Annotated in this window: 107 protein-coding genes, 6 tRNA genes, 3 rRNA genes, 1 other RNA gene and 1 pseudogene (2 of these 118 cut by a window edge); 68 read left to right on the top strand and 50 right to left on the bottom strand. The window is 70.9% G+C overall.

Features of this window, described 5'->3' with window-relative positions; translation table 11 throughout:
• Positions 1-839 carry the 5' end (the start) of a (Fe-S)-binding protein gene (locus tag NMQ01_RS15990; RefSeq protein WP_369694816.1) on the bottom strand. 3,082 nt of this gene lie to the left of the window's left edge, so 839 of the gene's 3,921 nt are visible here — the first part of the coding sequence; it begins with the start codon at positions 837-839; its stop codon lies beyond the left edge, outside the window.
• 251 nt (positions 840-1,090) lie between these two features.
• On the opposite strand from NMQ01_RS15990, the gene cysK reads away from it, so the two are divergent.
• On the top strand, positions 1,091-2,017 hold the full coding sequence (gene cysK, locus NMQ01_RS13635; protein ID WP_255184453.1) for a cysteine synthase A: 927 nt from the start codon (positions 1,091-1,093) through the stop codon (positions 2,015-2,017).
• Between the two features lie 2 nt (positions 2,018-2,019).
• Positions 2,020-2,619 carry a serine O-acetyltransferase gene (gene cysE / locus NMQ01_RS13630; RefSeq protein ID WP_255184452.1) on the top strand — a complete coding sequence of 200 codons (600 nt, stop codon included), beginning with the start codon at positions 2,020-2,022 and terminating at the stop codon, positions 2,617-2,619.
• 98 nt (positions 2,620-2,717) lie between these two features.
• Here the strand turns inward: cysE and NMQ01_RS13625 are convergent, their stop codons facing one another.
• Positions 2,718-3,059, bottom strand: coding sequence for a protoporphyrinogen oxidase (locus NMQ01_RS13625; protein WP_255184451.1), 342 nt, complete (start codon positions 3,057-3,059; stop codon positions 2,718-2,720).
• Between the two features lie 91 nt (positions 3,060-3,150).
• Here NMQ01_RS13625 and NMQ01_RS13620 point away from each other — a divergent pair.
• A tRNA-Ser gene (locus NMQ01_RS13620) sits at positions 3,151-3,240 on the top strand.
• Between the two features lie 6 nt (positions 3,241-3,246).
• Here the strand turns inward: NMQ01_RS13620 and NMQ01_RS13615 are convergent.
• The gene (locus tag NMQ01_RS13615) at positions 3,247-3,654 is read right to left on the bottom strand and encodes a DUF2177 family protein (protein WP_255184450.1); all 408 of its coding nucleotides are present in this window, start codon (positions 3,652-3,654) and stop codon (positions 3,247-3,249) included.
• A gap of 70 nt (positions 3,655-3,724) precedes the next feature.
• Here NMQ01_RS13615 and NMQ01_RS13610 point away from each other — a divergent pair, with 70 nt between their 5' ends.
• From NMQ01_RS13610 to NMQ01_RS13590, 5 genes are all read left to right on the top strand, one after another.
• Complete coding sequence (locus NMQ01_RS13610) at positions 3,725-5,107, top strand: protealysin inhibitor emfourin (RefSeq protein WP_255184449.1); 1,383 nt, start codon at positions 3,725-3,727, stop codon at positions 5,105-5,107.
• A 26-nt stretch (positions 5,108-5,133) separates the two neighbouring features.
• Positions 5,134-5,574 carry a type II 3-dehydroquinate dehydratase gene (gene aroQ / locus NMQ01_RS13605; protein WP_255184448.1) on the top strand — a complete coding sequence of 147 codons (441 nt, stop codon included), beginning with the start codon at positions 5,134-5,136 and terminating at the stop codon, positions 5,572-5,574.
• Positions 5,575-5,852: 278 nt separating this feature from the next.
• Entirely contained in the window at positions 5,853-6,056 is a 204-nt protein-coding gene (locus NMQ01_RS13600; RefSeq protein ID WP_007927749.1) for a cold-shock protein, read from the top strand.
• Between the two features lie 177 nt (positions 6,057-6,233).
• The gene (locus NMQ01_RS13595) at positions 6,234-7,856 is read left to right on the top strand and encodes an LCP family protein (protein WP_255184447.1); all 1,623 of its coding nucleotides are present in this window, start codon (positions 6,234-6,236) and stop codon (positions 7,854-7,856) included.
• Positions 7,857-7,932: 76 nt separating this feature from the next.
• Positions 7,933-8,025 (top strand) — tRNA-Ser (locus NMQ01_RS13590).
• 57 nt (positions 8,026-8,082) lie between these two features.
• Here NMQ01_RS13590 and NMQ01_RS13585 read toward each other — a convergent pair.
• From NMQ01_RS13585 to NMQ01_RS13570, 4 genes are all read right to left on the bottom strand, one after another.
• Complete coding sequence (locus NMQ01_RS13585) at positions 8,083-9,315, bottom strand: bifunctional glycosyltransferase family 2/GtrA family protein (protein WP_255184446.1); 1,233 nt, start codon at positions 9,313-9,315, stop codon at positions 8,083-8,085.
• Positions 9,308-11,392: a glycosyltransferase family 39 protein gene (locus NMQ01_RS13580; RefSeq protein WP_255184445.1), complete on the bottom strand. Its 2,085-nt coding sequence runs from the start codon at positions 11,390-11,392 to the stop codon at positions 9,308-9,310. Before NMQ01_RS13580 ends, NMQ01_RS13585 begins: the two co-directional genes overlap by 8 nt.
• A gap of 66 nt (positions 11,393-11,458) precedes the next feature.
• Complete coding sequence (locus tag NMQ01_RS13575; RefSeq protein ID WP_255184444.1) at positions 11,459-12,931, bottom strand: HAMP domain-containing sensor histidine kinase; 1,473 nt, start codon at positions 12,929-12,931, stop codon at positions 11,459-11,461.
• Positions 12,928-13,659, bottom strand: coding sequence for a response regulator transcription factor (locus NMQ01_RS13570; protein ID WP_255184443.1), 732 nt, complete (start codon positions 13,657-13,659; stop codon positions 12,928-12,930). The genes NMQ01_RS13575 and NMQ01_RS13570 overlap by 4 nt, the downstream gene beginning before the upstream one ends.
• A gap of 129 nt (positions 13,660-13,788) precedes the next feature.
• Here NMQ01_RS13570 and NMQ01_RS13565 point away from each other — a divergent pair, with 129 nt between their 5' ends.
• The 3 genes from NMQ01_RS13565 (at position 13,789) to NMQ01_RS13555 (ending at position 14,997) form a co-directional block, all read left to right on the top strand.
• Complete coding sequence (locus NMQ01_RS13565) at positions 13,789-14,211, top strand: hypothetical protein (protein ID WP_255184442.1); 423 nt, start codon at positions 13,789-13,791, stop codon at positions 14,209-14,211.
• A gap of 73 nt (positions 14,212-14,284) precedes the next feature.
• Positions 14,285-14,357: transfer RNA gene (locus NMQ01_RS13560), tRNA-Arg, on the top strand.
• Positions 14,358-14,496: 139 nt separating this feature from the next.
• Positions 14,497-14,997, top strand: a complete 501-nt coding sequence (locus NMQ01_RS13555) for a helix-turn-helix domain-containing protein (protein WP_255184441.1) — start codon at positions 14,497-14,499, stop codon at positions 14,995-14,997.
• Between the two features lie 126 nt (positions 14,998-15,123).
• Here the strand turns inward: NMQ01_RS13555 and NMQ01_RS13550 are convergent, their stop codons facing one another.
• Entirely contained in the window at positions 15,124-16,962 is a 1,839-nt protein-coding gene (locus NMQ01_RS13550) for a phosphoenolpyruvate carboxykinase (GTP) (RefSeq protein ID WP_255184440.1), read from the bottom strand.
• A 296-nt stretch (positions 16,963-17,258) separates the two neighbouring features.
• On the opposite strand from NMQ01_RS13550, the gene NMQ01_RS13545 reads away from it, so the two are divergent.
• From NMQ01_RS13545 to NMQ01_RS13530, 4 genes are all read left to right on the top strand, one after another.
• Positions 17,259-18,584 (top strand): acyl-CoA dehydrogenase family protein, encoded by a 1,326-nt coding sequence (locus NMQ01_RS13545; RefSeq protein WP_255184439.1) that lies wholly within the window; start codon positions 17,259-17,261, stop codon positions 18,582-18,584.
• 46 nt (positions 18,585-18,630) lie between these two features.
• On the top strand, positions 18,631-19,896 hold the full coding sequence (locus tag NMQ01_RS13540) for an acyl-CoA dehydrogenase family protein (protein WP_255184438.1): 1,266 nt from the start codon (positions 18,631-18,633) through the stop codon (positions 19,894-19,896).
• 80 nt (positions 19,897-19,976) lie between these two features.
• A complete protein-coding gene (locus tag NMQ01_RS13535) occupies positions 19,977-20,771 on the top strand; it encodes a ParA family protein (RefSeq protein ID WP_255184437.1) in 795 nt (264 codons plus the stop codon).
• 159 nt (positions 20,772-20,930) lie between these two features.
• Positions 20,931-22,676 carry a S8 family serine peptidase gene (locus NMQ01_RS13530; RefSeq protein ID WP_255184436.1) on the top strand — a complete coding sequence of 582 codons (1,746 nt, stop codon included), beginning with the start codon at positions 20,931-20,933 and terminating at the stop codon, positions 22,674-22,676.
• A gap of 57 nt (positions 22,677-22,733) precedes the next feature.
• Here NMQ01_RS13530 and NMQ01_RS13525 read toward each other — a convergent pair whose 3' ends face one another.
• The 4 genes from NMQ01_RS13525 to icmF are packed head-to-tail and all read right to left on the bottom strand — an operon-like array spanning position 22,734 to position 27,454.
• Positions 22,734-23,489 (bottom strand): helical backbone metal receptor, encoded by a 756-nt coding sequence (locus NMQ01_RS13525; protein ID WP_255184435.1) that lies wholly within the window; start codon positions 23,487-23,489, stop codon positions 22,734-22,736.
• Positions 23,489-23,806 (bottom strand): DUF202 domain-containing protein, encoded by a 318-nt coding sequence (locus tag NMQ01_RS13520; protein WP_255184434.1) that lies wholly within the window; start codon positions 23,804-23,806, stop codon positions 23,489-23,491. The genes NMQ01_RS13525 and NMQ01_RS13520 overlap by 1 nt, the downstream gene beginning before the upstream one ends.
• A 2-nt stretch (positions 23,807-23,808) precedes the next feature.
• Positions 23,809-24,174 carry a YidH family protein gene (locus NMQ01_RS13515; RefSeq protein WP_255184433.1) on the bottom strand — a complete coding sequence of 122 codons (366 nt, stop codon included), beginning with the start codon at positions 24,172-24,174 and terminating at the stop codon, positions 23,809-23,811.
• A 28-nt stretch (positions 24,175-24,202) separates the two neighbouring features.
• Positions 24,203-27,454 (bottom strand): fused isobutyryl-CoA mutase/GTPase IcmF, encoded by a 3,252-nt coding sequence (gene icmF / locus NMQ01_RS13510; protein ID WP_255184432.1) that lies wholly within the window; start codon positions 27,452-27,454, stop codon positions 24,203-24,205.
• A 137-nt stretch (positions 27,455-27,591) separates the two neighbouring features.
• Here icmF and NMQ01_RS13505 point away from each other — a divergent pair, with 137 nt between their 5' ends.
• Positions 27,592-28,131, top strand: a complete 540-nt coding sequence (locus NMQ01_RS13505; RefSeq protein ID WP_255184431.1) for a hypothetical protein — start codon at positions 27,592-27,594, stop codon at positions 28,129-28,131.
• Positions 28,132-28,138: 7 nt separating this feature from the next.
• Here the strand turns inward: NMQ01_RS13505 and NMQ01_RS13500 are convergent, their stop codons facing one another.
• Positions 28,139-28,636, bottom strand: coding sequence for a MarR family winged helix-turn-helix transcriptional regulator (locus NMQ01_RS13500; RefSeq protein ID WP_255184430.1), 498 nt, complete (start codon positions 28,634-28,636; stop codon positions 28,139-28,141).
• A 109-nt stretch (positions 28,637-28,745) separates the two neighbouring features.
• Here NMQ01_RS13500 and NMQ01_RS13495 point away from each other — a divergent pair, with 109 nt between their 5' ends.
• Entirely contained in the window at positions 28,746-29,342 is a 597-nt protein-coding gene (locus NMQ01_RS13495) for a superoxide dismutase (RefSeq protein WP_255184429.1), read from the top strand.
• A 97-nt stretch (positions 29,343-29,439) separates the two neighbouring features.
• Here the strand turns inward: NMQ01_RS13495 and NMQ01_RS13490 are convergent, their stop codons facing one another.
• From NMQ01_RS13490 to NMQ01_RS13480, 3 genes are read right to left on the bottom strand one after another with little or no spacing between them, the layout of a single operon-like run.
• Positions 29,440-29,796, bottom strand: coding sequence for a CrcB family protein (locus tag NMQ01_RS13490; RefSeq protein ID WP_255184428.1), 357 nt, complete (start codon positions 29,794-29,796; stop codon positions 29,440-29,442).
• Positions 29,793-30,239: a CrcB family protein gene (locus NMQ01_RS13485; protein WP_255184427.1), complete on the bottom strand. Its 447-nt coding sequence runs from the start codon at positions 30,237-30,239 to the stop codon at positions 29,793-29,795. Before NMQ01_RS13485 ends, NMQ01_RS13490 begins: the two co-directional genes overlap by 4 nt.
• Positions 30,236-31,453: a pyridoxal phosphate-dependent aminotransferase gene (locus NMQ01_RS13480; protein WP_255184426.1), complete on the bottom strand. Its 1,218-nt coding sequence runs from the start codon at positions 31,451-31,453 to the stop codon at positions 30,236-30,238. Before NMQ01_RS13480 ends, NMQ01_RS13485 begins: the two co-directional genes overlap by 4 nt.
• A 76-nt stretch (positions 31,454-31,529) precedes the next feature.
• Between NMQ01_RS13480 and NMQ01_RS13475 the strand changes: the two genes are divergently transcribed.
• Positions 31,530-31,664 carry a hypothetical protein gene (locus tag NMQ01_RS13475; RefSeq protein ID WP_255184425.1) on the top strand — a complete coding sequence of 45 codons (135 nt, stop codon included), beginning with the start codon at positions 31,530-31,532 and terminating at the stop codon, positions 31,662-31,664.
• A 53-nt stretch (positions 31,665-31,717) separates the two neighbouring features.
• On the opposite strand, the gene ald is transcribed toward NMQ01_RS13475, so the two are convergent.
• Positions 31,718-32,836, bottom strand: a complete 1,119-nt coding sequence (gene ald, locus NMQ01_RS13470; protein ID WP_255184424.1) for an alanine dehydrogenase — start codon at positions 32,834-32,836, stop codon at positions 31,718-31,720.
• 205 nt (positions 32,837-33,041) lie between these two features.
• Between ald and NMQ01_RS13465 the strand changes: the two genes are divergently transcribed.
• The 4 genes from NMQ01_RS13465 to NMQ01_RS13450 all read left to right on the top strand — a co-directional run bounded on the left by NMQ01_RS13465 (position 33,042) and on the right by NMQ01_RS13450 (position 37,492).
• A complete protein-coding gene (locus NMQ01_RS13465; RefSeq protein ID WP_255184423.1) occupies positions 33,042-34,574 on the top strand; it encodes a Re/Si-specific NAD(P)(+) transhydrogenase subunit alpha in 1,533 nt (510 codons plus the stop codon).
• A 3-nt stretch (positions 34,575-34,577) separates the two neighbouring features.
• Positions 34,578-36,026 carry a Re/Si-specific NAD(P)(+) transhydrogenase subunit beta gene (gene pntB / locus NMQ01_RS13460; protein ID WP_255184422.1) on the top strand — a complete coding sequence of 483 codons (1,449 nt, stop codon included), beginning with the start codon at positions 34,578-34,580 and terminating at the stop codon, positions 36,024-36,026.
• Positions 36,027-36,197: 171 nt separating this feature from the next.
• Complete coding sequence (locus NMQ01_RS13455) at positions 36,198-36,533, top strand: PadR family transcriptional regulator (RefSeq protein ID WP_255184421.1); 336 nt, start codon at positions 36,198-36,200, stop codon at positions 36,531-36,533.
• The gene (locus NMQ01_RS13450) at positions 36,530-37,492 is read left to right on the top strand and encodes a permease prefix domain 1-containing protein (protein WP_255184420.1); all 963 of its coding nucleotides are present in this window, start codon (positions 36,530-36,532) and stop codon (positions 37,490-37,492) included. The genes NMQ01_RS13455 and NMQ01_RS13450 overlap by 4 nt, the downstream gene beginning before the upstream one ends.
• Positions 37,493-37,614: 122 nt before the next feature.
• Here NMQ01_RS13450 and NMQ01_RS13445 read toward each other — a convergent pair whose 3' ends face one another.
• The 3 genes from NMQ01_RS13445 to upp all read right to left on the bottom strand — a co-directional run bounded on the left by NMQ01_RS13445 (position 37,615) and on the right by upp (position 39,272).
• The gene (locus NMQ01_RS13445) at positions 37,615-38,367 is read right to left on the bottom strand and encodes a PH domain-containing protein (RefSeq protein ID WP_255184419.1); all 753 of its coding nucleotides are present in this window, start codon (positions 38,365-38,367) and stop codon (positions 37,615-37,617) included.
• 2 nt (positions 38,368-38,369) lie between these two features.
• Positions 38,370-38,543: a hypothetical protein gene (locus NMQ01_RS13440; RefSeq protein ID WP_255184418.1), complete on the bottom strand. Its 174-nt coding sequence runs from the start codon at positions 38,541-38,543 to the stop codon at positions 38,370-38,372.
• Between the two features lie 90 nt (positions 38,544-38,633).
• Positions 38,634-39,272 carry a uracil phosphoribosyltransferase gene (gene upp / locus NMQ01_RS13435; protein ID WP_255184417.1) on the bottom strand — a complete coding sequence of 213 codons (639 nt, stop codon included), beginning with the start codon at positions 39,270-39,272 and terminating at the stop codon, positions 38,634-38,636.
• Between the two features lie 81 nt (positions 39,273-39,353).
• On the opposite strand from upp, the gene NMQ01_RS13430 reads away from it, so the two are divergent.
• From NMQ01_RS13430 to NMQ01_RS13420, 3 genes are all read left to right on the top strand, one after another.
• On the top strand, positions 39,354-39,803 hold the full coding sequence (locus NMQ01_RS13430) for a nucleoside deaminase (RefSeq protein ID WP_255186381.1): 450 nt from the start codon (positions 39,354-39,356) through the stop codon (positions 39,801-39,803).
• 83 nt (positions 39,804-39,886) lie between these two features.
• Positions 39,887-39,976: transfer RNA gene (locus NMQ01_RS13425), tRNA-Ser, on the top strand.
• 114 nt (positions 39,977-40,090) lie between these two features.
• Complete coding sequence (locus NMQ01_RS13420; protein ID WP_255184416.1) at positions 40,091-40,450, top strand: hypothetical protein; 360 nt, start codon at positions 40,091-40,093, stop codon at positions 40,448-40,450.
• Between the two features lie 46 nt (positions 40,451-40,496).
• On the opposite strand, the gene NMQ01_RS13415 is transcribed toward NMQ01_RS13420, so the two are convergent.
• Together NMQ01_RS13415 and NMQ01_RS13410 are read right to left on the bottom strand one after the other, a co-directional pair.
• A complete protein-coding gene (locus NMQ01_RS13415; protein ID WP_255184415.1) occupies positions 40,497-40,997 on the bottom strand; it encodes a LytR C-terminal domain-containing protein in 501 nt (166 codons plus the stop codon).
• Between the two features lie 9 nt (positions 40,998-41,006).
• Entirely contained in the window at positions 41,007-41,306 is a 300-nt protein-coding gene (locus NMQ01_RS13410; protein WP_255184414.1) for a type II toxin-antitoxin system VapB family antitoxin, read from the bottom strand.
• A gap of 51 nt (positions 41,307-41,357) precedes the next feature.
• Here NMQ01_RS13410 and NMQ01_RS13405 point away from each other — a divergent pair, with 51 nt between their 5' ends.
• Positions 41,358-42,920 carry a helicase HerA-like domain-containing protein gene (locus NMQ01_RS13405; RefSeq protein ID WP_255184413.1) on the top strand — a complete coding sequence of 521 codons (1,563 nt, stop codon included), beginning with the start codon at positions 41,358-41,360 and terminating at the stop codon, positions 42,918-42,920.
• A 99-nt stretch (positions 42,921-43,019) separates the two neighbouring features.
• Here the strand turns inward: NMQ01_RS13405 and NMQ01_RS13400 are convergent, their stop codons facing one another.
• Complete coding sequence (locus NMQ01_RS13400; RefSeq protein ID WP_255184412.1) at positions 43,020-43,478, bottom strand: DUF3817 domain-containing protein; 459 nt, start codon at positions 43,476-43,478, stop codon at positions 43,020-43,022.
• Positions 43,479-43,562: 84 nt separating this feature from the next.
• On the opposite strand from NMQ01_RS13400, the gene NMQ01_RS13395 reads away from it, so the two are divergent.
• From NMQ01_RS13395 to NMQ01_RS13365, 7 genes are all read left to right on the top strand, one after another.
• Positions 43,563-43,650 (top strand) — tRNA-Ser (locus NMQ01_RS13395).
• Between the two features lie 94 nt (positions 43,651-43,744).
• Positions 43,745-43,841, top strand: an RNA gene (gene ffs / locus NMQ01_RS13390) — signal recognition particle sRNA small type.
• 137 nt (positions 43,842-43,978) lie between these two features.
• The gene (locus tag NMQ01_RS13385; RefSeq protein ID WP_255184411.1) at positions 43,979-45,502 is read left to right on the top strand and encodes a hypothetical protein; all 1,524 of its coding nucleotides are present in this window, start codon (positions 43,979-43,981) and stop codon (positions 45,500-45,502) included.
• Between the two features lie 68 nt (positions 45,503-45,570).
• On the top strand, positions 45,571-46,140 hold the full coding sequence (locus NMQ01_RS13380; protein ID WP_255184410.1) for an NADPH-dependent FMN reductase: 570 nt from the start codon (positions 45,571-45,573) through the stop codon (positions 46,138-46,140).
• A 100-nt stretch (positions 46,141-46,240) separates the two neighbouring features.
• The gene (locus NMQ01_RS13375) at positions 46,241-48,472 is read left to right on the top strand and encodes a DNA polymerase III subunit gamma and tau (RefSeq protein WP_255184409.1); all 2,232 of its coding nucleotides are present in this window, start codon (positions 46,241-46,243) and stop codon (positions 48,470-48,472) included.
• A 59-nt stretch (positions 48,473-48,531) separates the two neighbouring features.
• The gene (recR, locus tag NMQ01_RS13370; protein ID WP_255184408.1) at positions 48,532-49,131 is read left to right on the top strand and encodes a recombination mediator RecR; all 600 of its coding nucleotides are present in this window, start codon (positions 48,532-48,534) and stop codon (positions 49,129-49,131) included.
• Entirely contained in the window at positions 49,124-49,678 is a 555-nt protein-coding gene (locus tag NMQ01_RS13365; RefSeq protein WP_255184407.1) for a DUF5063 domain-containing protein, read from the top strand. Before recR ends, NMQ01_RS13365 begins: the two co-directional genes overlap by 8 nt.
• 54 nt (positions 49,679-49,732) lie before the next feature.
• Here NMQ01_RS13365 and NMQ01_RS13360 read toward each other — a convergent pair whose 3' ends face one another.
• Positions 49,733-50,767: an ABC transporter permease gene (locus NMQ01_RS13360; protein ID WP_255184406.1), complete on the bottom strand. Its 1,035-nt coding sequence runs from the start codon at positions 50,765-50,767 to the stop codon at positions 49,733-49,735.
• Entirely contained in the window at positions 50,764-51,675 is a 912-nt protein-coding gene (locus NMQ01_RS13355; protein WP_255184405.1) for an ABC transporter ATP-binding protein, read from the bottom strand. Before NMQ01_RS13355 ends, NMQ01_RS13360 begins: the two co-directional genes overlap by 4 nt.
• 131 nt (positions 51,676-51,806) lie before the next feature.
• On the opposite strand from NMQ01_RS13355, the gene NMQ01_RS13350 reads away from it, so the two are divergent.
• The 4 genes from NMQ01_RS13350 (at position 51,807) to NMQ01_RS13335 (ending at position 56,525) form a co-directional block, all read left to right on the top strand.
• Positions 51,807-53,081: an aspartate kinase gene (locus NMQ01_RS13350; protein ID WP_255184404.1), complete on the top strand. Its 1,275-nt coding sequence runs from the start codon at positions 51,807-51,809 to the stop codon at positions 53,079-53,081.
• 41 nt (positions 53,082-53,122) lie between these two features.
• On the top strand, positions 53,123-54,154 hold the full coding sequence (locus NMQ01_RS13345; RefSeq protein WP_255184403.1) for an Asd/ArgC dimerization domain-containing protein: 1,032 nt from the start codon (positions 53,123-53,125) through the stop codon (positions 54,152-54,154).
• 269 nt (positions 54,155-54,423) lie between these two features.
• Positions 54,424-55,329 (top strand): LytR C-terminal domain-containing protein, encoded by a 906-nt coding sequence (locus tag NMQ01_RS13340; protein ID WP_255184402.1) that lies wholly within the window; start codon positions 54,424-54,426, stop codon positions 55,327-55,329.
• Positions 55,326-56,525, top strand: coding sequence for a pyrophosphate--fructose-6-phosphate 1-phosphotransferase (locus NMQ01_RS13335; RefSeq protein ID WP_255184401.1), 1,200 nt, complete (start codon positions 55,326-55,328; stop codon positions 56,523-56,525). Before NMQ01_RS13340 ends, NMQ01_RS13335 begins: the two co-directional genes overlap by 4 nt.
• Before the next feature lie 241 nt (positions 56,526-56,766).
• On the opposite strand, the gene NMQ01_RS13330 is transcribed toward NMQ01_RS13335, so the two are convergent.
• The 5 genes from NMQ01_RS13330 to NMQ01_RS13310 all read right to left on the bottom strand — a co-directional run bounded on the left by NMQ01_RS13330 (position 56,767) and on the right by NMQ01_RS13310 (position 59,200).
• Entirely contained in the window at positions 56,767-57,501 is a 735-nt protein-coding gene (locus NMQ01_RS13330) for an enoyl-CoA hydratase-related protein (RefSeq protein ID WP_255184400.1), read from the bottom strand.
• Positions 57,498-57,863, bottom strand: a complete 366-nt coding sequence (locus NMQ01_RS13325) for a YchJ family protein (protein ID WP_255184399.1) — start codon at positions 57,861-57,863, stop codon at positions 57,498-57,500. Before NMQ01_RS13325 ends, NMQ01_RS13330 begins: the two co-directional genes overlap by 4 nt.
• 30 nt (positions 57,864-57,893) lie before the next feature.
• A complete protein-coding gene (locus NMQ01_RS13320) occupies positions 57,894-58,529 on the bottom strand; it encodes a GntR family transcriptional regulator (protein WP_255184398.1) in 636 nt (211 codons plus the stop codon).
• Between the two features lie 8 nt (positions 58,530-58,537).
• Entirely contained in the window at positions 58,538-58,963 is a 426-nt protein-coding gene (locus tag NMQ01_RS13315) for a VOC family protein (RefSeq protein WP_255184397.1), read from the bottom strand.
• A 163-nt stretch (positions 58,964-59,126) separates the two neighbouring features.
• Positions 59,127-59,200 (bottom strand) — tRNA-Pro (locus NMQ01_RS13310).
• Positions 59,201-59,471: 271 nt separating this feature from the next.
• Between NMQ01_RS13310 and NMQ01_RS13305 the strand changes: the two genes are divergently transcribed.
• Complete coding sequence (locus NMQ01_RS13305) at positions 59,472-59,813, top strand: hypothetical protein (protein WP_255184396.1); 342 nt, start codon at positions 59,472-59,474, stop codon at positions 59,811-59,813.
• Here NMQ01_RS13305 and NMQ01_RS13300 read toward each other — a convergent pair.
• A complete protein-coding gene (locus NMQ01_RS13300; RefSeq protein WP_255184395.1) occupies positions 59,782-60,720 on the bottom strand; it encodes a metallophosphoesterase in 939 nt (312 codons plus the stop codon). The two genes, NMQ01_RS13305 and NMQ01_RS13300, sit on opposite strands and share 32 nt — an antisense overlap.
• Before the next feature lie 58 nt (positions 60,721-60,778).
• Between NMQ01_RS13300 and NMQ01_RS13295 the strand changes: the two genes are divergently transcribed.
• Entirely contained in the window at positions 60,779-61,237 is a 459-nt protein-coding gene (locus tag NMQ01_RS13295; protein ID WP_255184394.1) for a GatB/YqeY domain-containing protein, read from the top strand.
• A 72-nt stretch (positions 61,238-61,309) separates the two neighbouring features.
• Here the strand turns inward: NMQ01_RS13295 and NMQ01_RS13290 are convergent, their stop codons facing one another.
• From NMQ01_RS13290 to NMQ01_RS13280, 3 genes are all read right to left on the bottom strand, one after another.
• Complete coding sequence (locus NMQ01_RS13290; protein ID WP_255184393.1) at positions 61,310-63,892, bottom strand: penicillin-binding protein; 2,583 nt, start codon at positions 63,890-63,892, stop codon at positions 61,310-61,312.
• 87 nt (positions 63,893-63,979) lie between these two features.
• On the bottom strand, positions 63,980-65,128 hold the full coding sequence (locus NMQ01_RS13285) for an ArsA-related P-loop ATPase (protein WP_255184392.1): 1,149 nt from the start codon (positions 65,126-65,128) through the stop codon (positions 63,980-63,982).
• Positions 65,128-66,123 carry an ArsA-related P-loop ATPase gene (locus tag NMQ01_RS13280; protein ID WP_255184391.1) on the bottom strand — a complete coding sequence of 332 codons (996 nt, stop codon included), beginning with the start codon at positions 66,121-66,123 and terminating at the stop codon, positions 65,128-65,130. Before NMQ01_RS13280 ends, NMQ01_RS13285 begins: the two co-directional genes overlap by 1 nt.
• A 28-nt stretch (positions 66,124-66,151) precedes the next feature.
• Between NMQ01_RS13280 and NMQ01_RS13275 the strand changes: the two genes are divergently transcribed.
• The 4 genes from NMQ01_RS13275 (at position 66,152) to NMQ01_RS13260 (ending at position 68,434) form a co-directional block, all read left to right on the top strand.
• Positions 66,152-66,307, top strand: coding sequence for a DUF4177 domain-containing protein (locus tag NMQ01_RS13275; RefSeq protein WP_255184390.1), 156 nt, complete (start codon positions 66,152-66,154; stop codon positions 66,305-66,307).
• Positions 66,307-66,771 (top strand): RidA family protein, encoded by a 465-nt coding sequence (locus tag NMQ01_RS13270; protein WP_255184389.1) that lies wholly within the window; start codon positions 66,307-66,309, stop codon positions 66,769-66,771. The genes NMQ01_RS13275 and NMQ01_RS13270 overlap by 1 nt, the downstream gene beginning before the upstream one ends.
• Entirely contained in the window at positions 66,771-67,628 is an 858-nt protein-coding gene (locus tag NMQ01_RS13265; RefSeq protein WP_255184388.1) for an NUDIX hydrolase, read from the top strand. The genes NMQ01_RS13270 and NMQ01_RS13265 overlap by 1 nt, the downstream gene beginning before the upstream one ends.
• Before the next feature lie 98 nt (positions 67,629-67,726).
• Complete coding sequence (locus tag NMQ01_RS13260; protein WP_255186380.1) at positions 67,727-68,434, top strand: MBL fold metallo-hydrolase; 708 nt, start codon at positions 67,727-67,729, stop codon at positions 68,432-68,434.
• Between the two features lie 415 nt (positions 68,435-68,849).
• Here NMQ01_RS13260 and NMQ01_RS13255 read toward each other — a convergent pair whose 3' ends face one another.
• A complete protein-coding gene (locus tag NMQ01_RS13255) occupies positions 68,850-69,527 on the bottom strand; it encodes a Crp/Fnr family transcriptional regulator (RefSeq protein WP_255184387.1) in 678 nt (225 codons plus the stop codon).
• Positions 69,528-69,632: 105 nt separating this feature from the next.
• Between NMQ01_RS13255 and nth the strand changes: the two genes are divergently transcribed.
• Together nth and NMQ01_RS13245 are read left to right on the top strand one after the other, a co-directional pair.
• The gene (gene nth / locus NMQ01_RS13250; RefSeq protein WP_255186379.1) at positions 69,633-70,301 is read left to right on the top strand and encodes an endonuclease III; all 669 of its coding nucleotides are present in this window, start codon (positions 69,633-69,635) and stop codon (positions 70,299-70,301) included.
• Positions 70,298-70,987, top strand: a complete 690-nt coding sequence (locus tag NMQ01_RS13245; RefSeq protein WP_255184386.1) for a CoA pyrophosphatase — start codon at positions 70,298-70,300, stop codon at positions 70,985-70,987. The genes nth and NMQ01_RS13245 overlap by 4 nt, the downstream gene beginning before the upstream one ends.
• On the opposite strand, the gene NMQ01_RS13240 is transcribed toward NMQ01_RS13245, so the two are convergent.
• Positions 70,953-71,777 (bottom strand): alpha/beta fold hydrolase, encoded by an 825-nt coding sequence (locus NMQ01_RS13240; protein WP_255184385.1) that lies wholly within the window; start codon positions 71,775-71,777, stop codon positions 70,953-70,955. The two genes, NMQ01_RS13245 and NMQ01_RS13240, sit on opposite strands and share 35 nt — an antisense overlap.
• Before the next feature lie 80 nt (positions 71,778-71,857).
• Complete coding sequence (locus tag NMQ01_RS13235; RefSeq protein WP_255184384.1) at positions 71,858-72,316, bottom strand: phage holin family protein; 459 nt, start codon at positions 72,314-72,316, stop codon at positions 71,858-71,860.
• A gap of 199 nt (positions 72,317-72,515) precedes the next feature.
• Between NMQ01_RS13235 and NMQ01_RS13230 the strand changes: the two genes are divergently transcribed.
• The 4 genes from NMQ01_RS13230 (at position 72,516) to rrf (ending at position 79,131) form a co-directional block, all read left to right on the top strand.
• Complete coding sequence (locus tag NMQ01_RS13230; protein WP_255184383.1) at positions 72,516-73,331, top strand: glycerophosphodiester phosphodiesterase family protein; 816 nt, start codon at positions 72,516-72,518, stop codon at positions 73,329-73,331.
• Positions 73,332-73,890: 559 nt separating this feature from the next.
• A 16S ribosomal RNA gene (locus NMQ01_RS13225) occupies positions 73,891-75,412 on the top strand.
• 384 nt (positions 75,413-75,796) lie between these two features.
• Positions 75,797-78,909 (top strand): 23S ribosomal RNA (locus tag NMQ01_RS13220).
• A 105-nt stretch (positions 78,910-79,014) separates the two neighbouring features.
• Positions 79,015-79,131 (top strand): 5S ribosomal RNA (rrf, locus tag NMQ01_RS13215).
• The 16S, 23S and 5S rRNA genes sit together here, the layout of an rRNA operon.
• 157 nt (positions 79,132-79,288) lie before the next feature.
• On the opposite strand, the gene acs is transcribed toward rrf, so the two are convergent.
• Positions 79,289-81,223, bottom strand: a complete 1,935-nt coding sequence (gene acs / locus NMQ01_RS13210; protein WP_255184382.1) for an acetate--CoA ligase — start codon at positions 81,221-81,223, stop codon at positions 79,289-79,291.
• Between the two features lie 307 nt (positions 81,224-81,530).
• Between acs and NMQ01_RS13205 the strand changes: the two genes are divergently transcribed.
• Positions 81,531-82,448: a phenylalanine 4-monooxygenase gene (locus tag NMQ01_RS13205; RefSeq protein ID WP_255184381.1), complete on the top strand. Its 918-nt coding sequence runs from the start codon at positions 81,531-81,533 to the stop codon at positions 82,446-82,448.
• 4 nt (positions 82,449-82,452) lie between these two features.
• Here the strand turns inward: NMQ01_RS13205 and NMQ01_RS13200 are convergent, their stop codons facing one another.
• A complete protein-coding gene (locus NMQ01_RS13200; protein WP_255184380.1) occupies positions 82,453-83,040 on the bottom strand; it encodes a TetR/AcrR family transcriptional regulator C-terminal domain-containing protein in 588 nt (195 codons plus the stop codon).
• 122 nt (positions 83,041-83,162) lie between these two features.
• Between NMQ01_RS13200 and NMQ01_RS13195 the strand changes: the two genes are divergently transcribed.
• From NMQ01_RS13195 to bioB, 4 genes are read left to right on the top strand one after another with little or no spacing between them, the layout of a single operon-like run.
• Positions 83,163-83,747, top strand: a complete 585-nt coding sequence (locus NMQ01_RS13195) for a biotin transporter BioY (RefSeq protein ID WP_255184379.1) — start codon at positions 83,163-83,165, stop codon at positions 83,745-83,747.
• Positions 83,747-84,448, top strand: coding sequence for an energy-coupling factor ABC transporter ATP-binding protein (locus tag NMQ01_RS13190; RefSeq protein ID WP_255184378.1), 702 nt, complete (start codon positions 83,747-83,749; stop codon positions 84,446-84,448). Before NMQ01_RS13195 ends, NMQ01_RS13190 begins: the two co-directional genes overlap by 1 nt.
• Positions 84,439-85,059: an energy-coupling factor transporter transmembrane component T gene (locus NMQ01_RS13185; protein ID WP_255184377.1), complete on the top strand. Its 621-nt coding sequence runs from the start codon at positions 84,439-84,441 to the stop codon at positions 85,057-85,059. Before NMQ01_RS13190 ends, NMQ01_RS13185 begins: the two co-directional genes overlap by 10 nt.
• A 10-nt stretch (positions 85,060-85,069) precedes the next feature.
• A complete protein-coding gene (gene bioB, locus NMQ01_RS13180) occupies positions 85,070-86,131 on the top strand; it encodes a biotin synthase BioB (protein ID WP_255186378.1) in 1,062 nt (353 codons plus the stop codon).
• A gap of 78 nt (positions 86,132-86,209) precedes the next feature.
• On the opposite strand, the gene NMQ01_RS13175 is transcribed toward bioB, so the two are convergent.
• The 6 genes from NMQ01_RS13175 to NMQ01_RS13150 all read right to left on the bottom strand — a co-directional run bounded on the left by NMQ01_RS13175 (position 86,210) and on the right by NMQ01_RS13150 (position 92,208).
• Entirely contained in the window at positions 86,210-87,844 is a 1,635-nt protein-coding gene (locus NMQ01_RS13175; protein ID WP_255184376.1) for a cation acetate symporter, read from the bottom strand.
• Positions 87,841-88,188 carry a DUF485 domain-containing protein gene (locus tag NMQ01_RS13170; RefSeq protein ID WP_255184375.1) on the bottom strand — a complete coding sequence of 116 codons (348 nt, stop codon included), beginning with the start codon at positions 88,186-88,188 and terminating at the stop codon, positions 87,841-87,843. The genes NMQ01_RS13175 and NMQ01_RS13170 overlap by 4 nt, the downstream gene beginning before the upstream one ends.
• Positions 88,189-88,361: 173 nt before the next feature.
• Positions 88,362-89,873, bottom strand: a complete 1,512-nt coding sequence (locus NMQ01_RS13165) for a cation acetate symporter (protein WP_255184374.1) — start codon at positions 89,871-89,873, stop codon at positions 88,362-88,364.
• The gene (locus tag NMQ01_RS13160; protein ID WP_255184373.1) at positions 89,870-90,241 is read right to left on the bottom strand and encodes a hypothetical protein; all 372 of its coding nucleotides are present in this window, start codon (positions 90,239-90,241) and stop codon (positions 89,870-89,872) included. Before NMQ01_RS13160 ends, NMQ01_RS13165 begins: the two co-directional genes overlap by 4 nt.
• Position 90,242: 1 nt before the next feature.
• Complete coding sequence (locus NMQ01_RS13155; protein ID WP_255184372.1) at positions 90,243-90,998, bottom strand: LytTR family DNA-binding domain-containing protein; 756 nt, start codon at positions 90,996-90,998, stop codon at positions 90,243-90,245.
• A 10-nt stretch (positions 90,999-91,008) separates the two neighbouring features.
• Positions 91,009-92,208 (bottom strand): sensor histidine kinase, encoded by a 1,200-nt coding sequence (locus tag NMQ01_RS13150; protein WP_255184371.1) that lies wholly within the window; start codon positions 92,206-92,208, stop codon positions 91,009-91,011.
• A 32-nt stretch (positions 92,209-92,240) separates the two neighbouring features.
• Here NMQ01_RS13150 and NMQ01_RS13145 point away from each other — a divergent pair, with 32 nt between their 5' ends.
• From NMQ01_RS13145 to NMQ01_RS15985, 8 genes and pseudogenes are all read left to right on the top strand, one after another.
• Positions 92,241-93,095, top strand: a complete 855-nt coding sequence (locus NMQ01_RS13145) for a Fic family protein (protein WP_255184370.1) — start codon at positions 92,241-92,243, stop codon at positions 93,093-93,095.
• A 278-nt stretch (positions 93,096-93,373) separates the two neighbouring features.
• Positions 93,374-94,090: a hypothetical protein gene (locus tag NMQ01_RS13140; protein ID WP_255184369.1), complete on the top strand. Its 717-nt coding sequence runs from the start codon at positions 93,374-93,376 to the stop codon at positions 94,088-94,090.
• On the top strand, positions 94,087-95,124 hold the full coding sequence (locus NMQ01_RS13135; RefSeq protein WP_255184368.1) for a TadA family conjugal transfer-associated ATPase: 1,038 nt from the start codon (positions 94,087-94,089) through the stop codon (positions 95,122-95,124). Before NMQ01_RS13140 ends, NMQ01_RS13135 begins: the two co-directional genes overlap by 4 nt.
• Entirely contained in the window at positions 95,121-95,804 is a 684-nt protein-coding gene (locus tag NMQ01_RS13130; protein WP_255184367.1) for a type II secretion system F family protein, read from the top strand. The genes NMQ01_RS13135 and NMQ01_RS13130 overlap by 4 nt, the downstream gene beginning before the upstream one ends.
• Positions 95,801-96,355 (top strand): type II secretion system F family protein, encoded by a 555-nt coding sequence (locus NMQ01_RS13125; protein ID WP_255184366.1) that lies wholly within the window; start codon positions 95,801-95,803, stop codon positions 96,353-96,355. The genes NMQ01_RS13130 and NMQ01_RS13125 overlap by 4 nt, the downstream gene beginning before the upstream one ends.
• Positions 96,356-96,604: 249 nt before the next feature.
• On the top strand, positions 96,605-96,796 hold the full coding sequence (locus NMQ01_RS13120) for a DUF4244 domain-containing protein (RefSeq protein ID WP_255184365.1): 192 nt from the start codon (positions 96,605-96,607) through the stop codon (positions 96,794-96,796).
• Positions 96,797-96,815: 19 nt separating this feature from the next.
• A complete protein-coding gene (locus tag NMQ01_RS13115) occupies positions 96,816-97,148 on the top strand; it encodes a TadE family type IV pilus minor pilin (protein WP_255184364.1) in 333 nt (110 codons plus the stop codon).
• Positions 97,135-97,479 (top strand): annotated as a pseudogene (locus tag NMQ01_RS15985) (Rv3654c family TadE-like protein); the annotation flags it as partial. The gene NMQ01_RS13115 and the pseudogene NMQ01_RS15985, both read left to right, overlap by 14 nt.
• Positions 97,480-97,500: 21 nt before the next feature.
• Here NMQ01_RS15985 and NMQ01_RS13110 read toward each other — a convergent pair.
• The 3 genes from NMQ01_RS13110 to NMQ01_RS13100 are packed head-to-tail and all read right to left on the bottom strand — an operon-like array spanning position 97,501 to position 100,781.
• Positions 97,501-97,884: a DUF1304 domain-containing protein gene (locus tag NMQ01_RS13110; protein ID WP_255184363.1), complete on the bottom strand. Its 384-nt coding sequence runs from the start codon at positions 97,882-97,884 to the stop codon at positions 97,501-97,503.
• A 10-nt stretch (positions 97,885-97,894) separates the two neighbouring features.
• Complete coding sequence (locus NMQ01_RS13105; RefSeq protein ID WP_255184362.1) at positions 97,895-98,440, bottom strand: hypothetical protein; 546 nt, start codon at positions 98,438-98,440, stop codon at positions 97,895-97,897.
• Positions 98,441-98,459: 19 nt separating this feature from the next.
• On the bottom strand, positions 98,460-100,781 hold the full coding sequence (locus tag NMQ01_RS13100) for a DEAD/DEAH box helicase (protein WP_255184361.1): 2,322 nt from the start codon (positions 100,779-100,781) through the stop codon (positions 98,460-98,462).
• 18 nt (positions 100,782-100,799) lie between these two features.
• On the opposite strand from NMQ01_RS13100, the gene NMQ01_RS13095 reads away from it, so the two are divergent.
• From NMQ01_RS13095 to NMQ01_RS13085, 3 genes are all read left to right on the top strand, one after another.
• Positions 100,800-101,153, top strand: a complete 354-nt coding sequence (locus NMQ01_RS13095) for an STAS domain-containing protein (RefSeq protein WP_255184360.1) — start codon at positions 100,800-100,802, stop codon at positions 101,151-101,153.
• 66 nt (positions 101,154-101,219) lie between these two features.
• Entirely contained in the window at positions 101,220-103,556 is a 2,337-nt protein-coding gene (locus NMQ01_RS13090; protein ID WP_255184359.1) for a sodium-translocating pyrophosphatase, read from the top strand.
• A gap of 40 nt (positions 103,557-103,596) precedes the next feature.
• Positions 103,597-105,108 (top strand): methyltransferase, encoded by a 1,512-nt coding sequence (locus NMQ01_RS13085; RefSeq protein ID WP_255184358.1) that lies wholly within the window; start codon positions 103,597-103,599, stop codon positions 105,106-105,108.
• A 335-nt stretch (positions 105,109-105,443) separates the two neighbouring features.
• Here the strand turns inward: NMQ01_RS13085 and NMQ01_RS13080 are convergent, their stop codons facing one another.
• On the bottom strand, positions 105,444-105,830 hold the full coding sequence (locus NMQ01_RS13080; RefSeq protein WP_255184357.1) for a DUF4878 domain-containing protein: 387 nt from the start codon (positions 105,828-105,830) through the stop codon (positions 105,444-105,446).
• Between the two features lie 102 nt (positions 105,831-105,932).
• The gene (locus NMQ01_RS13075) at positions 105,933-106,718 is read right to left on the bottom strand and encodes a dioxygenase (protein ID WP_255184356.1); all 786 of its coding nucleotides are present in this window, start codon (positions 106,716-106,718) and stop codon (positions 105,933-105,935) included.
• A 153-nt stretch (positions 106,719-106,871) separates the two neighbouring features.
• Here NMQ01_RS13075 and topA point away from each other — a divergent pair, with 153 nt between their 5' ends.
• From topA to NMQ01_RS13060, 3 genes are all read left to right on the top strand, one after another.
• Positions 106,872-109,649 carry a type I DNA topoisomerase gene (gene topA / locus NMQ01_RS13070; protein WP_255184355.1) on the top strand — a complete coding sequence of 926 codons (2,778 nt, stop codon included), beginning with the start codon at positions 106,872-106,874 and terminating at the stop codon, positions 109,647-109,649.
• Between the two features lie 129 nt (positions 109,650-109,778).
• On the top strand, positions 109,779-110,201 hold the full coding sequence (locus NMQ01_RS13065; RefSeq protein ID WP_255184354.1) for an SCP2 sterol-binding domain-containing protein: 423 nt from the start codon (positions 109,779-109,781) through the stop codon (positions 110,199-110,201).
• Positions 110,202-110,209: 8 nt separating this feature from the next.
• On the top strand, positions 110,210-111,272 hold the 5' portion of the coding sequence (locus NMQ01_RS13060) for an AMP-binding protein (protein ID WP_255184353.1). Its footprint extends 506 nt past the window's final position; the window shows 1,063 of its 1,569 coding nt (coding positions 1-1,063); it begins with the start codon at positions 110,210-110,212; its stop codon lies off the right edge, out of view.

The following is a 111,272-nucleotide window of genomic DNA, read 5'->3' as shown; positions in this document are numbered from 1 at the left end:
TCGACGAGCATCGGCTGCAGCTCACCCAGGGAGGTGCGGCCGTCGGCGTGACGCTTGAAGTAGATGTTGAAGAAGGCGAGGAAGCGGTGCCACGCGACACCCATCGTCGGGTTGATCGAGATGGTGATCATCCAGGCGTAGGAGATCAGCAGCTTGATGAGCGCGACGATCACGATGCCCGCCTCGAGGGCCTCGACCGACATGCCGGTGAAGAGCGAGCCCAGCCAGCCCGTGAGCGGGAAGTGCAGGAGCGAGGCGTGGTCGACCTCGCCGGTGTTGAGCAGGAGCGCACGCTCCAGACCGCGCAGCAGGGCGATGCAGATGCCCACGCCGAGGATCGTCAGCTCGACGTAGTAGGCCTGCCAGAAGGTCGAGCCGAAGAAGCGGGACGTGCGGCCCTCGTCGCCGGCAGCCGAGCGCGGGTGGTTCTTCTGCCGGATGACCATCAGCATGACGATCGTGATGATGCCGGTCATCGCGAAGAGCTCGGTGATCCACTCGTAGAGGAAGAAGTGGCCGATGAGCGGCAGCACGAAGTGCGCGTCGAAGAGCTGGACCGTCGCCTGCACCAGGGTCAGGAAGAGGACCCCGAAGGAGATCATCGTGACCCAGTGCGCGATCGCCACGATGGGCAGTCGCGACATGCGGGTGTGTCCGAGGAACTCCCGCAGCAGCGTCGCCGTGCGGGCGCCGGGCTGACCCGTGCGCTCCTTGGCCGGCGTCGACGCTCCGAGCTTGAAGACGGTGACGAAGTGCTTGACGGCTCGAGCGAGCAGGCCCCATCCGACGATGGTGATCCCGACCCCGAGGATGATCGCGACGATCTGGAGGGCAGACATGGGGCCGAGTCTAGGACTCGCGTCCTGCCTCGACAGCCTGATGGAGGTGCGGCACTCGTCACCCAAGCCGACCCTCACCAGCACCTGCCGACGGGCGAAGGGAGGGCCCCGCCCCCTTCGCCTCGTGGCGGTGAGACCCGCTTGCGGCAATAGATAACGCGGTGTTGGAATATCCATAACATCTCGTTCGTTGTCGCGGGCGAGCCGCCGCGCACCGCGGCACCCAGTCAGCCCCGATGGAAGGAACCGCGTTGCCCATCTACGAAGACGCCACCAAGCTCGTCGGCCGGACCCCGCTGGTGCGGATCAACCGCATCATCGACTCCGAGGCCACGGTCGCCGCGAAGCTCGAGTTCTACAACCCCGCCAGCTCGGTCAAGGACCGTATCGGTGCCGCGATCATCGACGCAGCCGAGGCCTCCGGTGAGCTCAAGCCGGGCGGCACGATCGTCGAGGCGACCTCGGGCAACACGGGCATCGCGCTCGCGATGGTCGGTGCGGCCCGCGGCTACAAGGTCGTTCTCGCCATGCCGGAGACCATGTCCAAGGAGCGCCGGGCGCTGCTGCGGGCCTACGGGGCGGAACTCGTCCTCACCGAGGGCGCCAAGGGGATGAAGGGCGCGGTCGAGAAGGCCGAGGAGATCGCTGTCGAGCGGGGCGCGGTCCAGGCTCGCCAGTTCGCCAACGCGGCCAACCCGGCCATCCACGAGAAGACCACTGGTCCGGAGATCTGGGAGGACACCGACGGTGAGGTCGACATCCTCATCTCCGGCATCGGCACCGGCGGCACCATCACCGGCGCCGGCCGCTACCTGCGCTCGCAGAAGTCGGACATCCAGATCATCGCGGTCGAGCCGGCCGAGTCCCCGATCCTCAACGGTGGCGCCCCCGGCCCGCACAAGATCCAGGGCCTGGGTGCCAACTTCGTGCCGGAGATCCTCGACACCGAGATCTACGACGAGGTCATCGACATCGACGCCCCGACGGCGATGGACTGGGCGCGTCGATCGGCCACCGACGAGGGTCTGCTCGTCGGCATCTCCTCCGGCGCCGCCTTCGCGGCGGCGGACCAGGTGGCCCGCCGGCCGGAGAACGCCAGCAAGACGATCGTCGTCATCATCCCGAGCTTCGGTGAGCGTTACCTCTCCACCCCGCTCTTCGAGGGCCTGCTCGACTGACCGTGGCCTCCCACCTGTCGATCCGCGCCACGATCCGTGAGGATCTCGCCGCGGCCATGGAGCGCGACCCCGCCGCGACCTCGCGGTGGGTCGTGCTCCTGACCTCTGCCGGGCTGCACGCCATCTGGCTGCACCGCATCGCCCACCGCTGGTGGATGCGCCCCGGCGGGAAGTGGCCCGCGCGCGTGCTCGCCTACCTCTCGCGCTCCTTCACCGGGATCGAGATCCACCCGGGTGCCCACATCGGGCGCCGCTTCTTCATCGACCACGGGATGGGTGTCGTCATCGGCGAGACGGCGGTCGTCGGTGACGACGTCATGCTCTTCCACGGCGTCACGCTCGGCGGCACCTCGGGTCGGCGGGTCAAGCGGCACCCGACGCTCGGTGACAAGGTCATGGTCGGCGCGGGCGCCAAGATCCTCGGCGACGTCCACGTCGGCAACAACGTCAAGGTCGGCGCCAACTCGGTCGTCGTCAAGGACGTGCCGACCGGCGCCGTCGCCACGGGCATCCCGGCGCAGTACCGCTTCCCGGCGCTCGAGGGCCGCGACGCCCTCTCCCCGCAGGAGCTGCTCTACGCGGACCCGGCGCTCTTCATCTGAGGCCGCTCGCCGGTCCCTGAGGTGCGAGCGCCAGCGAGCCTCGAAGGGAGGGGACCCACCGATCACCGGTGGGTCCCCTCCCTTCGTCGTGTCGCGGGTCAGGCGGGGGTCGGGCCCTCGCCGAGCGGGTAGGTCGACGGGCCCTGGGTGTCGGCGGCGACACCGCTCGGGACGTCGCGCGACGGGTCGCCCTTGATCTTGCTGGCGCCCTCGCGCATCTTGTCGCCCGCGACCGAGGCGGCGGTGCTCACGGCATCGAGCGCGGCGGGGGCGGCCTTGGTCTTGGCGGCGTGCTTCGCGGTCGCCACCTGCTGCTGCACCGGCTGCGACTGCCACGCCTTGGCGGCGCCGGATCGGATCTGCTCGTAGCGCTGGCGGCCGGCTCGTGCACCGAGCACGTAGCCGACGGCGGCGCCGAGGACGAAGGAGATCTTCGACATGGGAGTCCTTTCGATCTGGTGGTCGCTTCACCGCCGACACTACCCACCCGGGCATGGCCTACCGTGGACTCGCCCGCGGTGCCGTGGGCGAGGAGGGCTCGCATAGTGGCCTAGTGCGGCGGTCTTGAAAACCGCTATGGCGGCAACGTCATCGTGGGTTCGAATCCCACGCCCTCCGCCAGCTGCCTCAGCGCAGGGCCCGGACCCGGCGGGAGACGACGAAGGTCAGCCCGCACGTCGCCGCCGTACCAACGGTGCCCCACGCCAGGTCGTAGAGGACGGAGCCCGAGGGGTAGCCGTCGAGGACGGCGAGGTTGGTGAGGTTCCACGTCGCGTAGGCGACCAGCCCCAGGACGGCACCGTTGAGCACGGCCGTGACCCAGGACCCCTGCGCCAGGGCCGGGGTGATCGCCAGCCACACCATGCCGAAGACGTAGATCGCGTAGAAGGCGAGGGCCGCCACCATGTTCGGCGAGTCCGCGAGCCAGTCGCCCAGGTGCTCTTCGTAGACGGGTCGGGCGATGACGCCGAGCCAGAGGTAGTCCAGGACCCCGAAGATCACCGCGGCCACGACGTACCGCCCAAACCACGCCATGGCGCCCAGCGTAGACGCGGCGACCGCTCCCCGGGGTGCGGTTGTCGGGGCCGAGGAGTTCACTGGGTGGATGACCCGGTGCAGCATCGTCCCCCCGCACGTCCTCGCCGCGCTCGCCCGCTCCGACCAGCCGGGCCCGGCGCTCGTCGCCGCCCGCACGCTGGCCATCGATGCCTCGCTGCGTCATGAGCGGCCCCCTGTCGGGTCCCGCACCACCGCCGTGCCGCCGGACCGGTCGGGTGAGGCCGGGCCGCGCCGCACCATCCACGACGCGCGCGGGGGCGAGGACCTGCCCGGCGACGTCGTGCGCGCCGAGGGCGACCCGCCGACGGGTGACCCGGCGGCCGACGAGGCCCACGACGGGCTCGGCCTGACCTGGCAGCTGTGGGCGCAGGAGTACGGCCGCGACTCGCTCGACGGGGCGGGGATGCCGCTCATCGCGACGGTGCACTACGCCGAGCAGTACGACAACGCCTTCTGGAACGGCGAGCAGATGGTCTTCGGCGACGGTGACGGCGAGACCTTCGGCCGCTTCACCGCCAGCCTCGACGTCATCGGGCACGAGCTCGCGCACGGGGTCACCGAGCACACGGCGGGGCTGCTCTACCGCGGTCAGTCCGGGGCGCTCAACGAGCACGTCTCCGACGTCTTCGGGGTCCTCGTCAAGCAGCGCCACCTCGACCAGTCCGCCGACGAGGCCGACTGGCTCATCGGCGCCGAGCTGCTGCTGCCCGGGGTGCAGGGCCGTGCGCTGCGGTCGATGGCGGCGCCGGGCACCGCCTACGACGACCCCCGACTGGGTCGCGACCCGCAGCCGGCGCACATGGACGACTTCGTGCGCACGAGCGACGACAACGGCGGCGTCCACATCAACTCCGGCATCCCCAACAAGGCCTTCCACCTGGCGGCGACCGCGATCGGCGGCCCCGCGTGGCAGGCACCCGGCCTCATCTGGCGCGACGTGCTCCTGGGCGACATCAGCGCCGACTGCGACTTCGCGACCTTCGCCGCCCTCACCGTCGCGGCCGCAGGTGCCCGCTACGGCGAGGGCTCCACACAGGCAGCAGCCGTGGTCGACGCCTGGCAGCAGGTGGGCGTCACCTCCGCCGGCGAAGGGGGAGCCCCCGCGCCTTCCCAGAAGCGGACCGCGCCGCCTGAGCCGGCCGACGAGGACGCCGCGCTGCGGCTCACCCGGACCGGAGGGGTCGGCGGCATGACCCGCACCCGGGAGCTCCGGCTCGGCGAGCTCCCCCCGCCCGACGCGCGCGCCTTCCGCTCGCTCCTCGAGGGGCCGCAGCTGCCGCGCCTCGCCGACGAAGGGACGCCGCGGCCGGACGCCTTCTGCTACGGCGTGAGCTGCGAGCGGCCCGCGCTCGACGTGCAGGTCGCCGAGTCGGTGCTGCCGCGCGCGACCCGACGGCTCTTCGAGCGGACCCTCCGGCGGGAGGGCTGAGACTCCCTTCGCACTAGGCTGCCGGAGTGAGCGATCGACCCGTCCTCGTGGTCCTCAACGGCCCCAACCTCAACCTCCTCGGTGAGCGCGAGCCCGACGTCTACGGGCACGAGACGCTCGCCGACGTCGAGACCCTGTGCCGTGCCCGCACCGACGAGCTCGGCTGGAGCCTGGACTTCCGGCAGACCAACCACGAGGGCGTCATGATCGACGCGATCCACGAGGTGCGCACGAGGGCGGTCGGTGTGGTCGTCAACGCCGGCGGCTGGACCCACACCTCGGTGGCGATCCGCGACGCGCTCGCCGCCGTGCGGTGCCCGGTCATCGAGGTGCACATCTCCGACGTGCACGCCCGCGAGGAGTTTCGCCACCTCTCCTACATCTCCGACGTGGCCGCCGAGGTCATCGTCGGCCGGGGCGTGCAGGGCTACGCCGAGGCCATCGACGCGGTCCGCCGGCACGCCTGACCGACGGTCGCGGTGCTCCCGACCCGGAGCGCTCGGGCCCGGCAGGCGTGGGGAGCGTTCCCGGCAATGTGACGCAATCGCGCTCCGCGGGGTATTTGCTGGTAGCGTCCACCGCGTAGTTGCAGTACAGAACTTCTCGCATGATGCGAACGGGTCCGACGCCACGTCGAGCCCACAGTGTTTCCAGGGGCGTGTACCCCCTGCCGAGGGGCGCTTGCAGCTGGCAAGGGACCGCGACCTGCGGGCCCGGATAGTTCAACACGAAAGAGATTCACCCCATGGCACAGGGCACCGTTAAGTGGTTCAACGCTGAGAAGGGCTTTGGTTTCATCGCCCAGGACGGCGGCGGCCCCGACGTGTTCGTTCACTACTCCGCTATCGACACGACCGGCTACCGGTCCCTCGACGAGGCGCAGCGCGTCGAGTTCGAGATCACCCAGGGCCCCAAGGGCCCCCAGGCTGAGCGCGTCCGTCCCGTCTGAGACGACGCACACCTGATGCGGTGATCCCACCGCTTCCATACGAAGGCCCCCGCCTGACGGCGGGGGCCTTCGTAGTTGTCCGGCTGCGAGGCCCCCGGCCTGAGGGCGGGGGCTTTCGTCGTTGTCCGCCTGCGATGACGCCGCCGCCTCCCAGTGCCTGCCTGTATCGTGCCCGCGATGACCACCGAGGACGACGGCCCCGCGGAGACGCGCGCCGCACGACGACAGCGCGAGCGAGAGCTCGAGCGCAGTCGTCGCTCCCCTCGGCGCGGTCGTGACGAGTCCGCCTCCGAGCCCGCCTTCGGCTCCCGCGCCGCACGTCGTCAGCACGCCTCCGGGCTCGGGACCCACCACACGCGCACGACGCTGCGTGAGCACCGCGAGGGCAGGCGAGCCACCCGGCGTCGCCGTGCCCTCGTCGCCGGTGGAGCGGCCGCCGCGCTCGTGACCTCGGTGGGGCTCGGTGTCGCCATGCACCTCGACGACAACATCTCGCGGGTGGACATCGGGCACGGCTCCACGCAGCGGCCCGACGACGTCGACGGTGCGCTCAACATCCTCGTCATCGGCTCCGACACCCGCGAGGGTCTCGGGACGACCGAGTACGGCGTCGGCACCGCCGAGGGCGGGCCGCGCTCCGACACCAACCTGCTCGTCCACATCTCGGCCGACCGCAAGTCCACCTACGTCGTCTCGATCCCGCGCGACTCGATGACCAAGGCGCCGACCGACTGCGCGGACCCGACCTCGACGGTCGCCAACGGCGAGGTCCGTCGGTGGAACGACAACTTCAACCAGGGCGGGCCGGCGTGCACGGTCAAGACCCTCGAGGGGCTCACCGGCATCTACGTCGACCACGTCGCCGTCATCGACTTCGGCGGCTTCCAGTCGATGGTCGACGGCCTCGGCGGCGTCGAGGTCTGCCTGCCGGAGGCGGTCCACGACGAGGACGCGCAGATCAGCCTCGAGGCGGGACGGCAGCGGCTGCAGGGCAAGGAGGCGCTCGGCTACGTCCGGATGCGCAAGACGCTGGGTGACGGCTCCGACCTGCAGCGGATCAAGCGGCAGCAGGCATTCATGTCGTCGATGGCCCAGGAGGCGACGAAGACCTCGCTCCTGCTGCGCCCCGATCGGCTCTACAAGTTCCTCGACGCGGCGACGAAGTCGATGACCGCGGACGACGACCTCGGCCTGCGTCGGATGATGTCGATCGCCTCGAGCCTCAAGGGGATCGGCACCGACAAGATCGTCTTCGTCACCGTGCCCACCGAGGCATATCCCGCCGACGTCAACCGCGTGCAGTGGCGCGAGGAGGCCGCCGACGAGCTGTGGACCGCGGTGCGCAACGACACCCCGCTGCCCGGCCAGGAGCCGAAGAAGAAGGTCAAGCAGCGCGCCCTCACCGTCGCTCCGTCGGACATCGCGGTGAGCGTCGTCAACGACACCGGCACCAGTGGTCTGGCGAGCCAGGAGGTGGCGGCCCTGCAGGTCCAGGGGTTCACCGCCACGGTCGCGGACGTGGCCCCCACCTCGGCGACGAAGGGGGTCATCGTGCGCCACGCGCAGGGCGACACCGAGGCGGCCCGCACCGTCGCGGCCGCCTACCCCGGCGCGAAGCTCGTCGTCGACGAGGGCCTCACCACGGGCACCGTCCAGGTCGTCCTCGGCTCGGGTGCGGACACCGCCCGCGAGGTGCCCAACCGCGAGGGCTCCGAGCCGCTGCCGACCGCGACGGTCACGGCACCGCCGGCCCCGACCGCCGTCGAGAGCCGCACCGCCGACGAGGACATCTGCGGCTGATCGAGCCTCTCCGGTGGTCCGCACGGCCCCGAGTTGGATGCCCGCCCACCCGGCAGATACTCTGTCCGGGTTGTCTGGAGGCGTCGCCTAGTCCGGTCTATGGCGCCGCACTGCTAATGCGGTTTGGGCTAACCGCCCATCGAGGGTTCAAATCCCTCCGCCTCCGCCAGCAGGCAGGACCCCGGTCGCCACGCGGCCGGGGTCCTGTCACGTCCGGGGCCCCGGGTCAGCGAGCGCCCTCCATCTCACGGACCTCCTCGACCACCGGGTCCGGTGTCGCCGGCTCGCTCCCACCGCGGTCGGCGAAGATCCACGAGCGCATCGCGACGAACTTCGCGACGGTCGCCACGACGTTGGCGACACCGATGACGATCGTCTCGACGGTGACGGGCGCGCCCGGCCACGCCGCCTGGACCAGCCCGAGGGCGCCGGAGGTCATCGCCCACGTCACCGCGAAGACGAGCAGGCCCTGCGCCTGGTGACGCAGGCTCCCTTCGCTCCCTCTGATCCCGAAAGTCCACCGCCGGTTGGCCCAGGTGTTGGCGATCGTCGCGAGCAGCAGGGCGGTGACATTGGCCGTCTGCGAGCCGAGCCCGACCACCGTGGCCAATCCGGCGAAGAGGCCGAGGTGCAGCAGGGTCGAGGCCACGCCCACCACGCCGAAGCGCACGACGTGCGCCCCCACCCCCGACGAAGGGGGGACCCGCCCCATCTCCTGCCGGATCGCCTCCGTGGGCAGCAGCCCGGCCGCGAAGGAGCGCTGCATCCGCCGCACGCCACGCAGGTCGTCCCGGGCGGTGCCGATGACGTCGACGCGGCTGTCGGGGTCGTCCCACCAGTCGACGGGCACCTCGTGGATGCGCAGGCCGCAGCGCTCCGCGATCGTCAGCAGCTCGGTGTCGAAGAACCACGTGGGGTCCTCGACGAGCGGCAGCACCACTCGCGCGACGTCACCGCGGATCGCCTTGAAGCCGCACTGGGCGTCCGAGAACCGTGCGCCGAGCGCGGCACGGAGCACGAGGTTGTAGGAGCGGGAGATGAGCTCGCGCTTCACGCCGCGCACGACCCGGCTGTCCTGGTGCAGCCGGGTGCCGATCGCCAGGTCGGAGTGACCCGACATGAGCGGGGCGACGAGTGGCCACAGGGCGTCGAGGTCGGTCGACAGGTCGACGTCCATGTAGGCGAGCACCGGTGCCGGCGACGCGAGCCACACCTGCTTGAGCGCGCGGCCACGACCCTTCTGCTCCAGCCGCACGAGGACCACGCCGGGCAGCTGCCGCGTGAGCTCGGCGGCCACGAGCGGGGTGGTGTCGGTGCTCGCGTTGTCGGCCACCGTGATGCGGAAGGGGTAGGGGAAGGTCTGCCGGAGGTGCTCGTGCAGCCGGTGCACGCTGGCGCCGAGCGTGTGCTCCTCGTTGTACACCGGGACGACGACGTCGAGCACGGGCGCGTCAGACATTGCTCGCCCCGTCGGTGGTCGTGGTCGTCGAGGAGGAGGCCGGCTGGGTGAGGTCGTAGAAGGTCGAGCCGTCGATCGTCACCTCGGTGAAGTTCTCCTGCACCCAGGTGGAGATCTGCGAGCCCGTGCCCGAGCCACCCATGCCACCGCCCATGCCGCCACCGGCGGCGAAGTAGTGGATCTCGCCGTCCTCGACGTACTGCTGGAACTGCTCGAGGGTGGGGGAGGGGTCGGAGCCGTTGAAGCCGCCGATGGCCATGACCGGCAGCTCGGTGCCGAGCTGGAGGCCGGCCGCGTTCTGCGAGCCGATGGCGGCGGCGACCCAGGTGTAGGAGTCGGCGTCGGCCGACAGGGCCGCGACGACCTCGGTGCTCGGCGTGCTCGCGTCGAGCAGGCCGCCCATGCCGCCGCCTCCCGTCCTGTTGGGCGCGGTGGTTCCGCCCTGCGAGGGCGCGGTGGCTCCCGTGCCGCCCGTTCCCTGAGAGGGCGCGCCGGTTCCGGTGCCTCCCGCTGCCTGGGGCGGCGCGCCGGCGCCTGCCCGAAGGGAGCCGCCACCGGGAGCGCCCCCGCCGCCGGGGCCACCGGTGGACGGGCCGGCCGTGATGATCGAGCCGGAGTAGCCCTGCGAGAGCGTTGTCGCCGAGTAGGCGGCCGGTCCCGCGAGACCGGCGATGATCGCCACGGCGGCGATGACCGGGACGGCTCGGTGGTGGACCCGGGCGATGACGAGGAGCATGAGGGCCGCGGCCAGGCCGGCGGCGAGGACGGCCACGCGCAACCAGCCGTAGTCGGTCGTGCGACTGAGCAGGATGAAGCCCCACACGCCTGCGGCGGCGCTCGCCACGGCGAGGGCCACGGAGCCGACGGAGTCCTCCCTTCGCTCCCAGGCCTCTGCGGCACCGGCGCCGACGAGAACGGCGACCGCCGGGGCCAGGGCCACGGTGTAGTAGTCGTGGAAGATGCCGGCCATGAAGGAGAAGACGAGCATCGTCACGAGGAGCCAGCCGCCCCAGACGAGGTAGGCGGCGCGACGCACGTCGGTGCGCGGCGCGCGGCCGCGCAACCACAGACCGACGGCGAGCAGCACGAGGGCGCTCGGGATGAGCCAGGAGATCTGGCCGCCGGAGCCGGACTCGAACATCCGCAGCAGGCCCGTCTGGCCCCAGCCGTTGCCGCCCCCGACGGAGCCGGTCTCGTTGCCGTTGATCCGGCCGAGGCCGTTGTAGCCGAAGGTCAGCTCGAGGAAGGAGTTGGTCTGGCTGCCGCCGATGTAGGGCCGCATGCTCGCGGGCACGAGCTCGACGATCGCGACCCACCAGCCGGCCGTGAGGAGCATCGTGGCGACGCCGACGAGCGAGCCGACGGCACGGCGGCGCAGGGTGGTGTCGGCCGCGACGAGGAAGGCGATGCCGAGGAAGGGCACGACGAGCAGGACCTGCAGGGTCTTGGTGAGGAAGCCCAGGCCGACGAGCGCGCCGACGAGGGCGAACCATCGGACCGATCCCCGCTCGATCGCGTGCACGGTCGCCCAGGCGGCGGCCGTCATGAGGAGCACGAGGAGCGCGTCGGGGTTGTTGAAGCGGAACATCAGCACGGCGACCGGCGTGAGCGCGAGGACCGCGCCGGCGAGCAGGCCGGCCCCGGCGCCCCAGTGCCGCTTGACGCTGGCGTGGACGAGCCCGACGCTCGCGACCCCCATGAGCACCTGCGGCACGAGGATCGACCACGAGCTGAGGCCGAAGAGGCGCACCGACAGGGCCATGACCCACAGCGAGGCCGGCGGCTTGTCGACGGTGATCGACCCGGCCGCGTCGGAGGCGCCGTAGAAGAGCGCGCTCCAGCTCTGCGACCCCGCCTGCACCGCAGCGGAGTAGAAGGAGTTGGCCCAGCCGTTGGCGCTGAGGTTCCACAGGTAGGCGAGCGCCGTGACGAGGAGCAGACCGAGCAGGGCCGGTCGGGCCCAGCGCGGGTCGGTGTCGGGGCCGCGCCACAGGCGGGCCAGGCGGGTCGGCGGTGACGTCGCGCTGCGGGGCGCCGCCGCGACCGCTGGGGGCGGGGTGAAGGTCATCGTGTCCATGACCGCCACGCTCCGGCCCGGCCCTGTGTGCCTGCTGTGGTCACCCGTTGGTCGGCGTGTGAGCCCTCACCCCACCGGCAGCGTCACCGTGAAGACCGTGCGCCCCGGGGTCGACTTCACGTCGACCTCGCCGGCGTGGGCGCGGGTGACCGCGGAGACGATCGACAGGCCGAGGCCGGTGCAGCCGGAGGCGCGCTGGCGCGACCCGTCGCCGCGGGTGAACCGCTCGAAGACGTTGGGCAGCAAGGCTGCTGGGATCCCGGGCCCGTCGTCCTGCACCGCGAGGACGGCATGTCGACTCCCTTCGTCGAGGCGAAGGGAGGTCCGCACCGTCGTCCCTGCCGGCGTGTGCGTGCGGGCATTGGCGAGGAGGTTGGCGAGGACCTGGTGGAGGCGGGCGCGGTCGCCGACGACCTCGACCGGCTCGGGGGGCAGGTCGAGCTCCCAGCGGTGGTCGGGGGCGGCGGCCCTGGCGTCCCCGGTGACGTCGATGGCGAGCATCGTCAGGTCGACGGGTTCGCGCTCGAGGGGGCGGCCGGTGTCGAGGCGGGCGAGGAGCAGCAGGTCCTCGACGAGGTCCTGCATGCGCAGCGCCTCGGACTCGACCCGGGAGAGGGCGTGGGTGACCCCGGGCGGCACGGGATCGGGCTCGCGGCGGGAGAGCTCGGCGTAGCCGCGGATCGACGCGAGCGGCGTGCGCAGCTCGTGGCTGGCGTCGGCGACGAACTGGCGCACCCGGGTCTCCGACTCCTGCCGGGCACGCAGCGCTCCGTCGACGTTGTCGAGCATGCTGTTGAGCGCCAGACCGACCTGCCCGACCTCGGTGCCGGGGTCGACGTCGGGGACGCGCTCGGCGAGGGCGACGTCACCGGAGTCGAGCTCGAGCTCGGAGACCCGGCGCGCGGTGCCGGCGACCCGCTCCAGGGGCTGCAGGTTGCGGCGCACGAGATAGGTGCCGCCGGCCCACACGCCGACCAGGCCGACGAGGCTGGAGCCGACGACGATGAGCACGATCGCGGTCACGGTGCTCTCGATCGGGTCGACGGGCACGCCGGTGATCGCGGTCCAGCCGTCGGCGGTGCGCACCGAGACGAGGCGATAGCTGCCGATCGTGGAGCCGAGATCGATCGTGCGCGGCGTGGTGCCGAGGCCCGCGTCGTCGAGCTGCTCGACCTGGGCGTCCGTCAGCCGGTCGTTGTGACCGGCGGCGTTGACCGCGTAGTTGAAGGGCTCGCCGGTGCGCCGGTCGATGGCGACCTCGCCGTCGAGCAGGACGAGGTGGAGCACGGCATTGCTGCTGCCCGCGGGTGGTCCGCCGCGGGGCCCGCCGGGCCCGTCGGGATCGGTGCCGTCGATCGTCGCGACGAAGCGGTCGGACGCGTTGACGAGATCGTCGTCGACCTGCTGGGTGAGGTACTGGTGCGCGGCGATGCTCGTGAGCGTCCCGGTGAGCGCAGTGACCGCGAGGAAGAGCAGGAGCACCGACGCGACGAGCTTGGCCCGCAGCGTCCACGTCGACGGATGGCGAAGGGAGGTCATCTCGCGGGCTTGAGGACGTAGCCGGCGCCGCGCATGGTGTGGATCATCGGCTCGCGGCCGGCGTCGACCTTCTTGCGCAGGTAGGAGATGTAGAGCTCGACGACATTGGCCTGGCCGCCGAAGTCGTAGTGCCACACCCGGTCGAGGATCTGGGCCTTCGACAGCACACGGCGCGGGTTGCGCATGAGATAGCGCAGCAGCTCGAACTCGGTGGCTGTCAGGGTGATCTCGTCACCGCCGCGCACGACCTCGTGGCTGTCCTCGTCGAGGGTGAGGTCGCCGACGACGAGCAGCGAGGAGGCCTCCTGCGCGACGACCGCGGTGCGACGCAGCAGTGCCCGGACCCGCGCGACGACCTCCTCGAGGCTGAAGGGCTTGGTGACGTAGTCGTCGCCGCCCGCTGTCAGGCCGGCGATGCGGTCCTCGACGGCGTCGCGGGCGGTGAGGAAGAGCACCGGCACCTCGGGCTCGTCGGCGCGCATGCGGCGCAGCACCTCGAGGCCGTCGATGTCGGGCAGCATCATGTCGAGCACCACCGCGTCCGGGCCGAACTCCCGTGCCGTGCGCACGGCCTCGGCACCCGCGCCGGCGGAGCGCACCTCCCAGCCCTCGTAGCGCAGCGCCATGGAGACGAGCTCGGTGAGGTTGGGCTCGTCGTCGACGACGAGCACGCGCACGGGCGAGCCGTCCGGGCGGGCGAGTGGGGGGAGTGCGGTGCGCTGGGCCATGGCGACAGTCAACCCCCTTCGCCCCGCGCTCCGCCATGTGTCCGCTGTGCGTCACCTGTGAAGCCCTCCGTAGGCACGTGACGGCTGCGGCACAGGTCCACCACAGCCGGGCGCCCGAGCGTTGACGGCATGACGACACCTCCGCAGGACCCCACGACCCAGCCCACCCCGCAGTACGCGACGCAGACCTTCGCGGCGCAGCCGATGTCGCCCAAGACGGCTCCGGCCATCAACCCGCCGCGCTGGCGTGGCCGCAAGACGGCCGTCGCCGCCGCCCTGGCCATCGGGCTGAGCTCGGCCGGTGCCGTCGCCGCTGCGGCCACGGTCGAGCAGGGCAGCACGGGACGCGAAGGGGGTGGCCCCGGCGGTGGCCAGGGCTTCCCCGGCGGCCAGGCACCGCAGGGCGGGATGAACCAGCAGGGCGGGACGAACCAGCAGGGTGGGACCGGGCAGCAGGCGCCCGGCCAGACCCAGCAGGGGCAGCCCGGCACCGCTCCGGGCGGGCAGACGGGTGGCCAGAGCGGGGGCGCCACGGGCTCCGCGACCCACTGACAGGACTCGATTTCGCCGCGCGGCCACGAGCAGGTACTCTCTTCACTTGTCGCCGAGCAGCGCTGGGCGGCGAGCGCCCGTAGCTCAACGGATAGAGCATCTGACTACGGATCAGAAGGTTTGGGGTTCGAATCCCTACGGGCGCGCTCTGTGTTGAGACAGACGGACAGGCCCCGATCGCCACTGGCGACCGGGGCCTGACTCGTGCTCGGGGCGCCTCGACGGCCTCAACTTTCTTCGGGGAAGTTAGACTGGGACGCAGCCCACGACCCCCGGAGGCCACTCATGCCGCTTCGTTCCGACTGGTCCGACGACCTGTGCCCGATCCGCCGCTCCCTCGACGTGCTCGGCGACGGTTGGGTGCTGCTCATCATCCGTGAGGTCCTCCACGGGCGTGGGCGCTTCGACACGCTGCGCGACGGCCTGGGCATCTCCGATGCCGTGCTCAGCCGCCGGCTGCGCGCGATGGTCGAGGCCGGGCTGCTCGAGCGGGTCGACTACGACGACGGCGGCCGCACGCGGCAGGGCTATGCCGCGACGCAGGCAGCCGCGGAGCTGCTCCCGGTGCTGCAGCAGCTCGCCCTGTGGGGGGAGCGGCACACGGCGACCCCCCGGGGCGGTGGCCACATGGCGCTGATCCACGAGGCGTGCGGTGAGGAGACCACCCGGGGCGAGGTCTGCAGCGCCTGCGGCCAGCCCCTCGTGCCCGAGGAGATGTCCTGGGACAAGCCCTGGCACGGCCGCCGCGACCACCTCGTCGCCGCCGGCGAGCTCGGCGCGCGCTGACCCGACTGCAACTCTGCAGGACCCTGGGGTCCTGCAGAGTTGGAGGTCGGTGCGCCGGGCGCACCCCCGAGCACGACGAAGGGCGTCACCCCATCGGGGTGACGCCCTTCGTCGTGCTCTGCTCGATCAGGCCTGAGCGTCCAGGTCGGCGGCCACGCGGCGGTGGGCCTCCCAGATCTCCTCGGGCAGGCGGTCGAAGGCCTTGAGGTGCTCCTCGCGGAAGCCCATCTCCTGCTGCCAGCGGGCCACGTCGATGTCGAGGATCCGGTCGAGGTCCTCCTGCGGCAGGTCGAGGCCGGTGAGCTCGAGCTCCTCCTGCGTCGGGATGATGCCGACCGGGGTCTGGCGACCGGTGACCTCGCCCGCCTTGAGCTGCATGAGCCACAGGAGCGGACGCAGGTTCTCGCGGTAGCCGGGCCACAGGTAGTGACCGTCCTCCGGGTCCTTCTGGAACCAGTTGACGTGCGCGAAGAGCGGCTTGTCCTTGGCGGCCCCGACGATGTCGAGGTAGTGGCGCGCGTAGTCGCCCTCGCCGTAGGCCATGAAGGGCCGGTTGGACATCGGGTCGTAGCGCAGCTGGCCCTCGACACCCTCGGCCGCGGCCGTCGCCTCGGCGCCCAGGGTCAGACCGTCGTAGACGCCCTCGGCCAGGTCGGTGATCGCGCGGATCAGCGGCTCGCGGTCACGCGTGCGGCCACCGAAGATGATCGCGTCGATCTCGACACCCGCGGCCTCGTCGAAGTCGGGGGCGGCGTTGGGCACGTTGGCCAGCGTCGTCGTGAAGCGGCTGTTGGGGTGCGCCCACGGCGAGGTGTCGCCGGGCTCGCGGTCGGCGATCGCGTCGCCCTTCCAGTCGAGCCACCCGTCGACGTCGGCCGGCGGCTCGGGCGTGCGGCCCTCCCACCAGACCTCCTCGGTCTTCGGGTTGTAGGCGATGTTGGTGAAGATGACCTTGGTGCCCGGGTCGACCGAGTGCAGGGCCGTCGGGTTGGTCGACTCGTTGGTGTCCTTGGCGACACCGAAGACGCCGTACTCCGGGTTCATGCCCATGAGCTTGCCGGTGGACTCGTCGACCCACAGCCACGCGATGTCGTCGCCGTAGAAGTCGACCTGGTAGCGGTCGCCGAGGGCGTCCGGCGGGAGCATCATCGCGAGGTTGGTCTTGCCCGAGGCGCTCGGGAAGCCACCGGTGATGTGGTACCGCTTGCCGGTCTCCTTGTCGGTGATGCCGATGAGCATGTACTGCTCGGCGAGGAACTTCTTCGTCGCCCAGCCGTCGTAAGCGCCCTGGCGCAGGCCGTGGGCGATCTTGCCGAGCAGCGCGTTGCCGCCGTAGGACGAGCCGAAGTGCAGGATCGTGCGCTCGTCGGCGACGGTCACGAAGTAGCGCTTGTCGTCGGGGGTGCCCTGGCCGAGGTTCTCGAGGTCACCGGTGACGTGGACGGCGCGGACGAAGTCGTCCTGGACCGGCAGGTCGTTGACGTGCTCGACGCCGACGCGCGACATGCGGATCATGTGCAGCACGACGGGGCGGGAGTCGGTCAGCTCGACGCCGGTGGCCCACTGGGCGAGCTCGTTGCCCTTGGGGGACATGAGGTAGGGCAGGACGTACATCGTCTTGCCCTTGGACTGACCGCGCATGAGCTCGGTCAGCTTCTCCTTCATCTCCGCGGCGGGGCGCCAGTTGTTGTAGACGCCCTTGTCCTTCTCGTCGTTGGTCGCGACGATCGTGCGCTCCTCGGAGCGCGCCGTGTCCTTGGAGTAGGAGCGGGAGTAGTAGCGGCCCTCGCCTGCGGGGAGGAGCTCACCCGCCTCGACGGCCTCGGCGATCAGGCGGTCGTCGTCGTCGGCGCCCACCACCTCGATCCGGTCCGGCTGGGTGATCTCGGCCCAGTGCTTCACGTACTCGCGAACGGCCTCGTTGGTGAGACCTGACGCGTCAAGCGCGGCGTCGACGTCGACCATGCTCAGTTTCCCTCTCACGTGCTTGGTGTGCGGGCGGTCCCTCGCGGGTTCTCCCGGTTGCGGGCAGGCTACCGCCCGGCGAGTGGTCACGGCGGGGAGGTTCGGCACGGCGGGGCGTGATGTGACCCACCTGCGGGGTCGAAGGGGGGCGTGAGTCGCCCCCTTCGTGCGGTCGGTGCGCGCGCCCTCCCGACATGTGAAGTGACTCGCCGGTTTACCGATACGAGGTGTAGCAGGTACTCTCGGTATCGCACACTTTCCGTTCCACTCAGCACTGTCGCGAAGGGTTCACCCACATGGCTTCCAGCGAATCAACGTCCTTGGCCGACAAGGGTCAGCGACTCGGCCTGCGGCTCATCGCCAAGGCAGGCGGGCTCCCGGGGCTCAAGGACAAGGAGGTGCGCGGCAAGGTCGAGCGGTACCTCTACAAGGGCGCCGTCACCGGCTTCAAGGCGCAGACCGCGGCCGGCCGCGCGTTCGCGAAGAAGAAGGGGTCGGGCGACCCCACCCGCGCCGCGACCGCCAAGCCGAAGCAGCTCTTCGACCTCACGCCCACCGAGGACCAGCAGATGATCCAGGGCGTGGCGCGCGAGCTCGCCGACGAGATCATTCGTCCTGCTGCCGCCACCGCTGATGCCGAGCGCACCGTGCCGGCCGAGGTGCGCACCGCCGCGGCCGAGGTCGGGCTGCACCTTGTGGGTGTCCCGGCCGAGCTCGACGGCATCGCCGAGGAGCGCTCCGCGGTCACCGCGGCGATCGTGCTCGAGGAGCTGGCCCGCGGCGACATGGGCATTGCCACGGCGATCATGGCGCCGGCCGCCGTCGCCACCGCCATCGCCGCCTACGGCGACGCCGACCAGCAGGCCACCTACCTGCCGGAGTTCACCGGCGAGACGCCGCCGACCGCGGCTCTGGCCCTGCACGAGCCCCAGCCGCTCTTCGACCCCTTCGCCCTGCGCACCACGGGCCGAATCGAGGGTGACGAGATCGTCCTCGACGGCGTCAAGGCGATCGTCCCGGGCGCGCAGGAGGCCGACCTCTTCATCATCTCGGCCGCGATCGACGGCCAGTCGCGGCTCGTCATCGTCAAGCCGGGGACCGAGGGCGTCAAGACCGAGGACGACCCGGCCATGGGCGTGCGCGCGGCGAAGACCGCCCGCCTGCACCTCGAGGGTGTCCGCGTCGCCAAGGCCGACCTGCTCGGCACGGCCGAGGACCACGCCGACGCCGTGCGCCGCGCCCGTCTGGCCTGGGCGGCCGCTGCCGTCGGCACCTCTCAGGCCGTGCTCGACCACGTGAGCGAGTACGTCAAGGAGCGCAAGGCCTTCGGCGAGCCGATCGGCTACCGCCAGGCCGTCGCCTTCACCGTCTCCGACATCGCCATCGAGCTCGCGGGCCTGCGGCTCGTCGTGTGGAAGGCCGCCGCCCGGCTCGACCGCGGGGAGGACGCCTCCGCCGAGATCGCCCAGGCGCGCAACCTCGTCTCGCGTCACGCGACGTGGATCGGCTCGAGCGGCGTGCAGCTGCTCGGTGGCCACGGCTTCGTCAAGGAGTTCGACAACGAGCGCTGGTACCGCGATCTGCGGGGCGCCGGAGTCCTCGAGGGCACGCTGCTCGTCTGAGCCGCGCCCCCCTTCCTCTTATCTACCTGACACGAAGGACACGATCATGATCGACCTCGAGGTTCCCAAGAAGTTCCGCCCGCTCATCTCCCAGGCCCGAGGTATGGCCGAGGAGGTCTTCTGGCCCATCTCCCGCAAGTACGACCGCGCCGAGCACGAGTACCCCGCCGAGCTCGACCTCGTCTCGGCCGTCATCGACGGCATGTCCGACGGGGGCGCCGGGCAGGGTGCCGGTGCGTCCTCCTCGACCCGGGCCAAGGACGACGGTGCGGAGGAGGGTGACGTCGCAGCCGTCGGCTCCGGCCGCAGCTCGAAGAAGGGCCCCAAGGACAACAAGAACGGCTCCAACCTCTCCTCGGTGCTCTCGATCCTCGAGACCTGCCGCGGTGACGTGGGCCTGACCCTGTCGATCCCGCGCCAGGGCCTGGGCAATGCCGCCATCGCCGCCGTCGCCAACGACGAGCAGAAGGCGCGCTACGCCGGCAAGTGGGCCGCGATGGCCATCACCGAGCCCGATGTCGGCTCGGACTCCGGCGCCATCCGCACGACCGCGGTCAAGGACGGCGACGAGTACGTCCTCAACGGCGAGAAGATCTTCGTCACCTCCGGTGAGCGGGCCGAGCTCGTCGTCGTCTGGGCGACCCTCGACCGCAGCCTCGGCAAGACGGCGATCAAGTCCTTCGTCGTGCGCCGTGACAACCCCGGTCTGCAGCTGGCCCGCCTCGAGCACAAGCTCGGCATCCGGGCCTCCGACACCGCGGCCTTCGTCCTCGACAACTGCCGCGTGCCGGCGGAGGACCTCCTGGGTGACCCGGAGATCAAGATCGAGGGCGGCTTCGGCGGCGCCATGCAGACCTTCGACAACACGCGCCCGCTCGTTGCGTCGATGGCCCTGGGCCTGACCCGGGCGTCGCTCGACAAGACCACCGAGCTGCTCAAGGAGTCGGGCATCGAGGTCGACTGGGACCGGCCGGCCAACGTGCAGTCCGCCGCGGCGGCGAAGCTCATCGAGCTCGAGGCCGACTACCAGAGCGCCTACCTGCTCACCCTGCGCGCGGCGTGGATGGCCGACAACGGCAAGCCCAACTCGATGGAGGCCTCGATGGCCAAGGCGAAGGCGGGGCGCACCTGCGTCAACGTCTCGCTCGCGTGCGTCGAGCTGGCCGGTGCCACCGGCTACGCCGAGACGCACCTGCTCGAGAAGTGGGCCCGCGACTCCAAGATCCTCGACATCTTCGAGGGGACGCAGCAGATCCAGCTGCTCGTCGTCGCCCGCCGGATCCTCGGCTACTCCAGCAAGGAGCTCAAGTAATCTCATTGCCGTAGGGCAATGCAGCCGCGCCCCCTTCGTCCCACCCCGGACGAAGGGGGCGCGGCATTTATCATCGGGACGTGGTCGTCATCGCGGTGTGCAGCCTCAAGGGGGGAGTGGGCAAGACCTCCGTGACCCTGGGGCTCGCGGCGGCAGCGCGGCACGCGGGCCTGCGCACCCTTGTCGTCGACCTCGACCCGCAGGGCGACTCGACGACCGGTCTCGACGTCGACGGAGAGGTCGCCTCGACCAGCGCACTGGTCGTCGAGGAGCCGCGCCGGCGCAACCTGCGTGCCGCCACGCTCCGCAGCCACTGGAGCGACGGTGACCACGCCCCCATCGACGTCGTCGTCGGCGGCGACGACCTGGCCCGCATGGACCGCACCGACCTCTCGTCGCGGCGGCTGACCTCTCTTCGCACCGTGCTGGCGAAGGTCGAGGCGGACCACGACCTCGTCCTCGTCGACTGCCCGCCCTCGCTCGGCGGGCTGACCCGCATCGGGCTGACGGCCGCCGACCGGGCGATCATCGTCACCGAGCCGGGGGTCTTCGCCATCGCGGCGGCCGACCGCGCGCTGCGGGCGGTGCACGAGGTGCGCTCGACGCTCAACCCGCGGCTGCAGCCGCTCGGCATCGTCGTCAACCGGGTGCGGTCCAACATCGGCGAGCACCGCTACCGGGTCGAGGAGCTGACCTCGCTCTTCGGGCCGCTCGTGCTCACCCAGCGCATCCCCGAGCGCACCTCCGTGCAGCGGGCGCAGGGCGCCTTCGTGCCGATCCACGCCCTGCGCAACCCCGGGGCCCGCGAGGTCGCGGCCCTCTTCGACGGCATCCTCGCGCACGCCCTGCGGGCGGCGCGCCGTCAGCGCGCCTGAGGCCGTTCGCCGCCGATCAACGAGGTCCGGCACGGGCCGACAGTCGCCCGTCAGGTGTCCGGCCAAATGACCACCTGCTCTTCGACCCATCAGGGTGATCCAGGTCATAAGGTGCCCGGTGGCGGGTCCCCGCCGCCATCCATCTCCGGGAGGAACCACATGCGACACCACCGCATGGCCGCGGTCCTGGGCGCCCTCGCGCTCGGCACGACCGGGCTGACCATGACTGCGAGCGCCACCGCAGCCCCCACCGCATCGACCGGCTCGACCGCGTCGACCACCGGTGCCGAGACCAGCTACGTCGTGCTCGCCGAGCGCGGCGGCAGCGCCAAGGCCCTGGCGTCGAAGCTCGAGGCGAGCGGCGCGAAGATCGTCTCCGTCAACGACAAGGTCGGCATGGTCACCGTGACCTCGACCGACACCGCCTTCGCCGCCAAGGCGCGCGCGATGAAGGGCGTCTTCGGCGCCGCCGAGGAGGGCATCGTCGGCCGCGCCCCGCAGGACCGGGTGAAGAAGTCCGACACCGAGCGCCCGCGCGCCCAGGCCAAGGCCGAGGGCATGCGCTCCTCCGCCGCGGGCAAGGGCAACGGCAAGAAGGGCTCTGACCCGCTCGACGACAAGCTCTGGGGCATGGACATGATCCGTGCCGCCGAGGCGCAGAAGATCACGGCCGGCGACAAGCGGGTCAAGGTCGGTGTCATCGACACCGGCGTCGACGCGAGCCACCCGGACATCGCGCCGAACTTCGACCACAAGCTCTCGCGCAACTTCACCACCGACATCCCCGACATCGACGGGCCCTGCGAGGTCGAGTCCTGCGTCGACCCGGCGGACGTCGACAACGGCGGGCACGGGACCCACGTCGCCGGCACCATCGCCGCGGCGAAGAACGGCATCGGCGTCTCCGGTGTCGCGCCGGACGTCTCGATCGTCAACGTGCGCGCCGGTCAGGACGCGGGCTACTTCTTCGTCGGCCCCACGGTCAACGCCCTCACCTACTCGGCCGACGCCGGGCTCGACGTCGTCAACATGAGCTTCTACGTCGACCCGTGGGCCTACTACTGCCAGGGCGGTGCCCCCGAGGACAGCCCCGAGGAGGCCGCCGAGCAGGACATGATCATCGAGTCGATGTCGCGTGCGCTCAACTACGCGCACTCCAAGAACGTCACGATGGTCGGCGCCCTGGGCAACTCCGCGACGGACCTGGCCAACCCCGGGACCGACTCGGAGAGCCCCAACTACCCCGAGGGCAACGCCCACGACCGCACCATCGACAACTCGAGCTGCAAGGACCTGCCGGTCGAGGGCCCGCACGTCATCGGTGTCTCGGCCGTCGGCCCCTCGGAGCGCAAGTCCTACTTCTCCAATTACACGACCGACCTGACCGCCGACGAGATCGAGGTCAGCGCCCCCGGTGGTGACTCCCGCGAGTACTTCGGCACCCCCGACTACCGCAGCCCGAGCAACCTGATCCTCTCCTCCGTGCCGGAGAACGTCGTCAAGTCCGAGGGCTCGGTCGACGAGGACGGCAACATCACCGAGGACGGCGAGGGCTACGTCTTCAAGGACTGCGGCATCGTCAAGGGCACGGAGCAGTGCGGCTACTACGAGTACTACCAGGGCACGTCGATGGCCTCGCCGCACGCGGCGGGCGTCGCCTCCCTGATCGTCTCGCGCTACGGCAAGACCGACGGCAAGGCCGGCTTCGGTCTCTCGGCCGACACCACCCGTGAGGTGCTCATGGGCACGGCCCGCGACAAGGCCTGCCCCGAGCCGCGTACCTTCGTCTACCCCGGCCTCCCGGCGGACTACACCGCCACCTGCGTCGGTGACGAGGACTTCAACGGCTTCTACGGTGACGGCATCATCGATGCCTACGCCGCCGTCGCCGCCAAGAAGCTCTGACGAGCGCATTTCACGCGAAGGGGGGTCGGTCACCGCGAGGTGACCGACCCCCCTTCGTCATGGGGCGAGGACCTCGTGGGCCTCGACCATCGCCGGGCCGTACCAGGTGAGCAGGCGACCGCTCACGAGTTGCGTCGGCACGTGGGTGAATGCCTCCGGTCCGTCCTCGGCCGTGAAGACATAGGGCTCGTCGGGCAGGAGGACGAGGTCGATGCCGGGATGGTCGACATCGGACAGGTCGACGTGCGGGTAGCGGTCGCTCGGGTCGGCGTCGGGGCCGGCGAGGGCATTGATCCAGCCGAGCCGCGTCAGCAGGTCGGTCGTGTAGGTGCGCGGGCCGACGGCCATCCACGGGTCTCGCCAGATGGGCACGGCGACGGTCCCTCGCGTGGCGGGCACCGCTGTGCCCCAGAGCTGCTCGGCCTGCACCAGCCACTCGGGCACCGGCTGGCGCAGCGCCTCGACCCACAGCCGACGCATCGAGGTCAGCGCCGACGGCACGTCCTCGATGTCGGTGACCCAGACGGTGACACCGCGCTCCCGCAAGCGGCACACGTCGAGCTCACGGTTCTCTTCCTTGTTGGCGACGACGAGGTCGGGGGAGAGGTCGGCGATCGCGCGCAGGTCGGGGTTCTTGGTGCCGCGGACACGGGCCACGTCGAGGTCGGCCGGGTGGGTGCACCAGTCGGTCGCGCCGACGAGGATCCCGGGGCAGCTCGTGGCGATCGCCTCGGTGAGGCTGGGCACGAGCGAGACGACCCGCCGCGGGGGAGCGGTCAGGTCGGCGGTCGCACCCAGGTCGTCGAGCGGCATCACGGCACCACGAGGGCGAGCAGCTCAGTGGCCGCCATGCCGGCGATCGCCACGGCCAGGGCGAAGGGAGCCCGGCCGTCCCGTCGCCGGGAGGGCTCGGGCTGCGTCGAGTAGCGGGTGCGCCCGAGCACGAAGGCCGCGCCCGCCAGCGTGAGCGTGGCGATCATGATGACCAGCGCGGCCGGTCCCATCTGGTCACTGGTGTGCCGGGCGATGACCGCGGCGCCGGCGACGGTCGTCAGCGAGGTGCGCTGCCACGACAGGGCGGTCCGCTCGGGCTGGGCGCCCTGCGGTGTCGCGCGCGCGAGCTCGCTCATCGTCAGCGGCCCGCGACGACGACGGCGAGGACGGCCGAGGCGGCGAGGACGATGCCGGTGATGATCGCCGCCGACACCCCGAGCGAAGGGAGCGGCTCCTCCCGTCGCATGGCCCGCTCGGCCATCGCCCACCGGGCGAAGGCGAGCAGCGGGCACAGCACGCCGAGGGTGAGGAGCATGGCGGCGAGGCCGCGTGTGATGACCGAGGGGACCCCGAGGTCGATGACGTCGACGGCCACCCCGGCAGCCAGCAGCGCCAAGGTCGTGCGCAGCCAGGCGAGGAAGGTGCGCTCGTTGGCGAGGGAGAAGCGGTAGTCCGGGTCCTCCCCTTCGCCGTAGACGTATCCCGGCCAGCGATCAGAGCTCACGGTCGCAGGCTACCGAGGCGCTCGGGACTCACACGTTGCGGCGGTACTGCCCACCGACTTCGAAGAAGGCGTCGGTGACCTGCTGCAGGGTGCACACCCGGGCGGCGTCCATGAGCACGGCGAAGACATTGGCGTCGGTCGTCGCGGCCTCCTTGAGCCGGGCGATCGCCTCCTCGGCCTCCTCGCGGTGGGTCTCCTGGTAGGAGCGCACCCGCTGCAGCTGCGAGACCTTCTCGTCCTCGGTGGCGCGGGCGAGCTCGATCTCGTCGGGCTCTCCCTTCGCGCCGTCCTCGCGCAGGAAGGTGTTGACGCCGACGATCGGCAGGGACCCGTCGTGCTTGCGGTGCTCGTAGAGCAGCGACTCGTCCTGGATGCGGCCGCGCTGGTAGCCGGTCTCCATGGCGCCGAGGACGCCGCCGCGGTCGTTGATCCGGTCGAACTCGGTGAGCACGGCCTCCTCGACGAGGTCGGTGAGCTCGTCGATGATGAAGGACCCCTGGAGCGGGTTCTCGTTCATCGACAGGCCCCACTCGCGGCTGATGATGAGCTGGATCGCCAGGGCCCGGCGCACCGACTCGGTCGACGGGGTCGTCACGGCCTCGTCATAGGCATTGGTGTGCAGGCTGTTGGCGTTGTCGTAGAGGGCGTTGAGCGCCTGCAGCGTCGTGCGGATGTCGTTGAAGTCCATCTCCTGCGCGTGCAGCGACCGGCCGCTGGTCTGGATGTGGTACTTCAGCTTCTGGCTGCGGTCGTTGGCGCCGTACTTCTCCTTCATGGCGACCGCCCAGATGCGGCGGGCGACGCGGCCGAGCACGGAGTACTCGGGGTCCATGCCCGAGGAGAAGAAGAAGGACAGGTTGGGGGCGAAGTCGTTGATGTCCATGCCCCGCGCGAGGTAGGCCTCGACGTAGGTGAAGCCGTTGGCCAGCGTGAAGGCGAGCTGGCTGATGGGGTTCGCCCCGGCCTCGGCAATGTGGTAGCCGGAGATGCTCACCGAGTAGAAGTTGCGCACCTGCTGCTCGATGAACCACTCCTGGATGTCGGCCATCATCCGCAGGCTGAACTCCGTGGAGAAGAGGCAGGTGTTCTGTCCCTGGTCCTCCTTGAGGATGTCGGCCTGGACCGTGCCGCGGACGTTGGCGAGCGCGTGGGCGCGCAGCTCCTCGGCCTCGGCGCCGGAGGGCTCGCGGCCCTCGCGCTCGCGGAAGGCGTCGAGCTGCTGGTCGATCGCGGTGTTGAGGAAGAAGGCGAGGACGGTCGGGGCGGGGCCGTTGATCGTCATTGAGACGCTCGTCGTCGGCGAGACGAGGTCGAAGCCGGAGTAGAGCGCCTTCATGTCGTCGAGAGTGGCGACGGAGACGCCCGAGGTGCCGACCTTGCCGTAGATGTCCGGGCGCTCGCCGGGGTCGCGCCCGTAGAGCGTCACGGAGTCGAAGGCGGTGGACAGGCGGGTGGCCGGCTGACCCTGCGACAGCAGCTTGAAGCGGCGGTTGGTGCGGAAGGGGTCGCCCTCGCCGGCGAACATGCGCGCCGGGTCCTCGTTGTCGCGCTTGAAGGGGAAGACGCCGGCGGTGTACGGGAAGGAGCCCGGGAGGTTCTCCGACCGCCAGAAGGTCACGAGGTCGCCGTGGTCGGTGTGCTTGGGCAGGGCGACGCGCGGGATCTTGGTGCCCGAGAGCGACTCCTTGGTCAGCTTGGTGTGCAGCTCCTTGCCGCGGATCGTCACGACCTGCTCGTCGCCGGAGTAGGACTCGACGACCGACGGCCAGCGCTCGATCTGGTCGGCGACCTCGGTCGGCAGATCCTTGCGGGCGGCGTCGAGCAGCTCGTCGACGCCGTGGCCGTCCTTGCCTGCAGCGGTCAGCTCGTCGTCGACGGCGGCCAGGCGCTGCACGCGGCGGGCGCTCGCGGCGAGCTCCTCGGTGCGCTGGTGGTAGCCGCGGACCGTCTCGGTGATCTCGGCGAGGTAGCGCACCCGGGTGGCCGGGACGACCTGGCCGAAGCGGGTGGACTGCTTCGTGTCGACGGGCGCGAGCTGGCCCTCGTCGACGGGCAGCCCCTTGGCCGCGAGCAGGTCGCGCAGGTGCTGGTAGAGACCGGTCACGCCGTCGTCGTTGAAGGTCGCGGCGGAGGTGCCGAAGACCGGCATGTCCTCGGGACGCTGGCCGAAGGCCTCACGGTTGCGCACGAGCTGGCGGCCGACGTCGCGCAGCGCGTCGGCGGCACCGCGACGCTCGAACTTGTTGATCGCCACGACCTCGGCGAAGTCGAGCATGTCGATCTTCTCGAGCTGGCTGGCCGCGCCGAACTCCGGCGTCATGACGTACATCGGCACGTCGACGAAGGGGACGATCGCGGCGTCGCCCTGACCGATGCCGGGCGTCTCCACGACGACGAGGTCGAAGCCCGCCGCCTTCGCGATGTCGATGACCGTCGACAGGGCCTCGGGCACCTCGCGGTCGCCACGGGTGGCCAGCGAGCGGAAGAAGACGGGGGAGGCGCCGGAGGTGCTCTCGCCCAGGGAGTTCATCCGGATGCGGTCGCCGAGCAGCGCGCCGCCGCCCTTGCGCCGGGTCGGGTCGACGGCGATGACGGCGATGCGCAGCTTGTCTTGCTGGTCGACGCGGAATCGGCGCACGAGCTCGTCGGTGAGCGAGGACTTGCCCGAGCCGCCGGTGCCGGTGAGGCCGAGGACGGGGGCGTGGGACTTCTGCGCCGCCTCGGCGATGCCGGCGAGGAAGGTCTCGTCGAGGTGACCGAGCTCCGCCCCGGAGATCGCGCGGGCGACCGCGGCGCGCTCGCCGGCGAGCACGGGCTCGAGGGCGACCGGGCCGCCCTCCCACACGTCGGTGTCGCAGTCGGAGATCAGCTGGTTGATCATCCCGGGCAGGCCGAGTCGCTGGCCGTCCTCGGGGGAGAAGATCGTCACGCCGGCCTCGCGCAACCGGGCGATCTCCTCGGGGACGATGACGCCGCCGCCACCGCCGAAGACCTTGACGTGGCCGGCGCCCTGCTCCCGCAGCAGCTGGGTGAGGTACTCGAAGTACTCGACGTGCCCGCCCTGGTAGGACGAGACGGCGACGCCCTGCACGTCCTCGTCGATCGCCGCGTCGACGACCTCCTGGACGGAGCGGTTGTGCCCGAGGTGGACCACCTCGGCGCCCTGGCTCTGCATGATCCGGCGCATGATGTTGATCGACGCGTCGTGGCCGTCGAAGAGCGCGGAGGCGGTGACGAACCGGACCGGGTGGGTCGGGGTGTGCAGCTCGGGCGTGGACATGTCCTACCTCGTCGTCGAAGTGCGGGTTCACCCAAATGCTAGGACATCCAAGTATTTTTGGGAAACCCGCGCAACCTCCACACGATCTCCAGATCTTCGCCCGGGGAGCGCCACGAGCGGCGTGCCAGCCTGAGCTCATGCCCCACCTGCTGACCTCGCGCTGGACGACCGTGGCCGTCGTGGGACTCTTCGTCATCTCGCTGTGGGGTCCTCCCTTCGTCGTGGGGGACCTGGTCCTGCGACCCGAGGTCGTGACCGTGCTCCTCGGTCTCGTCGTGGTCGGCCTCACGGTCCGTCGGGTGAGGGCGGGCGGTGACGGTGCCGTCGGTCGGAGGGTCCGCGCCGCTCTGGCGGTGCTCGCCGTCGTGCTCGTCGTCGGCGCGCGAGCCGTCCTCGGTCTCGGCACCTCCTACGTCGTGGTCGCGCCCGAGGGACCGTCCGGGTGTCGGGTCGTCGTCGAGGAGTCGAGCTTCCTCATGCTCGGCTCCGGCCGCGTGGGTGTCGCGGGGCGGCTCGGGCCGGTCCGTCTCCAGTCGGACTACACGGCCGACGACGGTGGTCGACCGGCGAGCCTGGGGGAGTACTCGGTCCGGTGGACGGGGTCGAGCGCCGTGGTCCTGCTCCACGGCAACGCCGGTCAGCCGGTCTGGCCGGCGCTGCACGAGGTCGCCTGCTGACGTCGGGTCAGCCCACCGTGTCGCCGTGCGCGGCGCGAAGGGAGGACAGCAGCGCCGTCGCCTGCCGCACCTCCGTCTCCGCCAGGCCGGGGGAGGAGAAGACCTGGGCGTTCAGGTCCTGCGTCGCGGACTCGACGAGGTTCGCCCCCTTCGCCGTGATCGAGGCCAGGACGACGCGACCGTCGTCGGGGCTCTGCCGGCGCTCGACCAGACCCTGCTTCTCGAGCCGGACCACGGCGCTCGTCACGCTCGTCGCGTGCACCTGCAGCAGCGACCCGAGCCGGCTCATCGGCATCTCGCGGCGCCGGCTGAAGGCGAGCAGCCGCAGGATCTCGAAGCGCGCGAAGGTCAGGTCGTGCGGTCGCAGCACCGCCTCGACCCGCTCGTGCACCAGCTGCTGCGCGCGGACCACCGAGGTGATCAGGGCCATGCCGTCCGCCGCGTCGGTCCACCCGTGCGTCACCCACTGGTCGTGGGCGGCGGCGATGGGGTCGCGATCGGTCATGGGCCCCGATCCTAGGCCGGTGAGGGGTGAGGGTGCCCTTTCATGGACTCGTTCCAGACGACATGGGAGGGTAGACAGGGCAAGCACATCCGCACGCATCGGAGGCCTCATGTACACCCTTCCCGATCTTCCCTACGACTACGGCGCCCTCGAGCCCGCCATGAGCGGCGAGATCCTCGAGCTGCACCACGACAAGCACCACGCGACCTATGTCAAGGGCGCCAACGACACCACCGAGAAGATCGCCGAGGCGCGCGACAAGGGTGACCTCTCCGGCATCGTCGGTCTCGAGAAGACCTTGGCCTTCAACGTCTCCGGTCACGTGCTGCACTCGATCTTCTGGGAGAACCTCTCCCCGGACGGGGGCGACAAGCCCGACGGCGCCCTCGGCACCGCGATCGACGAGCACTTCGGCTCCTTCGACAAGTTCCGCGCGCAGCTGACCGCCGCGACGCAGACGACGCAGGGCTCCGGCTGGGGCGTCCTCGCCTGGGAGCCGATCGGCAAGCGTCTCCTGGTCACGCAGGTCTACGACCACCACGGCAACGTCGCTGCCGGCATGACGCCGCTCCTGGCCTTCGACGCCTGGGAGCACGCGTACTACCTGCAGTACAAGAACGTGAAGCCGGACTACATCGAGAAGCTCTGGGACATCGTCAACTGGAACGACGTCTCCGCGCGCCTGGAGAAGGCCACCAAGGCCTGACCACCTCCGGCACTGTGCCCGGGTCCCGTCAGGGGCCCGGGCACAGCCATGTCCGGCCGCATGTCCTTGAGGTCGTGCGAAGGGGAGGCCCCGCACCTCACGCGGTGACGGCCCAGCCGATCGAGACGAGCAGCAGGCCCAGGGCGAGGTTGAGCCCGAGGTCGGTCAGCGCGTGGCGGGTCCGGCCGGTCCGCAGGGCGCTCGCCACCTCGACCGCGTGCGTGGCGAAGGTCGTGTAGGCGCCGCAGAAGCCGACGCCGACGAGCGGGAGCAGCCACCCCGGCGAGGCGCCCGAGGCATGGCCCGCGACGAGACCGAGGAGCAGCGAGCCGGTCGCGTTGACGACGAGCACCGCCCCGGCGGTCGTCGCACCCGCTCCGCGCAGACGCTCGACGGCCAGGTGCCGGCACAGGACCCCGAGCGCGGCGCCGAGGGCGACGAGCAGGGCGGTCACAGCTCCTCCTCCGCGACGACCTCGTCGGCGGACGGGCTGCTGCCCCAGAGCCGGTCACCGGCGACCAGCCCGACGACGGCCGCCCCGACGCCGAGCACGAGCGTCGCGGCGACATAGCCGAGCAGCCCGCCGAGACCGTCGCCGCCGAGCGCGTGCGCGTCCAGGGCGAAGCTCGAGTAGGTGGTCCACCCGCCGAGCAGCCCGACGGTGAGGAAGGGGCGCGCCAGCGGGTGCTGTGGCCCCGCCGCGAGCCATGCGACGAGCAGTCCCATCGCGAGGCCACCCGTGACGTTGACGAGCAGGGTCGCCCAGTGCGCGCCGCCGGCGACCTCGCCGACGCCCCAGCGCCCGAGCGACCCGATGACGCCGCCCACCGCGACGGCGGCGACAGTGCTCCCCTTCGACGCTCCTGCATCGCCCCATGCGACGACGCCCTGGCTCATGCGCGGATCGACTCGAGGTGCTCCGCGATCCGGCCGATCGCCTCGGTGAGCACGTCCTCGTCGGGCAGCGTCACGAGCCGGAAGTGGTCGGTGTCGGGCCAGTTGAAGCCGGTGCCGTGGGTGACGAGGATCTTCTTGGCGCGCAGCAGGTCGATGACGAAGGCCTCGTCGTCCTCGATCGGGTAGACCTCGGGGTCGAGCCGCGGGAAGCAGTAGAGCGCCCCGCGCGGCTCGACACAGCTGACGCCGGGGATCTCGTTGAGCAGGCGCGAGGCGAGCTTGATCTGGTCGTGGTAGCGACCGCCGGGGACGATGAGCTCGTTGATCGACTGGTAGCCACCGAGCGCGGTCTGGATCGCGTGCTGCGCGGGGACATTGGCGCACATGCGCATGTTGGACAGGAGCGTCAGGCCCTCGAGGAAGTCGGCCGCCTCGTGCTTGGGCCCGGAGATCATCACCCAGCCGGCGCGGTAGCCGCAGACCCGGTAGGCCTTGGACAGCCCGGAGAAGGTCAGGCAGAGCACGTCGTCGCCGGCGTACTCGGCCGCGTGGTGGTGGACCGCGTCGTCGAAGACGATCTTCTCGTAGATCTCGTCGGCCATGACGACGAGGTCGTGGCGCCGGGCGATGTCGATGAGGCCGCGGACGATCTCGGGCGAATAGACCGCGCCGGTCGGGTTGTTGGGGTTGATGATGACGAGCGCCTGGGTGTGCTCGGTGATCTTCGACTCGATGTCGGCCAGGTCGGGGTTCCACCCGTTGTCCTCGTCGCACCGGTAGTGCACGGGGGTACCACCGGCGAGCGAGACCGCGCCGGTCCACAGCGGGTAGTCGGGCGCCGGGACGAGGATCTCGTTGCCGTCGTCGACGAAGGCCTGCAGCACCATCGAGATGAGCTCGGAGACGCCGTTGCCGATGTAGACGTCCTCGACGGTCGTGTCCTTGAGTCCGCGGGACTGGTAGTACTGCGCGACGGCGGTGCGCGCCGAGTAGATCCCCTTGCTGTCGACATAGCCCTGGGCGTCCGGCAGGTGCCGCGTCATGTCGGCGACGATCGCCTCCGGGGCCTCGAAGCCGAAGGGGGCGGTGTTGCCGATGTTGAGCTTGAGGATCTTGTGGCCCTCGGCCTCGAGGCGCTGGGCCTCGACGAGGATCGGGCCCCGCACGTCGTAGCGGACGTCCTTCAGCTTGCGGCTCTGGCGGATCTGGCGCATGGGCCGCAGTCTCTCAGGCTGGTGCGCGAGCGTGCGCGCCGTCTCGCCGCAGGGCTCGCCCACTACGCTCGAGCACATGACCGAGCCATCGCACACGGTGTGGGAGGACGAGGAGGAGGCCCGGGAGGCCGCCCTCCACGACGCCGGCCTCGATGAGGACGACGCCGAGGACGCCGCCGACGGCGATCCCGCGCCGACGACCGACAGCTGATCGACGAGCGACCACCCGCCGGTGGTCGCTCGCAGCCCCCCTTCGCCCGGGGGCTATGTGTCGAGCGCCTGCGCCACCGGGATGCTCGCGATCCCGGTGGCCTCGCCGACGGGCGCGTTGGTCAGCTGCCCCGCGTGCGTGCTGAGGCCGAGCGCGAGGCTGTGGTCCGCGAGCAGGGCCTGCCGCCAGCCCCGGTCGGCGAGCGCCGTGACGTAGGGCAGGGTCGCGTTGGTCAGGGCATAGGTCGAGGTGTTGGGCACGGCGCCGGGCATGTTGGCGACGCAGTAGAAGGTCGAGTCGTGGACCTGGAAGGTCGGGTCGTCGTGCGTCGTCGGCCGGCTGTCCTCGAAGCACCCGCCCTGGTCGATCGCGATGTCGACGAGCACCGAGCCGGGCTTCATCCGTGAGACGAGGTCGTTGCTCACGAGACGGGGGGCCGCAGCGCCCGGCACGAGCACCGCGCCGATGACGAGGTCGGCCTCCATGACCTGTCGCTCGACCGTCAGCCGCGACGACGCCAGCCCGTGCACGCGGTTGGCGTAGCGCCAGAAGGACATCCGCAGCTTGTCGAGATCGGTGTCGAGCAGGGTGACGTCGGCTCCCATGCCGAGGGCGATGTTCGCGGCGTTCTGCCCCGAGACGCCGGCGCCGATGATGACGACCTTGGCGTTGGCCACGCCGCCGACGCCACCCATGAGGACGCCGCGGCCACCCTGCGCCTTCATCAGGGCGTGCGCCCCGACCTGCGGCGCCAGGCAGCCGGCGACCTCGGACATCGGGTAGAGCAGGGGGAGCGCGCCGGACGGCAGCTGGACCGTCTCGTAGGCGATCGCCGTGACCTCGCGCTGCAGCAGCTCCTCGGTCAGCTCCGCGTTGGCCGCCAGGTGCAGATAGGTGAAGAGGACCTGCCCGGGCCGCATCCGCGGGTACTCCTCGGCGATCGGCTCCTTGACCTTGAGCACCATCTCCGCCGTGCCCCACACGTCGTCCGCCGAGTCGAGCACGGTTGCGCCGGCGGCCCGCATGTCGTCATCGGTGATCTGCGAGCCGGCCCCGGCGTCGCGCTCGACGACGACCTCGTGACCGCGCTCGACGAGCTCGTGGACGCCGACCGGGGTGAGCGCCACCCGGTACTCGCGGTTCTTGATCTCCTTGGGCACGCCGATCCTCATCCGCAGATCCTCCCGCCGCGACCTCCCCGTGGGCAAGAGGCGAAGGGGGGGGGGCTCTACCCCCTTCGTCCCGCGTCGCGACCTGCCGTCTCACCGTGTGGAGGTGTGACCATCGTCCCCGTCACAAAGCGAGCGGCCCGCGCGTCGTGTGCCCTAGGTTGCGGTCCAACCACATCCACCACCACCCCTCATCACAGGAGTGACGATGCGACTTGGCGTGCCCAAGGAGTCGAAGCGCGGCGAAACCCGCGTCGCGGCGACCCCGAAGACCGTGGAGCAGCTGATCAAGCTCGGATACGACGTCGTCGTCGAGGCCGGGGCCGGTGAGGCGTCCGCCTACCCGGACCAGGCCTACGTCGACGCCGGAGCGAGCCTCGAGAGTGCGGAGCAGGTGTGGGCCAGCGACATCGTCGCCAAGGTCAACGCCCCCACCGACGAGGAGGTTCCGCGGCTGCGCTCCGGGGCGATCCTCGCCTCGCTGCTGGCTCCGGCGCTCAACCCCGACAAGGTCGAGGCGCTGCGCGCGCAGGGCGTGACCGCCCTGGCGATGGACGCGGTGCCGCGTATCTCGCGAGCCCAGTCGCTCGATGTCCTGTCGTCGATGGCCAACATCGCCGGCTACCGCGCCGTCGTGGAGTCGGCGCACGAGTTCGGCGGTCTCTTCACCGGTCAGGTGACGGCCGCGGGCAAGGTGCCGCCGGCCAAGGTGCTCGTCTGCGGCGCCGGCGTGGCCGGTCTGGCCGCGATCGGTGCGGCCGGTTCGCTCGGTGCGATCGTGCGGGCCTTCGACGTGCGGCCCGAGGTGGCCGAGCAGGTCGAGTCGATGGGTGCGGAGTTCCTGCAGATCGACGTCGAGCAGGAGATCTCGTCCGACGGCTATGCCAAGGAGACCGGTGAGGACTTCAACCGCAAGGCCGCCGAGCTCTACGCCGAGCAGGCCAAGGACGTCGACATCATCATCACGACGGCCCTCATCCCGGGACGCCCCGCGCCGCGGCTGATCACGGAGGAGATGGTCGCATCGATGAAGCCCGGCTCGGTCATCGTCGACATGGCCGCCGGCTCCGGTGGCAATGTCGCCGGATCGGTCGCCGACGAGCGCGTCGTCACCGACAACGGTGTGCGGATCATCGGCTACACCGACCTCGCCGGCCGCCTGCCCACGCAGGCCAGCCAGCTCTACGGCACCAACATCGTCAACCTGCTCAAGCTGGTCACCCCGGACAAGGACGGCCAGCCGGTCCTCGACATGGAGGACACCGTCGTGCGCGGCATGACGGTCACCCAGGGCGAGGAGACCCTGTGGCCGCCGCCGCCCGTGCAGGTCTCGGCGGCGCAGTCCGCGCCGGCCGCCGCGACGCCGGCGCCCGAGCCGGAGCCGGAGAAGCCGCACGACCCGAACCGCAAGTTCTGGTACATCGGCGGTGCCGCGCTGCTCTTCCTCATCGCAGCCGCCTTCATGCCCGCGGCCTTCCTGTCGCACTTCATCGTCTTCGCGCTGGCCGTGGTCATCGGCTTCTACGTCATCGGCAACGTGCACCACGCGCTGCACACGCCGCTGATGTCGGTGACCAATGCGATCTCCGGGATCATCGTCGTCGGCGCCCTCCTGCAGGTGACCTCGCCCGACATCGCGATCCAGGTCATCGCCGCAGCTGCCATCTTCTTCGCCAGCATCAACGTCTTCGGTGGCTTCACCGTGACGAACCGGATGCTCAACATGTTCCGGAAGGGCTGAGTCGTGCTGTCCACCGTCGTCACCGCCGCCTACATCGTCGCGGCGCTCCTCTTCATCCTTTCCCTCGCCGGCCTGAGCAAGCACGAGTCGGCCAAGCACGGCAACTGGTTCGGCATGGCCGGCATGGCCATCGCCCTGCTCGCCACGGTCGCCCTCGTCATCGACGGGGTCTACGGCGACGGCGAGGCCACCGACGCCGGCAAGTGGGGCCTGGGCGTCCTCGTCGTCACCATGGCCCTGGGTGGCCTCATCGGCATCCGCATCGCCCGCCGGGTCGAGATGACCGGCATGCCGGAGCTCATCGCGATGATGCACTCCTTCGTCGGTCTGGCCGCCGTGCTCGTCGGCTACAACACCTTCCTCGCCTCGCACGGTGACAGCCCGGAGGCGGTCGCCGAGCACAAGCGGCTCGAGGCGATCGACATGGTCGGCATCCACAACGGCGAGGTCTTCATCGGTGTCTTCATCGGTGCCGTGACCTTCACCGGCTCGATCGTCGCCTACCTCAAGCTCAGCGCGAAGATGAAGTCCTCGCCGCTCGTGCTGCCCGCGCGCCACTGGCTCAACCTGCTGGCCGTGCTCGTCTCGGTCGGGCTGTGCGTCTGGTTCGTCATCTCCCCGTCGATCCTGCCGCTGGCGATCATGACGGTCATCGCGCTGCTCTTCGGCTGGCACCTCGTGGCCTCCATCGGCGGCGGCGACATGCCGGTCGTCGTGTCGATGCTCAACAGCTACTCGGGCTGGGCCGCGGCCGCGGCGGGCTTCATGCTCTCCAACGACCTGCTCATCGTCACCGGTGCGCTCGTCGGCTCCTCGGGTGCCTTCCTGTCCTACATCATGTGCAAGGCGATGAACCGCTCCTTCGTCTCCGTCATCGCCGGTGGTTTCGGCTCCGACGGCCAGGTGACGGGCGAGGACAAGGACTACGGCGAGCACCGCGAGATCCAGGCGGAGCAGGTCGCCGAGCTGCTCTCCGAGGCCTCCTCGGTCGTCATCGCCCCGGGCTACGGCATGGCCGTGGCGCAGGCGCAGTACCCCGTCGCGGACCTCACCGCACAGCTGCGGGCGAAGGGGGTTGACGTCCGCTTCGGCATCCACCCCGTCGCCGGTCGCCTCCCCGGTCACATGAACGTCCTGCTGGCCGAGGCCAAGGTGCCCTACGACGTCGTGCTCGAGATGGACGAGATCAACGACGACTTCCCGGAGACGGATGTCGTCCTGGTCATCGGTGCCAACGACACGGTCAACCCCGCCGCCGCCGAGGACCCCAGCAGCCCCATCGCGGGCATGCCGGTCCTCGAGGTGTGGAACGCCAAGGACGTCATCGTCTTCAAGCGCTCCATGGCCACCGGCTACGCCGGCGTGCAGAACCCGCTCTTCTTCCGGGACAACACGCAGATGCTCTTCGGCGACGCCAAGGACAAGGTCGGCGAGATCCTCAAGGCCCTCTGAGCCACCAGCCGACCGCAGCGAAGGGCGGCGCTCACCCGATGGGGTGGGCGCCGCCCTTCGTCATGCCTGCCCGCTCCCGCCCAGCTCCCGACTCTGCAAGACCCTAGGGTTTTGCAGAGATGGATAGTGGCCCATGGACAATAGTGTGCGACACACACTATGGTGTGACGCATGGACGAAGAACTGCTCGCAGGGCACCTGCAGGAGCTGAGGCGGGGGACCGTCGTGCTCGCCGCCCTCGCCACCCTCGAGGAACCGCGCTACGGCTATGCGCTGCTCGAGACGCTCGACGCCGCGGGCTTCGCGGTGGACGGCAACACGCTCTACCCGCTCCTGCGGCGCCTCGAGAAGCAGGGCCTGCTGACGAGCGAGTGGAACACCGACGAGGCCAGGCCGCGGAAGTTCTACCGCACGAGCCCGGCCGGCGCCGACCTGCGCGCCCACCTGATGACCGAATGGCGATCCCTCGACTCGGCGATCGCCGCACTGGACGGAGACCAGTCATGAGTGGCACGAGCCTGACCGACCGATATGTGTGGACCGTGACCCGCCAGCTCCCGCCGGAGACCGGGCCGGACATCGCCCGCGAGCTGCGCGGCACGATCGAGGAGACGGTCGAAGGGAGGGTCGCCGCCGGTGAGGAGCCGGTCGCCGCCGAACGCGAGACCATCGTCGGGCTCGGCGACCCGGACGTCCTCGCCCGTGAGTACGGCGGGCGGCCCAACCACCTCGTCGGTCCGGCCTTCTTCCCCGCGTGGGTGCGCCTGGTCAAGGTGCTCCTGGCCATCCTCGTCCCGCTGTCGCTCGTGGGCTCGATCGTCGGGCACGCCGTGGGCAGCGACGCGGGCTTCGGCGAGATCGTGGGGGAGGGGGTGGCGCTCGCCTTCCAGGTGGCGGTGCACGTCGTCTTCTGGACCACGCTCGTCTTCGCGGTCGCCGAGCGCTACGGCAGCCCGGGTGAGCAGCAGGGCCTCGTCGGCACGTGGAACCCGGACGAGCTCGCCGACCCGGCCGACCGTGCGCGTCGGGCCAGCATGGCGGAGATGCTCTTCGAGGTCGTCTCGACCCTCGTCGTCATCGGTCTGTGCCTGTGGCAGTGGGGAGGAGTCGGCGAGCACGCGGTGCAGGTCCTCGACCCGACGCTGGGTCTGGGCTGGCAGGCGGTCATCATCGGCTTCCTCGCCGTCGACGTGCTCGTGACCGTGGCGGCGTGGGCGCGCGGCGGCTGGTCCACGCCGCTCGCGGTCGTGAGCCTGGTGAGCGCGGTCGTCTCGGGGGTGGTGCTCGTCTGGCTGCTGCTCACCGACCGGCTCCTCACCGACCTGCCCGCGGAGTTCCACGCGACCTTCGGGTGGAGCGACGACTGGAGCATCTCGCTGCCGGCCGTGGCCGTCGGCATCGCCGTCATCTGCGGCTGGGAGGCCGTCACCGCCCTGCGCCGCCTGCGCGGCACCGACCCCGCCTGATCCCGGGCGCCGCTGAACCCGGCTCCGAACTGTGCAGAACCCTAGGGTTTTGCACAGTTCGGAGCCCCGTAACTCTGCAGGACCCTAGGGTTTTGCAGAGTTACGGGGGCGAAGGGGGAGGGTCAGTAGGCGTCGGGGTCGTACGGCGGCAGCTCGCCGGTGTCGGCGTCGTGGTCGCGCCGGACGAGGTCGCGGCTGCGGTAGATCGACGCTCCGTGGGAGATGACCGGTGGGTCCTCGTAGCCGTCCGTCGGCGGGCCACCGACGTAGACGCCGTCGACGACGCCGAGGCGGGTGGCGAAGTCCTGCGAGGTCTCCCAGGCCTGCTCGTCGTCGGCGGACCCCCCTTCGTCCTCGTCGTCGAGGGGGCCCATGCCGAAGACCACGGAGCAGATCGCCCGGTAGTTGTCGTCGGGGTCGGGGACGAACTCGATGCTCGAGAGGGCCTGGTCCTGGCCGGCGCTCTCGAGGACGAAGGTGCCGTAGCCGAGGATGCGCCCGAGGACGGAGCGCTCGTAGGCCATGTCGGTGACCTTCTTCAGGGGCATCATCGAGACCTTGTGGTTGATCCACCCCTCGAAGAGGACGATCCGCTTCGTCGTCGCCACGACCCGGGTGTGGCGCCACTCGATCCACTTCCAGGCGGCCCAGCCGACGACGGCGAACCAGATCCACCACGCGTAGCCGAGGATGCCGGCATTGGCGTCGCTCACCGACACGTCGAGCCAGACGACGAGCGCGAGGACGGCGAGCGCGATGCCGAAGGGCTTGGCGAGCACGATCCGGTGGTGGCGGATCTCCGCGACCGGGGTCTCGCCGGGGAGGAGGTATTTGCGCAGCCCCCGGTGGGCCACGCGGGTGACCTCCGGTGCCATGGTTACCTGGCGATCAGCGAGTCGAAGAAGCGGCCGATGTTGCGCACGCCGTTGGCGACGACGTCCCAGGCGGAGCCGACGATGTTGGCTGCCTCGTTGGGCGAGGTGAGGATCGCGTAGAGCAGGAAGATCGTGAGCAGCCAGAGGACGATCTTCTTGATCGGCGGCGTGTTCATGGTCGTACTCCTGCGTCGTCTGCGGGCAGCGGGTGGCCCGGGTCGGGCGTGGAACCCGCCCAGTGTTGCAGATGTGACGGGTGTGACGGGTCAGACCACGCCGTAGAGCCGGTCACCGGCGTCGCCGAGACCAGGGACGATGTAGCCCTGCTCGTTGAGCCGCTCGTCGATCGCCCCGGTCACGAGGGTCACCGGCACGTCGAGGTCGGCCAGCTCGCGCTCGACCGCCGCGATGCCCTCGGGGGCGGCGAGCAGCGTGACGGCCGTGATGTCGTCGGCGCCGCGGTCGACGAGGTACTGGATCGACATCGCGAGGGTGCCGCCCGTGGCGAGCATCGGGTCGATGACGTAGCACTGACGGCCCGACAGGTCGTCGGGCAGGCGGTTGGCATAGGTGACCGCCTCGAGGGTCTCCTCGTTGCGCAGCATGCCGAGGAAGCCCACCTCGGCGGTCGGCAGCAGCCGCACCATGCCCTCGAGCATGCCCAGGCCGGCGCGCAGGATCGGCACGACGAGCGGCTTGGGCGTCGACAGCTTGATGCCCGTCGTCGCGCTCACCGGCGTCTCGATCTCGAAGGGCTCGGTGCGCACCTCACGCGTCGCCTCGTAGGCGAGCAGGGTGACCAGCTCGTCGGCGAGCCGACGGAAGGTCGGGCTGTCGGTGCCCTTGTGCCGCAGGTAGGTCAGCTTGTGGGCGATGAGCGGGTGGTCCGCGACGATGACGCGCATGGTGCCGAAACTACCGTGCGCGAGACTGTCCCCGTGAGTCCTGACCCCACCCGTCCGCAGCGCCTCGTCGAGGAGGCGTGGATGGACCGTGCCCTCGAGCTGGCCCGCGAGGCGGCGGCCGACGGCGACATCCCGGTCGGTGCCGTCGTCGTCGACGCCTCCGGCGTGATCATCGGCGAGGGTCGCAACACGCGGGAGCGGGACGGGGACCCGACCGGTCATGCGGAGGTCGTCGCGCTGCGCGCCGCGGCCGAGACGAAGGGGGAGTGGCGCCTGACTGGGTGCACCCTCGTCGTCACCCTCGAGCCGTGCCCGATGTGCGCCGGTGCCGTCGTCGCCAGTCGCGTCCCACGGGTGGTCCTCGGGGCATGGGACTCCAAGATGGGCGCCTGCGGGTCGGTGTGGGACGTCGTGCGCGACCGCCGGTCCGTCCACCGGGCCGAGGTCGTCGGCGGGGTGCGCGAAGGGGAGGCCGCGCACCTGCTCCTGGACTTCTTCGGCGGTCGCCGCGCCGATGTCGACCCGGCCTGAGGATCCCTTCGTCCTCGGGGTGCCGGATGGTCGGCTCCGGCGACGATTTCGGGCCCGCCCGCTCACCTTGTATTGTGCTCCGCGGTGGCGTGTCCGAGCGGCCTAAGGAGAACGCCTCGAAAGCGTTTGTCGGTTGACGCCGACCGTGGGTTCAAATCCCACCGCCACCGCCAGCTGATCGAAGGTCCCGTCCGGTACGCCCGGGCGGGACCTTCGTGCGTCCGCCCCAAGCATCCGCCCCCGGCGGGCGCGCCCCCGACCGGCGCCGTCCTCGAGCGTCTGGTTCCATGGATCCCATGCGCCACCCCCTTCGAGCCCTCGCCCCCCTCGCCGTCGCCGTGGCGGTCCTGCCCCTCGCTGGCTGCGACTCGTGGAGCGCGAAGTGCGACACCGACAACACGTGCAAGATCTCGATCCAGGGCAACGACTTCTACGACTTCCCGAAGTCCTACACCTCGGGCAAGGACCTGAAGCACCACGACCGCATCCGCCTCGTCTCGGCGAAGCAGGGCGGTGAGGCGGTCATCCAGGCCGGTGGCGCCGACAACCGTTGCACTCAGGGCGAGAGCTTCCAGGTCTCCGACACGACCATCACCTGCGACTCCGTCGGCGATGACAAGGTCGAGCTGACGTCGACCCGCCCCTGACGGGCGCGGACGAAGGGGGACCCGGTGGCCGATCCGCCCGGGCGGATCAGCAGGTGGTGACCTTGTCCTCCGCCACGAGCCGGGTGAATTCCGGGCCGACGACGACGTCGACGGTGCGCCGCTGACGACTGTCCTTGATCCGCTGGAAGCTGCCGGTGTGCCGCAGCACGAGCTGGGCATCGGCGAAGCTGCCGGTGCCGTAGCGCAGCTCCCCGCGGCCGGTGACGGTGCGCTTCTTCGGGTCGTTGGCCACGGTCTTGACGACGAAGCCGCGGTCCTTGAGCTGCGCGGCGACCCGGGCGGCGAGTCCGTCGCGGTTGGTCGCGTTGTAGACGTTGACCTGCACCTGCTGCGGTGAGCTGGTGCACGCCGGCCGTGCCGGCACCGACGCGTTCGTCGAGCCCGCACCCTGGTCGGCCCGGATGTAGGACATCGCGTACCAGAGCGCGAAGAAGAGCAGCAGGAGGACGACGAGCACGGTGACGACCGCTCGGCGGCGACGCGACCGCGCCCCGCTGCCGCTCCCGTAGTAGGCGTCCTCGCTCACCGCAGGTCCTCAGTCCGCGATCTCGAGCACCCGGGCGTGCAGGGTCGAGCGCTGCTGGAGCGCGGCGCGAAGGGCGCGGTGCAGGCCGTCCTCGAGGTAGTGGCGGCCGCGCCAGAGCACGACGTGCGGGAAGAGGTCGCCGTAGAAGGTCGAGTCGTCGGCGAGCAGGTCGTGGAGGTTGAGCGCGCTCTTCGTCGTCGTCAGCTGCTCCAGGCGGACCGCGCGCGGCGGGACGTCGGCCCAGTCGCGGGGGCTCTTGCGCCCGTGGGCGGGGTAGGGGCGGGTGTCACCGACGGACTGGAAGATCACCCGGCCACGATAAGAGCGAGGGCTGCGGGCGGTCGCACTAGGCTCGGGCTTGTGACCGACTCTTCACTCCTGGACACCATCCGCGCCGGCTATGCCTTCGAGACGCCGGCGGTCGAGCTCGGCGCCACCGTCGTCGACGGCCAACCCCACCCCGATGCCCCCGTGCGGGTGCCGCTCGCGAGCCTGACCAAGCACGGTCTCGTCGCCGGCGCGACGGGTACCGGCAAGACCAAGAGCCTGCAGGTGATGGCCGAGCAGCTGTCCGCGCAGGGTGTCCCCGTCTTCCTGGCGGACATCAAGGGTGACCTCTCGGGCATCGCCACCCCGGGCGAAGGGGGCGAGAAGCTCACCGCGCGCACTGCCTCTGTCGGTCAGGACTGGCAAGCCGCGGGCTACCCGACGGAGTTCCTCACCCTCGGTGGCCAGGGCACGGGGGTGCCGATCCGCACGACGATCACGAGCTTCGGTCCAACCCTGCTGAGCAAGGTCCTGGGCCTCAACGCGACCCAGGAGTCGAGCCTGGGGCTGATCTTCCACTTCGCCGACAAGCAGGGTCTGGCGCTGCTCGACCTCAAGGACCTGCGTGCGGTGATCCAGCACCTGCTCTCCGACGAGGGCAAGGCCGAGCTCAAGGCCCTCGGCGGGCTCTCGAGCGCGACGGCCGGCGTGATCCTGCGTCAGCTGATCGCCTTCGAGGACCAGGGCGCCGACGTCTTCTTCGGTGAGCCGGAGTTCGACACCGCTGACCTGATGCGGGTGGCCGGCGACGGCCGCGGCGTCGTCACCTGCCTCGAGCTGCCCGCTGTCCAGCAGCGACCGCAGCTCTTCTCGACCTTCCTCATGTGGCTGCTCGCCGACCTCTTCCACGACCTGCCCGAGGTCGGTGACGCCGACAAGCCGAAGCTCGTCTTCTTCTTCGACGAGGCGCACCTGCTCTTCGACGAGGCGAGCAAGCCCTTCCAGGACGCCATCGAGCAGACCGTCCGCCTCATCCGGTCGAAGGGGGTCGGCGTCTTCTTCGTGACGCAGAGCCCCAAGGACGTGCCGGCCGACGTGCTCGCCCAGCTCGGCAACCGCGTCCAGCACCAGCTGCGAGCCTTCACCCCCGAGGACGCCAAGGCGATCAAGGCGGCGGTCAAGACCTATCCGCACACCGACTACGACCTCGAGGAGCTGCTCACCCAGCTCGGCACCGGCGAGGCCGTCGTCACGGTCCTCGGCGACAAGGGCACGCCGACCCCGGTGGCGCACACGATGATGCGCGCGCCCCAGTCGCTCATGGCGCCCTCGGCGCCCGAGCTGCTCGAGCAGACCACCACCGCGTCGCCCCTCGCCCCGAAGTACTCCGAGGCCCTCGATCGCGAGTCCGCCTACGAAAAGCTCTCGGCGCGGCTCGAGGCCGCCCCGGCGCCCGGGGAGGACGAGGCGAAGGGGGAGGCCCCGCCGGCCCCGTCGAAGGCACCGAAGGCCCCCCGGCAGCCCAAGGAGGAGGAGGGCATGGTCGAGAAGGTCGTGGGCAGCTCCGCCTTCAAGTCCGCGCTGCGCTCGGCCGGCACGGTCATCGGCCGCGAGATCACCCGCTCGATCTTCGGCACCAGCCGCCGCCGTCGCTGACCGGTCACGGCGCGTCGCGCGGCAGTTCGTCTCCGGACTGACGAGAAATCAACGATCTGCCGGGGGCGCGACCCCCAACTGCAGGACGACGCGCGGTCGTCAGCCGACGGGCGGGCCGACCGCCAGCGCGACCGCGGTGAGGACCGCGACGGCCACGACGAGGGCGAGCGCAGCGAGACCCGGTCGGCGCAGCGCGCCGGAGACGACACCCTCGACGGGGGTGGTGGCGGCCCCCTTCGTCCGCAGTCGCCACGCATCGCCGAGCTGACCGTCACGCAGGAGCCAGCGCTCCGCCCACAGCGTCACCAGGGGCGGGATCGCGCAGGCGAGCGCGATGACGCCGCGCTTGGCGCCCCAGCGCTGGTCGATCCACACCACGATCGTGACGATGACGTAGGCGATGAAGACGATGCCGTGGAGCATGCCCCCGATCCGCACGCCGAGCTCGGTCGTCTTGGTGACGTACTTGAGGAACATGCCGATGAGCAGCAGGGTCCACGTCACCGCCTCGGCGGTCGCGACGGTCGTGAAGAGGCGGCGGGGAGAGGGCAACGACATGGCACCCATCGTCGCTGACGGGTGACGAAGGGGTGAAATCCGCCCGATTTCGAGGTAGCCGACTGCTCAGGTAATCTCTCCCGCGGAGGATTCGCATAGTGGCCTAGTGCGCGCGCTTGGAAAGCGCGTTGAGTGAAAGCTCTCAGGGGTTCGAATCCCCTATCCTCCGCCAGAGCGAAGCCCCGGTCGTCACGACCGGGGCTTCTGCGTTGCCACGGGTGAAACCCCCGACTTTGGTCCGGGGCCCGGGCCACGTAGACTCGGCGATCGGCACCCCGTGTGGTGGTACCTCTCCGAACTCCCCCAGGGCAGGAATGCAGCAAGGGTAGGAGAGCTCTTCCAGGTACGCGGGGTGTCCTTTTTTGTGCCCTCACGACGCTGACATGGCGCGGTGGATCGCAGATGTGCGATCGCTTTCGACTGGCGGGCCGCCCAGATCCCCCTAGGTTGGTGACCAAGCGATCGCCGCGGCGATCGACCCTCACGTCAGGAGGCAGACCATGGACAACAACTGGATCTGGATCATCATCGGGATCCTGCTCGTGCTCCTCGTCATCGGGCTGGTCATCGCCCTCACCCGGGGTTCGAAGGCCAAGCGCCTCGAGCGGGAGCGTGCCGAGGCCGAGCAGCTGCGCCAGGAGGCTGCGGAGCGCGAGCAGCGCCACCGCGAGAGCCAGGCCGCCGCCCGGGCCAGCGACGCAGATGCCCGAGCAGCGCAGGCCGAGGCCGACCGGCAGTCCGCCGAGGCGGAGCGTCAGGCGGCCGAGGCGGAGAAGCAGCGCATCGAGGCCGAGCAGAAGCAGCAGCACGCCGCGACGCGGGCCGAGGCTGCCCAGCGCGACCAGCAGGCCTACGACGAGAAGGTGCGCGAGGCCGACGCCAAGGACCCCGACGTCCCCACCGACGATGAGGGCCGTCGCGTGGACGACGACCGTCGTGGTCCCGGTGCCGGGGCCGCCGCCGGTGGTGGTGCCGCAGTCGGAGCCGGTGGCCTCGCCGCTGGTGCTGCGGCGACCCACGACGACCGTGGCGCCGACCCGCGTGTCGCCGACCAGGGCGCGGACCAGCGTGTGACCGACCAGCGGGTTGCCGACGAGCGCGGTGTGGACCAGCCGGTCGGCGGCCAGGACGGATTCGTCGACGACAACCGTGACGGCTACCGCGACGGCGTCATCGAGTCCGAGGACCCCTACGCGGAGGACTCGTACACGGCCGGCACTGCGGGCGCCACGGGCCGGACTCCCGACGACGCTGCCACCGCTGGCGCGACGCCGGTCGCCGAGCCGGCCCAGCCCGGCCGCCTCGACCAGCCGGGTGCAGCAGGCGCCCAGCAGCCGGGTGCGGCAGGCGCCGTCGGTGAGCCCGGCGCAGCCGGCCGCCACGCCGGTGTGGACGAGCCGCTCCCGCCGGCCGGTACCCAGCCGGTCGACGAGCCGGTCGGCCGTCACGCGGGCGCCGAGCCCGTCGCCGACGACACCCGCCTCGGCGGCGAGCCCGCCGGCTCGGACATCGACGACCCGGCCCGCGGCTGGGAGTCCTCGGACCCGAGCCGCCCGGACACCGTTCCCGCCGAGGGTGGTGTCGCGCCCACCGGCGCGACAGCAGAGCCCGTCGACCGGGTCGGCGCGGACGCACCGCGTCAGGACGGCTTCGGTTCCGACGCTCCGCGTCAGGACGGTCTGCGTCAGGACGGTCTGGGTGCGGAGGCGCCCCGTCAGGACGGCTTCGGTGCGGAGACGCCCCGTCAGGCGCCGCCTGCCCCGGGTGCCGACCCGACGGCGCAGGGGAACCCCCCTTCGTCCACCGCTGTGCCGCCGGCCGACGCCCGCCCGGGCGCCGACGTGCCGCCGGCCGACGCGGGTCGGGGCGACGTGCCCCCGCCGGCGGCGCCGCCGCTCGACGAGGACCCCGCCCGTGACCGACTCGCACCGGAGGAGCGGCCCCAGCCCGAGCAGAGCAAGGGCTTCTTCGACAAGGTGCGCGATAAGGTCGACGAAGTGCGCGACGACCGTCGCCGCAGCTGACCACCGGCTGGGCCCGCCATCCACCACGGATGGCGGGCCCTCGCCACGCCCCGACCGAGAGGACCCTCGTGAAGATCGCCATCATCCTCGGCAGCACCCGCCCCGGACGCTTCGGCGCCCAGGTCGCCGACTGGGTCGTCGCCCAGGTCGCCGACCGTGACGACGCCGAGTACGAGTTGGTCGACCTCGCGGACTACGACCTCGACCTGCTCAACGAGCCGACCGTCCCCGGGGCCGCCAAGCGGCAGTACGACAACCCCAAGACCCGCCGGTGGGGCGCGAAGATCGACGAGTTCGACGCCTACGTCTTCGTCACGCCCGAGTACAACCACGGCGTCCCCGCGGCGCTGAAGAATGCCTTCGACGTGCTCTACCCCGAGTGGGTCCACAAGGCCGCGGCCCTGGTCTCCTACGGCGCCGACGGCGGCGTGCGGGCCGTCGAGCACTGGCGCACGATCCTCGCCAACCCGCAGATGCACGTCGTGCGCGGCCAGGTCTCCTTCTCGACCATGCTCGAGGTGACGAAGGGGGAGGACGGCGACGTCTTCGCCCCCGCCGAGCGCCGGGCCAAGGAGCTGGGCAATGTCCTCAAGCAGCTGACGCGGCTTGCGGAGGCGACCGCCTCCCTTCGTCCCTGACGCGTCGTCACCACGTCGTCGGCCGGCGTCGACGGGCCGATCCACAGCGGCCTCCCCACGGGGGAGGCCGCTGTCGTCGTCCGCACGTAGGCTCGTGCCCGTGAGCACCGCCCTGTACCGCCGCTACCGCCCCGAGAGCTTCGCCGACGTCATCGGGCAGGAGCACGTGACCGAGCCGCTCATGCAGGCGCTGCGCTCCGGCCGGGTCAACCACGCCTACCTCTTCTCCGGGCCGCGCGGCTGCGGCAAGACGACGAGCGCGCGCATCCTCGCGCGGTGCCTCAACTGCGAGCAGGGGCCCACGCCTACCCCGTGCGGCGAGTGCGACTCGTGCGTGGCGCTGGCCCGCGGTGGTCCCGGCACGGTCGACGTCATCGAGATCGACGCCGCCAGTCACGGTGGTGTCGACGACGCCCGCGACCTGCGGGAGCGGGCCTCCTTCGGGCCGGCGCAGAGCCGCTTCAAGATCTACATCATCGACGAGGCGCACATGGTGACGCCGCAGGGCTTCAACGCCCTGCTCAAGATCGTCGAGGAGCCGCCCGAGCACGTGAAGTTCGTCTTCGCGACGACCGAACCCGAAAAGGTCATCGGCACGATCCGCTCGCGCACCCACCACTACCCCTTCCGGCTCGTGCCGCCGGCCCGCCTGCAGGACTACATGCAGCAGCTCTGCGATGCCGAGGGCGTGCAGGTCGAGCCGGGGGTCCTCTCCTTCGTCGTCCGCGCCGGTGGCGGATCGGTGCGTGACTCGCTGTCCGTGCTCGACCAGCTCATCGCCGGCAGCGACGACCGAGGGCTGACCTACGAGCGGGCCGCCGCGCTGCTCGGCTTCACCGACGGCGAGCTGCTCGACAGCGCCGTGACCGCCTTCGGCGCGGGGGACGCCGGTGGCGTCTTCAAGGTCATCGACTCGGTCATCGAGACGGGCCTCGACCCGCGGCGCTTCGTCGAGGACCTGCTCGAGCGGTTCCGCGACCTCATCGTCGTGTCCGCGGCGCCCGACGGCGCGGCGGCGATCCTGCGTGGTCTGCCGGGTGACCAGATCGACCGGATGCGCCAGCAGGCGTCGGTCTTCGGTCCCGCGTCCCTGTCGCGTGCCGCCGACATCATCAACGCCGGCCTCACCGAGATGACGGGGGCCACCTCGCCCCGCGTGCAGCTCGAGATCATCGCCGCGCGCGTGCTGCTGCCCGCCGCGGCCGGCGAGTCGGGCTACGGCGCTCGCCTGGACCGCATCGAGCGGCGTCTCGAGGTCGGGGGAGTGCCGACCGGTGGCGGTCCCGCGGCGGATACGTCGGGTGGGCACACGGACGCGGCTGCACCCTCCACCCCGTCGCCTGCAGCGCCTGCTGCGTCGGTCCAGCCTGCGCCAGTTGCGTCGGTCCCGTCCGCGCCCGCGGTGCCCGTGCCCGCCCACGAGGGCCCGACCCAGGGGCCGACTTCCGAGCCCGTTGCGGCTCGTTCGCCCCAGCCCGACCCGTCCGCGCCGGCGCAGTCCGCGTCCACCCCCGGTGGGCAGGCGGAGCCGCAGACCCCGGCAGCGCCGTCCGAGCCGTCCGCACCGCAGCCGTCGGCAGTGCAGCCCGAGCCGGCCGCGCAGCCCACGGCGCCGCAGCCGACGGCGCCGCAGCCGTCGGCACCCGAGGCGTCGCCCGCGGCTGGGGCTGCGGGAGGCGCAGCGGCGCCCCCTTCGTCCTCCGGGGGGATCGATGTCGAGGCGCTGCGGCGCAGCTGGCCCGACGTCCTCGGTCGGATCTACCAGATGCGGCGGGCGACGTGGACCTTCCTGTCCGAGCACGCGCAGGTGCTCACCTATGACGGGCAGCGACTCGTGCTGGGCATCGCGACGGTCGGCCTGGCCAATGCCTTCCGCAACGGCTCGCACGCCGAGGTCGTGCGGCAGGCGCTCATCGACACGATCGGCGTCGACGCCCGCGTCGAGGGCGTGCCCCACGACTCCGGCAGCGCGCCGCAGCGCGGCGGCGGGGCGCAGGCGACGATGCCGGCGTCCTCCGGCGCCTCCGCGGGTGGTGCCCCCGCGCCCGCCGCTGACCCGGCACCCGGGCCGGCGGCACCGGCGGCCGACATCGGCGTGGCCGCGCCCAGCAATGGCCCTGCCGGGGCCGACTGGGGCAGCCAGGCGGCGGCCTCGGCCGCACCGGCGTGGGCCACGGCGCCCGCCCCCGACCCCGTCGAGCCGGAGCCGGAGCCGCGTGAGCCCGACGACTCGTCCGTGAGCGACGACGACGAGGACATCGTCGAGGCGGGCACGGCCGGCCCTGCGGTCATCGAGCGCATCCTCGGCGGCACCGTCATCCGCGAGGAGTAGACAGCGGCGCACCGCCCTCGGTGTCCCGCGCTGTCCCTCGCGGGGCGTAGGGTCGAGGGGTGTACGAAGGCGTGGTCCAGGACCTGATCGACGAGCTCGGGCGACTCCCCGGGGTCGGCCCCAAGAGTGCCCAGCGCATCGCCTTCCACCTGCTGCAGGCCGACCCGCAGGACGTGCAGCGACTCGTCCAGACCCTCAGCGAGGTCAAGGACAAGGTCGCCTTCTGCGAGACCTGCGGCAACGTCGCCGAGGGCACTCAGTGCCGGATCTGCGCCGACCCGCGCCGCGACGCCAGCGCTATCTGCGTCGTCGAGGAGCCCAAGGACGTCGTCGCGATCGAGCGGACCCGCGAGTTCCGTGGTCGCTACCACGTCCTCGGCGGGGCGATCAGCCCGATGGACGGCGTCGGCCCCGACGACCTGCGCTTCACCGAGCTCATGTCCCGTCTGTCCGACGGGACCGTGCGCGAGGTCATCATCGCCACCGACCCCAACCTCGAGGGTGAGGCCACGGCCTCCTACACGGCGCGCCTGCTCACCCCCTTCGACATCCGGGTCACCCGCCTCGCCTCCGGCCTGCCGGTCGGCGGCGATCTCGAGTACGCCGACGAGGTCACGCTGGGGCGTGCCTTCGAGGGGAGGAAGCTGCTCAATGCCTGACGACACCACGCTCCTGGCCGACGAGTGCGCCGCCGAGGCGCGAGCCTGGCTCGGGACGCTCGCCGACATCGCCTCCGGTGCCGCACCCGAGAGCGCCATCCCGCTGCTGCTGCTCACGACGAGCCAGGTCCAGCTCGTGGGTGCCCGCCTCGGGGCGATCGCCGACGTCGTCCTCGAGGAGCGCTTCGAGCGTGACCCCGGGCCCGACACCGAGATGGACCCGCTGCGCGCCGGTCTGGCCCAGCTGCTCGACGGGGTCGACGAGTACGCCGACGTCGTCGACCCGGTCACCTCGACCGAGACGGCGGGCGGGTCCCTGAGCAACGACCTCGCCGTCGTGGCCGCTGCGCTCGCCCACGGGTTGGCCCACCACGACGCGGGTCGTCCGGTCGAGGCCCTGTGGTGGTGGCAGTACAGCTATCTCGCCGACTGGGGCGACCGCGCGGCCATGGCCGTGCGAGTCCTGCAGACCCTGCTCGCGCACCTGCGCCTGGACGCCGACGCCGACGTGGTCGGCGAGGCGGAGTTCGACGCCCTGCACTCCTGACCGCGCGGGGTGCCGCCGTGGCCCCGTCGCCGAGGCGGCGCCGAGGCACGGCGCTCAGGCCACGCGCGTCCCGCTCGGCAGGCGCCGGATCGGGGTGCGCACCCGCCGGATCGCGATGGCCGTCGCGCCCGCCGCGGCGAGCACGTAGATCGCCAGACCCACCGGCCACGCCGGGAACTCGTCGGCCACCCGGGCCTCGCCGTCCGTCGTCGAGTCGCCGTCGAGGTAGCACTCGTCGCGCACCTCGGGCGGTCCGGCCTTGGCCAGGCGGGTGCCGTAGGAGATCCAGCGCAGCGGGGTGAAGCCGCTCGCCGAGTCGTCGCCCAGGTCGTGCGGCGCCGCGTCGGCGACGATGACGAAGGGGTTGACCCCGAGCAGCCACCACGTGCGCTCGGTGTGGACCACGTGGCGCAGCTCGGTGTAGTCCTCGCACCGGGGCGGGCCGGTCGGGGCCGAGACGTCGTAGCGCTGCCCGTGGATCCGCGCCGGCTCCTGGTCGCTGACGAAGGGGGTGGACATCGCGAAGAGGATGAGCGTGAGGAAGCTCAGCCCGGCGACGGTGAGATAGGTGAGCACCGCCGAGCCGACGGGGCGGGCGACGAGGGTGGAGTACATCAGGCCGAGGGCGCAGACCGTCAGCAGGATGATGCCGAGGACGAGGAGCACCCGGGCCGCGCCGAGCAGGCCGACGCCGCCCTGGAAGAGTGCGAGGACGAGGAAGGGTGCCGCGAGGGCGAGGAAGGTCGCCGCCATCACGAGCGAGGCGAGCAGCTTGCCGAGGATGATGTCCGTGGCCGTCAGGAGGGTGGTCTGCAGCGTCGCGAGGACGCCGGCATCCCGGTCGCCGTTGACCGACGTGGCGGTCAGCGCCGGCATGATCAGCAGGCTGAGCCCGAGCACGAAGAAGAGGACGACGTCGAAGGTGATCGACCCGACGGCCGTCTCGGAGTCGGCGAGCGCGAGCCAGGTGAGCATGGCGATGCCCGCGATGCAGGCGAACCACAGGACGAAGGCGATGTACCACCGGGCGCCGCGGAATCGCTGCATGAGCTCGAGCCGAGCGACGGTGAGGACTCCCGAGATGGTCACTGGCGGTCCTCCGTCACAGCGAGGTAGGCGGCTTCGAGGGATCCCTGGGCCGGGGCGAAGGCCGTGACCGGCACGTTGGCCGTGACGAGGGCGCGCAGCAGGTCGGTCGCGGCGATCTCGTCGGCCAGGGTCACCTCGAGGGCGCGGTTGGCCCGGGTGGGCCGGTGGCCGAGGTCGAGCAGCGCCCGCTCGAGGACCTCGAGGCTGCCCGCCGTGATGCGATAGGTCAGCACGCCTGCGGGCGCCGCGATGCCCTGGCTCTGGATGCTGCGGCCGCCGGCGACGATGACGGCGTTGTCGGCGATCTCCTGCAGCTCGGTGAGGATGTGGCTGCTCACGAGGACCGTGCGCCCCTGCGCGGCCAGGTCACGCATGATGTCGCGCAGCTCGATGCGGGAGCGGGGGTCGAGCCCGGAGGCGGGCTCGTCGAGCACGAGCACGCTCGGGTCGTGGATGAGGGCCCGGGCCAGGCCCAGACGCTGCTTCTGCCCGCGGCTGAGCACCCGGGCCGGCCGTTCGGCGAGGTCGTCGAGGTGGACCAGCCGCAGGAGCGAGGCGATGCGCTCCCGGGCGGTGCCGGCGGGGATGCGGTAGGCCGAGGCGACGATCTCGAGCACCTCGCGGACCCGCAGCGTGTCCCACGTGCCGAAGCCGTCGGGCATCCAGCCCAGCGCCCGGCGCACCTCGGTGGGCTGCGTCACCGGGTCGAAGCCGTCGACCCGGATCGAGCCGCGGTCGGGCACGAGCAGGCTCGCGAGCATGAGCATGAGCGTCGTCTTGCCGGAGCCGTTGGGCCCGATGAGCGCCGTCACCTCACCGGGGCGGGCGACGAGCGAGATGTGGTCGACGGCGAGGACCGGGCCGAAGGCACGTCGGGCGTGCTCGACGACGATCCCCTGTGTGGTCATGGCCACAACCTAGTGTGCGCACCGGTCTGCGGCGTGGACTCGACTCGGGTGAGGGCGTCGGGGTCGTTATCCTCGGGGGGTCGTGCCGGTCCGCCCCCGGGCCGGACCCGCGAGATCCCCACGGAGTTCTCTTGAGCCTGGTTGTCCAGAAGTACGGCGGTTCGTCGCTCGCTGATGCCGAGAGCATCAAGCGCGTCGCCCACCGCATCGTCGAGACGAAGAAGGCGGGCAACGACGTGTGCGTCGTCGTCTCCGCCATGGGTGACACGACCGACGAGCTGCTCGATCTTGCCGAGGAGGTCAGCCCCGTCCCGCCGCCGCGCGAGATGGACATGCTGCTGACCGCCGGTGAGCGCATCTCGATGGCGCTGGTCGCCATGGCGATCGCCGACCTCGGGCACAGCGTGCGCTCCTTCACCGGCAGCCAGGCGGGTGTCATCACCGACACCTCCCACGGCAAGGCGAAGATCATCGACGTCACCCCGGGCCGCATCACCGAGGCCCTCGGCGACAAGCACATCGTCATCGTTGCCGGGTTCCAGGGCGTCAGCCAGGGGACCAAGGAGATCACCACCCTCGGTCGCGGCGGCTCCGACACGACGGCGGTCGCCCTGGCCGCCGCGCTCGAGGCCGACGTGTGCGAGATCTACACCGATGTCGACGGCATCTTCACCGCCGACCCGCGCATCGTGCCCAAGGCCCACAAGATCGACCGCATCTCGCACGACGAGATGCTCGAGATGGCCGCCAGCGGTGCCAAGGTGCTGCACCTGCGGTGCGTCGAGTACGCGCGCCGCTCCAACATGCCCATCCACGTGCGTTCGTCCTTCTCCTCGAAGGAGGGCACGTGGGTCCTGCCCCCCGACGCCGAAGGAGCCGAGGACATGGAAGAACCGATCATCGCGGGTGTTGCCCACGACCGCAGCGAGGCCAAGATCACCGTCGTCGGCGTGCCCGACGAGCCGGGTCGCGCGGGCCAGATCTTCACCACGGTCGCCGAGGCCCAGGTCAACATCGACATGATCGTGCAGAACGTCTCGGAGGCCGACACCGGCCGCACCGACATCTCCTTCACGCTGCCGATGACCGACGGCCAGAGCGCCGTCCAGGCGCTCATGGGGACCAAGGACGAGGTGGGCTTCTCCTCGATCCAGTACGACGACCAGATCGGCAAGCTCTCGCTCGTCGGTGCCGGCATGCGGACCAACCCCGGTGTCTCCGCGACCTTCTTCCGGGCGCTCGCCGACGCGGGGATCAACATCGAGATGATCTCCACCTCCGAGATCCGCATCTCGGTCGTCACCCGCGCCGACCAGCTCGACGACGCGCTCGCGGCGCTGCACACCGCCTTCGGCCTCGACTCCGAGGACGGCGAAGCGATCGTCTACGGGGGCACCGGCCGGTGACCCCGCTCCCGTCGCCGTCCACCGGGCCCACGCTGGCCCTGGTGGGGGCGACGGGACGCTTCGCGGAGGCCCTCGCCTCCGCCCTCGCCCTGCGGGCCGACCCGTGGGGCGAGATCCGTCTCCTCGCGCCGGGCGTGAGCACGCGGACATTGAGCATCCGCGGGCAGGAGCAGACCATCGAGTCCCTGCACGAGGACTCCTTCGAGGGCGTGGACGTCGCCCTCTTCAACCTCGCGCCCGAGATCACCCCCGAGTGGGCGGCGCGAGCCGTTGCGGCCGGGGCCGTGGTCGTCGACGCGAGCGCGGCCTTCCGCTCCGACCCCGAGGTCCCGCTCGTCGTGCCGGGCATCAACACCCAGCTCGTCGCCGAGCGCCCCAAGGGCATCGTCGCCCTGCCGGGCCCGGTCACCTGGGGTCTGATCGACGCCGCCCACGTCCTGCACCAGGGCTGGGAGCTGCAGCACCTCGTCGTCACCGGCCTCATCGCGGCGGTCTCGAAGTCCGACCGCGGCGTCGCCCGCCTGCGCGAGGAGCTGCACACGGTCGCCGGCGAGCCGACGATCGGTCAGCACCCCGGCGACGTGCGGGCGGCCGTCTCCGACCTGCCGGTCGGCTCGCCCTTCCCGGCGCCGCTGGCGCTCAACGTCATCCCCTGGGTCGGCCAGCCCGGCGAAGGGGGATTCACCTCCGCCGAGCTGGCCGTGGGCGACGAGGTGCGCAAGATCCTCGGCCTCGCCGAGTCGGTCCCGGTCGTCGCGACCCTCGTCCAGGTGCCGGTCGTGCTCGCGCACTCCATGGCCCTGCACGCCCGGTGTGCGCGGCCGGTGGCGATCGACAAGGTGCGCGCGGCCTGCGTCGCGGCCCCGTCGCTGGTCCACCTCGACGAGGAGACGGGGGAGGTGCCGACCCCGGTGGACAGCGTCGGCATCGACCCGCGCTTCGTCGGTCGGATCCGGCAGCCGAAGGGGGCCGGTCACCACGTCGACATGTTCGTCAGTGCCGACACCACCCGGCGCGGTGCCTCCGCGATGCTCAGCGTCGCCGAGCTCGTCGCCGCGCAGATCTCCGGCTGACGCCGACGGTCACCGCGCTGGCCGCACCGCAGCGGACCTCCACCCACCGCACGTCGTCGCCGACTGGTGACCCGCACGCAACCCTGCTGTCACCCCGGGCGTCAACCATGGTGAGGGCCGACGACGGCCGCTGCGGGTCCCCCTTCGGTCTCGGTCGGAGAACGATCCGCAGCTGTGACTTGTGTGACTGGTGGGGTCAAAGTGAAAGATGTCACCACCTATACTGGACCGCAGGGGAGCTGTAGATGAGAGAGGAAAGGCAGCAGGGAGTGGAACCGCAGGATCAGGGGCCGGCCTCGTACCGGGTTGTGGGATTCGACGAGCTCGAGGGCTCGGCCGCCCAGCACTACCGTCGGCAGCGGCGGCGCCGACTGCTGCTCTTCGTCACGCTTCCCGGTCTTCTGCTCGGCACCGCGACGGTGGCCACGGCCTACGGCACCGGTCTCGTCGGTGGTCAGTCGCAGCCGGCCTGCACCTCGGTGAGCAAGCCGGCCCCCGAGCGCGACTCCTTCGACATCACCCTGCTCAACAGCAACGACACCAACGGCCTCGGCAGTGATGTCGCCCGCGAGCTGACGCTGCGTGACTTCAAGATCGCCTCCGTGGGCAATGCCGACAGCTCGGTCTACGTCAAGGGTGCCGCGACGATCTACTACGGCCCCGACGGGCGCGACAACGCGCTGCTGCTGCAGAAGCAGATCCCCGGCTCCAAGACGTGGAACGACGCCCGCCCCGGCGACAGCGTCCAGCTCGTCCTCGGCTACGGCTACGACAAGCTCGTCAAGGAGCCCGACCCGCCGCTGCCCGCGCCTTCCGAGATCACCCTCAACGTCTACAACACGACGTGGCAGGAGGGTCTGGCCTCCGACGTCGCCGGCGAGCTCAAGGACCGCAAGTTCAAGATCCGCTCGACGGGCAACGACCCGCAGATGTCCTTCCTGGAGAAGGAGGTCGCCGTCATCCGCTTCGGCCCCGAGGGCCAGCGCGCGGCCAAGCGTCTCGCGCAGCAGATCTCCGGCGCCCAGCTGCAGAAGGACGACCGCACGAGCGCCAAGGTCGACCTCGTCATCGGCAACAAGTGGAAGGGCCTCAAGCCCGAGTCCTCGGTGCCTCAGGTCAAGCCCTACGTCCGGCCCGCAGAGACGATCCAGGTGCCCTGCGGCGAGAAGAAGTGAACGTCGGCACGGTCGCGATCCTCACCGCCGGTGGGATCGCGCCGTGCCTCTCCTCGGCCGTCGGCGGGCTGATCGAGCGCTACACGCAGCTCGCCCCGCAGACCAGGATCATCGGCTACCTCGACGGCTACGCCGGCCTGCTCACCGGGCGCAGCGTCGAGATCACGCCCGAGGGCCGCGCCCAGGCCGGTCGGCTCCATGCCTTCGGCGGGTCACCGCTCGGCAACTCCCGGGTCAAGCTGACGAATGCGCAGGACTGCGTGCGGCGTGGCCTCGTGCAGGCGGGGGAGGACCCCCTTCGCGTCGCCGCGGAGCAGCTGGCCACCGACGGGGTCGACGTGCTGCACACGATCGGCGGCGACGACACCAACACCACGGCCGCCGACCTGGCCCGCCACCTCGCCGACACCGGTCGCGACCTGCGGGTCATCGGCCTGCCCAAGACGATCGACAACGACATCGTCCCGATCCGGCAGAGCCTCGGCGCGTGGACGGCCGCCGAGCAGGGCGCGCTCTTCGCGCGCAATGTCATCGGTGAGCACTCGTCCAACCCCCGCATGCTCGTCGTCCACGAGGTCATGGGTCGGCACAGCGGGTGGCTGACCGCCGAGACCGCCCGGCGCTACCGGGCCGACCTCGCCGGGCGTGACTTCGCCCCGGCGCTGGGCAACGACCCGCGGCGCTGGGACGTCCACGGTGTCTACCTGCCGGAGCTGCCCCTCGACCTCGAGGCCGAAGGGAGGCGCCTGGCCGCGGTCATGGACGAGCTGGGTTGCGTCAACCTCTTCGTCGCCGAGGGTGCCGGCGTCGACGACATCGTCGCGGCCATGGAGGAGCGCGGCGAGCAGGTGCCGCGCGACGCCTTCGGCCACGTGCGCCTCGACGAGATCAACCCCGGCGACTACCTCGCCTCCGCCTTCGCCGCGCGGCTGGGTGCCGACAAGTCGAAGGTGTGGAAGTCCGGCTACTTCGCCCGGTCGGCCGCGCCCAACGCCGAGGACCTCGAGCTCATCGCCCGCTGCACGACCCTCGCGGTCGACGCCGCCCTCGACGGCCGCTCCGGCGTCGTCGGTCAGGACAGCGAGCGCGGCGACGAGCTGCGGGTCATCGAGCACGATCGCATCGCCGGCGGCGGCGCCTTCGACCCCACCACCCCCTGGTTCGCCGAGCTGCTCCACGACATCGGCCAGGCCTGACGCTGCGCTGCCCGTAGCGGCGCCGCCAGTCGTGGTGTGGCTGCGCGGGCGCAGGGCTGGGGGAGGGGTCACGTCACGAGCGGGCGCAGGGTTGGGGGTCGGCCCGACTCATGAAGAAGTCCGGCTCCCCGCATCACGTGAGACGTCATTCCAAGCGGCCGGACTTCTTCTTAGGGCCACCCCCAAGCCCTGCGCCGGCGGACGGCGCAGGAGCCTGCACCCGCGCAGCAGGGCCGCAGCGTCAGTTGTGCTTGCGGCGCAGCGACCACATCTGCGGGGAGCGCTCGAGCTCGACGGCGACCTCCCAGGGGATGCCGCCGGGGGCCGTCTCGCGGCGGAAGCTGCGCACGAGGCGTCGGGCGAGCTCGGGGTCGGCGGCGACGCGCGCGGCGACGTCGCGGGCGGCCTGCTCGACCTCCTCGTCCTCGTGCACGGCCCACGCGAGGCCGAGCTCGACGGCGCGGGCGCCGCGGACCTCCTCGCCGAACAGCCCCATGGCCGCGGCCGTCTCGCGCCCGGCGGTGCGGTGCAGCAGCGACAGGTGCCCGCCGCCGGGGTGGATGCCGATCTGGGCGAAGCCGGGCAGCAGGCGCGCGGTCGACGAGACGATGCGCAGGTCGGTGGCCAGCGCGAGGTTGAGCCCGGCGCCGACAGCGGCGCCGCGCACGGCGGCGATCGTCGGCAGGTCGATGGTGCCGATGGTCGTGAAGGCCTCGTAGACCGTCTCGAGGTTGCGGTAGGCGGAGTCCTCGACCGGGTCGCGCCCGACGTCGGCGAGCACCTCGCGCACGGCGCCGGCGCAGAAGTGGGCCCCGCCGGTGACAACGACGGCCCCGACCTCGCGGTCGTCCTCGGCGGTGCGGGCGGCGTCGATGAGCTCCCTCGACATCTCCACCGACAGGGCATTGCGCCGCTCGGGGGCGTCGAGGGTGATCGTGGCGATGCCGTCGGCGACGGCGTAGCGGACCTCGGTCACGGGATCTCCTTCGTGTAGAACCACCGGCCACCTCGTCGGGTGAACTCGCTGCGCTCGGCGAGCTCACCCCCGTTGAACCTGGCGACGAAGTCGACGATGCCGGTCGTGTCGTCGGGGCCGCCGGCGACGACCTCGCGGACGTCGAGCCCGAGCCAGCGGGTGTCGTCGAGGTGCACCTGCTCGGGGCGGGTGCGGCCGTCCCACGTGCGCCACAGGTGCTCGGCATTGCCGTAGACGTGGGCGGTGTAGCGGCTGCGCATGAGCTCCTCGGCGGTCTCCGCCTGGCGTTCGCTGGCGAGCAGCGGGCCGCAGCAGGAAGCGAAGGGGGAGCCGGAGCCGCAGGGGCAGGGATCGGCGCTCATGGTGGCAGCGTAGTCAGGCGCTGCCGGGCCTCACCGGCGGGAGGCGGTGCTGAGGATGTGGCCGGAGAGGGTCTCGGCGAGGGCGTCGCCGTCGCCCTCCTCGAGCAGGTCGAGGAGGCGGTGGTGCTCCCGCGTGAGGGCCATCATGTGCGTGCGCGGCGTGGGCTCGCCGAGGCGGGCGAGCCGGACGAAGGACCCCAGCTGGTCGAGGAGGCGGTCGAGCGTCGGCATCGCGGCGACCTGGGCGAGCGCCCGGTGGAAGTCCTCGTCGGCCTCCATGAAGGCACCACTGTCGCCGGCGCGGGCATAGCGCCGCTGCCGCAGCACCATGAGGCGAAGGGAGTCGACGTCGCCCGACGAGCGGGTCGAGGCAGCGACGCGGGCGGCGGCCGTCTCGAGCGCGGCGCGGACGGTCGCGATCTCCTGCCGGTGCTCGGGGGAGACGTCGACGACGTGCAGCTGGCGGCGGGCGCCGGGGACGAGCAGCCCCTCGCTGCGCAGGGCGCGCAGCGCCTCCCGCACGGGGGTGCGGGAGACGCCGTGCGCCTGCGCCACGGCCACCTCGTCGACCGGGGACCCGGCGGCGAGCTGCCCACTGAGGATCTCGTCGCGCAGGGCGGCGTGCAGGCGCCCGGCCTTCGTCTCGGTCGAGGGGGAGGTCGTCATGATGGGCCTTACTTGGCGAAGATCTGCGACTCGTCGGCGAAGGCCTTGAACTCCATGGCATTGCCGGCCGGGTCGAGGAAGAACATCGTCCACTGCTCGCCGGCCTGACCCTCGAAGCGCAGGTAGGGCTCGATGACGAAGGTCGCGCCAGCGGCCTTCATCTTGCCCGCGAGGTCGTGGAAGTCGTCGTAGGAGAGCACCGCGCCGAAGTGCGGGACCGGCACCTGGTGGTCGTCGACGGGGTTGTGGCCGGCCGGGCCGGGGGAGCCGTCGGCGGTCTGGTGGGTGACGACCTGGTGGCCGTAGAAGTTCCAGTCGACCCAGAGGGTGTCGGAGCGGCCCTCCTCGAGGCCGAGGACGCCGCCGTAGAACTCGCGGGCCTTCGTGATGTCGTCGACGGGGATGGCCAGGTGGAAGCAGGGGCGTGCGGTCATGGAAAGGGTCCTCCTCGGGGCGGGTTTGGCAAGTGTATACAACTGGAGGAGTTGTATACAACGTCGACCGGTTCGTGGTCACCAACGACGCCGGGCCGCACCACAGGTACAAAAAAACCGGCTCAGGTCCGCAGTGCTGCGGACCTGAGCCGGTTTCACCGGGTCGGGGTGACAGGATTTGAACCTGCGGCCTCGTCGTCCCGAACGACGCGCGCTACCAAGCTGCGCCACACCCCGTGGTGCCTGCGCCTCTCGTCTCCGATCGGCGCCAAGGAAGGATAACCCAGTCCCCACCCGGATCGACAATCGGGGTCAGGGAGTGCCCAGCGTCTCCGACGTCGGGTCGAAGGGGAGGGTGTCGGTGATCGTGTCCGCCGGCGGGGTGTCCGTGGTCGGGGCGCTCGGGACCTCGGTGTCCTCGGGTGGCGGGGGGAGCTGTTCGGTCGGCTGCTCCGGGGGAGGCACGTAGGTCGGCGGGGCGGAGGTCGAGGTCGGCTCGGGGACGTAGGTGTCGGTCGGGACCGGTGTCGACGTGCTCGTCGGCTCGGGGACCACCTCGTCCGTCGTCGTCGGCTCGGGCTCCGGCGTCGAGGTGCTCGACGTCGTGCTCGAGGTGCTCGACGACGTGCTCGAGCTCGTCGAGGTCTTCGTCCGCGTCCTCGTGCGCGACGTCGACGACGACGTGGGCGACGGCGTGCTCGTCGTCAGCGTCGGGGCGGGCGGTACGTCGACCGCGGGCTTCGCGCTCGCCAGCGCCCACGACGAGGTGCCGCCGGCGAAGACGAGGGCGGCGGCCAGGGTCGCGGCCTCGCGCAGGTTCATCGGACTGACCCGGCCGGGACGAGGGTGAGGAGCGTGGCCTCGGGGCGGCAGGCGAAGCGCACCGGAGCGAAGCGCGAGGCGCCCAGCCCGGCGGAGACGTGCAGCCACGCTGCGTCGGCGGGCTCCGGGCCGCCGGCTCCGGCCCCCGGCCACCAGCGGGAGACCCCCTTCGCCCGTCGGCGGTCGAGGTCGCAGTTGGTGACGAGGGCGCCCACCCCGGGCACGCAGAGCTGGCCGCCGTGCGTGTGCCCGGCGATGACCACGCGCGCGCCGTCGGCGGTCATGGCGTCGAGGACGCGCTGGTAGGGGGCGTGGGTGATGCCCAGGGTCGTCGCCGCCGGGTCGGCCGGCGCGGCCACCGAGGCGTAGTCGTCGCGGTGGATGTGCGGGTCGTCGACGCCGACGAGGTCGAGTCGGCTGCCCGCGACCGACAGGCTCGTGCGTGCGTTGTCGAGATCGACCCAGCCACCCGAGGCCAGACCCTCGCGCAGCTGCTCGGTCGGCAGCTCGACGCGGCGACCGACGACCTTGGCGTGGTCCTTGGTCAGGTAGCGGGCGGGGTTCTTGGGCACCGGCGCGTGGTAGTCGTTGGACCCCATGACGAAGGCGCCGGGGCGCTCGAGCAGCGGCGCGAGCGCGTCGAGCACGGTCGGCACGGCCTCGAGGTGGCTGAGGTTGTCGCCGGTGTCGACGACGAGGTCGGGTTCGAGGGCGGAGAGCTCGCGCACCCACTGGGCCTTGGCCCGCTGCCCCGGGACCATGTGCAGGTCGCTCACCTGCAGGATCCGCACGGGCAGCGCGTCGGCCGGCAGGACCGGCACGGCATAGCGGCGCAGGGCGAAGAGGCGCGGCTCGACGAGGGTGCCCCACGCGAGCGCGGCGGCCCCGGCGGCGGCCGTGCCGGCAGCGAGGCGGGCGACGGGGGAGGAGGTCACCGGGTCATCTTCGCAAAAGGTGGGCGACGTGGTGCGGTCCGGCTGAGACAATCGGGTCATGACCGACTCCCTCAAGGCCACCCTCCAGCACGACCTGCACGACGCCATGCGTGCCCGTGAGCAGGTGCGCGTCGCCACCCTGCGCATGACGCTCACCGCCATCAGCAACGCCGAGGTGGCGGGGGAGTCGGCGCGCGAGCTCAGCGACGACGAGACGCTCAAGGTCGTGGCCAAGGAGGCCAAGAAGCGCAAGGAGTCGGCGACCGCCTACCGCGACGCCGGCCGCCCCGAGCTGGCCGAGCGTGAGGAGGCCGAGCTCGTCGTGCTCGAGGCCTACCTGCCGGCCCAGCTGGGCGACGACGAGCTCACCGCGATCGTCGACCGTGCGGTCGAGCAGGTCGGCGCGACGTCGATGGCGCAGATGGGGCAGGTCATGAAGGTCGCCCAGGCCGAGATCGCCGGCCGTGCCGATGGCGGCGCCGTGGCTGCCAAGGTCAAGGCCCGGCTCGCCGGCTGACCCCGGCCCCGGCATGACGAAGGGGGGCGCTCACCTCGCGAGGTGAGCGCCCCCCTTCGTGCTGCTGCGGCGTCAGCCGTCGCCGTTGCCGTTGCCGTTGTTGCCGGTCCGGCGGTTGCCGGTCGTCTTCGGTGACGAGCTCGGCCGGGAGGAGCTCGGCCGTGAGGAGCTCGTGCGTGACGACGTCGACGACGGGCGGCTCGACGAGCTGCTGCTCGTGCGCGAGGTCGAGCTCGGCCGCGAGGAGGAGCTCGACGGCTGCGGCGCCTGTGTCGTCGTGGGTGCCGGGGCGACCGTCGTCGACGGGGCCGGAGGGGGGGTGTACGGCGCGACACCACTGGAGATGTACATCGTCACCGTCGTGCCCTTGAGGGCCTGACCGGATGGCTGCGTGTAGGCGATGCCGCCGGCCTGGGCCGTGGAGTCGACGACGCTGCCCTCCTTGACCTTGAAGCCAGCCTTCTCGATCTTCTCCTTCGCCTGCGTCGGCCCCATGCCGGTGACGTCGGGGATGCTCCGCAGGTCGCCGTTGAGGACCTTCTTGCCCGGCTTGGTGAAGGAGCGCTTCTTCATGTCCGCGGACGCGGAGTTCATGACGTCCTTCCAGATCGGCGCGGCGATCGTGCCGCCGAAGACCTGGTCGTAGAAGCGGCCGCCGAGGGTGATGCCGTCCATGTCGTACTCACGGATCGGCGAGCCGACCCAGATGGCCGTGGACAGCTGGGGGGTGTAGCCGGCGAACCACGACTGCTTGTGGTTGTCGGTCGTGCCCGTCTTGCCGGCTGCCTGACGGCCGTCGGCGAGGCTGTTGCCGGCCGCGGTGCCGCCCTCCTGGAGGGGGCCGAGGAGCAGCTGCGTGACGCCGCGGGCGACGCCCTTGTCCATGACCTGCTTGCAGGCGGGCGGCTTGATCTTCATCTTCGTGCCGTTGGCCGTGGTGATCGACTCGATCGGGTTTGGCGGGCAGTACTTGCCGTCCGCCGCGAGGGTCGCGTAACTCGAGGCGAGCTGCAGCGGGGAGGTCGAGTCGGAGCCCAGGACGATGTTGGAGATCGCGTAGTCGTCCTTGACCTTCTGGCCGCCGGCGTAGCTCAGGCCGTAGGGCAGGCCGTAGCCGTCGGTCAGGCCCATCTTCGACATGACCTTGGGGATGTTGCACGAGCCGACGTCGGAGGCGAGCTGGGCGAAGGCGGTGTTGATCGACTTCTTCGTCGCCTCGGCCAGGGTCATGCGACCGCCGACCGTGTAGTCGTTGGAGACCGCCCAGACCGGGTCCGTCGTCGTGCAGTTCTTCTGGAAGTCGCTCGGGTGGAAGTTGTGCGGGGTCTTCACGCCGGCGGTGGGGGCGTCGACCGTCGAGGTGAGCGGCTTGCCCTTCTCGAGGGCCGCGACGAGGGCATACATCTTCGCCGTCGAGCCGATGGCGAAGCCGTTGGTGCCGCCGTACTGGGCGGGGACGGTCCACGCCTGCTCGGAGTAGCGGGTCGAGGCCTTTTTGAGGCCGATCTTGTACTGCGAGGTCTGGGCGATGGCACGGACCTTGCCGGTGCCCGGCTCGATCATCGCGCCGGCCGCGCCGAAGCGCTCGGTGCCTTCGGGCACGCGCTCGGTGAGCTCGCTGCGCATCTTCTTCTGCCAGTCGCGGCGCAGCGTCGTCTTGATGGTGAAGCCGCCGGTGTTGATCGCCTGCATGCGCGCGTCCGGGTCGGGCCCGAGCTCGGGCATCTGGCGCAGGTACTGGATGACGTAGTTGCAGAAGTACGGGTCGACCGCCTTGGAGCAGGTGCCGCCCTCGTTCTCCTTGATCTTGAGCGTGCTCTTGACGCTCTGCTTCTTCGCCGCGTCGGCCTGCGCCTTGGTCACCATGCCGAGCTGCTGCATGCGGTTGATGACCAGGTCGCGCCGCTCCTGGACCTCCTCGGGGTTGGTCCGGGGGTTGAGCCGGCTGGGCGACTGCACGACGCCGGCGAGCGTGGCCGACTCGGCCAGGTCGAGCTCGGAGGCGTGCTTGCTGAAGAAGTGCTTGGCCGCGGCCTCGACGCCGTAGGCCTGGTCGCCGTAGAGCGCGAGGTTGAGGTAGCCGCCGAGGATCTGGTCCTTGGTGTGCGTCTTCTCGACGTTGAGCGCGTACTTCAGCTCCTGCAGCTTGCGGCTGTAGGTCTGCTCGACGGCGCGCTGGGCGGCTTCCTTGTCGTCCTCGCGAACCGCCTTCTCCTGGAGCATGAGCTTGACGTACTGCTGGGTGATCGAGGAGCCACCCTGGGTCTCGCCCGAGCTGACGTTGGACACGAGGGCGCGGGCGGTGCCGCGCACGTCGATGCCGCCGTGCTCGTAGAAGCGGCTGTCCTCGATGGCGATCTGCGCCTTGCGCATCGTCGGCGAGATCTTGCTCAGCGGCACGACGATGCGGTTGGCGTCGTAGGGCGTCGCGAGCAGCTTGTTGTCCGCCGAGTAGATCTTCGACTGCTGGGCCAGCGAGGTGGCCGTGAACTCGCTGTCGAGCGAGTTGAAGCCGTTGGCAGTGGCCTGGGCCGCCCCGCCGGTCGCCCCTGCGAGCGGGATGACCAGGCCGGCGCCCACGAGGCCGATGCCGACGGCCACGGCGACGAAGGCGCCGAGCAGTCGGAAGAGGTGCGGCATCCCGGAGTCAGACATGCTCGACAGGGTAACCGGGCTACCTGTACGTCCCCGGGAGCCCGCGCGGCGGGTGACGAGACGGACGAAGGGGGGGGCCGCCCCCGGTCAGCGACCGCCCAGCGCCGCGCCGATCTCCCGCAGACCGGCCAGATCGTGGATGTCGAGCGACTGCGCGGGCACGGCGCCGGTCGGCACCCCGGGGTGCGAGGTGCGGAAGCGGGTGATCATCGCCCGGTGGCGGGCGGCCGTCTCGGCGACCTCGACGTGCACCCGCAGCAGGGCGACGGCGAGGTCGTGCCCGCCGATCTCCTCGAGGGCCGCGGCGGCATCCTCGGCGCGGCCCGCGCCGAGCTGCTTGGCCGCCGCCATGTGCACCCGGTTGACGAGCACGCCGGCGAGCGGCATCCGGTCGGTCGCCAGACGCTCGATGAAGAAGCCCGCCTCACGCATCGCGTCCCGCTCGGGGGCCGCGACGACGACGAAGGCCGTCTCCGGTCGCGAGAGCAGGGCATAGGTCTCGTCGGCGCGCTGGCGGAACCCGCCGAACATCGTGTCCATCGCGGCGACGAAGGTCTGCACGTCGCGCAGGAAGTCCCCGCCGAGCAGCTTCGTCATGATGCCGCTCGCGAGGGAGACGCCCGCGCTGAAGACCTTGAGCGAGGCGCGGCCGCCGACCTTCGCCGGAGCGGTGAGCAGCCGGATGAAGCGGCCGTCGAGGAAGGAGCCGAGTCGCTTCGGGGCGTCGAGGAAGTCGAGGGCCGAGCGCGAGGGTGGGGTGTCGACGACCACGAGGTCCCAGTCGCGGGAGCCGTCGGCCATCTGGGCACGCAGCTGGCCCAGCTTTTCCATCGCCATGTACTCCTGCGTCCCGGCGAAGGAGCTCGAGACGGCGATGTAGAAGGGGTTGGCGAGGATCTGCGCGGCCTTGTCGGGGGTGGCGTGGGCCTCGACGACCTCGTCGAAGGTCCGCTTCATGTCGAGCATCATCGCGTCGAGCGAGCCACCGGCGCTCGTGTCGATGTCGGCGACCGGCCGCGGGGTGTTGTCGAGCTCGTCGAGCCCGAGCGACTGGGCGAGCCGCCGGGCGGGGTCGATCGTCAGCACGACGACCCGCCGGCCCTGCTCGGCCGCCCGCACCGCGAGGGCGGCCGCCGTCGTCGTCTTGCCCACGCCGCCGGAGCCGCAGCAGACGATGATCCGTCGCTCGGGGTCGCCGATGACGGCGTCGAGGTCGAGTCCCACGTCGGTCGCCATCAGATCGCCCCCTGCTCGTCGAGGTGGTCGGCGAGCAGGCGCAGGGCGCCCGACTCCACGCCGTCGGCGAGGTGCGGCAGGACCCGCACCGGCACGGGGAGCTCGCGCAGCACCTCGCGCTGCTGCGCCTGCAGCCGGGCCCGGTCGACGTGGTCGGCGCCCTCCTCGAGCAGCCCGGCGAGCAGCGCCGGCCCGGTCCTGACGTCGACGGCCGCGAGCGCGGCCTCGAGGGCCTCGCGCACCGCCGGGTCCCGGTCGGCGACGGCCGAGGCGTCCGCGTCGGCGACGAGCGGCTGGCGCACGCCGTTGGCGATGACGGACCCGATGCGAAGGGAGAGCCCGCCCAGCTCGTCGATGGCGTCGATGGTCTCCTGCACGGGCATCTCCTCGAGGAGCGTCACGAGGTGCACGGCCGTCGTCGGGCTCTGGAGCAGCCGGGTGATCGAGTCGGCCTGGTTGCGCACGGGTCCGACCTTCGCCACCTCCGAGACCTCGGAGTTGACGTTGAGGAAGCGACCGATCCGTCCGGTCGGCGGGGCGTCGAGGACGACGGCGTCGAAGACGGGGCGCTTCTTCGCCCCCTTCGTCACCCGTCCGACCGCCTCGTAGACGCGGCCGATGAGCAGGACGTCGCGCACGCCGGGGGCGATCGTCGTCGCGAAGTCCACGGCCCCGACCTTCTCGAGCACGGAGCCGGCGCGGCCGAGCTTGTAGAACTTCTGCAGGTACTCGAGCAGGGCGGTCTTGGCGTCGACCGACAGCCCGACGACCTCGCCGCCGGAGGGGTCGGTCACCAGGGTGCGCTCCTCGGTGCCCAGCGGGGCGACGTCGAGGACCTGCGAGAGGCCCTGGCGGCCCTCGACCTCGGCGAGCAGCACCCGCTGCCCGCGGGACGCCAGCGCCAGGGCCATGGCCGTGGCGACCGTGGTCTTGCCGGTGCCGCCCTTGCCGGTGACGGCGTGCAGGCGGACGGGGGAGGAGGAGGGGCCGGTCACGCGATCAGCCTACGAGTAGGGTGCCGACATGACCCAGTGGGAGTACGTCACCGTGCCGCTCATCGTCCACGCGACCAAGCAGATCCTCGACCAGTGGGGCGAGGACGGCTGGGAGCTCGTCCAGGTCCTGCAGGGCGACGGGGGCAACCTCGTGGCCTACCTCAAGCGACCCAAGGGCGACTGATGGGACGCATCGACGAGCGGCTCGCCGAGCTGTCCATCACGCTGACGGACCCGCCCGCCCCGGCCGGGGCCTACGTGCCGGCCATCGTCGACGGCACCCACGTGCTGACCTCCGGGCAGCTGCCCTTCGTCGACGGTGAGCTGCCCGTCACCGGCCACGTCGGCGCCGAGGTCGACCCCGAGCAGGCCAAGGCCGCGGCCCGGCAGTGCGCGATCAACGCGCTCGCCGCGATCCGCGCGGCCGTCGGCGACCTCGACCGGATCGAGCAGGTCGTCAAGGTCGTCGGCTTCGTCTCCAGTGCCCCCGACTTCACCGGCCAGCCGGGAGTCATCAACGGCGCGAGCGAGCTCCTCGGCGAGGTCTTCGGCGCCGCCGGTGAGCACGCCCGCTCTGCCGTCGGGGTGGCCGCGCTGCCGCTCGGGACCCCGGTCGAGGTCGAGGTGACGGTCAGGCTCCGCGACTGATGGGCCAGCGCGACTTCGTCCTCGGGCCGCTGCGCGAGTCCCTCCTCGGTCTCGACGGGAGCCGTCGCGAGGTGACGGATCCGGCCCCGACCAAGCTCGCGTCGACCGTCATGCTCGTGCGCGACGACGAGGGGCCGCTCGAGGTCTTCATGCTGCGCCGGGTCTCGTCGATGGCCTTCGCGCCCTCGATGCACGTCTTCCCCGGTGGGGGAGTCGACGTCCGTGACGCCGAGGACGAGCTGCCCTGGGCCGGGCCCTCCGTCGAGGAGTGGGCCGAGGTCTTCGGCACCGACGAGGCGAGCGCGCGCATGCTCGTCGCCGCGGCCGTGCGCGAGATCTTCGAGGAGACGGGCGTGCTCCTCGCCTCGCCCGCGTCCGCCGAGGGCGACGGCACCGCTGCCGGCGCGGACGAGGCGCCGCTCCTCGACCCCGAGGTCGCCGGCGACCTGCGTGCCCGGCTCGTCGCCCACGAGATCGGCTTCGGCCAGGTGCTCCTCGAGCACCACCTCGTCCTGCGCAGCGACCTGCTGCGCTACCGCGCGCACTGGATCACCCCCGAGGCCGAGCCGCGTCGCTACGACACCCGGTTCTTCGTCGCGGCCGTGCCCCCGGGGCAGGAGCCCGACGGCGAGACGAGCGAGGCCGACCTGTCCGAGTGGGTGCACCCGCGCGACGTGCTCGATGCCTTCGAGGACGGCGACCTCATGCTCATGCCGCCGACCCTCGTCTGCCTCGAGCAGCTCGCCGAGGTCTCCACCGTGAGCGGCGCCCTCGGTCAGGACCTGCCGATCGCGCCGATCATGCCCCGGCTCGTCGACACCGACGCCGGCCCGGCGATGCGGGCGGACCTGCCGTGAGCGCCGTCGCCCCGGAGCCGTCCGCCCCCTTCGGCCAGTGGACCGGGGGGCAGATCACCGAGCACGCGCACTGCCTGCTCCAGGGCAACCCCGGCCCCATGACCCTCGACGGCACCAACACGTGGGTGCTCCTGTCGCCCGGCGGGAGCGAGGCCATCGTCATCGATCCGGGTGAGGACGAGGCTGCTCACCAGCAGCGGGTCGTCGACCACGTCGCCGCCCTCGGCGCGCGGGTCGCGCGCATCGTGCTCACCCACGGGCACCACGACCACAGCGAGGGGGCGCCTCGTCTCGCCCGTCTGACCGGTGCTCCGGTCCAGGCGGTCGGGCGCGGCCACGACGACCTCGCCGACGGAGACGTCCTGCGGGCCGGCGACCTCGAGGTGCAGGTCGTCGCCACCCCCGGGCACACGGCGGATTCGGTCTCCTTCGCGCTCGCCGCCGACCACGCCCTGCTCACCGGCGACACCGTCCTCGGGCGCGGCACGACCGTCGTCGCCCACCCCGACGGTGAGCTGGCTGCCTACCTCGACTCGCTCGAGCGGATCAAGGCGCTCACCGGCGACGGTGGCGTCGCGCAGATCCTGCCCGGCCACGGCCCGACCGTCCCCGACGCGAGCGCGATGGTCGACTTCTACCGCACGCACCGCCGCGAACGCCTCGACCAGGTGCGCGCCGCCGTCGCCGACGGCGCGACCGACGCCGACGCGGTCGTCGCGACCGTGTACGCCGACGTCGACCGCTCCGTGTGGCCGGCCGCCAAGATGTCGGTCCTCGCGCAGCTGCGCTACCTCGAGTCGGCCTGAGCCTCGGCTGCTGCCTCCCCGGCGCTCGCCGCACTCCGGGTGCGGCTGGGTGCGCTCCCGAAGGGCGGGGGTGGCCCTAAGAAGAAGTCCGGCTGCTTGTTCTGACAGCTCACCACGGTGATGCGGCCGGACTTCTTCATGAGTCGGGTCACCCCCGCCCTTCGTCCGCTTCCGCCTCTCGCCCGTGGTCGGGCCACCCTGCCCTTCGACCGCGTCGGACCGGCGGGCCCGGTGGTGGTGACTCGCGGGTACGACGATCACTCCTGGCACGGGGGACGGCGACATGCCCGGTGTTGCGGGCGCTGGAGTCTGCCGGGCCCGCGAGTGGTCGTCGTACCCGCGGGTCATCTGGCGCCACGGCACGCACGAAGGGCCCGGCGCCAGAGGCGGCCGGGCCCTTCGCGAGGGGTGCGGGTCAGCGAGCGCGACGCTGGAGGCGCTCGACGTCGGTGAGGAGCACCGCGCGGGCCTCGAGGCGCAGCCAACCGCGCGAGGCGAAGTCGGCGAGGGCCTTGTTGACCGTCTCGCGGGAGGCGCCGACGAGCTGGGCGAGCTCTTCCTGGGTGAGGTCGTGGGCGACCATGACGCCGTCCTCGACCGGGCGGCCGAAGCGCTGGCTCAGCTCGAGCAGGGCCTTGGCGACGCGACCCGGCACGTCGGTGAAGACGAGGTCGGCGAGGTTTTCGTTGGTGCGGCGCAGACGACGCGCGAGCGCGGCGAGCAGCGTGCCGGCGATGCGCGGGTGCGCGCCGAGCAGCTGGCTCAGCTGCTCGTTGCCCAGGCCGATGAGCTGGGTCTCGGCGACGGCGGTTGCGGTCGCGGTGCGCGGACCCGGGTCGAAGAGGCTGAGCTCGCCGAGCATCTCGGAGGGGCCGAGGATCGCAAGCAGGTTCTCGCGGCCGTCGGTGGAGGAGCGGCCGAGCTTGATCTTGCCCTCGGCGATCACGTAGAGCCGGTCACCCTGGTCCCCTTCGTTGAAGAGGACGTCGCCGCGCTCCATGCGCACGGGCGTCATGGACGCCATCACCTGCGCGGCATCGGCGTCGTCAAGGGTCGCGAAGAGCGGGGCGCGGCGTACGACATCGAGGTTCACACCGGGCAGTGTGCCACGATGCCGCGCGCGAGGGGGCCCTAGGCTGCGGGGGTGTCTGCCGATCGAGTCGAGTCCCCGCTCGCCCTGACCCGCCGCGCCCGACGGATGTACCGGTTGCTGCACGAGCGCTACCCCTACGCCCACTGCGAGCTCGACTTCGACACCCCGCTCCAGCTCCTCGTCGCCACGGTGCTGTCCGCGCAGACGACCGACGTCATGGTCAACAAGGTGACGCCGACCCTCTTCGCCCGGTGGCCCACGGCGGCCGACCTGGCCGCCGCCGACCGCACGGAGATGGAGGAGGTCCTGCGGCCCACCGGCTTCTACCGCGCGAAGACCAACTCCGTCCTCAAGCTGGCTGCGGCGATCGTCGAGGAGCACGAAGGGGAGGTCCCGCCCCGTCTGCAGGACCTCGTCAAGCTCCCCGGCGTCGGCCGCAAGACCGCCAACGTCGTCCTCGGCAATGCCTTCGACGTCCCGGGCATCACCGTCGACACCCACTTCGGCCGGCTCTCCCGGCGCATGGGCTGGACCGACGAGGAGGACCCGGTCAAGGTCGAGCACGCCGTCGGTGCGCTCATCCCGCGCAAGGAGTGGACGATGCTCAGCCACGTGGTGATCTTCCACGGCCGGCGCACCTGCCACGCCCGCCGACCCGCGTGCGGCGCCTGCCCCGTGGCCCGGCTCTGCCCGTCCTACGGCGCGGGCGAGACGGACCCGGACCAGGCGGCGAAGCTGCTCAAGTACGAGCTCGCCCCCGGAGCCGCACGATGACGGCGGACCCGACCCCGGCGCCGCCGACCTGGCTGCTGGAGGCCGAGGCCGCCCTGCGTGCCGACCTCCCGTCGTGGTTCACCGACTTCGCCCCGCCGCCGGACCCGCAGCGCCGCTCCGCCGTCCTCATGCTCGTCTCGCCGGGGGAGAGCGGCCACGACATCGTCCTCACCGAGCGTTCCGGCCACCTGCGCAGCCATGCCGGTCAGGTCTCCTTCCCGGGCGGCAAGCTCGACCCGGGCGAGACCCCCGTCGACGCGGCCCTGCGCGAGACGTGGGAGGAGGTCGGGGCCGATCCCGCCGGCATCGAGATCATCGGGTCCTTCCCCGACCTGTGGTTGAGCCCGAGCGCCAATGCAGTGACGCCGGTGCTCGGCTGGTCGCCGGAGCCGGGCCCCCTTCGCGTCGTCGATCCCGGCGAGGTGGCGCGCGTGGAGCGCATCCCCGTGGCGGATCTCGTCGATCCCGCCAACCGCTTCATGGTCAAGGGGCCGAGCGGTTACGTCGGGCCGGCCTTCGAGGTCGCGGGCCTCTTCGTGTGGGGCTTCACGGCCCAGCTGGTGAGTGTCCTGCTCGACGCGGCGGACCTCACCGAGCCCTGGGACGAAGGGAGGCGGCGTCGCCTCCCGTGGCGCTACGTCAAGCCCTACCTCACGCAGGGTGTGCGGCGGTCAACCACGCGCTGAGCGCGTCGGTGACCTCCTCGGGAGCCTCCTCGGGCACGAAGTGCCCGGCGCCGGCCACGCTGGCTCGGGCCAGCGGCCCCTCGACGAACCGAGAGCTCTCGGCGGCGAGCACCGGCAGCGAGGTGTGGTCCTCGGCGCCGTGCAGCTGCAGCACGGGCACGTCGATGCGGCCCTGCAGCTTGTGCAGGTAGCGCACCCCGCTCGGCGTGAGCCGGCAGCGGTAGAACCAGCGGTGGTACTCGGCGGCGGCCTGCCCGGCGAAGGGGACGGACATCGCTTCGGTGTAGCGCTCGGTGACCTCGTCGGTGATCCACGAGGTGTCGCTGCCGGACCAGGCGTTCAGCCGGCGGGAGACGGTGAGCGGCTGACGCTCGGAGGCGAAGGGGGCCTGCATCGCGCGCAGGTACTGGTTGGCCCGCCACTGCAGCGGGTGGCGCCACATGGCGCGGTGGAAGACCGCGGGATGGGGGACGCCGAAGGGAGCGATCGCCCGGGTCACGCCCGACTGGTGGGTCGGCATGCTCCACACGACCCAGCCGCCGAGGCCGAGACCGACGAGCGCCGCGTCGTCCGCGCCGAGGCTGCGGACGATCGCGGCGAGGTCGTCGCAGGCGGTCGCCAGGTCGTAGCCGGCGGGCGGCTTGTCACTTGCGCCGAAGCCGCGCAGGTCCACCGCGGCGGCGCGGTAGCCCTGCGCGGCGACGGCCGGCAGCTGGTGGCGCCAGGCCCACCAGAACTGCGGGTAGCCGTGGACGAAGAGGACGAGGGGCCCGCTCCCGGTGACGGCCACGTGGAAGCGGGCGCCGTTCGCCGAGACGAAGCGGTGCTCCCACGGGCCGTCGACGAGGGCGGCCGCGGCGTCGGGCGGGTTCAGCTGCCCGGCTTGATCGCGGCGACCGTGTCCTGGGCGTTGCGGATCGCCTTCTGCGGGACGGTGTTCTCCTTGGCCTTCTTCAGCGCCTTGAGGCCGACGAAGCCCAGACCAGCGGCGATGAGGAAGAGGACGACCGTGATGATGAGGTAGCCCGCCCACACGGGCAGCCAGATGGCGATGACCCTGGCCAGCGTGTGGAAGAGGAAGATCAGGCCGAGCAGCGCGAGGAAGCCGGCGACGGCGAGCAGGCCCGCGCCCTTGCCGCCGAAGGACAGGCCCTTGGTGACCTCGGCCTTGGCCAGCTGGATCTCGCTCTGCACGAGGGCCGAGATGTCGTGCGTGGCGTCGGAGACGAGCTGACCGACGGTGCGCTCGGTCTCGCCGGGTGCGGGCTGACCGACGAGTCGTCGGGTGACGGGGTCGGTGCTGCCGGTGCGGGCGTGATCGTTGCTCATGCTGCTCCTGCTCGTGTCGACGTGACCTGCCACAGGGGTGGCGTCTTCGGTCGCCCAGCCTACCCACGAGTTTCCCGCGCGCCCGGCATCCTCCCTTCGTCGACGCGACGGCAACGTCCCGGGGAAGTCATGGTGAACCCTGTGCACCACACCCCCGTTGTGGTCGGCACGAGGGGCGAAGGGGGTCCACCATCGGGGTATGAGCTACGGCGAGGAGACGGAGCCACTCGCGATCGCGCACCGCGGTGGGGCCCACCTGGCGCCCGAGAACACCTTGGCTGCCTTCGCCATCTCCACGGCTCTGGGCCTGCGCTACCTCGAGTCGGACGTCAAGCTCACGGCCGACGGTCAGCTCGTCTGCTTCCACGACGACACCCTCGACCGGGTCACCACGGGGACCGGGCGCGTCGGCGCCCACACCCTGGCCGACCTCGATCGTCACGTGCGTGTGGGTGGGACCGAGCCGATCCCCACCCTCGAGGAGGCGCTGCGGAGCTTCCCGGACGCCTGCTTCACCGTCGACCTCAAGGACCGGGCGGCGATCGCGCCGATGGCGCGGTTGCTCCAGCGACGTGACTACGCAGAGCGGGTGTGCGTCGCCGGCGCCTGGGACGGGTGGCTGCACCTGCTCGCCTCGCAGGCACCGCACGTGCGCACGGCACTGGGATGGCGATCGCTCACCGCCCTCATCTCCGCATCCAAGGCGGGACTGCAGCCACCGGCGGCCGTGGTGCGCGGGCGCTTCGCCCACGTCCCCGTCCAGCTGGGCCGGCTGCCGATCCACTCCGCCTCGCTCGTGCGCCGGGCTCACCGGCTGGGGGTGCGCGTCGTCGTGTGGACCGTCGACGAGCCCCGGCTGATGCACGAGCTGCTCGACATGGGGGTCGACGGGATCATCACCGACCGGCCGGATGTGCTCCGCACGGTGATGATCCAGCGCGGGACCTGGGCCCCGATGAGGGGTCTGAGGGCCTCCGGCAGAGGCGATTTGGCGTCTGCGGCATCGGTGATCTAATGTTCTCGACGTCAGCCCGAGAGGGAGGAACGGACACCAAGCGGTGACTCGAGAAGTCACCCCAGGCAGGCCGGTCCCGCGAGCTGACAGCCCTCATCCGAGTTACTCGGATCCGGTCGATCAGGTCGGAACCGCGGATTTGGAACCGAGCAGCCCCGCTGCTACGGTGGGCCACCGCTGAAGATCCAAGCGCGATCAACAACGGCCGCTCCAAGAGCGGATCACGAAGTTGGCGCCCAAGCATGGACAGTGGTAAGTTAGAGAAGTTGCCCCTTGAAGCATCTGGCCGGAGACGGTGGGTGGTGATGGGTGTGCGTGTGAATCTTGAGAACTCAACAGCGTGTCAAAAATCGATGCCAATACCTCGTCTTGGCTGGTTGTGCCTGGTCCTGCGTTCGTGGGGTTGGGTGTGATTGGTCGGATGAATTTTTTCCTTTGGTTGACAATGAATGAACTCAGCGATTGCGCTGGTTGTTCTTGCTCAGTCATGGTTCAGCCCTTTGTTGGGTTACTGATTGGCTCTGATGCTCGCTTCGGTGGGTGTTGGGGTTTTTAATCATCAACGGAGAGTTTGATCCTGGCTCAGGACGAACGCTGGCGGCGTGCTTAACACATGCAAGTCGAACGGTGAAGCTCCAGCTTGCTGGAGTGGATCAGTGGCGAACGGGTGAGTAACACGTGAGCAACCTGCCCCAGACTCTGGAATAAGCGCTGGAAACGGCGTCTAATACTGGATACGAGATCAAGCCGCATGGTTATGGTCTGGAAAGTTTTTCGGTTTGGGATGGGCTCGCGGCCTATCAGCTTGTTGGTGAGGTAATGGCTCACCAAGGCGACGACGGGTAGCCGGCCTGAGAGGGCGACCGGCCACACTGGGACTGAGACACGGCCCAGACTCCTACGGGAGGCAGCAGTGGGGAATATTGCACAATGGGCGAAAGCCTGATGCAGCGACGCCGCGTGAGGGATGACGGCCTTCGGGTTGTAAACCTCTTTCAGCAGGGAAGAAGCGAAAGTGACGGTACCTGCAGAAGAAGCACCGGCTAACTACGTGCCAGCAGCCGCGGTAATACGTAGGGTGCGAGCGTTGTCCGGAATTATTGGGCGTAAAGAGCTTGTAGGCGGTTTGTCGCGTCTGCTGTGAAAATCCGGGGCTCAACCCCGGACTTGCAGTGGGTACGGGCAGACTAGAGTGTGGTAGGGGAGACTGGAATTCCTGGTGTAGCGGTGAAATGCGCAGATATCAGGAGGAACACCGATGGCGAAGGCAGGTCTCTGGGCCACTACTGACGCTGAGAAGCGAAAGCATGGGGAGCGAACAGGATTAGATACCCTGGTAGTCCATGCCGTAAACGTTGGGCGCTAGGTGTGGGACTCATTCCACGAGTTCCGTGCCGCAGCTAACGCATTAAGCGCCCCGCCTGGGGAGTACGGCCGCAAGGCTAAAACTCAAAGGAATTGACGGGGGCCCGCACAAGCGGCGGAGCATGCGGATTAATTCGATGCAACGCGAAGAACCTTACCAAGGCTTGACATATACCGGAAACTTCCAGAGATGGTTGCCCCCTTTGGGTCGGTATACAGGTGGTGCATGGTTGTCGTCAGCTCGTGTCGTGAGATGTTGGGTTAAGTCCCGCAACGAGCGCAACCCTCGTTCTATGTTGCCAGCACGTAATGGTGGGGACTCATGGAAGACTGCCGGGGTCAACTCGGAGGAAGGTGGGGATGACGTCAAATCATCATGCCCCTTATGTCTTGGGCTTCACGCATGCTACAATGGCCGGTACAAAGGGCTGCGATACCGCAAGGTGGAGCGAATCCCAAAAAACCGGTCTCAGTTCGGATTGGGGTCTGCAACTCGACCCCATGAAGTCGGAGTCGCTAGTAATCGCAGATCAGCAACGCTGCGGTGAATACGTTCCCGGGCCTTGTACACACCGCCCGTCAAGTCACGAAAGTCGGTAACACCCGAAGCCGGTGGCCCAACCCTTGTGGGGGAGCCGTCGAAGGTGGGACTGGCGATTGGGACTAAGTCGTAACAAGGTAGCCGTACCGGAAGGTGCGGCTGGATCACCTCCTTTCTAAGGAGCACTGGCCACCGTTTGGTGGTCCAGAGCCTAGCTGCCGGCGAGTGTCTGGCAGTAGGTGCTCGGGTGGAACATCGATTATTTGACGCTTGCCTGGTGTGGCTGTTGTTAGTACCGATCACCTGCTCTTGTTGGAGTGGTGACAGTGGAACGCATGAGCTGCCTGGGTGGGTGTCTGACACGTTGTTGGGTCCTGAGGGTTCACGCGAGTGAAGCTTCATGGACCACGACCCCGATGATTACGGTTGTTGGGGTTGGGTTGTGGGCCTTGCCTGGTCGTATACCGCGCTCGTTGTGGGTGTGGGTGTGATCATCTGGTGGGGTTGCCGCCCGTATGTTGAGAACTACACAGTGGACGCGAGCATCTTTATCTTTGTGGCTCAAGTTTTTAAGGGCGCACGGTGGATGCCTTGGCACCAGGAACCGAAGAAGGACGTAGGAATCTGCGATAAGCCTCGGGGAGTCGATAACCAGACTTTGATCCGAGGATTTCCGAATGGGGAAACCCGGCTGGAGGCAAGTCCAGTCACTCCTGTCTGAATATATAGGGCAGGTAGAGGGAACGCGGGGAAGTGAAACATCTCAGTACCCGCAGGAAGAGAAAACAATAGTGATTCCGTGAGTAGTGGCGAGCGAAAGCGGATGAGGCCAAACCGAGCTTGTGTGATAGCTGTCAGGCGTTGCAGGTTCGGGGTTGTGGGATTTTCTGTCTCAGGACTGACATTCTGGGCTGGAGTAAGAAATTCATGTCATAGTCGAAGAGTCTTGAATGGCTCGGCACAGAGGGTGCGACCCCCGTAGACGAAATGGTGTGGACTCCGGATGATTTTTCCCAAGTAGCACGGGGCCCGAGAAATCCCGTGTGAATCTGGCGGGACCACCCGTTAAGCCTAAATATTCCCTGGTGACCGATAGCGGACAAGTACCGTGAGGGAAAGGTGAAAAGTACCCCGGGAGGGGAGTGAAATAGATCCTGAAACCGTGCGCTTACAATCCGTCGGAGCCTCCTTGTGGGGTGACGGCGTGCCTTTTGAAGAATGAGCCTGCGAGTTAGTGCTCAGTGGCGAGGTTAACCCGTGTGGGGAAGCCGTAGCGAAAGCGAGTCCGAATAGGGCGTTCAGTCGCTGGGTCTAGACCCGAAGCGGAGTGATCTACCCATGGCCAGGTTGAAGCGACGGTAAGACGTCGTGGAGGACCGAACCCACTTAGGTTGAAAACTGAGGGGATGAGCTGTGGGTAGGGGTGAAAGGCCAATCAAACTCCGTGATAGCTGGTTCTCCCCGAAATGCATTTAGGTGCAGCGTCACGTGTTTCTTACCGGAGGTAGAGCTACTGGATAGCTAATGGGCCTCACCAGGTTACTGACGTTAGCCAAACTCCGAATGCCGGTAAGTGAGAGCGTGGCAGTGAGACTGCGGGGGATAAGCTCCGTAGTCGAGAGGGAAACAGCCCAGATCACCAGCTAAGGTCCCTAAGCGTGTGCTAAGTGGAAAAGGATGTGGAGTTGCCGTGACAACCAGGAGGTTGGCTTAGAAGCAGCCACCCTTTAAAGAGTGCGTAATAGCTCACTGGTCAAGTGATTCCGCGCCGACAATGTAGCGGGGCTCAAGCACACCACCGAAGCTGTGGCATTGACACACTGCTCGGCACCCTTGTGGTGTCCAGGCGTGTTGATGGGTAGGGGAGCGTCGTGTGGCGAGTGAAGCGGCGGAGTGATCCAGTCGTGGATGCCACACGAGTGAGAATGCAGGCATGAGTAGCGAATGACGGGTGAGAAACCCGTCCGCCGAATAACCAAGGGTTCCAGGGTCAAGCTAATCTGCCCTGGGTAAGTCGGGACCTAAGGCGAGGCCGACAGGCGTAGTCGATGGACATCCGGTTGATATTCCGGAACCGGCGAAGAACCGCCCATGATGAATCCAGTGATGCTAAGCGCCTGAAGCTCATCGTTAGTGACCCTTCGGGGTTGCGCTGGTGAGTGGAACGCGTGACCCGAGCTGGTAGTAGTCAAGTGATGGGGAGACGCAGGAAGGTAGCCTCCGCGTGGCGATGGTTGTCCACGTCCAAGGGTGTAGGGAGTCAGGTAGGCAAATCCGCCTGGCATGTTCCTGAGACCTGATGGTGACCTCTTTTGAGGGAAGCAGGGTGATCCTATGCTGCCGAGAAAATCCTCTAGCGAGGTTCGAGCCGCCCGTACCCCAAACCGACTCAGGTGGTTAGGTAGAGAATACCAAGGCGATCGAGTGAATCGTGGTTAAGGAATTCGGCAAAATGCCCCCGTAACTTCGGGAGAAGGGGGCCCGGACCCTGAAGCTCTTTACGGGCTAGGGGAAAGGGCCGCAGAGACCAGGGAGAAGCGACTGTTTACTAAAAACACAGGTCCGTGCGAAGTCGCAAGACGATGTATACGGACTGACGCCTGCCCGGTGCTGGAAGGTTAAGAGGACCGGTTAGCCCCTTGTGGGCGAAGCTGAGAATTTAAGCCCCAGTAAACGGCGGTGGTAACTATAACCATCCTAAGGTAGCGAAATTCCTTGTCGGGTAAGTTCCGACCTGCACGAATGGCGTAACGACTTCTCCACTGTCTCAACCGCGAACTCGGCGAAATTGCACTACGAGTAAAGATGCTCGTTACGCGCAGCAGGACGGAAAGACCCCGGGACCTTCACTATAGCTTGGTATTGGTGATCGGGACGGCTTGTGTAGGATAGGTGGGAGACTGTGAAGCATGCACGCCAGTGTGTGTGGAGTCATCGTTGAAATACCACTCTGGTCGTTCTGGTTATCTAACCTCGGTCCGTGATCCGGATCAGGGACATTGCCTGGTGGGTAGTTTAACTGGGGCGGTTGCCTCCTAAAATGTAACGGAGGCGCTCAAAGGTTCCCTCAGCCTGGTTGGCAATCAGGTGGCGAGTGCAAGTGTACAAGGGAGCTTGACTGCGAGACAGACATGTCGAGCAGGGACGAAAGTCGGAACTAGTGACCCGACGGTGGCTTGTGGAAGCGCCGTCGCTCAACGGATAAAAGGTACCCCGGGGATAACAGGCTGATCTTCCCCAAGAGTCCATATCGACGGGATGGTTTGGCACCTCGATGTCGGCTCGTCGCATCCTGGGGGTGGAGTAGCTCCCAAGGGTTGGGCTGTTCGCCCATTAAAGCGGCACGCGAGCTGGGTTTAGAACGTCGTGAGACAGTTCGGTCCCTATCCGCTGTGCGCGTAGGAAACTTGAGAGAGGCTGACCTTAGTACGAGAGGACCGGGTTGGACGAACCTCTGGTGTGTGAGTTGTTCTGCCAAGGGCACCGCTCATTAGCTACGTTCGGGAGTGATAACCGCTGAAAGCATCTAAGCGGGAAGCATGTCTCAAGATGAGGTTTCCATGGAGCTTAGCTCCGAGAGGCTCCCAGTAGACGACTGGGTTGATAGGCCAGATGTGGAAGTGCAGCAATGCATGTAGCTGACTGGTACTAATAAGCCGATAACTTGATACACACACAACCTTCGTGTTGCGTAAAAAAGAACGATGTTCGCGTCCACTGTGCAGTTCCCGAGATACGGTCGGGACACAATGCACGTCCACTGTATTTCCATAGAGTTTCGGCTGTCATAGCGAAGGGGAAACGCCCGGTCCCATTCCGAACCCGGAAGCTAAGCCCTTCAGCGCCGATGGTACTGCACTGGTGACGGTGTGGGAGAGTAGGACGCAGCCGGACAAACATTCACAAGAAGCCCCCCAGCGAGTCGCTGGGGGGCTTCTTGCATTCCCGGGGAGAGCGTGCATTCCTCCCCGGGCACTGTCATTCCTGGGGGAGTGCGCACACATGACGAAGGGGGCCCGCCGAGCTGGCGGGCCCCCTTCGTCGGTGGTGGTCAGTCAGATGCCGGCTTGGCCATCCCGTCCTTGATGAGGTTCATGACGGACGAGTCGGCGAGCGTAGTCACGTCACCTATCTCGCGGTTCTCCGCCACGTCCTTGAGCAGACGGCGCATGATCTTGCCCGAGCGCGTCTTGGGCAGCTCGTCGACGATCATCACCTGGCGCGGCTTGGCGATCGGGCCGATCTGCTCGCCGACGTGCCCACGCAGCTCCTGGGCGAGGTCGTCACCCTCGGCACCGCCGGAGCCGTCGCCGTCCTGACGCAGGATGACGAAGGCGACGACGGCCTGGCCGGTCGTCTCGTCGCTCGCGCCCACGACGGCGGCCTCGGCCACCCGGGGGTGGGAGACGAGGGCAGACTCGATCTCGGCCGTCGAGAGCCGGTGGCCGGAGACGTTCATGACGTCGTCGACCCGACCGAGGATCCAGATGTTGCCCTTGTCGTCGTACTTCGCGCCGTCGCCGGCGAAGTAGTACTCGGGACCGAAGCGGCTCCAGTAGGTGTCCTTGTAGCGCTCCGGGTCGCCCCAGATGCCACGGAGCATCGACGGCCAGGGCTTGGTGAGCACGAGGTAGCCGACCTTCTCGGGCTCGGTGAGCGGCTGGCCCTCGTCGTCGAGGATCTCGGCGCTGATGCCCGGGATGGGGTGCTGGGAGCTGCCGGGCTCGAGGGTCGTGACGCCGGGGAGCGGCGAGTTCATGATCGCGCCGGTCTCCGTCTGCCACCACGTGTCGACGATCGGGGCGCTGCCCCCGCCGATGTTGTCGCGGTACCAGCGCCAGGCCTCCGGGTTGATCGGCTCGCCGACCGAGCCGAGCACGCGGATGGACGACAGGTCGTACTTCTCCGGGATGTCCGCGCCCCACTTCATGAAGGTGCGGATCGCCGTCGGGGCGGTGTAGAGGATGCTGACGCCGTACTTCTGGATGATCTCCCAGAAGATGCCCTGGTGCGGGCTGTCGGGGGTGCCCTCGAAGAGCACCTGGGTCGCGCCGTTGGCCAGCGGACCGTAGACGATGTAGCTGTGACCGGTCACCCAGCCGATGTCGGCCGTGCACCAGTAGACGTCGGTCTCGGGGTGCACGTCGTGGACGACGGCATTGGTGTAGGCCGCCTGGGTGAGGTAGCCGCCGGTCGTGTGCAGGATCCCCTTCGGCTTACCGGTCGTGCCGGAGGTGTAGAGGATGAAGAGCGGGTGCTCGCTGTCGTGCGGCTGCGCCTCGTGCTCGTCGGACGCGGAGTCGACGACGTCGTGCCACCACACGTCACGCTCGTCGTCCCAGGTGACGTCGATGCCGGTGCGCTGGACGACGAGGACCTTGCCCGCGGTCGTGCCGGGGACCGCGCGGTCGACGGCGTCCTTGAGCGGCATGGCCTTGCCCTTGCGGAACTGGCCGTCGGAGGTGATGACGACCTTCGCCTCACCGTCCTCGATGCGCGCCTTGAGGGCGTCGGAGGAGAAGCCGCCGAAGACGACGGAGTGCGGCGCGCCGATGCGAGCGCACGCGAGCATCGCGATGACGGCCTCGGCGATCATCGGCATGTAGATGGCGACGCGGTCCCCCTTCGCCACACCGAGGGAGGTGAGGGCATTGGCCGCCTTGCACACCTCTCGCTGGAGGTCGGCATAGGTGATGGTGCGGTCGTCGCCGTTGGCGCCGACGACGTGCAGCGCGACGCGATCGCCGTTGCCGGCCTCGACGTGGCGGTCGACGCAGTTGTAGGCGGCGTTGAGCTCACCGCCGATGAACCACTTGGCGAAGGGAGCATCGCTCCAGTCGAGCGTGGTGTCGAAGTCCGTGCTCCACGTGACGTACTCCCGGGCCCTCGCGGCCCAGAAGGCCTCGTGGTCCTCGGCCTCGTCGTAGAGCGAGGCCTTGCCCACGGCCTGCTCGGTGAACTCGGGGGTGGGGGCGTAGTCCGTCACATGTCCTCCTCGTTGAGTGGGTCCGCGCGCCCTCGCGCGGACCTGTGTCCACCTCCTACCTTCTCCCGCCGTGGCGACGAGCACAACGGCGGGGGGTGGTGCATCGCCGGGCGAGGGGAGGGGCACGACGAGCGGTCCGACTGCGGCCACCTGCCGACGAGCGGCTCACGCAGCAGGTGGGCACAGTGCTCAGGGCGCGGCGGACCTAGGCGGTTCGATTCTGGGCAGTCTGCCCAGCGTGTTGGCGATCTGTGGTGCAGACAGCGCAGGTCTGCGACGGTTGGCTGATCACAAGGAGGTGGTTGACGTGTTCACCGAGGGACAGCTGTACTCACCTGTCACCGAGCACGAGGACGGGACCGTCGAGGTCCACCTGGCCGACACGCACCCGGGTCGCGAGGACCGCGAGTACCTGCGGCGAAGGGGGGAGATCGCCGGCGCCGCGCTGGGCTGGGACCGAGGACGCGACCCCGTCCCGACCATCGCCTACACCGAGGCCGAGCACGAGATCTGGCGTCGGGTGAGCGCCGAGCTGGCCCCGCTGCACGAGCGTCATGCCCACCGTGAGTACCTCGAGGCCAAGGCCCGCCTCGACCTGCCGACCGACCACGTGCCCCAGCTCGCCGAGGTGAGCGAGCGACTCGTACCGCTCACCGGCTGGTCCTACGTCTGTGCGCCGGGGCTGGTCCCCCTTCGTGACTTCTATGCCGACCTCGGGTCCCGCACCTTCAACTCCACGCAGTACCTGCGGCACGGCTCGCAGCCGCTCTACACGCCGGAGCCGGACATCATCCACGAGGTCATCGGCCACGCCAACCAGCTCGCCAGCACGCGACTGGCGGCGATCACCGAGGCCGCGGGCCAGGCCTCGCTGCGCCTGCAGACCGACGAGGCCATGAAGCTCGTGGCGGACGTCTTCTGGTTCTCGATCGAGTTCGGGGTGATGCACGAGGGGAGCGACCTCAAGGCCTACGGTGCCGGGATCCTGTCGAGCTTCGGTGAGATCCAGGAGTTCGGCCACATGGAGATCCGCGAGCTCGACCTGGCCGACATGGGCACGCTCAACTACGACATCACGGTCTACCAGCCGGTGCTCTTCGCGGCCCGCTCGATGGACCATCTCGAGGACGTCGTCGGCGACTTCTTCGTGACAGTCGACGACGAGAAGGCCGCCGCGCTGCGGCGAGCGGCCGAGCAGCGAGGACTCGTGCCGGCCGCCACGTGACCGGTCAGCCGGCGCCGCCGTGTGCCTCGATGCCTGAGACGAGGATGCGCAGACCGGTGCCGAAGTCAGTCGGCTCGCGCTCGGCGGTGAGGATCCCAGAGCGCGCGGCCTGCTCGTGCGACTGCTCGTCGTAGGCGTGCCCGTAGACGAAGTGCAGCAGCGTGCGTGCGGCGGTCGGTGCCACGGCCGGGGAGATGCCGGCATCGCGCAGCAGCAGGCACAGCTCGTCGAAGGGCGCCTGCCCGCCCATCCCGAAGGCCCACATGCTCATCACCAGGTCCGCCCCGTCGGGGTAGGCGGTGACCGCGGCGTGCAGCTGCGCGCAGCGCTCCTGTACCCGCTCCTGCCAGGGGGCGTCGCCCGCTGTCGGCGGGCGGGGCGCGCGCGCGATGATCTCGTCAGCGACGGCCCCGAGCACCGCCTGTTTGTTGGCGAAGTGGTGGTAGAGCGCGCTCTGCTGCACCCCGAGCTCGGTTCCGATGGCGCGCATCGTCAGGTCGGGCAGGCCGACCCGGGAGAGCAGGCTCAGGGCCGTGGCGACGATCCGTTCGTGCGAGAGCGGCTCCTGGCGGGTCCGTCGCGTGGGCGGCACGGGCGCTCCCTTCGAAGCGGGTCGAGATCGGGGGTCCAGTTGACCACACGTCGTCGGCGCCACTAACCTGAACGCCGTTCACCTGAGTGAACGGCGTTCATCCAACGAGGGGATTCGGCAACATGACCACGGCTCCGGCCACCCGGGCCGCCACGGCGAGCACCGACCTGGCCCTCGTCTCCTCCCTCGCCGCTCTGATCGCGGTGTGCTCGATCCTGCCCGCTGTCAACCTCTCGGTCTTCGCGCCGATCACCTTGCAGACCTTCGGGGTGCTCCTCGCGGGCGCCGTCCTCGGAGCCCGGCGCGGCGCTCTCGCTGTCCTCCTGTGGATCCTCATCGGGATGATCGGACTCCCCGTCTTCGCCAATGGCAAGGCCGGGCTGCCGGTGCTCGTCGGCCCGACCGGTGGGTACATCCTCGGTTTCGTCGTCGGGGCGGCGATCATCGGGACCGTGGCCACGGTCGCCGTCCGACGCGCCGGCCGCGGGACGGCGTGGGTGCTCACAGCGGGAGGGCTGCTCGCGCTCGTGGTCGTCCACGCCGCCGGCATCGTCGGCCTGCACCTGCGCGCGGGACTCGGGTGGCATGCGGCCGCGACCGTCGACGGTGCCTTCTGGATCGGCGACCTGATCAAGCTGGCCGCGACCGTCCTCGTCGCGGGCGCGGTGCACCGCGCCTTCCCCGACCTGCTGCGTCGCCGCGCCTGATGGCGCGCATCGAGCTCGACCGGGTCACGGTCCGCCGGCCCACGGCGACCGGCGACCTGCTCGTGCTCGACGAGACGAGCCTGCTCGTCAGCGAGGCGCGTGTGGCGCTCATCGGTCCCAACGGCGCCGGGAAGTCGACCCTGGCTCGCCTCGTCAACGGTCTCGTCACCGCCACGACGGGTGCCGTGCACGTCGACGGTGTCGATGTCGCGCGCCGCGGCCGCGAGGTCCGGCGTCGGGTGGCCTTCACCTTCACCGACCCGCACGCACAGCTCGTCATGCCGACGGTCGCCGAGGACGTTGCCTTGTCGCTGAGGGCCGCACGGCCCGACCGGCGGGGCCGCGACGCGGCCGTGGCCGAGGTGCTCGAGCAGCACGGTCTGGCCGACCTGGCCCACCGCAGCGTCCACGCCCTCTCCGGTGGGCAGGCCCAGCTGCTCGCCCTGGCGAGCGCCCTTGCCACCGGTCCGGACGTCCTCGTCGCCGACGAGCCGACGACGCTGCTCGACCTGGCAGCCTCCCGACGCGTCGGTGACCTGCTCATGGGGCTGCCGCAGCAGGTCGTGCTCGTCACCCACGACCTCGAGCTCGCCGGCCGGTGCGACCGGGCGGTCCTCGTCGACGGGGGCCGGGTCGTGGCCGATGGTCCCGCGGCCGACGTCGTCCACCACTACCGCGCCCGGGTGGCGGCATGCTGCTGACGGCCCACCGCCCCGGGACCTCGCTCGTCCACCGGCTCCCGGCGGGCGCCAAGCTCAGCCTGCTCGCCGCCGCCGGCGTCGGGCTGGCCCTCGCGGATGGCTGGCCGTCGGCTGGCCTCGCCGCGGGCACTGCCCTCGCCCTGCTCGTCGTCGCCGGCACGCCCCTGCGGGTCCTCGTGACCGCCCTGCGCGGGCCCGTCCTCGTGACGGTCGCCCTGGGGGTCTGGCTCACCTGGCAGGCGGGCTGGCCCCGTGCCGGCGAGACCGTCGGTGACCTCCTGGCGCTGGTCCTGCTCGCGAGCCTCGTCACGACGACGACCCGGGTCGACGACATGCTCGACGCCGTGGAGCGGGCCATGCGCCCGCTCCGCAGGTTCGGCGTGCGCGCCGACCGCGTCGCGCTGGCGATCTCGCTCGCGCTCCGGGCCGTGCCCGCCACCGCGGAGGTGGCGACCGAGACGAGGGACGCGGCGCGGGCGCGCGGCCTGGAGCGCAACCCCAGGGCGATCCTCACCCCCTTCGTCGTGCGGGTCGTGCGTGACGCGCGGCTGCGGGGGGAGGCGCTCCATGCCCGGGGTGTGGGCGACGACCAGTCTGGAAGACACGGATGAAGGGATGACCATGACCACCTATGACGAGATCGTCGAGGGGGTCCTCGCAGGAGCCGAGGCCACCCCCGAGGACGCGCTGACGATCCTGCGCTGCCCGGACGAGGACGTCTTCGACGCGGTCGCGGCCATCGCCCGGCTGCGCCGCGCGCACTTCGGCATGACCGTCAAGGTCAACTACCTCGTCAACCTCAAGTCCGGGCTCTGCCCGGAGGACTGCGGCTACTGCTCGCAGGCGCTGGGGTCCACGAGCGAGATCCTCAAGTACACCTGGCTCAAGGAGGACGAGGCCCTCGACCAGGCCCGCGCCGGCGTGCGCGGCGGCGCCTCGCGCCTGTGCATGGTCGCCAGTGGCCGTGGCCCGACCGACCGCGACATCGAGCGGGTCGCGGGCATGGTCGGCGCCATCAAGGAGGAGAACCCCGATGTCGAGGTCTGCGCCTGCCTCGGCCTGCTGCGCGACGGCCAGGCCGACCGGCTGCGCGAGGCCGGCGTCGACGCCTACAACCACAACATCAACACCGCCGAGTCGCACCACGAGTCGATCGTCACCACACACACCTACGAGGACCGGGTGCGCACCGTCGCGATGGCGCAGGGCGCGGGCCTGTCCGCGTGCAGCGGCCTGATCGCCGGCCTGGGGGAGAGCGACGAGCAGCTCGTCGAGGCGCTCGTCGCGCTGCGGGATATGGGCTCGGACTCGGTGCCGGTCAACTTCCTCATCCCCTTCGACGGGACGCCCAAGCAGGAGACCTGGGAGCTGACCCCGCTGCGCTGCCTGCGCATCCTCGCCGCCGCCCGGCTGATCTCGCCTGCCGCCGAGCTGCGGATGGCCGCCGGTCGCGAGATGCACCTGCGGAGCCTGCAGGGCATGGCGCTGCAGGTGGCCAACTCGCTCTTCCTCGGTGACTACCTCACCGCCGAAGGGCAGAGCGCCGAGGACGACCTGACGCTCATCGCCGACCACGGGTTCACCGTCCTCGGTGCCGACGATCCGGCGAGCGTCGGCGCGGCGGGGACCGCGCCGGCCATCCGGCGCCGCGGAGCCGGCACGAGCGTCCCGGCCAACGCCTGAGGACAGGACGAAGGGGGGAGAGCCGCAGCTCTCCCCCCTTCGTCCTGCGTCGTCGGCGAGGGTGCGACGACCGGGCGGTCAGTGGTCGATGACCTCGGCCACCCCGTGACCGGTGAGGCTGCGCACCTCCATCTCGGCGTACTTCGCGCGGTTGAACTCCTTGCTCGTCACCGTGCCCAGCCACCCGAGGAAGAAGCCGAGCGGGATCGAGACCAGGCCCGGGTTGTCCAGCGGGAACCAGTGGAAGTCGACGCCCTGGAGCATCGAGCCGCTCTTGCCCGTCGCGGGGTCGACCGGCTTGCCGGACACCACGGGCGAGAAGATGATGAGCAGCAGGGCCGAGGCGAGACCGCCGTAGATCGACCACAGGGCACCGCGGGTGTTGAAGCGACGCCAGAAGAGGCTGTAGAGGATCGTCGGGAGGTTGGCGCTCGCCGCGACGGCGAAGGCCAGCGCCACGAGGAAGGCGATGTTCTGGTCTTTGGCGAGCATGCCGCCGAGGATCGCGACGACGCCGGTCCCGATCGCCGCGTAGCGCGAGACCTTGACCTCCTCCTCCTGGGTGGCCTGACCCCGCTTGAAGACCTGGTTGTACAGGTCGTGGGCGAAGCTCGCGCTGGCCGTGATCGTCAGACCGGCCACGACCGCGAGGATCGTCGCGAAGGCGATGCCGGAGACGATGCCGAGCAGCCACGAGCCGCCGAGCTCGTAGGCGAGCAGCGGGGCGGCGGCATTGGCCTTGCCCGGGGCGGCGTTGATCGTCTCCGGGCCGACGAGGGCGCCGGCGCCGTAGCCGATGACGAGGGTCAGCAGGTAGAAGCCACCGATGAGCCAGATGGCCCACTCGACCGACTTGCGGGCCTGCTTGGCCGTCGGGACGGTGTAGAAGCGCTGCAGCACGTGCGGCAGGCCGGCCGTGCCGAGGACGAGGGCGAGCGAGAGCGAGATGAAGTCGATCTTCGTCGTGTGGGTGAGGCCGTACTTCAGGCCGGGCTCGAGGAGCTTTTCTCCGGCCGCGGGGTTGCGCTCGACGGCCTGCTGCATGAGCGAGGAGAAGTTGAGCCCGAACTTGCCGAGCACCCACACGGTCATGATGGCCGTGGCGAAGATCAGCAGGACGGCCTTGATCATCTGCACCCAGGTGGTGCCCTTCATGCCGCCGATCATCACGTAGGCGACCATGACGATGCCGACGACCGCGATGACGACGTTCTGCGCAAAGGCACCGTCGACGCCCAGGAGCAGCGAGACGAGGCCGCCGGCGCCGGCCATCTGCGCAAGCAGGTAGAAGAAGGACACCGCGAGCACCGAGCTCGACGTCGCGATGCGGATCGGCCGCTGCTGCAGTCGGTAGGAGAGCACGTCGGCGAGGGTGAAGCGGCCCGTGTTGCGGAAGAGCTCGGCGACGAGCAGCAGCGCGACGAGCCACGCGACGAGGAAGCCGATCGAGTAGAGGAAGCCGTCGTAGCCCTGCAGGGCGATGGCGCCGGCGATGCCGAGGAAGCTCGCCGCCGACAGATAGTCGCCGGCGATGGCCAGACCATTTTGCCGACCGGAGAAGGCGGCACCACCCGTGTACATCTGGCTCGCCGTCTTGTGGCCGGCCGCCACCTTGATGACGATCGCGAGGGTCGCGACGACGAAGACGACGAAGATCGTGATGTTCAGGGCCGGGGAGCCCGTGGCCGTGGCCGCGGGGACGAGGGCGGTCATCCGTCCACCTCCGGGGTCTCGTGCGATCCGACCTGCGCCGCGAGGGCCTCGGCGGCGGGGTCGAAGACCCGGCCGGCCCAGCGGATGTAGGCGATGGTGATCGCGAAGGTCGTGACGAACTGCCCGAGGCCGAGCAGCAGGCCGATGTTGATGTTGCCGAGGACCTTGGTGCCCATGAAGCCGGGCGCGTACATCGACAGCAGGACGTAGAGGAAGTACCACGCGAGGAAGAACGCGGTGATGGGGAAGACGAAGCGGCGGAAGGTCCGGCGCAGCTGGCCGAACTCCTCCGACTCCTGGACGGCGATGTATCTCTCGCCGAGCGACTGAGCGTCGTTGCTCATGGCTCACCTCCGGGTCGTGGGTGGGTCCGGGCATCGGTGACCGAACGCCGCCAGAGTGGCGCAGCGCACACCCCGGCCGGCGGTGCGACGGGCCGTGCGGCGGTCGGCGGGTGCTGACGTCGCCGTGCGGGCGCGCCCCGTGCGGTGAGCGGCGCCGTGAGCGCGACGAGCGGTCAGGCCTCGGCGAGGACGTCCTCGGGCGCGTGCAGCCGGCTCATCGTGCGGGCCCACCGGCGCGGCCGCGGCGTGACGAGCGAGACGAGCATCGTCACGGCGAAGGCCAGGGGTGTGGCCCACGCAGTGGGAGCCGCGAGCAGCGCGCCCGGCCAGCCGCCCGGGGCGAGGTCGGTGACGGACACGAGGGCGGCGACGAGGGTCGTGACGCCACCGACGGTGATGCCCGCGGCCGCTCCCTTCGCCGTGAGTCGTGGCCACCAGACGCCGAGGATCAGCAGCGGGGCGAAGGTCGCCGCGGCGATGGCGAAGGCATGGCCGACGGCCGACGAGATGCCGATCGGGGCGGCGGTGATGGCGACGACGAAGGGGGCGAGGACCCCGGTCGCGGCGGCGATGCGGAAGGAGGCCGAGGGGCTGGCGTCGCCGTGCGTCACACGGGCGGCGAGCGGTCGCAGGACGTCCTGGTCGATGGCGCCGGCGACCGACATCGTCACGCCGGAAGCCGTGGCGAGGAAGGCGGCGAAGGCGCCGCCGGCGGCCAGCGCGGTGAGCAGCTGGCCGTCGAGGCCGGGCAGCATCGCGCCCGGCAGGGCGAGCACCACCGTGCGGCTCGGGTCATCAGAGATCTCCGACGGGTCGAGGTAGGCGCGGCCGAGGAAGCCGTAGATCGGCGGGAAGAGGTAGAAGAGCGACAGCAGCGCGAGCACGGAGACGGTCGTGCGGCGGGCGGCGACGCCGTCGGGGTTGGTGTAGAAGCGCACCGCGATGTGCGGCAGGCCCATCGTGCCCAGGCACAACGCGGCGAGGGTGCTGTAGGTCGTGAAGAGGGTGCGACCCGGCGCGTCACCGGTGAGCGGCTCCCACCAAGAGGTGTCGGCCTGCGGTGCCGGGGCACCGCTGCGGTGCCACACGGCGAGCAGGACGAAGGCGGGGACGGCGATCGCCGACAGCTTGATCCAGTACTGCACGGACTGCACGAGCGTCACCGAGCGCATGCCGCCGGCGACGACGTTGAGCGTCACGATGACCGTCAGCACGCCGGCACCGACCCACGTGGGCGCCCCGCTGACGTGCCGCAGCGCGAGGCCGGCCCCCTGCATCTGCGGGAGCAGGTAGAGCCAGCCGATGCCGACGACGAGCAGCGCGCACCCCCGACGCAGCGTGGCCGACTCGAGCCGGGTCTCGGCGAAGTCGGGGAGCGTGTAGGCCCCGGAGCGGCGAAGGGGGGCGGCGACGAGGATGAGCAGGACGAGGTAGCCGACGGTGTAGCCGACCGGCATCCACAGCATGTCGACGCCGCGGTCGTAGACGAGGCCGGCGACCCCGAGATAGCTCGCGGCGGAGAGGTACTCGCCGCCGATGGCGCTGGCATTGCGCCACGGGGTGACCGTGCGGCCGGCGACGTAGAAGTCGCTCGTCCCCTTCGCCAGACGCAGCCCGAGGGCGCCGAGGGTGAGCGTCGTGAGGCAGACGAGGAGGATCGCGAGGACGCTGAGCGGCTGGCTCATCGGCGGCTGACGAGCTCGCTGAAGTCGGCCTCGAGACGCTCGGTGGCCCGGACGTACCAGCGCGCGGTGAGCACGACGGCGGGGTAGACGAGCAGGCCGAGGACGACCCAGGCGAAGGGCAGGCCCATCACGCCGGTGCCGCGCAGCGCTGGGACGAGGGCGAAGAGGAGGGGCAGGGCCCCGAGCGTCACCAGGCCGACCGCGATGGTGCCGAGGGAGAGGTGGAGCTGGGCCCGGCGCAGGGAGTTGACATAGGTCGAGCCCAGCCGGGACTCGTCGGCGATCTCCTCGCGGACCGTGCGACGACGGACGGAGCGGACGGGGCGGCGGGACCGGGTGACGCGCACCCGCTGCGGCGGGGTGCTCACCTCAGTCCGTCGTCGGCCGGGGCCGCAGGAGCGTGCCGCGCAGGTGGCGCGTGTGCCGACGGCTGACCTGCAGCTCGGTCCCGTCGACGAGGACCGTGCAGCGGCCGCCGTCGTTGTGGATCTCGCTGATGTGCCGGGTCGACACGAGCGTGGAGCGGTGGATGCGTACGAAGCCAGCCTCGGCCCAGCGCTCCTCGAGGGTCGCCAGGGGGATGCGCACGAGGTGCGACCCGGTCGGGGTGTGCAGCCGCGCGTAGTCGCCCTGCGCCTGCACCCACCGGATCTCGCTGCGCCGGACGAACCGGGTGACCCCACCGAGCTCGACGGGGATCGTCTCGTCGTCCTCGCCCGGCGCCGCGGGCTCCTCCTCTCGGAGCTCGGTCGCGGCGAAGCAGCGGCGCACCGCCTCGCCGATGCGCTCGGGGCGCACCGGCTTCATGAGGTAGTCGACGGCGTCGAGGTCGAAGGCGTCGACGGCGTGGGAGTCGTGGGCGGTGACGAAGACGACCTGGGGGCGCTCGCTGAAGCGGCGGATGACCCGGGCCAGCTGCATGCCGTCGAGGCCCGGCATCGAGATGTCGCTGAAGACGACGTCGACGTGCTCGCGCTCGAGGGCCGCGAGGGCGGTCGTGCCGCTCGAGGCGGTGAGCACGCGCCCGACGCGCTCGTCCTGGTCGAGCAACCAGGCGACCTCGTTGCGCGCCGGGGCCTCGTCGTCGACGACGAGGACGGTCAGCGCGGTGGGGCGGGGCGGCATGGGCACCACACTAGGCCGGATCCTCGAGGGCAGGGGAGTACTTGGGCACCCGGAAGGAGACACGCATCCCGGCCCCCGGAGCGGTGTCGACGACCAGTCCGTACTCCTCGCCGTAGACCTGGCGCAGGCGGGCGTCGACATTGCCCAGGCCGACCGAGTCGGCGCGGGACTGGCCGTCGAGCACCTTGCGGATCGTCTCGGGGTGGGCACCGACCCCGTCGTCGTCGACGCTGAACTCCGCGACCGAACCGTGGTCCGTCGCGCTGAGTGTGACGTGCCCCGGGCCCTCCTTGGGCGCGAGGCCGTGGCGGACGGCATTTTCGACCAGCGGCTGGATGGCGAGGTAGGGAACGCGCACCGGCAGCACCTCGGGCGCGATCTTGAGGGTGATGCCCAGGCGCTCGCCGAAGCGCGCCTGCTCGAGGACGAGGTAGCGCTCGACATTGCGCAGTTCCTCGCTCACCGTCGTGAAGGCCCCGTCGCGGCGCAGCGCGTAGCGGGTGAAGTCGGCGAACTCGAGGAGCAGCTCGCGGGCCCGCGCCGGGTCGGTCCGCACGAAGGAGGCGATGGCCGTCAGCGAGTTGTAGATGAAGTGCGGGGAGATCTGCGCCCGCAGGGCGCGCAGCTCGGCCTCCATGGCCCGGGTGCGCTCGTAGGACAGGTCGGCGAGCTCGACCTGCGTCGCGACCCAGGCCGCGACCTCGCCGGCCGCGCGGGCCAGACCTGCCGAGACCGTCGGACCGTAGCCGGCGATGGCGCCGATGACCCGGTCGTCGACCGTCACCGGGGCGATGACCGCCGCCCGGATCGGGCACTCCGTCGAGGTGCACGTGACGACGTCCGGGCCGAGCACGACTGGCTGACCAGAGGTGAGGACCGCCGCGGCCTGGTCCATCACGGCAGGCAGGTGGTGTCTCCCTTCGCCCTCCCAGACGACGACGGCGGAGGTGTCGCAGACCGCCAGCCCCGGGGTGGCGAGCATCGCCCGCAGGTAGGGCGCCGCCCGTTCGCACCCGTCGTCGGTGAAGCCGTCGGCGAGGTGCCGCGCCGCGAGGGAGGCGGTGTGGAGGGTCTCGTAGGTGGCGTGGTCGGTGACCGAGATGAAGCCCGGGCGGGCCAGGCGCCAGCGCACCAGGGTGACGACGAGGGCCACGGCGGCGAAGACGCTGGTGACGACCGCCACGGTGGGCAGGTGCAGGCCGGCGTCCATGCGCGAACCCTAGTCCCGCCTACGCTGTCGGGGTGCCAGACTCCAGCCCGCTCGTCACCGCCCTGACCCAGCTCGCCGACCTGCCCGACGTGGCCGCCGCGTCCGAGCGGGCGCGCGAGGTGTGCACCAACCTCCGCTGGCACGAGGCGCTGCGTCGCCGCATCCCCGAGGCCTCCGCGGAGTCGCGGGTCCGCGGGGCGTGGGCGAGTGCCGAGCTCGACGGGGCGCGCTCGACGGCGACGATCGTGCGCGACCTCATGCGCGGCGCCCGGGAGCGCAACCCCGAGCCGGACCCCGCCGAGCGGGTCATCCACGGCTCGATCGCCGCGACCGCGGAGACGGAGCACCTGCGCGACCTCGTGACCCGCTCGCCCGGGCAGGCGCTCGCCCGGCTGCACACCGCCGCCGCGGCGCAGCTGGTCGGCGACCGTGACCAGCTCGGGCGGCCGCGGGTCGAGGGGGAGGGGTGCGAGGAGTTCAGCGACCTCGGACCGGCCCCGACGGGGACCGAGCTGCGTGCGCGGCTCGACGGGATCATCGAGCTGATGCGCAACGCCAGTGAGGCCCCGGCACTGGTCGTCGCCTCGATCGTCCACGCGGAGATCGCGGCGACCCGGCCCTTCGTCGTGGGCAACGGCCTCGTCGCCCGGGCCGTCGAGCGGGCGCTCATCGCCGCGACCGGGCTCGACCCGACGGGGGTGGCGGTGCCCGAGGCCGGGCACGGCCACGAGGGCGGCCCCGCCTATCTCGGCTCGCTCAACGGCTATGTCCACGGTGGCCAGCCCGGGGTCGTCCTGTGGCTCACCCACTGCGGCGACTCGCTCGTCGCCGGTGCGGAGGAGGGGTGGCGCGTGGCCGACTCGGTGCGGGCCGGCCGCCTGGGCTAGGGCCGCTCGGCGCGTCGTGGCGCATCCGAATTGCCTTTCTGCTCACGCGAGTTACTCTTGTTCTCAGCTGCTCCCTTCGGGTTGAGCGGCCAACGCACGGCTCCCTCCCCCCCGGAGCCCGCGCGTTGACGGCCCCGGCGCTCCCCCGCCGGGGCCGTCCCCTTTTCCGGGCACGGTGTCATCGCTCGTCGTCCACAGGCTCGCGGGCTCCGGTCGGTCCGTCCACAGGCTGACGAAGGGGGACTCCCCGCACCTGCTCGCGCGGCAGGGTCGAAGGCATGCACCCGATCGTCATCGTCACCGGCGCCTCCGGCGGGCTGGGCGTCTCCACCCTCGCGGCCGTCACCGCGACCGTCCTTGCCCGTCACGGCTCGCCCGTGCTCGTCGACGCGGCCTTCGGCGCGGGCGGTCTCGACGCGACCGTCGCCGTCGAGCACGAGGACGGTCTGCGCTGGGCGGACCTCGCCGAGCACGAAGGGGAGGTCGACGTCGGTCGACTGCGCCGGGCGCTGCCCCAGGGGCCGGTCCCGGTGCTCGCGGCGCGGGGTCGACGCCCCTCGCCGCAGGCGGTGACCGATGTCGTGCGCGGACTGGCGGCCGGCGGGCCGGTCGTCGTCGACCTGCCGTGCAGCGGACGGGTGCCGCCCGTGTGGCAGGAGCTTACCGACGCCCTCGTGGTCGTCGTCGGGCTGCGCCCCCGGTGGCTGCGCGACGGCGAGGCCATCGTCGGGACGCTCGGCGGACTCGCCGAGAGCACCCTGCTCGTCACTCGGGGACCTCGTCGTGCAGAGCGGGTCGCCGACCGGGCGGCGGAGCATCTCGGGGTACCCCTGCTCGACCACCTGGCCGACGACCCGGGGGTGCTGCGCGACGAGGCCCACGGGCGCGCGCCGCGGCCCCGGGGCGCGGTCGGCGAGGTCGCCCGGTCGCTCGCGGCGGCGCTGCCGGCGTCGTCGGCGCCGCTGGCCGAGCGGGTGCTCGGACTCGCGTCATGAGGTGGTCGAGCGCCATCGACGCCCAGGTCGAGGCGGGGCGCGCTCCCGACCCGGGCGTCATCGACGAGGTCGCCCGCAGCGAGGCGGTGCGGCTCGGCAGCGGCGGCGCCCGGCGGCGGTCGGGGGAGCTGCGCGCCGATCTCATGGGTCTGGGGGTGCTCGACCCGCTCGTCGAGGACGAGCGGGTGACCGACGTCCTCGTCAACGGCGACGGGTCGGTGTGGGTCGACCGGGGAGAGGGCGTGACCCGGGCCGACCTCGACGTCGGTGACGCCGACGCCGTGCGACGGCTGGCGACCCGGCTCTCGGCGACGGCCGGCAGGAGGCTCGACGACGCCCAGCCCTGGGTGGACGGTCTGCTGCCGCGAGGGATCCGCCTGCACGCGGTGCTGCCGCCACTGGTGGCCGGCGGCGCCCACCTCAGCCTGCGGATCCCGCGTCACCGCGGCGGTGGGCTCGGTGCGCTCGTCGACCTGGGCATGGCCACCCCGCAGCAGGCCGACCAGCTGCGCGATGTGGTCGCCGAGCGGCGGGCCTACGTCGTCACCGGGGGGACGGGCACGGGCAAGACCACCCTCCTGGCGGCCCTGCTCGCCGAGGTGCCTGCGGCCGAGCGACTGGTCGTCGTCGAGGACGTCGGCGAGATCCAGGTCGGCCATCCGCACGTCGTGCGGCTGCAGGCGCGCTCGGCCAACACCGAGGGCGCCGGCGAGGTGACGATGGTCGACCTCGTGAGGCAGGCCCTGCGCATGCGCCCGGACCGGCTCGTCGTCGGCGAGGTGCGCGGAGCAGAGGTGCGCGACCTGCTGCTCGCGCTCAACACCGGCCACGAGGGCGGCTGCGGCACGCTGCACGCCAACCGTGCCGAGGATGTACCGAGCCGGATCGAGGCACTCGGCGCGCTCGCCGGCATGGGCCGCGAGGCCGTGCGCGCCCAGATGGCCAGCGCGCTGGAGATCGTCGTCCACCTGCGACGGGTGGGCGGACGCCGGGTCGTCGACTCCATCGGTCCGCTGCCGGGGGTGGGCGCATGACGCTCGCCGTCATCGGTCTCGTGCTCGCGGCCGCCCTCGTGTGGCCGGGGCGTCAGCAGCCCGCGTCGCTGAGCGGGCCGGCGGGTCGGGGTGCGGGCGCGCCCTGGCGCGCGCGGCGCGTGAGGGGACGGCTGGCGGACCTGGAGTCGATGGCCGCCGTCGCCGACCTGCTCGCCATGGCCCTGCGCTCGGGAGCCACACCGGTCACGGCGGTCGCCGCCGTCGTCGGCGAGGCGCCGGACCCGTGGCACGGGGTGCTCGAGGAGGTCGGCGACGAGCTGACCGCCGGGGGAGCCGCCGGCGGGGTGTGGCGACGCCATGCCCTGCACCACCCGGAGCTGCGTCCCGTCGCCGGCGCCTGGTCGCTCAGCGAGGGCCTCGGGGTCGCGCTCGCGCCCTCCATGGCGACGAGCGCACAGGTGCTGCGCGCCCGCGTGCAGGCCCGCAGACGGCTCGACGCCGCGACGGCAGGCGCCCGTTCGACGATGCACCTGCTCACCCTGCTGCCCCTCGTCGGTCTGCTCGCCGGGCTCGCCTTCGGGCTGACCCCGTGGGAGGTCTACGGGCACAGCGCCCTGACGGTGATCAGCGCGGTCGTGGGGTTGGGCCTGACGGCCGCCGGGTGGCTGGTCTGCCGGTGGCTGCTCGCACGCGCCGTCGCCCCGCGGGACGAGCGATGACGCTCCCGGTGCTGCTCCTCGTCGTCGCGGCGGTCGTGCTGTGGCCGTCGCGGTCGCGGCTGGTCGACGTGCGCCGTCGCGAGGTGGACCGGGCATCCGCGCAGGACCCGCCGCAGCCCCTGACCGTCGACGACGTGGCCGACGCGAGCGTCCTGCTCGCCCTGGCCCTGCAGTCCGGTCGAGGTCTCGTCCAGGCCCTCGAAGAGGTCGCCGACGTGGCGGCGGAGGGAGCCGCCGCCGATCTGCGCAAGGTGGCGGCCGCCCTTCGCTGGGGGCGCCCGATGGGCCGGGCGTGGGGCTACGCACGCCGGGTGTGGGGGCCGACGGCCACGGCCTTCGTCGTCGCCGATGCCGTGGGAGCGCCGTCGGCATCGGTGCTGCTCGACGCGGCCGCGACCCTGCGCGACACCGAGGCGCGTCGTCTCGAGGCGGCGGGAGGCCGGGCCGCGGTCATGCTCGTGCTGCCGCTCGGGCTGTGCTTCCTGCCCGCCTTCATCGCCACGGCCGTCGTGCCGGTCGTCGTCGTGCTCGTCGGCACCCAGCTCGGTTGAGCCTGCGCGCCGGGCTTCGCGCCGCGGGTAGGTCGGTCGGCGCATGTGACCGGCCGCGACGGAGCAGCCTGTGTCGAGGTGATTGCGTGCCGATGATCCGGTCGGGACCACCTCCACCCGTTGTCCCCAGGCCACCCCCACCGACGGGCGCAGTCCACAGACTCCCGATGACCCTCCCGCGGGACCGCCGCCGGGCGAAGGGTGGAACCACCGCGGCACACACGGTGCCGCCGACGGGAGGAGAGTCCCATGGAGAGGTCCATCGTCCGGTGGGGGCACCGGGCCCGGCTGGCGTGCGAGGCGGGCATGACGACAGCGGAGTACGCCGTCGGCACGCTCGCCGCGTGCACCTTCGCCATCGTGCTGCTGGCCGTGGTGAAGTCCGGGGGCATCAAGTCGGGGCTGTCGGGTGTCATCCTCGAGGCGCTCGGCATCCGCTAGGGGCGTCGGCGACGCGGGGATGGTGACGGCGGAGCTCGCCCTCACCCTCCCCGCGGTCGTCCTCGTCCTCGTCATCTGCCTCTCGGCACTGTCCTGGGGCGTCGACCGGGTGCGCTGCGTCGACGCCGCCCGGGTGGCCGTGCGCGAGCTCGCCCGCGGCGAGAGTGCCGACCGGGCCGTCGGTCTCGCCGAGCGCACCGCCCCCGAGGGGGCCGCGATCGACGTGTCCCGCTCCGGTCAGGACGTCTCGGTCACGGTGACCAGCCCGGCGCCTGCCGGCTTGGGCTTCGTCACCGACGACAGCACGTGCTCGTCGACGGCACGGGTGGAGTCCGCCGATGCGCCGTCATGACGATGCGGGCAGCTCGACCGTGCTGTCGCTGGGCGTCATCGCCGTCGTCCTCACGGTGACCGTCGCCGCGCTCGCCGTGCTGAGCGCGGTCCGAGCCGCGCACGTCGCCCGGTCCGCCGCCGACCTCGCGGCCCTCGCCGGGGCGATCGACTACCAGGAGCGGTCCGACCCCGCCGCGGCGTGCGCGGAGGCCGGTCGGGTCGCTGGCCTCCACGACACGGCCGTCCGCTCGTGCCGGGTCACCGGCGGGGGAGACGTGACGGTGACGGTGGCGGCGAGCATCCCCCTTCGCCTCGGTGGGGCGGGACCGGAGACGGCCGAGGGGACCGCTCGGGCCGGGCCCGAGCAGGCCTCACAGGACGAGGCCGGCGACGACCAGGACGATGCCCACCGCCGGCAGGGCGCCCTGCTTGACGGCGGCAGCGGCCTTGTCGGGGCTCGAGAGGAGCAGCACCAGGCTCGCGGCGAGCATCGAGACCGTGCCGGTGAGCACGAGCGTCAGGCCGACGGCGTCATGGCCCAGGGCGTGGACGACGATCCCGATGATGACGGCGACCGCGAGGAAGAGGTTGTAGAAGCCCTGGTTGAAGGCGAGCTCACGCGTGGCCTCGGCCTCCTCGGCGCTCGTGCCGAAGACGGCCCGGGCGCGGGTCGTCCACGCGAAGGACTCGAGGTACCAGATGAAGACGTGAAGGGCGGCCGCGAGTGCTGAGAGCACCAGGCCGACGAGGATCATCGCGAGCCCGTCAGGGGCGGTGATCGCGACGGATGGGGCGGCGGGTCGCGTCGTCGACCGGTCCACCGTCGCGCGCGATCGGGCGGGTGGCGTCGTCCGCGGGAGCGCCGCGAGCGGCGTCACGGGTGCTGATCCGCTCGGTCGGCGCGTCGAGCGTCGGGTCGTGGCGCTCCGCGACCGCAGCCCGCTCGCGGGCGATGTCGGTCGAGACGCGCTGGTCGTCGAGGGCGCGCTCGCGCTCGCGCAGCTCCTCCTGGTGGGCGGCCTCCTGCTCGGCGAGGCGTCGCTTGGACTCGGCCTCCTGCTCCTTGCGCAGGCGGCGCTGCTTGGCCTTGCGGGTCAGCGCTGCCTTGATCATCACCAGACCCAGCCAGAGGAGAAGCATCGTCAGCATGCCGGCGATGACCAGGGTCAGCGGGTTGAGGTTGATCGTCACGGCGTCGAAGAGGCGGATGTCGACCTCCTGCCCCGAGACCTCTGGGGCCCGGGTGCCGAGCAGCAGGGCCGCGCCGATGGCGACGGCGACGAGCACGAGGATGAGGCCGAGGATGACCATGGGGGTCCTTTCGGGGAGGTCAGCGCGAGCGCGACGACTGGCGGTTCTCCACCTTATGGCCGAGCGAGGTCAGGAGCAGGTCGAGCAGGGCGACCGCGCCGCGCGCGTCGAGGGGTTCGTTGCCGTTGCCGCACTTGGGGGAGACGACGCAGGCCGGGCAGCCCCGGCCGGCGCACCCGCAGCGGGCGATCGTCTCGCGGGTCATCGCCAGCCACGCTCCGATCTGCTCGTGCGCCCGGGCCGCGAAGCCCGCCCCGCCGGGCTGCCCGTCGTAGACCATGATCGTCGGCAGCCCGGTGTCGGGGTGCAGGTCGGTCGACACCCCGCCGATGTCCCACCGGTCGCACGTCGCGAGCAGCGGGAGCATGCCGATCGCCGCGTGCTCGGCGGCGTGGGCCGCCCCCGGCACGTCGACCTCGGCGACGCCGGCGGCGGCAAGAGCCTCGGGCGTCATCGTCCACCAGACCGCCCGGGTCGACAGGGTGCGCTCCGGCAGGTCGAGCGGGTGCTGGCCGATGACCTCGCCGCCCGGCAGCCGGCGGAGGAACCCCGTGACCTGGTGCCGCACGTCGACCCGGCCGAAGGAGACCCGCACCGGCCCGTGGTCGACGCCGGACTCCTCCGCGACGATGTCGAAGGAGGATACCGACTGGGCGTGCGTCGACCAGCCGGGGTCGCCGGGCACGACGGTGGCGGTGGCCTGCTCGAGGTCGAGCTCGGTGACGACGTAGGGCCGCCCCTGGTGGACGTGGACGGCCCCGGTGTGGACCTGCGAGTGCGCCGACGACTCGTCGACCGTGCCGATGACCCGGCCGGACCGGCCCTCGACGATGCTCACCACCTCGCCGATGCCGCGCAGCGAGACGTGCTCGCCGGGTCGGTCCGGGCGGGTCCAGAACCAGCCACCTGGCCGCTTGCGCAGCAGCCCCCGCGCCACGAGCACCTCGAGGACACCCTCCAGCCCCGGGCCGAACCACTGCTCGTCGTCGCGCGTCACCGGGAGCTCCGCCGCCGCGCAGGCGACGTGCGGCACGAGGACGTGCACGTTGCCCGGGTCGAGCACGCTCGTCTCGACCGGCGCGTCGAAGATCGCCTCCGGGTGCTCGACCACCCACGTGTCGAGCGGGTCGTCGGCGGCGACGAGCACGGCGAGCGCGTCCTGGCCGTCACGCCCGGCGCGCCCGGCCTGCTGCCACACGGAGGCGAGCCGGCCCGGCCACCCGACCATGAGGACGGCGTCGAGGCCGGCGATGTCGATGCCGAGCTCCAGGGCATTCGTCGCGGCCAGCCCGAGCAGGTCGCGCTCCCGCAGCCGACGCTCGATGACCCGACGCTCCTCGGGCAGGTAGCCGCCGCGATAGGCGGCGATCCTCCCTTCGTCCGTGATGCTCACCTGGCGGGAGGCGGCCGAGGCGAGGGCCTCGACACCGGCCCGGGAGCGGGCGAAGGCGAGCGTCTGCACGTCGCGGCCCACGAGGTGCGCCATGAGGTCGGCGGCCTCGGTCGTGGGGGAGCGGCGTGCCCCCTCGTCGTCCTCGGGCGGCTGCCACAGGGCGAAGGTCATCGCACCGCGCGGCGACCCGTCCTCGGTCACCGCGAGCACGTCGTCACCGACGAGCCGCGAGGCCAGGCCGCCGGGGTCGCCGACGGTCGCGGACGCGAGGACGAAGATCGGGTCGGCGCCGTAGCGCCGGGCGACGCGCCGCAGCCGCCGCAGCAGCAGCGCGACGTGCGAGCCGAAGACGCCGCGGTACACGTGGCACTCGTCGATGACGACGTAGCGCAGCCGCCGCAGCACGTGCGCCCAGTGCTCGTGCCCCGGCAGCAGGGAGTGGTGGACGAGGTCGGGGTTGGTGAGGATGACGTCGGCGTGGTCACGGATCCAGCGCCGCTCGTCGGTGGGGGTGTCGCCGTCGTAGGTCGCGGCGCGCACGCCCGGCACGGCCCACGACTGGATCCGGGCGAGCTGGTCGGCGGCCAGCGCTTTGGTGGGGGAGAGGTAGAGGGCGGTGGCCCCGCGGCCGTTGGCGGCTGCCCTCCCTTCGAGCACCGCCGTGAGCGAAGGGAGGAGATAGCCCAGTGACTTGCCCGAGGCCGTGCCGGTGGCCAGCACGACGTGCCTCCCGTCGCGCGCGGCCTGGGCCGCGCGCGCCTGGTGGGACCACAGCCGGTCGATGCCGGCGCCGGCGAGTGCCGCGCGCAGCGGCGGGGCGACCCAGTCGGGCAGGTCGACGTGGTCCGCGGCGCGGGCCGGGATCCGCTCGACGTGCCGCACCCGGTCCTCGCGACCGGAGGCGAGGCCGGCGAGCAGCTCTCCAGCCTCTGGGACCTGACGTGACATGTCGTCTACGGTAGGCCGGTGCCCACCGCCGTCACGACCAGCGAGTCCGGTCCCGTCCACGTCGTCCACGTGGCCGGGGAGATCGACGTGACCTCGGCGGCCGTCCTGCGCGACGCCCTCGAGGCCCTCATCGCCGACGGCCACCGGTGCCTGACGCTCGACCTCACCGACGTCACCTTCATGGACTCGACGGGTCTGGGCATCGTCGTCGGCCGGCTCAAGCGGCTGACCCGCCACGGCGGCACGCTGACCGTCGCGGCCGCCCACGAGCGGGTCGTGCGCGTCTTCACCATCACGGGCCTGGACCAGCTGCTGCAGATCCACCCGGATCTCGAGAGCGCGGTCCGGGCAGCGGAGGCGACCCGGCAGTAGGGTGAGCCATCGGCTGTGCCCGCCACGACGGACCGGCCGTGACCCGCGTCCATCAAGGAGGATGGCATGGCAGTCACGCTCGCGACCCTGTCCACTGCGTCGTCGATCGACCTCGACAGCACCAACCTGGGCCTCGTGGGCGGTGTGGCCGTCATCGGGGTCGTGGCCCTGGTTCTCGGCGTGGTCCTGCGTCGGCAGGTCGTCGCCGCCGACGCCGGGACCCCGCGCATGCAGGAGATCGCCGGCGCGGTCGAGGAGGGCGCGCACGCCTACCTGAGACGGCAGTTCCGCACCCTCGTGGTCTTCGTGGCCCTCGTCTTCGTGCTGCTGCTCTTCCTCCCGGCCGACTCGGCCGGCGTGCGATGGGGGCGCTCGGGCTTCTTCGTCCTCGGCGCCGCCTTCTCCGCCGCCATCGGCTACCTGGGCATGTCGCTGGCGGTCAAGGCCAATGTCCGCGTCGCCGAGGCGGCGCGCTCCACCGGACGCGACGACGGCATGCGCATCGCCTTCCGCACCGGCGGGACCGTCGGCATGTTCACCGTCGGCCTCGGTCTGCTCGGTGCGGCCATCGTCGTGCTCGCCTACCGCGGTGATGCGCCGAAGGTCCTCGAGGGCTTCGGCTTCGGCGCCGCGCTGCTCGCGATGTTCATGCGCGTCGGCGGCGGCATCTTCACCAAGGCGGCCGACGTGGGCGCCGACCTCGTGGGCAAGGTCGAGGCCGGCATCCCCGAGGACGACCCGCGCAATGCCGCGACGATCGCCGACAACGTCGGAGACAACGTCGGCGACTGCGCCGGCATGGCGGCCGACCTCTTCGAGTCCTATGCCGTCATGCTCGTGGCCGCCCTGATCCTGGGCTCCGCAGCCTTCGGCTCCTACGGCCTGGTCTTCCCCCTTCTCATCCCCGCGATCGGTGCCCTCACCGCGATGATCGGCATCTTCATCACCCGGGCGAAGGGGGGCGAGTCGGCCCTCGACGCCATCAACCGCGGCTTCTACATCTCGGCCGTCGTCTCCGCCGTGCTCTGCGCGGGCGCCGCCTACCTCTACCTGCCCTCGACCTATGCCGGTCTGTCGTCCCCCGACGACGGCGTCGCCCAGCTCGTCGGCGACCCGCGCCGCGCGGCCCTGCTCGCCGTCGTCCTCGGGATCATCCTCGCCGCCGTCATCCTGCGGATGACCGGCTACTACACGGGCACCGACAAACGTCCGACCATGGACGTGGCCCGCACGACCGAGACCGGTGCGGCGACCGTCATCCTCTCGGGCATCTCTCTCGGCCTGGAGTCGGCGGTCTACAAGGTCCTGACGATCGCCGTCGTCATCTACCTCGCCTTCCTCCTCGGCGGGTCGTCGGTCGTCCTCGGGCTCTTCTTCATCGCGCTCGCCGGCTGCGGCCTGCTGACGACGGTCGGCGTCATCGTGGCGATGGACACCTTCGGCCCGGTGTCCGACAACGCGCAGGGCATCGCGGAGATGTCGGGTGACGTCGACGGCGAGGCGGCCCAGGTGCTCACCGAGCTCGACGCTGTCGGCAACACGACCAAGGCGATCACCAAGGGCATCGCCATCGCGACGGCCGTGCTCGCCGCGACGGCGCTCTTCGGCAGCTACACCGATGCGTGGACCTCGACGGTGCGCGGCATCGACGAGGCCTCGGTCAGCCCCGACCGGGTGAGCTCCTTCGAGCAGATGGTCAACACGCAGATCGTCTCGCCGAGCGTGCTCGTCGGCGTCCTCGTCGGCGCCGCGGTCGTCTTCCTCTTCTCCGGGCTCGCGGTCAACGCCGTGACCGTCGCGGCCGGCTCGATCGTCCACGAGGTGCGCCGGCAGTTCCGCGAGCACCCGGGGATCATGGCCGGCACGGAGAAGCCCGAGTACGCCCGGGTCGTCGACATCTGCACCCGTGACTCGCTCGCGAAGCTCGCGACGCCCGGTCTGCTCGCCGCGCTCACGCCGATCGTCGTCGGCTTCGGCCTGGGCATCGGGGCGCTCGCGGGCTTCCTCGCGGGAGCCATCGCCTGCGGTGCGCTCATGGCGGTCTTCCTCGCTGACTCCGGTGGCGCCTGGGACAACGCGAAGAAGATCGTCGAGGACGGCAACCACGGCGGCAAGGGCTCGCCCGGCCACGAGGCGGCGGTCATCGGCGACACGGTCGGCGACCCCTTCAAGGACACCGCCGGCCCGGCGATCAACCCGCTCATCAAGGTGATGAACCTCGTCGCCGTCCTCATCGCTCCCGCCGTCGTCACCCTCTACCTCGGCTCGGGCACCGACCAGACGATCCGCTGGGCCATCGCCGCGGTCGCCCTGCTCGTCATCGTCGTCGCCCTCGTCGTCACCAAGCGTGACGACGTCGCGATGGCCGACGTCGAGGGCGAGCCGGCCGTCGACCGGGTCTGACCCTCCGGGTGGGACGAAGGGGGCGCACTAGGCTCGGCGGGTGACCTCCAGCACCACGCCCCGCACCGACCCCGAGCTGCTCGCCGCCCTGCGGGCGGACCTCGCTGCCGCGCCCTTCGGCGTCGACGCGGTCCGTGAGCGCCTCGGCGACCTCGCCGCCAGCGCCCTCGGACGTGAGCAGGTCCTGCCGGCCCGGCGGGCGGTCGCCGGGGCCCGTGACCCGCTCGGTGTGCTCATCGGGTGCTTCGGGCTCGGGCTGCCCACGGCCGCCGACGACCTCGCGCGGGCCCTGCCGCGCACCGGCGTCACCGGCGCCGTGACCCTGGGCATCGTCGAGCCGCACGGCGCGCACGTCGTCGCCCGGTGCGACCTGAGGCCCTACGGCGACGACGCCGACCACGCGTGGTGGGTCGCCTCCGACCCGACCGAGCACGCGCGCAGCGAGCCGCTGCCGGTCGACCACGTGCTCGGCATCGGCGGCGCCTCGACGACCCTGGCGTCGTGGACCCCGCGCTCCCATGTCACCCGCGCGCTCGACCTCGGCACCGGGTGTGGCGTGCAGGCGCTGCACCTGTCGACGCACGCCGACGCCGTCGTCGCGACCGACCTCTCCCGCCGGGCCCTCGGCTACGCGGCCTTCAACGCGGCGCTCAACGAGCTCGACTGGGACCTGCGCGAGGGGTCCTTCCTCGAGCCGGTGGCCGGCGAGGCCTTCGACCTCGTCGTGAGCAACCCCCCCTTCGTCATCACGCCGCGCAGCGGGCAGGTGCCGCTCTACGAGTACCGCGACGGCGGGGCCGCCGGTGACGACGTCGTCGCGGCGCTCACCCGCGGGATCGGGGCACACCTGGCGCCCGGGGGCGTCGCCCAGCTCCTCGGCAACTGGGAGACCGTCGCCGGCCAGGACTGGCGCGAGCGGGTCGGCGCGTGGGTCGCCGACAGCGGGCTCGATGCCTGGGTCGTGCAGCGCGACGTGCAGGACCCGGCCGAGTACGCGGAGCTGTGGACCCGCGACGGCGGGCACCTGCCCGGCACGAGCGAGCACGACGCCCTCGTCGGCGCGTGGCTCGACGACTTCGCCTCGCGGGACATCGCCCAGATCGGCTTCGGCATCATCACGCTGCACCGGCCGACGGGGGAGCGGGCTCCCTTCGTCGATCTCGTCGAGGCGACCGGACCGGTGGCCTCGCCCATGGGCCCCGCCGTGGCCGCCGGCCTCGTCGCCCGCGACCGGCTCGCCGGCCTCGACGACGACGCCCTGCTCGACACCGCGTGGCGCTGCGCCCCCGACGTGACGACCGAGACGCACGCAGCGCCCGGCGCCAGCGACCCCAATGTCATCGTCCTGCGTCAGGGTGGCGGGCTGGCCCGCTCGGTGCGCCTCGACACCCTCGACGCCGCCCTCGTGTCCGTGTGCGACGGCGAGCTCACGGCGCGACAGGCGCTCACCGCGATCAGCGCGCTGCTCGACCTGCCCACCGGTGACACCCTCGGCGCCGGCTCCGCCCTCGTGCGCCGGCTCGCCGCAGACGGGCTGCTCCTGCCGGAGTAGGTCGTCGCCGCACTCGGGGCGGGGTGGCGCGCACGCCGGGAAGACCCGGCGCGCTGCCGAAGTCCTTCGTCGACGTGTGGTCACGTCGTCGTTCTCGACTTCGGCTTGACGCCACGCCGGGTCTTCTCGACGTGCACGCTGTCGAGGCCGTCGCGACCGTCCCTTCGAGACGGTCGCTGAGCGACCTCCTCAGGGACCGGAGGTCGGCAGCGCGCCGGGTCTTCTCGACGGGGCTGGGTCTCGAGGCTCGCTGGCGCTCGCACCTGGACCAACGTGTGGGCCCGGGGACGACGAAGGGCGGCCCGGTGACCGGGCCGCCCTCGCGCTGTGCGTGATCAGCTGGTGGTGGTGATCTTCCACTCGTCGTCGACCTTCTTGAGCTCGATCTCGTCTTCCTTGCCGTCCTCGTTCTTCACCTGGACGGTGGCGGTCTTCTCGTCGTCGGCGATCTCGGAGCCGAGGATCTCGACCTTCGGGTCGTCGGGGATGTTGAGGTCCTTCTCGTTCTCCTTGAAGATCGTCGCGCAGTCCTTGCCCGGGTCGGCGTCCTCGAGCGTCTTGATGATCTCGGGGTCGAAGGCGTCGCACAGCGCGGCGTAGTCCTTGTCCTTGGCCGCCGCGACGAAGTCCTCGACCGCCTTCTCCGGGCCGTTGTCGCTGCCGCAGGCCGTCAGGCCGAGCGCGAAGGTGCCGGCGACGGCCAGCGTGACGAGCTTCTTCATGGTGATCTCCCTGTCGTGGTGCGGGCGGTGTGGTCGCCCCCTCACGCAGGACCCTAACGACCCCACATCACTCGTGCGATGGGGAGGACTGCCCGTGGACGCTCAGCTGAACTGCCAGGACCGCTTCGACAGGCCGAACCAGAAGCCGTCGACGGCGACATCGCGCTGCGTCGCGCCGGAGGCGTCGGCTGCGCCCATCGCGATGTAGAGCGGTGCCCAGTGCTCGGTGCGCGGGTGCGCCTCGTGCCCGGCGGGGGCGATCTCGAGCATCCGCTCGAGGGAGTCGATGTCGCCGGCGTCGACGGTCTCGGCGGCCCAGTGGTCGAACTCGCTCGAGGCCGTCGGCGGGGCGGCGTCGGCTCCGGCGCGGGGGTTGAACCAGCGCAGGTTGTGCGTCGTGAAGCCGGACCCGACGATCAGGGTGCCCTGGTCGCGCAGCGGCGCCAGCGCGCGGCCGAGCTCGACGAGCTGGTGCGGGTCGAGCGTCGGCATCGACATCTGCAGGACCGGCACGTCGGCGTCGGGGTACATCTCGACGAGGGGGACGTAGGCGCCGTGGTCGAGGCCGCGGGTCTCGTCGTGGCGGACCTCGACCCCCTTCGGCTTGAGCAGGGCGGAGACCTCCGCCGCGAGCTCCGGGGCGAGGGGCGCGTCGTAGGTGACGTCGTAGTAGTGCTGGGGGAAGCCCCAGAAGTCGTACGTGAGCGGGACCTTGTGCTCGACCGGGCTCACCGTGACGGGGGCGTCCTCCCAGTGGGCGGAGACCATGAGGACGTTCTTGGGCTTGTCGAAGGAGCCGGACCAGCGGGCGAGCTCGGCGGTCCACCGGGCGTCGTCGGCCAGCGGCGGGGCGCCGTGGGAGAGGTAGAGGACGGGAGGAGTGCTCATGGCCTCATGATACTTGTATCTTCAACAAAAATCTACCCCGCTGCAGATAGGCGAAGGGAGCACCCCGGGCGGCGTAGTACGGTCGCCCCGAGATGACCCCTCGTCGAGGCAGCGACGAATCCGCTGCACGTGGGGTCGAGAGATGAGGCGCACATGGCCAGCAAGCTCGTCATCGTCGAGTCGCCCGCCAAGGCCAAGACCATCGCGGGCTACCTCGGCCCCGACTACGCGGTCGAGGCATCGGTCGGGCACATCCGCGACATCCCGACCCCGTCGGAGATGCCGGCCGACATGAAGAAGGGCCCCTTCGGCCGCTTCGGGGTCAACATCGAGGAGGGCTTCGAGCCCTTCTACGTCGTCGACCCGGACAAGAAGAAGAAGGTCACCGAGCTCAAGCGCCTGCTCAAGGACGCCGACACCCTCTACCTCGCCACCGATGAGGACCGTGAGGGCGAGGCGATCGCCTGGCACCTGCTCGAGACGCTCAAGCCGAAGATCCCGGTGCAGCGCATGGTCTTCCACGAGATCACCAAGGAGGCGATCCAGCGCGCCGTCGAGGACACCCGCGAGCTCGACCTCGACCTGGTCAACGCGCAGGAGTCGCGCCGCATCCTCGACCGCCTGTACGGCTACGAGGTCTCGCCCGTGCTGTGGCGCAAGGTCAAGGCGGGTCTGTCCGCCGGCCGCGTGCAGTCCGTGGCGACCCGCATCGTCGTCGAGCGCGAGCGCGAGCGGATGGCCTTCAAGGTCGCCTCCTACTGGAGCGTCGAGGGCACGTTCAGCTCCGGCACCGCCCCCTTCGCCGCCCGCCTCGCGACGTTGGACGGACGCAAGGTCGCCACCGGCTCCGACTTCGACGACACCGGTGCGGTGAAGAAGGACGCCCGCGCGCTCGACCAGCGCGCCGCGACCCAGGTCGCCGAGGCGACCATCGCGGCCCCGGTCGTCGTCAGCTCCGTCTCCGAGAAGCCCTACACGAGGCGCCCGTACGCCCCCTTCACCACGTCGACGCTGCAGCAGGAGGCCGGCCGCAAGCTCGGCCTCGGCTCCAAGGCGGCGATGGGCGTGGCGCAGAAGCTGTACGAGAACGGCTACATCACCTACATGCGAACCGACAGCACCAACCTGTCGAGCTCGGCGGTCTCGGCCGCCCGCGGCCAGGCCCGCGACATGTACGGCGCCGACTTCGTGCCCGAGGCGCCGCGCGTCTACGGCAAGAAGTCGAAGAACGCCCAGGAGGCGCACGAGGCGATCCGCCCCGCCGGTGACCGCTTCCGCACCCCGGCGCAGGTGGCCGGCGAGCTGCGGGGCGACGAGTTCCGGCTCTACGAGCTGATCTGGAAGCGCACCGTCGCCTCGCAGATGGCCGACGCCAAGGGCTCGACGGCGACGATCCGCATGCGCGCCGACCTCACCGGCTGCGAGGCCGGCGAGGTCGCCGAGTACTCCGCCTCGGGCACCGTCATCACCTTCCGCGGCTTCCTCGCCGCCTACGAGGAGGGCACCGACGAGCCGGCACAGCCGGCCAAGGACGGCGAGGCCCGCCTGCCGAAGGTCGAGGAGGGCGCGAGCCTCGACGTCGTCGACGCCGTCGCGTCCGGCCACGAGACCTCCCCGCCGGCGCGCTACACCGAGGCCTCGCTCGTGAAGAAGATGGAGGAGCTCGGCATCGGCCGCCCCTCCACCTATGCCTCGACGATCAGCACGATCCAGGACCGCGGCTACGTCCGCAAGAAGGGCACCGCCCTCGTCCCGACCTGGCTCGCCTTCGCCGTGACCCGCCTGATGGAGGTGCACTTCAGCCGTCTCGTCGACTACGACTTCACCGCCTCGATGGAGGTCGACCTCGACGAGATCGCCGCCGGTGACGCCGACCGCGTCGCCTGGCTGCAGCGCTTCTACTACGGCGACGAGGGCAGCGGCCCGGGCCTGTCCGGCCTCGTCGCCGACCTCGGCGACATCGACGCCCGGGCCATCTCGACGATCGAGATCGGCGACGGTGTCGTCGTGCGGGTCGGTCGCTACGGCCCCTATGTCGAGGAGGTCGTGCCGAAGGGGGTCGACCCCGCGACCGGTGAGGTCACCGACGAGACGAAGACGACGCCGGCGCCCAAGCGGGCGACGATCACCGACGACGTGGCCCCCGACGAGCTGACGCCGGCGATGGCGCGCGAGTTCCTCGCGGCGGCCGCCGACGACGGCCGGGTCCTGGGGCAGGACCCCGAGACCGGGCGCGACGTCGTCGTGAAGAACGGCCGCTACGGCCCCTACGTCACCGAGGTCCTCGAGGAGTCGGCCGACGACAAGCCCAAGCGCGGCAAGGCCAAGGTCAAGCCGCGCACGGCCTCGCTCTTCAAGAGCATGGACCCCTCGACGGTCGACCTCGAGCAGGCGCTCAAGCTCCTCTCTCTGCCGCGCACCCTCGGCACGGTCACCGAGACGACGACCGCCGAGGACGGCACGGAGAAGTCGGTCGAGGTGCCGATCACCGCGCAGAACGGTCGCTACGGGCCGTACCTGAAGAAGGGCACCGACTCGCGCTCGATCGAGACCGAGGAGCAGCTCTTCACGATGACCCTCGAGGAGGCCGTCGCGATCTACGCCCAGCCCAAGCAGCGTGGCCGCGCCGCGGCCAAGCCGCCGCTGGCAGAGTTCGGCGAGGACCCGGTGAGCGGCAAGAAGGTCGTCGTCAAGGACGGGCGCTTCGGCCCCTATGTCACCGACGGCGAGACGAATGCGACCCTGCGCCGCGGCGACGAGCCCGAGACGCTCACCGCGGAGCGGGCCTACGAGCTCATCGCCGAGAAGCGCGCCAAGGGCCCGACGACCCGCAAGAAGTCGGCGAAGAAGACGGCCAAGAAGACCGCGAAGAAGGCCACGAAGAAGACGGCGAAGAAGGCGACGAAGAAGGCAGCGGCCAAGAAGGCCTGAGCCGGGCGGGGTGGTGAGGGGCACAGCGCCCTGCCGTTGCCGCTGTGGTTACCCGTGCGTATCGTCCGGGGCAACAGCCGCGCCGAAGGAGATGCCGCCATGGACCTCGCCCCGTCCACGTTCGACACGATGAGTCCGCAGGAGTTTGCGAAGACCGTCGCGCAGATGTCCGACAAGGAGGTCTCCGAGGTCATGCGCGGCGAGCACCGGGGCGCGATCCTCGATGCGGTCTTCGCCCGCTTCCCCGAGCTCTTCCGGCCCGACAAGGCGAAGGGAACGTCCGGCACGGTGCAGTTCCGCATCACCGGTGGTCCCGACGAGCAGCCGCACGACACCTACGAGATCGTCGTCGGCGACGGCACCTGCACCGTCTCGCCGGAGCCCGGCTCGGACTACGACGCCTCGCTGATGATGGGGCCGCCGGAGTTCGTCAAGATGGCGACGGGTCGGGGCAACCCGACGATGCTCGTCATGCGCGGCAAGATCAAGGTCAAGGGCGACATCGCCCTGGCCGCGAAGTTCCCCAGCCTCTTCGACATCCCCAAGGCCTGATGCCCTTCATGAACCCACTCACCATCGCCACGACCATGGCCAAGCGGGGGATGCTCAACCCCGGGCCGCCGGCCGCCCAGGTCAAGCAGCTGGCCGCACTGAAGAAGTGGGGCTTCGGTCTCGCAGGCGAGCTGCGGCAGGCCGCCAACCGCTCGCCCAAGGCAGTCGCCGTCATCGACGAGACCCGTGGGGCGACCACCTATGCGGAGCTGCTCGCCAACTCCGAGAAGATCGCCGTCGTCCTGCGCGAGCTCGGCTTCGGCCCCGGTGACCGGGTCGGTCTGCTCGCTCGCAACCACGTCCAGGCCATCGAGGTCATGACCGCGACCTCCGCGATCGGCATCGACCTCGTCCTGGGCAACACCGGCCTCGCCGGCCCGCAGTTCGCGGTCGTCGCCGAGCAGCAGGGGATCCGCGGGATCATCCACGACGACGAGTTCGCCGAGGTCGTCGCGCACCTGCCGCAGGACCTGCCCCGGATCACCGAGACCGAGCTCGCCCGCCGCATCGAGACCACGCCGCGGCCGCACTCCCTTCCCGTCCCGGCGAAGGGGGGCCGCACGATCATCCTGACCTCCGGCACGACGGGCACGCCCAAGGGCGCGGCGCGCAAGACGCCGGGCGGCTTCGGCCCGCTCATCTCGATCATCGACCGGATCCCGCTGCGGGCGCACGACCGCATCCTCATCTCGGCCCCGATCTTCCACACGTGGGGCTACGCGGCGATGCAGCTCTCGCTCGCGCTGCGCGCGACGATCGTGCTGCAGCGTCGCTTCAAGCCCCAGGCGGCCCGGGCGGCGCTCGAGGAGTTGCAGCCCGACGCGATGTTCGCCATCCCCGTGATGCTCCAGCGGATGATGGAGCTGCCGAGCGACCCGGCCGCTCGCAGCCGCCGCAAGCTGCGCGTCGTCGCGACCTCCGGCTCGGCCTACCCCTCGGGCTTCACGACGAAGTTCATGGACGAGTACGGCGACGTGCTCTACAACCTCTACGGCTCGACCGAGGCGTCGTGGGTGTGCATCGCCACGCCCGCCGACATGCGGCGCCACGCCAACACGGCCGGCACCCCGC

Source organism: Janibacter sp. CX7, from assembly GCF_024362365.1.
Lineage (GTDB): Bacteria > Actinomycetota > Actinomycetes > Actinomycetales > Dermatophilaceae > Janibacter.
This window is presented reverse-complemented; position numbering and strand designations above follow the sequence as displayed.

Bases quoted from the DNA above. Each gene is read 5' to 3' on its own strand.
- NMQ01_RS13500 (WP_255184430.1), bottom strand. From the start codon at position 28,636: ATGACCGATCGCGACCCCATCGCCGCCGCCCACGACCAGTGGGTGACG.
- NMQ01_RS13090 (WP_255184359.1), top strand. From the start codon at position 101,220: ATGGCAGTCACGCTCGCGACCCTGTCCACTGCGTCGTCGATCGACCTC.
- NMQ01_RS13525 (WP_255184435.1), bottom strand. From the start codon at position 23,489: ATGCCGCTCGACGACCTGGGTGCGACCGCCGACCTGACCGCTCCCCCG.
- ald (WP_255184424.1), bottom strand. From the start codon at position 32,836: ATGAGGATCGGCGTGCCCAAGGAGATCAAGAACCGCGAGTACCGGGTG.
- NMQ01_RS13610 (WP_255184449.1), top strand. From the start codon at position 3,725: ATGACCCGGTGCAGCATCGTCCCCCCGCACGTCCTCGCCGCGCTCGCC.
- NMQ01_RS13245 (WP_255184386.1), top strand. From the start codon at position 70,298: ATGACGGCGGACCCGACCCCGGCGCCGCCGACCTGGCTGCTGGAGGCC.
- NMQ01_RS13615 (WP_255184450.1), bottom strand. From the start codon at position 3,654: ATGGCGTGGTTTGGGCGGTACGTCGTGGCCGCGGTGATCTTCGGGGTC.
- NMQ01_RS13555 (WP_255184441.1), top strand. From the start codon at position 14,497: ATGCCGCTTCGTTCCGACTGGTCCGACGACCTGTGCCCGATCCGCCGC.
- NMQ01_RS13595 (WP_255184447.1), top strand. From the start codon at position 6,234: ATGACCACCGAGGACGACGGCCCCGCGGAGACGCGCGCCGCACGACGA.
- NMQ01_RS13540 (WP_255184438.1), top strand. From the start codon at position 18,631: ATGATCGACCTCGAGGTTCCCAAGAAGTTCCGCCCGCTCATCTCCCAG.
- NMQ01_RS13265 (WP_255184388.1), top strand. From the start codon at position 66,771: ATGGGCCAGCGCGACTTCGTCCTCGGGCCGCTGCGCGAGTCCCTCCTC.
- NMQ01_RS13420 (WP_255184416.1), top strand. From the start codon at position 40,091: ATGGATCCCATGCGCCACCCCCTTCGAGCCCTCGCCCCCCTCGCCGTC.
- NMQ01_RS13480 (WP_255184426.1), bottom strand. From the start codon at position 31,453: ATGCGCCAGATCCGCCAGAGCCGCAAGCTGAAGGACGTCCGCTACGAC.
- NMQ01_RS13170 (WP_255184375.1), bottom strand. From the start codon at position 88,188: ATGAGCAACGACGCTCAGTCGCTCGGCGAGAGATACATCGCCGTCCAG.
- NMQ01_RS13140 (WP_255184369.1), top strand. From the start codon at position 93,374: ATGCACCCGATCGTCATCGTCACCGGCGCCTCCGGCGGGCTGGGCGTC.
- NMQ01_RS13440 (WP_255184418.1), bottom strand. From the start codon at position 38,543: ATGAACACGCCGCCGATCAAGAAGATCGTCCTCTGGCTGCTCACGATC.
- NMQ01_RS13600 (WP_007927749.1), top strand. From the start codon at position 5,853: ATGGCACAGGGCACCGTTAAGTGGTTCAACGCTGAGAAGGGCTTTGGT.
- icmF (WP_255184432.1), bottom strand. From the start codon at position 27,454: ATGTCCACGCCCGAGCTGCACACCCCGACCCACCCGGTCCGGTTCGTC.
- NMQ01_RS13385 (WP_255184411.1), top strand. From the start codon at position 43,979: ATGGACAACAACTGGATCTGGATCATCATCGGGATCCTGCTCGTGCTC.
- NMQ01_RS13155 (WP_255184372.1), bottom strand. From the start codon at position 90,998: ATGCCGCCCCGCCCCACCGCGCTGACCGTCCTCGTCGTCGACGACGAG.
- NMQ01_RS13530 (WP_255184436.1), top strand. From the start codon at position 20,931: ATGCGACACCACCGCATGGCCGCGGTCCTGGGCGCCCTCGCGCTCGGC.
- NMQ01_RS13485 (WP_255184427.1), bottom strand. From the start codon at position 30,239: ATGAGCCAGGGCGTCGTCGCATGGGGCGATGCAGGAGCGTCGAAGGGG.
- NMQ01_RS13260 (WP_255186380.1), top strand. From the start codon at position 67,727: ATGACCCTCGACGGCACCAACACGTGGGTGCTCCTGTCGCCCGGCGGG.
- NMQ01_RS13290 (WP_255184393.1), bottom strand. From the start codon at position 63,892: ATGTCTGACTCCGGGATGCCGCACCTCTTCCGACTGCTCGGCGCCTTC.
- NMQ01_RS13065 (WP_255184354.1), top strand. From the start codon at position 109,779: ATGAGTCCGCAGGAGTTTGCGAAGACCGTCGCGCAGATGTCCGACAAG.
- NMQ01_RS13275 (WP_255184390.1), top strand. From the start codon at position 66,152: ATGACCCAGTGGGAGTACGTCACCGTGCCGCTCATCGTCCACGCGACC.
- NMQ01_RS13315 (WP_255184397.1), bottom strand. From the start codon at position 58,963: ATGACCGCACGCCCCTGCTTCCACCTGGCCATCCCCGTCGACGACATC.
- NMQ01_RS13130 (WP_255184367.1), top strand. From the start codon at position 95,121: ATGACGCTCGCCGTCATCGGTCTCGTGCTCGCGGCCGCCCTCGTGTGG.
- NMQ01_RS13125 (WP_255184366.1), top strand. From the start codon at position 95,801: ATGACGCTCCCGGTGCTGCTCCTCGTCGTCGCGGCGGTCGTGCTGTGG.
- NMQ01_RS13115 (WP_255184364.1), top strand. From the start codon at position 96,816: ATGGTGACGGCGGAGCTCGCCCTCACCCTCCCCGCGGTCGTCCTCGTC.
- NMQ01_RS13080 (WP_255184357.1), bottom strand. From the start codon at position 105,830: ATGAAGAAGCTCGTCACGCTGGCCGTCGCCGGCACCTTCGCGCTCGGC.
- NMQ01_RS13400 (WP_255184412.1), bottom strand. From the start codon at position 43,478: ATGTCGTTGCCCTCTCCCCGCCGCCTCTTCACGACCGTCGCGACCGCC.
- NMQ01_RS13545 (WP_255184439.1), top strand. From the start codon at position 17,259: ATGGCTTCCAGCGAATCAACGTCCTTGGCCGACAAGGGTCAGCGACTC.
- NMQ01_RS13100 (WP_255184361.1), bottom strand. From the start codon at position 100,781: ATGTCACGTCAGGTCCCAGAGGCTGGAGAGCTGCTCGCCGGCCTCGCC.
- NMQ01_RS13165 (WP_255184374.1), bottom strand. From the start codon at position 89,873: ATGAGCCAGCCGCTCAGCGTCCTCGCGATCCTCCTCGTCTGCCTCACG.
- NMQ01_RS13355 (WP_255184405.1), bottom strand. From the start codon at position 51,675: ATGACCACACAGGGGATCGTCGTCGAGCACGCCCGACGTGCCTTCGGC.
- NMQ01_RS13230 (WP_255184383.1), top strand. From the start codon at position 72,516: ATGAGCTACGGCGAGGAGACGGAGCCACTCGCGATCGCGCACCGCGGT.
- NMQ01_RS13185 (WP_255184377.1), top strand. From the start codon at position 84,439: ATGCTGCTGACGGCCCACCGCCCCGGGACCTCGCTCGTCCACCGGCTC.
- NMQ01_RS13475 (WP_255184425.1), top strand. From the start codon at position 31,530: ATGACCGAGCCATCGCACACGGTGTGGGAGGACGAGGAGGAGGCCCGG.
- NMQ01_RS13430 (WP_255186381.1), top strand. From the start codon at position 39,354: ATGGACCGTGCCCTCGAGCTGGCCCGCGAGGCGGCGGCCGACGGCGAC.
- NMQ01_RS13175 (WP_255184376.1), bottom strand. From the start codon at position 87,844: ATGACCGCCCTCGTCCCCGCGGCCACGGCCACGGGCTCCCCGGCCCTG.
- NMQ01_RS13320 (WP_255184398.1), bottom strand. From the start codon at position 58,529: ATGACGACCTCCCCCTCGACCGAGACGAAGGCCGGGCGCCTGCACGCC.
- NMQ01_RS13465 (WP_255184423.1), top strand. From the start codon at position 33,042: ATGCGACTTGGCGTGCCCAAGGAGTCGAAGCGCGGCGAAACCCGCGTC.
- NMQ01_RS13105 (WP_255184362.1), bottom strand. From the start codon at position 98,440: ATGGTCATCCTCGGCCTCATCCTCGTGCTCGTCGCCGTCGCCATCGGC.
- NMQ01_RS13195 (WP_255184379.1), top strand. From the start codon at position 83,163: ATGACCACGGCTCCGGCCACCCGGGCCGCCACGGCGAGCACCGACCTG.
- NMQ01_RS13190 (WP_255184378.1), top strand. From the start codon at position 83,747: ATGGCGCGCATCGAGCTCGACCGGGTCACGGTCCGCCGGCCCACGGCG.
- NMQ01_RS13120 (WP_255184365.1), top strand. From the start codon at position 96,605: ATGGAGAGGTCCATCGTCCGGTGGGGGCACCGGGCCCGGCTGGCGTGC.
- topA (WP_255184355.1), top strand. From the start codon at position 106,872: ATGGCCAGCAAGCTCGTCATCGTCGAGTCGCCCGCCAAGGCCAAGACC.
- NMQ01_RS13110 (WP_255184363.1), bottom strand. From the start codon at position 97,884: ATGATCCTCGTCGGCCTGGTGCTCTCAGCACTCGCGGCCGCCCTTCAC.
- NMQ01_RS13270 (WP_255184389.1), top strand. From the start codon at position 66,307: ATGGGACGCATCGACGAGCGGCTCGCCGAGCTGTCCATCACGCTGACG.
- NMQ01_RS13495 (WP_255184429.1), top strand. From the start codon at position 28,746: ATGTACACCCTTCCCGATCTTCCCTACGACTACGGCGCCCTCGAGCCC.
- NMQ01_RS13135 (WP_255184368.1), top strand. From the start codon at position 94,087: ATGAGGTGGTCGAGCGCCATCGACGCCCAGGTCGAGGCGGGGCGCGCT.
- NMQ01_RS13505 (WP_255184431.1), top strand. From the start codon at position 27,592: ATGCCCCACCTGCTGACCTCGCGCTGGACGACCGTGGCCGTCGTGGGA.
- NMQ01_RS13455 (WP_255184421.1), top strand. From the start codon at position 36,198: ATGGACGAAGAACTGCTCGCAGGGCACCTGCAGGAGCTGAGGCGGGGG.
- NMQ01_RS13235 (WP_255184384.1), bottom strand. From the start codon at position 72,316: ATGAGCAACGATCACGCCCGCACCGGCAGCACCGACCCCGTCACCCGA.
- NMQ01_RS13570 (WP_255184443.1), bottom strand. From the start codon at position 13,659: ATGGCCCAGCGCACCGCACTCCCCCCACTCGCCCGCCCGGACGGCTCG.
- NMQ01_RS13625 (WP_255184451.1), bottom strand. From the start codon at position 3,059: ATGTCGAAGATCTCCTTCGTCCTCGGCGCCGCCGTCGGCTACGTGCTC.
- NMQ01_RS13580 (WP_255184445.1), bottom strand. From the start codon at position 11,392: ATGGACACGATGACCTTCACCCCGCCCCCAGCGGTCGCGGCGGCGCCC.
- bioB (WP_255186378.1), top strand. From the start codon at position 85,070: ATGACCACCTATGACGAGATCGTCGAGGGGGTCCTCGCAGGAGCCGAG.
- NMQ01_RS13150 (WP_255184371.1), bottom strand. From the start codon at position 92,208: ATGGACGCCGGCCTGCACCTGCCCACCGTGGCGGTCGTCACCAGCGTC.
- upp (WP_255184417.1), bottom strand. From the start codon at position 39,272: ATGCGCGTCATCGTCGCGGACCACCCGCTCATCGCCCACAAGCTGACC.
- NMQ01_RS13450 (WP_255184420.1), top strand. From the start codon at position 36,530: ATGAGTGGCACGAGCCTGACCGACCGATATGTGTGGACCGTGACCCGC.
- NMQ01_RS13445 (WP_255184419.1), bottom strand. From the start codon at position 38,367: ATGGCACCGGAGGTCACCCGCGTGGCCCACCGGGGGCTGCGCAAATAC.
- NMQ01_RS13585 (WP_255184446.1), bottom strand. From the start codon at position 9,315: ATGTCTGACGCGCCCGTGCTCGACGTCGTCGTCCCGGTGTACAACGAG.
- NMQ01_RS13325 (WP_255184399.1), bottom strand. From the start codon at position 57,863: ATGAGCGCCGATCCCTGCCCCTGCGGCTCCGGCTCCCCCTTCGCTTCC.
- NMQ01_RS13285 (WP_255184392.1), bottom strand. From the start codon at position 65,128: ATGGCGACCGACGTGGGACTCGACCTCGACGCCGTCATCGGCGACCCC.
- NMQ01_RS13075 (WP_255184356.1), bottom strand. From the start codon at position 106,718: ATGAGCACTCCTCCCGTCCTCTACCTCTCCCACGGCGCCCCGCCGCTG.
- NMQ01_RS13565 (WP_255184442.1), top strand. From the start codon at position 13,789: ATGACGACACCTCCGCAGGACCCCACGACCCAGCCCACCCCGCAGTAC.
- NMQ01_RS13295 (WP_255184394.1), top strand. From the start codon at position 60,779: ATGACCGACTCCCTCAAGGCCACCCTCCAGCACGACCTGCACGACGCC.
- NMQ01_RS13575 (WP_255184444.1), bottom strand. From the start codon at position 12,931: ATGACCTCCCTTCGCCATCCGTCGACGTGGACGCTGCGGGCCAAGCTC.
- NMQ01_RS13520 (WP_255184434.1), bottom strand. From the start codon at position 23,806: ATGAGCGAGCTCGCGCGCGCGACACCGCAGGGCGCCCAGCCCGAGCGG.
- nth (WP_255186379.1), top strand. From the start codon at position 69,633: ATGTACCGGTTGCTGCACGAGCGCTACCCCTACGCCCACTGCGAGCTC.
- NMQ01_RS13550 (WP_255184440.1), bottom strand. From the start codon at position 16,962: ATGGTCGACGTCGACGCCGCGCTTGACGCGTCAGGTCTCACCAACGAG.
- NMQ01_RS13365 (WP_255184407.1), top strand. From the start codon at position 49,124: ATGCCTGACGACACCACGCTCCTGGCCGACGAGTGCGCCGCCGAGGCG.